A 115,343-nucleotide genomic window follows, 5' to 3' on the forward strand; every position below is an offset into this window, starting at 1 on the left:
CCCCGCCGGCCACGCCGAGCGGGCCGCCTTCACCGCCGAGACCGTCCCGCTGCGCCACCTCCCCGCCGAGGTCCGGGACGCCCTGCCCGCCCTCGCCCGGGCCACCGCCCTCTCCGGACCCCTGGCCGGCCTGCGCACCGCGCTCTCGCTCCTCGGCGCCTGCGCCGGCTTCCGCCCCGTCTACGACCTGGACCCCGGCCGCCGGGCCGCCGACGCGCTCGCCGCCTGCGCCGCCGTACCGACCCTGCTCACCGCCCTGCACCGGCTCGGACAGGGCCTGGAGCCGGTCGAGCCGCGCGACGACCTCCCGTACGCCGTCAACTACCTGTGGATGCTCACCGGCGAGGAGCCCGACCCCGTCAAGGCCCGCGCCGTCGAGCGGTACCTGATCTCCACCGTCGACCACGGCTTCAACGCCTCCACCTTCACCGCCCGCGTCATCGCCTCCACCGGCGCCGACGTCGCGGCCTGCCTCACCGGCGCCATCGGTGCCCTCTCCGGACCGCTGCACGGCGGAGCGCCCAGCCGGGCCCTGGACACCCTGGACGCCATCGGCACGGCCGACCGCATCGGCCCCTGGATCCGGGAGCGGGTCCTGGCCGGGGACCGGATCATGGGCTTCGGGCACCCCGTCTACCGCACCGAGGACCCGCGCTCGCGGATGCTGCGGGACATCGCCCGGCAGTTCGGCGGGCCGCTCGTGGAGTTCGCCGTGGAGGTCGAGCGCCAGGTGGAGGAGATCCTCGCCGAGCTCAAGCCGGGCCGGGAGCTGCACACCAACGTGGAGTTCTACGCGGGCGTGGTCATGGAGCTGTGCGGGCTGCCCCGCGAGATGTTCACCCCGACCTTCTGCGCGGCCCGCGTGGTCGGCTGGAGCGCGAACGTCCTGGAGCAGGCCGCCGACTCGAAGATCATCCGCCCCGCCGCGCGCTACACCGGCCCCACCCCGCCCCGGCCGGTCCCCCCGCTGGGCTGACTACGATCGTCCGGGTGAACAGCGTCCAGCCCATCCCCGTCGTCGTCCTCTCCGGATTCCTCGGCTCCGGCAAGACCACGGTCCTCAACCACCTCCTCGCCCACCGCGGGGGCACCCGGATCGGGGTCGTCGTCAACGACTTCGGCTCGATCGAGATCGACGCGATGTCGGTGGCCGGCCAGGTCGGCGACTCGATGGTCTCCCTCGGCGGCGGCTGCCTGTGCTGCGCCGTCGACGGCAGCGAGCTGGACGCGTACCTGGAGAAGCTCGCCGCGCCCGTCCACCGGATCGACGTCATCGTCATCGAGGCCAGCGGGCTCGCCGAGCCCCAGGAGATGGTCCGGATGCTGGTGGCCAACGAGAACCCGGCCGTCCGCTACGGCGGCCTCGTCCAGGTCGTCGACGCCGCCGAGTTCGACGCGACCCGGGCCGCGCACCCGGAGACCGACCGCCACCTGGCCGTCGCCGACCTGGTCGTGCTCAACAAGACCGACCGGGTCGCCGTCGCCGAACGGGCCCGCATCGAGGCGGAACTCGCCGCGCTCGCCGCCCCCGGCACCCCGCTGGTGGGCGCCGACCACGGGCGGATCGACCCGGAACTGCTCTTCGACCGCCGCCCCTGGACCGAGACCCGGGGCCAGCTCTCCTTCGAGGACCTGCTGGCGGAGGCCGGGGAGCACGCAGACGGGGACGAGGACCACGGCGCACACGCCCACGCGGCCTACGAGAGCGTCTCCTTCACCACCGACCAGGCCCTCTCCCCGCGCCGGTTCATCGACTTCCTCGACCGCCGCCCCGCCGGGCTCTACCGGATCAAGGGCTTCGTCTGGTTCGGCGTCCCCGGCCACCAGGAGCGCTACGAGGTCCACGCGGTCGGCCGCTTCCTGCGCTTCGACCCCGGCCCCTGGGGCCGGGGCGAGCCGCGCGGCACGCGGCTCGTCCTGATCGGCAAGGGCGTCGACGGCCCGGCCCTGCGGGACGGACTGGAGGCCTGCCGGGAGGCGGACCCCGGGCGGTCCCTCCCGGACAGCATGTGGGGAGTGCTGCGCTACGTGCCCGGGCCGCCGCAGGACGCCTCCGTGGAGGACGTCTAGAGGAGGTCTACGCGACCTCGACGCCGAAGTCGCCCAGCAGGGCCTCCAGCCCGTCGCGGTAGCCCTTGCCGCCGATCACGAAGTCCCAGTCCCCATTCGCCCGGCGCCGGAACGAACCCAGCACCAGGGCCGTTTCACCGGCGCGGCCGTCGGACACCTCCAGGCGGCCCAGCTCCCCGCCCGCCGCGTCCAGCAGCCGGATGTGGGCGTCGGTGAAGCCCGCCAGGTCCGCCTCCGGATTGACCTCGGGGTCCACGGCGGCCACCAGCACCAGGCGGTCGGCCCGCGCGGGCAGCGCGTCGAAGGCCACTTCGACGGCGGCCTTGTCCGGCGCGGAGTGCGGGCGGGCGCGGACCGAGCCGTCCGGCGTGCGGGGGTTGTTGAAGAACACGAAGTGCTCCTCGCTCAGCACCCGGCTGCCCGTGCAGACCAGCGCGCACACGTCGAGCGCCACCGCCCCCGACCAGTACATGCCCAGCACGTTGTGGTCGGCGGAGCCGGCGGAGTCGGCGGCCGACGGCGTGTCGACGAGGGTCGGCGCCGGGGAGGCCGGCGCGGGCGCCCCGGGGGCCGGGCGGCCGCCGCCGGTGCCGGGCCCGAGGCGTCCGCGGAGCCCGTACTGGTGCAGCAGTTCCACCAGCTCCGCCCCGGGAACCAACTCCAGCGGCTTGCCGTTGGCGAAGGTGTACGACCCGGGCCCGAAGGACGCGGTGGTGACGAGCACCCCCTTGTTCGCCCCCTTGTCCTGGACCGTGCCGTACAGGTCCCGTACCGCCGTCGGCGGGACGGTGTTGCGGTAGCGCTTGACCTGCACCACGATCCGCCCGCCCCGGATCGGGGCCGGGTCCACCGCCTCCACGTCCACGCCGCCGTCGCCGGAGCGCTGGGTCGTCACCGCCTCCATGCCCATCGCCCGGAACAGCTCGGCGACCAGGTTCTCGAAGACGATCGGGTCCATGGTGAAGAGGTCCGGCTCGTCCTCGTCGCCTCCGGTGTGCCCCCCGTGGCTGACGACGTCGCCGACCTCGTCGGGCCGCCGCCCCGGACGTACCTCCGTCAGCTGGTCGGGGCGCGACGACAGCTGCCCGCCCAGCCCCGACACCAGGCAGTCCACCGCGCTGACCTGTTCCAGGCGCAGCCCCGCGAAGGCCGTCCGCCCCGCCGGCACGGTGGACAGGACGAACCGCGCCTCCTGCCCGGTGGCGGGGTCGTGGCAGTCCACGAACCCGTTGACGACGACCGAGTCCAGAACGCCGAACTCGTCCGCCGCGTACAACTCCCGCACCACCAGCAGCATGCACTGCGCCAGCAGGTCCCGGTACAGCGCGCGGCGCTCCGTGACGGGGCGGGGCCTGACCTTGTCCTGGTCCGTGCTCGGCAGGTACTGCACCGACCTGGCCTCCGGCACCACCGCGAACCCGGGCAGCTCCCAGTCCAGCACCAGCTGGCGCGCCGCCGGGTCGTAGGCCGCCGACACCTGGCGGGGCAGTGCCTCGGGCCAGGCCGTCGAGGCGTACAGGGCGGCCGAGAAGTACTCCACCGCGGCGTCGGCACCGCCCGCGCGCAGGGCATCGGCCAGGGCGGCGAGGCCGCTGTTGTGGGCGCGCACCCCGGCGAGCTGCTCCTCGGCCCACCGGTCGTACTGCCGGCGGTAGGCCGCCAGCTGCTGCCGGCGCTGCGCCTCCGCGGCGTTCGCCGCCTGCCAGGCGGCGGTGTACCGGTCGTGCGCCTCCCGCTCCGCCTGCGCCCGCTGGTGCGAGCCGGGCGACCAGCCGCCGCCCTGCTGCCGGAACTCCTCGATGCGGGGCATCGGCACGGGCTGACCGAGCGCCCCGGGGTCGAAGGGCTCCAGCCATTCGGGCCGCACCAGGGAGGACATCCGGAACGCCGGCGCCCCGCATCCCGCGACCAGCAGCCGCTTGAGGGCCTCCACCTCGGCGTCGATCTCGGCGGTGCGGCGCACCGCCTCGGCCTCGCGGTACTGCCGGTGGCTGCGGTTCGCGTCCCGCTCGTAGGCGCGCTCGCGGCGCTCGGCCTCCCGCTGCTGGATCAGCTGTGTCTGCTGCTGCCGGCGCTGGGCCTCGGCCCAGTCCCCGATCACTCCGCCCGCCCGACGACTCATCAGCTGTGTACTCCCCCCACCAACGCCAGGAAGGAAAACACTAGTCGGCATTCGGGTGGTACGTCCCCGGGGTCGCACCACCCGAACGCCGCCGTCCGGTCCTACAGCGCCGCACCCGCCAGCACCGCGACCACGGCCGGGAGCGCCGCGCCCGAGCCGTCGCGGCGCGGGTCCGGGGCCGGGAGCGCGGCCGGGTCGCCGTTCGCGGCGGCCGCGCGGGCCGGGGCGTTGCCCGCCCACGCCAGCACCAGCATGTCCTCGCCCTTCAGGAACCGCTGGCAGCGCACACCGCCGGTCGCGCGGCCCTTGCGCGGGTACTGGTCGAACGGGGTCAGCTTGCCCGAGGCCGGGGCGCCGTCGAGCGTCCCCTGCGCGCCCGCCACCGTGAACACCTGGGCGTCCCGGGCCGGGTCGACCGCCGAGAAGTGGATCACCTTGGCGTTCCCGGAGAGCTTGATGCCCGCCATACCGCCCGCCGGGCGGCCCTGGGGGCGCACCTGGCCGGCCGGGTAGCGCAGCAGCTGGGCGTCGTCGGTGATGAAGACCAGGTCCTCCTCGCCCGTGCGCAGCTCGACCGCGCCGACGATCCGGTCGCCCTCCTTGAGGGTGATGACCTCCAGCTCGTCCTTGTTCGCCGGGTAGTCCGGCACGACCCGCTTGACCACGCCCTGCTCGGTGCCCAGGGCCAGGCCCTGCGAGGACTCGTCCAGCGAGGTCAGGCAGACCACCGTCTCGTCGGCCTCCAGCCCGGAGACGAACTCCGAGACCGGGGCCCCGCCCGCCAGGCTCGGCGCGGCGTGCGTGTCCGGCAGCTGCGGCAGGTCGATCACCGAGAGCCGCAGCAGGCGGCCGTACGAGGTCACCACGCCCACGTCGGCCCGGGCGGTCGCCGCCACCTGGGAGACGACCAGGTCGTGCTTGGCGCGGGCGGAGCCCTCGTCGACCGGCAGCGGATCGGCGTTGGCCGTACGGGCCAGCAGGCCCGTGGACGACAGCAGCACCCGGCAGGGGTCGTCCGCGACCTCCAGCGGCACCGCGGCGACGGCCGTGCCCGCCGACTCCAGCAGCACCGTGCGGCGCGGGGTGCCGAACTTCTTGGCGACCGCGGCCAGTTCCGAGGAGACCAGCTTGCGCAGCTCGGCGTCCGAGTCCAGGATCCGGGTCAGCTCCTCGATCTCGCCGGTCAGCCGGTCGCGCTCGGACTCCAGCTCGATCCGGTCGAAGCGGGTGAGCCGGCGCAGCGGGGTGTCCAGGATGTACTGGGTCTGGACCTCGCTCAGCGAGAAGCGCTCCATCAGGCGCTCCTTGGCCTGCGCGGAGTTGTCGCTGTCCCGGATCAGGCGGATGACCTCGTCGATGTCGAGCAGGGCCACCAGCAGGCCCTCGACCAGGTGCAGCCGGTCGCGCCGCTTGCCGCGGCGGAACTCGCTGCGCCGGCGCACGACCTCGAAGCGGTGGTCCAGGTAGACCTCCAGCAGCTCCTTGAGGCCCAGCGTCAGCGGCTGCCCGTCGACCAGCGCGACGTTGTTGATGCCGAAGGACTCCTCCATCGGCGTCAGCTTGTACAGCTGCTCCAGCACGGCCTCCGGGTGGAAGCCGTTCTTGATCTCGACGACCAGGCGCAGGCCGTGCGCGCGGTCGGTGAGGTCCTTGACGTCGGCGATGCCCTGGAGCTTCTTCGAGCCGACCAGGTCCTTGATCTTCGCGATGACCTTCTCGGGGCCGACCGTGAAGGGCAGTTCGGTGACGACCAGGCCCTTGCGGCGCGCCGTCACGTCCTCCACGGACACCGTCGCGCGGATCTTGAACGTGCCGCGGCCGTTCTCGTAGGCGTCCTTGATGCCGGAGAGGCCCACGATGCGCCCGCCGGTGGGCAGGTCGGGACCCGGCACGAAGCGCATCAGCGCCTCCAGGCCCGCGTCCGGGTACCGGATCAGGTGGCGGGCGGCCGCGACGACCTCGCCCAGGTTGTGCGGGGGCATGTTGGTGGCCATGCCGACCGCGATCCCGGACGTGCCGTTGACCAGCAGGTTCGGGTAGGCGGCGGGCAGGGTGACGGGCTCGCGCTCCTGGCCGTCGTAGTTGGCGGCGAAGTCGACGGTGTCCTCGTCGATCGACTCCGTCATCAGCGACGTGGCGTCGGCCATCTTGCACTCGGTGTAGCGCATCGCGGCCGGCGGGTCGTCGTTGCCGAGCGAACCGAAGTTGCCGTGGCCGTCGACCAGCGGCAGCCGCATCGAGAAGGGCTGGGCCATGCGCACGAGGGCGTCGTAGATCGACTGGTCGCCGTGCGGGTGGAGCTTGCCCATGACCTCGCCGACGACGCGGGCGCACTTCACGTACCCGCGGTCGGGGCGCAGGCCCATCTCGTTCATCTGGTAGACGATGCGCCGGTGTACGGGCTTCATGCCGTCCCTGGCGTCCGGCAGGGCCCGGGAGTAGATCACCGAGTACGCGTACTCGAGGAAGGAGCCCTGCATTTCGTCGACGACGTCGATGTCGAGGATCTTCTCCTCGAAATCCTCCGGCGGCGGGGTCTTCGTGCTGCGGCGGGCCATCGCTGCGGCGCTCCTAACCAAGATCGGGGGGTGTACGTGCGGGGGTGTGCGACGGGGTCGACGCCGACCATTGTGGCCCCAGGCACCGACAACGCCGACTCCGACCCAGGTGAGAGGCCGGGAACTTCTCCGTGCACCTGCGCGCTTGCATACAGTGGCAGGTCGATAGGGAATCTCTGCATCGCGATCGAAGGGACCACATGCCCATGGGTCACACGGCCACAGCTCAGGCCGGCTCCGGCGGCCTGACAGCGACCGAGCACCGGCTGGCCAACGGCCTGCGCGTGGTGCTGTCCGAGGACCACCTCACCCCGGTCGCCGCCGTCTGCCTCTGGTACGACGTCGGCTCCCGGCACGAAGTCAAGGGGCGGACCGGTCTGGCTCACCTCTTCGAGCACCTGATGTTCCAGGGCTCGGCGAGCGTACCCGGCAACGGGCACTTCGAGCTCGTCCAGGGTGCCGGCGGCTCGCTCAACGGCACCACGAGCTTCGAGCGCACCAACTACTTCGAGACGATGCCGGCCCACCAGCTGGAGCTCGCCCTGTGGCTGGAGGCGGACCGCATGGGCTCGCTGCTCGCCGCCCTGGACGAGGACTCCATGGAGAACCAGCGCGACGTCGTCAAGAACGAGCGCCGCCAGCGCTACGACAACGTCCCGTACGGCACGGCCTTCGAGCGCCTGACGGCCCTCTCCTACCCCGACGGCCACCCGTACCACCACACCCCGATCGGCTCCATGGCCGACCTGGACGCCGCCTCCCTCGAGGACGCCCGGAACTTCTTCCGCACGTACTACGCGCCCAACAACGCCGTCCTGTCGGTCGTGGGCGACATCGACCCCGAGCGCACCCTGGCCTGGGTCGAGAAGTACTTCGGCAGCATCCCGGCGCACGACGGCAAGCAGCCGCCCCGCGACGGCAGCCTGCCCGAGACCATGGGCGGTCAGCTCCGCGAGGAGATCGTGGAGGAGGTCCCGGCCCGCGCGCTGATGGCCGCCTACCGCCTGCCGCACGACGGCACCCGCGAGTGCGACGCCGCCGACGTGGCGCTGACGATCCTCGGCGGCGGCGAGTCGTCCCGCCTGCACAACCGCCTGGTCCGCCGCGACCAGAGCGCCGTCGCGGCCGGCTTCGGCCTGCTGCGCCTGGCCGGCGCGCCCTCGATGGGCTGGCTGGACGTCAAGACCTCCAGCGGCGTCGAGGTGCCCGCCATCGAGGCGGCCGTGGACGAGGAGCTCGCCCGGTTCGCCGCCGAGGGCCCCACGGCCGACGAGATGGAGCGCGCGCAGGCGCAGCTCGAGCGCGAGTGGCTGGACCGGCTGGGCACCGTCGCCGGCCGGGCCGACGAACTGTGCCGCTTCGCGGTGCTGTTCGGCGACCCGCAGCTGGCGCTGACGGCCGTCCAGCGCGTCCTGGACGTCACCGCCGAGGAGGTGCAGGCCGTGGCCGCCGCCCGGCTGCGCCCCGACAACCGCGCGGTCCTGGTCTACGAGCCGCTGCCCGGCGCCGAAGAGAACGACGAGAGCGACGAGAACGAGGGGGCGGAGCAGTGAGCGACACCGCAGCCGTCACGATGGACTTCCACCCGCAGCCGCAGGCCGGCGAGCCCACGCCGTGGGCCTTCCCCGCCCCCGAGCGCTCCACCCTCGGCAACGGCCTGACCCTGCTGCGCTGCCACCGCCCCGGCCAGCGGGTCGTCGCGGTCGAGGTCAACCTCGCGGCCCCGCTCGACGCCGAGCCCGACGGCCTCGACGGAGTGGCCACGATCATGGCCCGCGCCCTGTCGGAGGGCACCGACAAGCGCTCCGCCGAGGAGTTCGCGGCCGAGCTGGAGCGCTGCGGCGCCACCCTCGACGCCCATGCCGACCACCCCGGCCTGCGCGTCTCCCTGGAGGTCCCGGCCTCCCGCCTGCCCAAGGCCCTCGGGCTGCTCGCCGAGGCGCTGCGCGCGCCCGCCTTCGACGACGGCGAGGTCGCCCGGCTGGTGCGCAACCGGCTGGACGAGATCCCGCACGAGCAGGCCAACCCGCAGCGCCGCGCCGCCAAGGAGCTCTCCAAGGAGCTGTTCCCGGCCGCGCTGCGCATGTCCCGCCCCCGCCAGGGCACCGAGGAGACGGTCGCGCGGATCGACTCCGCCGCCGTCCGCGCCTTCTACGAGGCCCACGTGCGCCCCTCGACCGCCACCGCGGTGGTCGTCGGCGACCTGACCGGCATCGACCTGGACGCCGTCCTCGCCGACACCCTGGGCGCCTGGACGGGCGGCACCGCCGCGCCCCGGCCGGTGCCCCCGGTGACGGCCGACGACACGGGCCGCGTGATCATCGTGGACCGGCCCGGCGCGGTCCAGACGCAGCTGCTGATCGGCCGGATCGGCCCGGACCGGCACGACATCGTCTGGGCCCCCCAGGTCCTGGGCACGTACTGCCTCGGCGGCACCCTGACCTCCCGCCTGGACAAGGTGCTGCGCGAGGAGAAGGGCTACACGTACGGCGTGCGCGCCTTCGGCCAGGTGCTGCGCTCCACGGCCGACGGCACGGGCGCCTCGATGCTCGCCATCAGCGGCTCGGTGGACACCCCCAACACCGGTCCGGCGCTGGAGGACCTGTGGCAGGTGCTGCGCACCCTCGCCGCCGGGGGCCTGACGGACGCCGAGCGGGACGTGGCGGTGCAGAACCTGGTGGGCGTGGCCCCGCTGAAGTTCGAGACGGCCGCCTCGGTGGCCGGGACCCTCGCCGACCAGGTCGAGCAGGAGCTGCCGGACGACTACCAGGCGCGGCTGTACGCGCGGCTGGCCGAAACCGGTACGGCGGAGGCCACTTCGGCGGTCGTGAACGCCTTCCCGGTGGACCGGCTGGTCACGATCCTCGTGGGCGACGCGGCGCAGATCGAGGAGCCGGTCCTGGCCCTCGGCATCGGTGAGGTCACGGTCGTCACCAACTGACCGGCGGCCGACCGGCAACTGACCGGCGGTCGGCCTGTTTCCGAGGGGGTCCGGTGGAGCATCCACCGGGCCCCCTTTGTCCGTTTAGTGGTGTGGTTTCAGGTATGTGGTGTGGCGTACGCAACAAATCCGCGCGTCTGTTTGGCGATTGACTGATGATCCGCCTAGCGTCAGGCGTGCTGTCCGTCACTTGTGCCAGCCGCACCCGCGGCACCGGGCAGCGATCGCCGAGTCCCCGTCAGGCGCGAGCCTGGGGAGCCGGGGACCCACATCAGTCCCTGGGGTGAATCGGACCGCCTCGCCAGAGGGGGCCCGTAGGAGACCTTCCTGCTCCGAACCCGTCAGCTAACCCGGTAGGCGAGAGGGAAGGAAAGGATCACCCCCGCCATGGCGTTTGGCAGTCGTGCAGCCGGTTCCGGTAAGCACCGCGGTTCGAGCCGTCTGAGCCGCAAGACCGCCGGCTACGCCGGCATAGCCGCCCTCGCCACCACGGGCGTGGTCGGCACCCTGGCGGCCCCGGCCTTCGCCGCCGACTCCCACGGCGGCCCGTCCCTCGAGGACACCGGCGCGCTGAACGCCGTCGTCGTCGCCGACGGCCTCCAGGACGACATCGAGACCCAGGCCGAGACCCAGCAGAGCGCCGCCGAGGCCGTCGCGGCCCAGGCGCAGGCCGAGGCCGACGCCAAGACGCGCGCCGCCGAGGCGAAGCGCACCGCCGAGGCCAAGGAGAAGGCCGAGCGCGAGGCCGCCGAGAAGGCCGCCCAGGAAGAGGCCCGCAAGCGCCTCAACACCTTCGTGGCCCCGATCACCGGCTCCTACGTCAGCACCCAGTACGGCGCGGGCGGCGGCATGTGGTCCTCCGGCAGCCACACCGGCATCGACTTCCACGCCGACGAGGGCACCGTCGTCCACGCGGTGGGTGCGGGCACCATCGTCGAGGCCGGCTGGGGCGGCGCCTACGGCAACAACGTCGTGATCCGCCACAACGACGGCACCTACACCCAGTACGGGCACATGAACTCGCTGAGCGTCTCGGTCGGCCAGACGGTCTCCGCGGGCCAGCAGATCGGCCTGTCGGGTTCCACCGGCAACTCCAGCGGCCCGCACCTGCACTTCGAGGCCCGCACCGGCGCCACCTACGGCACGGACATCAACCCCCTGGCCTACCTGCGCCAGCACGGTGTCGGCATCTGACCCCGTCCCTCTTCGAAGAAGGCCCCGGCTCCCCGAGCCGGGGCCTTCTCCGTTCCGCCGGTTCCGCGGGTTTCCGCCGTTCCGCGCGTTCCCCCGTTCCGGATTTCCGGGCTTTCTCGGAAATCCGCACGTGTTGCAATAGAGTCGCATCACGGCACGGTCGATCGGAACGAAACCCAGCGGAGGTCCGGCCTTGCGTATTCCGGCGCACGCGGTGTGCACAGCCATTCGTGACGATATCGTCTCCGGTTTCTTCGGGCCGGGCGGCCGGCTGACCGAGGAGGTGCTGGCCCGCCGCTACGGGGTCTCGCGCGTGCCGGTGCGCGAGGCGCTGCGCACGCTGGAGTCCGAGGGGTTCGTCACCACGCGGCGGCACGCCGGGGCGTGCGTCGCGGAGCCGGGCGAGCAGGAGGCGGCCGACCTGCTGGAGCTGCGGATGCTGCTGGAGCCGCTGGCCGCCTCCCGCGCGGCCCGGCGGCGCACCGAGGCGCACCTGAAGGTGCTGCGGGGGCTGGTGCGGCTGGGTCAGGAGCGGGCCAGGAGGGCGCAGGGGGAGGACCTGCGGGCGCTGGGGAGCTGGTTCCACGAAACCCTGGCCCAGGCGTCCGGCAGCCCCGGGCTGATCGCGCTGCTGACGCAGACCCGGCGCAAGATCGCCTGGATGTACGAGGTGGGGGCGCCCGTGCGGCCGGCGGACTCCTGGGCGGAGCACGGGGCGCTCGTGGACGCGGTGGCCCGGGGGGACGCGGAACGGGCCCGTGCGCTGGCCGCGCTGCACGCGGAGCGGGCGTCGGGCGCTTTCCGGCCGAAGGTGAGGACTTTGCAACGTGCCGTAAACGCGGCGGGTGGCCGGAATTAACGCGGGGCGCGTAGAAAAGGGATCCGCGGTGGAATTTCTTTTCGGTTGCGCCGGTGCGTTCCGGCCAATTCCGGCGGTACGGGTCCGCCGACGGGTATTTCCGGCTGAGCGATTATCGCCGGGGGCCGGGGGCCGGGGGCCGGGGGCCGGGGGCCGGGGGCCGGGGACCGCTGGGCGCGGGCGCCGGCTGGCCGCCGGGCCGCCGGGACGGCACGAAGCCGCGGCCCCAGGACGGCGGGACCGCGGCTTCGGGTGGAGACGAAGGGATCAGACCGTCTCGGGGAGTTCCTCCAGGCCCTCCGCGACCAGCTTCGCGAGGCGGTCCAGCGCGGCCTCCGCGCCGTCGGCCTCGGACGCGAGGACGATCTCCTCGCCGCCCTGGGCGCCCAGGCCCAGGACCGCCAGCATGGAAGCGGCGTTGACGGGGTCGCCGCCCGCCTTCGCGATGGTCACGGGGACGCCGGAAGCGGTCGTCGCGCGGACGAAGATCGAGGCGGGACGAGCGTGCAGGCCCTCGGCCCAGCCGACGTTGACGCGGCGCTCTGCCATGGTGATGCCCTTCAGGTTCTCGTGGTTGTCTAGACCAGTCTCTCACGTCACCCGGAATGCTCGGACCGGCCTTCGGCCCGACCCCGCGGCCGTTCGGCCCCGCTCAGCTTTGCACTGATCCGTCCCGGTACGCCTCATTCCCGGCGTACGCGCCGCCCGGCCTGTCGGCGGCGCCCGGCCGCCCGGCCGGATCCTGCCCTTAGGCTGGCCCCATGACCACCGCGTCGGACCCCTCGTACCCGGCCCACTGGGAAGCGGACGTCGTGCTGCGCGACGGCGGCACCGCCCGGATCCGCCCCATCACGACCGAGGACGCCGGGCGGCTGGTCAGCTTCTACGAGCAGGTCTCGGACGAGTCGAAGTACTACCGCTTCTTCGCCCCCTACCCCCGCCTCTCCGACCGCGACGTGCACCGCTTCACGCACCACGACTACGTCGACCGCGTCGGCCTCGCCGCCACCATCGGCGGGGAGTTCATCGGAACCGTCCGCTTCGACCGCATCGGCCCCGACGGCCGGCCCGCCTCCGCCCCCGCAGACGAGGCCGAGGTGGCCTTCCTGGTCCAGGACGCCCACCAGGGCCGCGGGGTCGCCTCCGCCCTGCTCGAACACATCGGAGCCGTGGCGCGGGAGCGCGGCATCCGGCGCTTCGCCGCCGAGGTGCTGCCCGCCAACACCAAGATGATCAAGGTGTTCACGGACGTCGGCTACCAGCAGAAGCGCAGCTTCGAGGACGGCTCCGTCCACCTCACCCTCGACCTCGAACCCACCGCCGAGTCCCTCGCCGTCCAGCGCGCCCGCGAACAGCGCGCCGAGGCCCGCTCCGTCCAGCGGCTGCTGGCCCCCGGCTCGGTCGCGGTGATCGGCGTCAGCCGCTCCGGATCCGGGGTGGGCGCCGCCGCGCTGCGCAACCTGCGCGACGGGGGCTTCCGGGGGCACCTCTACGCCGTGAACGAGGCCCGGGCGGCAGGCATGGAGGGGGACCTGCTGGACGGGGTGCGGGCCTACCGCACCGTCGCGGACATCGGCGCCCCCGTGGACCTCGCCGTGATCGCCGTGCCCGCCGAGCGGGTGCCGGACGCCGTCGCGGCCTGCGGGGAGCACGGCGTGCAGGGGCTGGTGGTGCTGTCCGCCGGGTACGGGGAGAGCGGCCCGGCCGGCCTGGCCCGGCAGCGCGAACTGGTCCGGCAGGTGCGTTCGTACGGCATGCGGCTCATCGGGCCCAACGCCTTCGGCGTGATCAACACCGCGCCGGAGGTGGAGCTGAACGCCTCCCTCGCGCCCGCCCCCGCCACCGCCCGCGGGCGGATCGGCCTGTTCACGCAGTCCGGGGCCATCGGCATCGCCCTGCTGTCCGGACTGCTGCGGCGCGGCGGGGGGCTGTCCTCCTTCGTGTCCGCCGGCAACCGGGCGGACGTCTCCGGCAACGACATCCTCCAGTACTGGTACGAGGACGAGGCCACGGACGTGGCCCTGATGTACCTGGAGACCCTCGGCAACCCCCGCAAGTTCACCCGCCTCGCCCGCCGCACCGCCGCCGTCAAGCCCCTCGTCGTCGCCCTCGGCGGCCGCCACACCCCCGCCGGGCACGTCGTCCCCGGGACCCGGCTCCCCGAAGCCACCGTCTCCGAGCTGATGCGGCAGGCCGGCGTCATCCGGGTCGACACCGTCACCGAGCTCGTCGACGCCGGGCTCCTGCTGGCCGGGCAGCCGCTGCCGGCCGGCCCCCGGGTGGCCATCCTCGGCAACTCCGAGTCCCTCGGCGTGCTCACGTACGACGCCTGCCTGACCGAGGGGCTGCGGCCGTCGCCCCCGCTCGACCTCACCACCGCCGCCACCCCGGAGGACTTCCGCACCGCCCTCACCGCCGCCCTGGCCTCCGAGGACTGCGACGCCGTCGTCGTCACCGCCATCCCCTGGGTCGGCGAGCGGGCCCTGGCCGACGACCTCGCCGAGGCCCTGCGCGAAGCCGTCGCCCAGGTCCCCGGCAAGCCCGTCGCCGTCGTCCACGTCGAGCTCGGCGATCTGGTCGAGGCCCTCTCCGCCGCCCGGGCCACCGTCCCCGCGCCCGCCCCGCCGCCCGCCGCCCCCGCCGCACCCCGCGGTCCGGCCCCCGCCGGCGCGCCTTCCGGCGCCCCCGCCCCCCACGGCCGGATCCCCGCCTACCCCGCCGCCGAGCGGGCCGTGAAGGCCCTCGCCGAAGCCGTGCGCCACGCCGAGTGGCGCCGGGCCAACGCCGACGTCCGGCACGTCCCCGAGTACGAGGACATCGACGAGGGCGGCGCCGCCGCCCAGCTCGCGGCCCTCGTCGCCGGGATCGGCGAGGGGGCCGCGCTGACCCTGGACGAGAACGCCGCCCGCGAGCTGCTCGCCCGCTACGGCATCACGGTCCTGCCCACCCTGCCCGCCCCCAGCGCCGACGCCGCCGTCCGCGCCGCCCGGGTCCTCGGCTACCCCGTCGCCCTCAAGACCACCGCCCCGCACCTGCGCCACCGCGCCGACCTGGGCGGCGTACGCCTCGACCTCACCACCGAGGCCGAGCTGCGCCGCTCGTACGAGGAGCTCACCGAGGCCCTCGGCAAGCCCGCCGAGCTCCTGCCCGTCGTCCAGACGATGGCCCCGCGCGGGGTGGACACCGTCGTCCGCGCCGTCGTCGACCCCGCCGCCGGAGCGGTCCTCTCCTTCGGGCTCGCCGGGGTCCCCTCCGAGCTGCTCGGCGACACGGCGCACCGCCTGGTCCCCGCCACCGACCGCGACGCCGCCGGACTGGTCCGCTCCCTGCGCGCCGCGCCCCTCCTCTTCGGCTGGCGGGGCAGCGACCCCGTCGACACCCCCGCCCTGGAGGAGCTGCTGCTGCGGCTGTCCCGGCTGGTGGACGACCATCCCGAGGTGACCGGGATCTCCCTGGAGCCGGTCGTCGTCGCCACGGAGGGCCTCTCCGTGCTCAGTGCCACCGTGCGCGTCGCCCATCCGCCCGCGCGGACCGACCTCGGCCCGCGGACCCTGCCCAGCTACTGAGCGACGGGCAGGTAGGGGGACCCCGTACGGGCCTTAGGATGGACCTCATGGCGAAATCCGGTACGACGACCCAGGGGCTGCGCGCGGCGATCGAGCGCAGCGGCTACTACCCGGCCCTCGTGGCCGAGGCCGTGGAGGCCGCGGTGGGCGGCGAGCCGGTCTCGTCGTACGTGGTCCACCAGGAGACCACCTTCGACTCCAACGAGGTGCGCCGGCACGTGACCGTGCTGGTCCTCACCGACACCCGGTTCATCGTCAGCCACACCGACGAGCAGGCCGCCGACGCCGGGTCCCCGTCCCCGTACGCGACCACCTCGACCGAGTCGGTCAAGCTCGGCACGATCTCCTCCGTGGTGCTCAGCCGCGTCGTCGCCAACCCGGAGTCCTACACGCCCGGCCAGCTGCCCCGCGAGGTCGTCCTGACCATCGGCTGGGGCGCGGTCTCGCGCATCGACCTGGAGCCCGCCGCCTGCGGCGACCCCAACTGCGACTCCGACCACGGCTACACCGGCAACTCCACCGCCGACGACCTCAGCCTCCGCGTCAGCGAGGCCGGCGACGGCCCCGAGACGGTCCGCCAGACGCTGCTCTTCGCCCAGGCGCTCTCCGAGGCCACCGCGGCCACCACCCGCTGATGTCCTACTCCGTGCCGCCGAACTGGCAGGACGAACCGGAACTCCTCGATCTCGCCGGCGCCCCGGTCCCGCAGTACGGCACCGGCTCGCTCGCGGACCTGCTGCCGACCCTGGCGGCCGGCCAGGGCGTGCCCGGCCTCGCCGCCGGGCTCGCCGAGCTGACCCCCGCCGACCGCAACTGCGTCTTCCTGGTCGACGGCATGGGCTGGGAGCAGATCAAGGCCCACCCGGAGTACGCCCCCTTCCTGGCCTCCCTCCTCGCGAGCTCGCGCGGCGGCACGGGCCGGCCGATCACCGCGGGGTTCCCGGCGACCACCGCCACCTCCCTGGCCTCCGTCGGCACCGGCCTGCCGCCCGCCCGGCACGGACTGCCCGGCTACGCCGTGCGCAACCCGGCCTCCGGCGAGCTGATGAACCAGCTCCGCTGGCACCCGTGGACCCCGCCCAAGACCTGGCAGCCGTACCCGACGGTCTTCCAGCTCGCGGACGCGGCCGGCGTGCACACGGCCCAGGTGTCCGCCCCGAACTTCCAGAGCACCCCGCTCACCCAGATCGCCCTCAGCGGCGGCACCTTCCACGGCCGGATGACCGGCGAGGAGCGGATGGACCTCGCCGCGCTCCAGCTCGCTGCCGCGGAGCGCTCCCTCGTCTACACGTACTACAGCGAGCTCGACGGGGCCGGACACCGCCACGGCGTGGACTCGGACGCCTGGCGCGGCCAGCTCATGTACGTCGACCGGCTCGTGCAGCGGCTCGCCGAGCAGCTGCCGCCGCGCACCGCGCTCTACGTGACCGCCGACCACGGCATGGTGGACGTCCCCTTCGACGAGGACTCCCGCATCGACTTCGACGAGGACTGGGAGCTCGGCGCCGGAGTCGCCCTGCTCGGCGGCGAGGGCCGCGCCCGGCACGTCTACGCGGTGCCCGGCGCCGAGGCCGACGTGCTGACCGTCTGGCGCGAGGTGCTCGGCGACCGCTTCTGGGTCGCGAGCCGCGAAGAGGCCCTGGAACTGGGCTGGTTCGGGGCGCCGGGGGAGTGCGACGAACGCGTGCTCGGCCGGATCGGCGACGTGATCGCCGCGGCCCAGGCCGACGTCGCGATCACCGCCTCCCGCAACGAGCCCAACGAATCGGCCCTCACCGGCATGCACGGCTCCATGACGGCCGCCGAACAGCTGGTCCCGCTGCTCGAAGTCCGCACCTGAGCCCGCACGCTCCCCCGCCCCACCCCTCCTCTCCCGCCCACGACCCGAAAGGTCCCGTACCTCCCATGCCCGAGCTGGTGTTCTTCTCCGGAACGATGGACTGCGGAAAGAGCACACTGGCTCTCCAGATCGGCCACAACCGCTCCGCCCGAGGCCTCCAGGGCGTGATCTTCACGCGCGACGACCGGGCGGGCGAGGGCAAGATCTCCTCCCGGCTCGGGCTGGTCACCGAGGCGGTCGAGGCGGCCGAGGGCATGGACCTGTACGCCTACCTGGTGGAGCTGCTGTCCAAGGGCGGCAAGGCCGACTACGTGATCGTGGACGAGGCGCAGTTCCTCGCCCCGGAGCAGATCGACCAGCTCGCCCGCATCGTCGACGACCTCGACATGGACGTCTTCGCCTTCGGCATCACCACCGATTTCCGCACCAAGCTCTTCCCCGGCTCCCAGCGGCTGATCGAGCTCGCCGACCGGATCGAGCAGCTCCAGGTCGAGGCCCTGTGCTGGTGCGGCGCCCGCGCCACCCACAACGCCCGTACGGTGGGCGGGGAGATGGTCGTCGAGGGCGCCCAGGTCGTGGTGGGCGACGTCAACCGCCCGGCGGGGGAGATCGGCTACGAGGTCCTGTGCCGGCGCCACCACCGCCGCCGCGCCACCTCCGCCTCGGCGCACGCGGGCAGCCTGTCCCCGGACGTCCTCCCGGTCAACCCCGTCTGACGTCCCCGGCCGCACCCCCGTACGGGACTACCCACGTTGGTGATGGTCCCGGTCCGCCGAGCGGGCCAGACTGATCACACTTCGTGGCAGCGGCGTCCGCGAAGACGACGGGGAAGAGGGCTGGGGATGCCATGCGGCAACTCGAAGTAGCACTGATCGGCGCGGGACTCATAGCCCGCTTCCACCTGGACGCGTGGACCGCCGTCGGGGCGTCCGTGCGCGTCCACTCCACCGACGGCCGCGCGGACGAGCTGGCCCGGGAGTTCGGCGCCAAGGCGGTCGGCTCCCTGGACGAGGCGCTGGACGGCGCGGACGCGGTCGACATCTGCACCCCGACCGACAGCCACCACGCCGTCGCCATGGCCGCCATCGCCGCGGGCGTGGGCGTGGTGTGCGAGAAGCCCCTCGCCGCCACCCTCGCCGAGGCCGAGGAGATCGTCGCGGCGGCCGCGCGGGCCGGCGTTCCGCTGTACCCGACCCACAACGTCCGGTTCGCCCCCGCCTACGCCCGCCTCCACGCGCTGGCGGCGTCGGGCGGGCTGGGCACGGGCGCCATCGGCCGGTTCACCGTGGCCGGGTACCACCCGAGGGCCTGGACCGCCGAGGTCCCCGCCCGGTCGGGCGGGATCCTCACCGACCAGATGCTCCACGGCGTGGACATCGCGTACTGGCTCTTCGGGGACGTCGTACGGGTCCACGCCGAGTACCAGGGCGACATCGCCGCGCCCGCCCCGGCCGGGGCCGTCGCCACCGGGACCGCGGTCCTCACGCACGCGAGCGGCGCCCTCAGCCAGGTGGTGTGCCGGTGGACGGCCACCCCCCAGCCCCCCTTCCGCCTCACCTACCAGGTGACCGGCACGGGCGGGACGGCGGTCCACGACTCCGCATGGCCGCAGGAGACCACGGCGTTCGGTGTCGAGGACCCGGCCTTCGGGCACTTCGGGGAGAAGCCGTTCCTCTCCGAGATCCGCGAGTTCGCCCAGGGCCTCCTGGGCGGTCCCGAGCCGCGCCTGGGACCGCACGACGCGCTGGCCGCCATCCGCATCACCCAGGCCGCGGCGGAGTCCGCCCGGACCGGACGCGCCGTGGACATCGCACCGACCGTGAAGGGGGCCGCAGCATGAAGGTCGCCGTGTTGTCGTTCGCGCACGAGCGCGCCACGACCTACGCCCGGCTGCTGAACGGCATGCCCGGCGTCGAGCTCGTCATCGCCGACCCCGACGGCGCGCCGGACGACCCGGCCCGCGGGCGGGCGGTGGCGCGGGAGCTCGCAGCCCCCTGCGCGGACGGCTGGGACGAGGTGTTCGCGCTGCGCCCCGATGCCGTGGTGGTCACCAGCGGCCTCGCCGGCCGCAGGGAACTGGTCGAACGGGCCGCCGCAGCCGGGGCCCACGTCCTGTGCGAACAGCCGCTCGGCGCCACGGCGGAGGACGCCCTGGCCATGGTGCGGGCCTGCGAGGAGGCGGGGGTGCGGCTGACGCCCGCGTCACCGGAGTGCTCCAGCCCGGCGTTCGCGGCCATCCGGGAGCCGCTCGCCGCGGGTACGGCCATCGGCAGGCTGACGACCGTGTACGGCGCCTGCAACGCCCCCGCCGCCGAGGGCCCGGAGGCGGGCGCGGTCCTGGCCGCCAACGCGGCGGCCCTGCTCGCCCTGGTGGACGCGGTGCTCGGCGGGCAGCCCGCCGAGCGGGTGTACGCGCAGTCCAACGGGCTCCTCAGCGGGGGGCGGGAGGTCCAGAGCGCGGCGCTCATGACGGTGCGCTACGCGGACGGGACGGTCGCGTCCCTCGACTGCAGCCGGGGCCTGGCGGGGAACCCGGCGGGGGCGGGCGGACCGGCCCTGACCTTCGTCGGCGAGCGGGGCAGCGTGGACTTCACCGCCCGCCCGCGGCTGATCGGCGGCTTCGACGCCGCAACCGGTGCGGAACGCCGGGAGGCGGGCGGCGACGACCTGGAGGCCCGCGTCCTCGAGGCCTTCCTCGCCGGCACCGGCGCCGGCAGCGCGGGGCCCGGCCCGGACGGCGCGGCCGGCGTGCGCACGCTGCGGATCATCGAGGCCGCGATCGAGTCGGCCCGTACCGGCCGCCCCGTCGAACCGGCCGCGCCCGCGGGGGCGTAGGGCCCGGACACGGCAGGCTCAGGAGCTCCCGGAGCACGGTGGACCCCCAGGGGACACCGGGCGCCGGGAGCTCCGTCGTCTCCCCCCCCCGGGATCGGGGCCGGAATCTCCCTCAAGACCTCCTGGAAAAGGGCGGCCCCGGCCCTACCAGGCTGAGGGATGTCGTGGCGTGAACCGTCCGCCTAGCCTTGATGTAGAGATCGAGCCCATGCCCTCGCGATGCTTCGAAAAGCCGCTGTGGGGCGGGCACTCACACATTTCGCGATCGTTAAGGGGACGTCCACATGGCGCAGCTTCTGCATGTCGATTCGAGTCTCGGTACTGAATCCGTGTCGAGGCGGCTCTCGGCCCATTTTGCCGAGGAGTGGCGCAACAACCACCCCGGTGCCGGCTACGTCCACCGTGATGTCGCGGCCCGGCCGGTGCCGCACATCACCGAGCCCGTGCACCAGTCGCTCATCTACCCGGACACCGACCACGGGCAGAGCGAGCAGGAGCGGGAGCTGACCGCCGCGATCACCCGCGAGGTCCTCGACGCCTCCGTGATCGTCCTCGGCGTCCCCATGCACAACTACACCGTCCCGTCGGCGCTCAAGGCCTGGCTGGACCGCATCGTCCACCCGGCCCACCTGGCCGTCCCCAGCCCGCTCAGCGGCAGGAAGGTCGTCGTCGTCCTGACCCGGGGCGGTTCCTACGCGCCCGGCACCCCGCGCGAGGCCTTCGACTACCAGCAGACCTACCTCAAGGCGATCCTCGAGGCGATCGGCCTCGGCGAGGACCTCACCTTCGTCACCGCCGAGCTGACGATGGCCGCCGTCGCCCCGCAGATGGCGCAGTTCAGGCCGCTGGCCGAGGCCTCCCTGGCGAACGCGTACGACGCCCTCGCGAAGCTGGCCCAGTAGTCCCGGACCCTCCCCGTCCCGAGCGAGAAGGACCCCATGAGCGACGCAATCTCCTACGAGGAGCCGTGGGCGCGGACTCACCACTTCGACCCGCCCGCCGTATTCGATTCCCTGCGCAAAGAGAGCCCCCTCGCGCGCATGGTCTATCCCGACGGACACATCGGATGGATCGCCACCAGCCACGAACTGGTGCGCAAGGTCCTCAGTGACCCGAGGTTCAGCCACGGCCTCCAGGAATTCCATTTCCCGGTGACCCGTTTCGGAGAGCCCGTCATCGGCAGCTCCCCGGAGATCCCCGGCATGTTCATCCACATGGACCCGCCGAACCACACCCGCTACCGGCGGCTGCTGACGGGCGAGTTCACCGCCCGCCGGGCGAACCTCCTGGCGCCGCGCGTCGCGGAGGTCGCCGCCGAGCAGATCGAGGTCATGCGCGCCCACGGCGGTCCCGTCGACCTGGTCGGGAGCTACGCCAAGCCGCTGGTCCTGCGCGTGCTGTCCGAGCTGATCGGCTTCCCGTACGAGGAGCGCGAGCGCTACCAGCACGCGCCGACCGTGCTGCACGACCCCGACTCCCCGCAGGAGGAGGTCGGGGCCGCCTTCGGACAGGTGACCGCCTTCATCACCGAGCTCGTCGGCAAGAAGCGGGAGCGGCCCGGCGACGACCTGATCAGCCGCCTGATCGCCGAGGGCGAGCTGACCACCGAAGAGATCTGCAACATCGTCACCCTGCTGCTCTTCGCCGGGTACGAGACCACCGAGAGCGCCCTGGTGGTCGGCGTGTTCGCCCTGCTGGAGCACCCGGAGCAGCTCGCCGCCCTCCGCGCGGACCCGTCGAAGCTCGACGCCGCCATCGAGGAGCTGCTGCGCTACATCACCGTCAACCAGTACGAGATGTACCGCACCGCCCTGGAGGACGTCGAGCTCGACGGCCACCTGGTCAAGAAGGGCGACACCGTCACCGTGTCGCTGCCCGCGGCCAACCGCGACCCGGCCAGGTTCGGCTGCCCGGCCGACCTCGACATCCACCGCGAGACCTCGGGCCACGTCGCCTTCGGCTTCGGCGTCCACCAGTGCCTCGGCCAGAACCTCGCGCGCGTCGAGCTGCGCGCCGGCCTGTCGGCGCTCCTGAACGCCTTCCCCGACCTCCGGCTGGCCGTGGCCGCCGAAGAGGTCCCGCTGCGGCTCAAGGGCTCCGTCTTCGCGGTGAAGAGCCTGCCCGTCACCTGGTAGCAGTCGTCCCCCCGAAAGGAATTGCGGCGCAGTGCGCACCGAACTCATCAGGCCACTTCCCGCCGCACTCCTGGAGAACGCGGCCCGTTTCCCCGACAGGACGGCCTTCGAGGACGACCGGCGGTCGGTCACCCACGCCGACCTGGAGGCGCGTACGCGCAGGCTCGCCGGACACCTGGCGGGCCTGGGCGTCGAGCCCGGCGACCGGGTCGCCCTCTGCCTCGGCAACACCGTCTCCATGATCGAGGGCTACCTCGCGACCGTCCGCGCCGCGGGCACCGGCGTCCCCCTCAACCCGGCCTCGTCCCTCGCCGAGCTGGAGTACCTGCTCGCCGACAGCGGCGCCCGGGTGCTCGTCACCGACGCCGCCCAGGCCCACCGGCTCCGGGGCTCGGCGGCCCTCGGGCCCGGTACCACGCTGCTGGTGACCGGCGGGGCCCCGGTGGGGGAGGGCGCCGCGGGGGACCCCCCGTCCCACTCGTACGACGAACTCGCCCTGCGCGAGCCGGCCGTGCCCGCCCGGGACGACCTCGGCCTCGACGACGTCGCCTGGATGTTCTACACCTCCGGCACCACCGGCCGCCCCAAGGGGGTCCTGTCGACCCAGCGCAACTGCCTGTGGTCCGTGGCCTCCTCCTACGTGCCCGTCCCCGGTCTCACCGACCGGGACCGGGTGCTCTGGCCCCTCCCGCTCTTCCACAGCCTCTCGCACATCGCGTGCCTCCTGTCGGTCACCGCCGTCGGCGCCACCGCCCGGATCATGGACGGCAGCTCCGCCGAGGACGTCATCCGGACCCTGCGCGAGGAGGGCTCCACCTTCCTGGCCGGCGTCCCCACCACCTACCACCACCTGGTCGCCGCCGCCCGCCGGGACGGCTTCTCCGTCCCGAGCCTGCGCATCGGCCTGGTCGGCGGCGCCGTCACCGGCTCCCGGCTGCGCCGCGAGTTCGAGGAGCTCTTCGGCGTCCCGCTGGTCGACGCCTACGGCAGCACCGAGACCTGCGGCGCCATCACCATGAACCCCCCGGACGGCCCCCGCGTCGAAGGCTCCTGCGGCCTGCCCGCCCCCGGCGTCGACGTGCGCCTCGTGCACCCCTCCACCGGCCGGGACGTACCGGCCGGGGAGGAGGGCGAGGTCTGGGTCAGCGGACCGAACGTCATGGTCGGCTACCACAACGACCCCGAGGCGACCGCCGCCGCCCTCCAGGACGGCTGGTTCCGCACCGGCGACCTGGCCCGCCGCGACGAGGCCGGCTACTTCACCATCTGCGGCCGGATCAAGGAACTCGTGATCCGCGGCGGCGAGAACATCCACCCCGAGGAGATCGAGGCGGTCCTGCGCACCGTCGACGGCGTCGCCGACGCGGCCGTCGCGGGCCTGCCGCACGCGACCCTCGGCGAGGTCCCCGTCGCGTACGTGGTACCCGGAGCCTCCGGATTCGACGCCGCGGAGCTGATCGCCCGCTGCCGCGGGCAGCTCGCCGCGTACAAGGTGCCGGAGCAGGTCCGCGAGGTCGGGTCCATCCCCCGGACCGCCTCCGGCAAGACCCAGCGGCGGCTGCTGGCCGAACGGCCCGGCGTACTGCGGTACGAGGCGGGCGCGGGCCCGGCCGAGGAGGCCGTGCGGCAGAGCGGGCCCGACGCCGGCGTGACGGCCGCCCTGCGCGGGCGGCTGGCCGTACTGGACGAGCGTGCGCAGCTGGCCCTGCTGGAGGACCTGGTCCGCACGCGGGCCGCCGAGGTACTGGGGGAGCCGGACGGCGAGCGGGTGCCGGCCGACCGTGCCTTCCGCGACCTGGGCCTGACCTCCCTGGCCGTCGTCGCCCTGCGCAACCGGCTGGTGGAGAGCACCGGGCTGTCGCTGCCCACCACCGTCGTCTTCGACCACCCCACCCCGGCGGCACTGGCGGCCGGGCTGCGGGCCGAGGTGCTCGGGACCGCCCCGGAGGCAGGCGGGCCGGGCACGGACTCCGGCGCGGCCGACCCCGGCGAGCCGATCGCCGTCGTGGGCATGGCCTGCCGCCTGCCGGGCGGCGTGGCGGGCCCGGAGGACCTGTGGCGGCTGGTGTCCGAGGGCCGGGACGCGGTCTCCGGGTTCCCCGAGGACCGCGGCTGGGACCTGGAGGGGCTCTTCCACGCGGACCCCGGGCACGCGGGCACCTCGTACACCGACCAGGGCGGCTTCCTGGAGGGCGCGGGCCTGTTCGACGCCGGGTTCTTCGGGATCTCGCCGCGCGAGGCCCTCGCGATGGACCCGCAGCAGCGGCTGCTGCTGGAGACCTCCTGGGAGGCCCTGGAACGGGCCGGTGTCGACCCGCTGTCGCTCAAGGGCGCCGACGTCGGCGTGTTCTCCGGACTGTTCGGGCAGGGCTACGGGACCGGTGCCGCCGCGGTGGCACCGGAACTGGAGGGCTTCACCACCACCGGATCGGCGGCGAGCGTGGCCTCGGGCCGGGTCTCGTACGTCCTGGGACTCGAAGGCCCGGCGGTGTCGGTGGACACGGCCTGTTCCTCGTCCCTGGTCGCGATCCACCTGGCGGCGCAGGCGCTGCGGCAGGGCGAGTGCTCGATGGCCCTGGCCGGCGGCGCGGCCGTGATGGCGACGCCCGCCCACTTCGTGGAGTTCTCCCGGCAGCGGGCCCTCGCGGCCGACGGGCGCTGCAAGGCGTTCTCCTCGACGGCCGACGGCACGGGCTGGGCCGAGGGCGCCGGCGTGGTCGTCCTGGAGCGGCTGTCGGTGGCCCGCGAGAAGGGCCACCGGGTGCTGGCGGTGCTGCGCGGCAGCGCCGTCAACCAGGACGGTGCCTCCAACGGCCTGACGGCTCCCAGCGGTCCCTCGCAGCAGCGGGTGATCCGCAAGGCGCTGCAGAGCGCCGGGCTCGCGGCGTCGGACGTGGACGTGGTCGAGGCCCACGGGACGGGCACGTCCCTGGGCGACCCGATCGAGGCGCAGGCCCTGCTCGCCACCTACGGCCAGGACCGCGACCCCGACCGGCCGCTGTGGCTGGGCTCGCTGAAGTCCAACATCGGCCACACGCAGGCCGCGGCGGGCGTCGCGGGTGTGATCAAGATGGTGCAGGCGCTGCGGCACGGGGTGCTGCCCGCGACCCTGCACGTGGCGGAGCCCACCCCGCAGGTGGACTGGTCGGCGGGCGCGGTGGAGCTGCTGACCGAGGCGCGCGCATGGCCGCGCGAGGGGCGGCCGCGCCGGGCGGGCGTCTCGTCCTTCGGGGTCAGCGGGACGAACGCACACCTGATCCTGGAGGAGGCCCCGGCCGAGGCCGGGGCGGAGCCCGCGGAGCAGGCTCCGGCGGCCGGTGGTGTGGTGCCGCTGGTGGTGTCGGCGCGCAGCGCGGCCTCGCTGGCCGGTCAGGCCGGACGGCTGGCGGAGTACCTCGGTGGGGCCGACGCCTCCCTGGAGCAGGCCGCCGCGGCGCTGGTGGCGGAGCGTGCGCTCTTCGGTGAGCGCGCGGTGGTCGTGGCGGGGTCCGCCGAGGAGGCGCGGACGAGGCTGGAGGTGCTGGCACGTGGTGAAGGCACGGCGGGTGTGGTCTCCGGCACTGCGGCTGCTCCGGGCGGGGTGGTCTGGGTGTTCCCGGGTCAGGGCGCGCAGTGGGCCGGCATGGGACGGGAACTGCTCGACTCCTCGCCGGTGTTCGCGGCGCGGATCGCGGAGTGCGCGACCGCGCTGGAGCGGTGGGTCGACTGGTCGCTGACCGAGGTCCTGCGCGGCGAGGCGGCGCCGGAGCTGCTGGACCGGGTGGACGTGCTCCAGCCCGCCAGCTTCGCGGTGATGGTCGGCCTGGCGGCCGTCTGGTCCTCGGCGGGCGTGGCGCCCGACGCGGTCCTGGGCCACTCCCAGGGGGAGATCGCGGCCGCCTGCGTCTCCGGCGCGCTGTCGCTGGAGGACGCGGCCCGTGTGGTGGCCCTGCGGAGCCAGGCCATCGCCAAGGAGCTGGCCGGCCGGGGCGGGATGGCCTCGGTGGCGCTGGGCGCCGATGACGCGGCGGCCAGGCTGGCGCCGTGGGCGGACCGGGTCGAGGTGGCCGCGGTCAACAGCCCGTCGTCCGTGGTCGTCGCGGGCGACGCGCAGGCGCTGGACGAAGCCCTGGAGGCGCTCTCCTCCGAAGGCGTCCGCGTGCGGCGCGTCGCCGTGGACTACGCCTCCCACACCCGGCACGTCGAGGCGGTCGAGGACACCCTCGCCGAGGCCCTCGCCCCGGTGACCGCCCGGGCGCCCGAGGTCCCCTTCTACTCCACCGTCACCGGCGGCTGGATCGAGGACGCCGGTGTCCTGGACGGCGGGTACTGGTACCGCAACCTGCGCGGCCGGGTCGGCTTCGGGCCGGCCGTCACCGCCCTCCTCGCCCAGGGCCACGGGGTGTTCCTGGAGGTCAGCGCCCACCCGGTGCTGGTCCAGCCGATCAGCGAGGCCGTCGACGGCGCCGACGCGGTCGTCACCGGCTCGCTGCGCCGCGGGGACGGCGGCCCGCGCCGCCTGTACGCCTCCCTGGCCGAGCTGTTCGTCCGCGGCGTGGCCGTCGACTGGGCCGCCGTCCTGCCCGCCCCGACGGGGCGCGCGGAACTGCCGACCTACGCCTTCGAGCACCGGCACTACTGGCTCCCGGCGGCCGGCCCGGCCGCCGACGCGGCCTCGCTCGGGCTGGCCCCCGCCGGCCACCCCCTCCTCGGGGCGGTCGTCGGCCTGCCCGGCCCGGGCGGCCTCATGGCCACGTCCCACTGGTCGCTGCGCGCGCACCCCTGGCTCGCGGACCACATGGTGGCCGATGCCGTCGTCGTCCCGAACGCGGCCCTGGTCGAGCTGTCCATCCGGCTCGGCGACCTCGCCGGCGCCCCCGTGCTCGCCGAACTGACCGTCGACGCACCCGTCGTGCTCCCGCAGCGGGGCGGCCGCAGCATCCAGGTGCTCGTGGGCGCACCCGGCCAGGCCGGGCAGCGGTCGGTGGAGGTCCACTCACGTGCCGCCGGCGCCGCCGTCGACGCCCCGTGGACGCCGCACGCGCACGGCGTGCTCGCCCCCACCACGGCCGCCGGCACGGCCCCCGCCGCACTCGGGCCGGCCACCGACGTCGCCCTGGACGGGACCGCGCTGCGCGACGCGGGCCGCTACGGGCTGCACCCCGCGCTGCTGGACGCGGCCGTCCGCACGGTCGTCCCCGCCGGCACGCTCCCGTCCCGGTGGACCGGAGTGTCCCTGCTGGCCTCCGGCGCCGCCGCCCTGCGCGTGCGCCCGGCGGAAGACGAGGGCGGCCTGGAGCTGACCGACCCCGCCGGACAGCCCGTCATGACGCTCGCATCGGTCCGCGGCACCCCCTTCTCCCCCGAAGGGTCGGGGATCACGCCCGCGCTGCCGCAGGACTCCCTGTTCCGCGTCGAGTGGACGCCCTGCGCGCTGCCCGCCGCGGAGGACCGGCCCCTCGACGTCGTGACCGTCACCACCGGCGCGGACGTGACCGCCTGCGCCGGCTCTGCCCCCGACGTCCTCCTGTACGAGGTCCGGGCCACCGACGGGGCCACCGACCCCCGCCCGGCGGTCGGCGCGGCCCTGGCCGTCCTCCAGGCCTGGCTGGCGGAACCCGCCCTGGCCGGGACCCGGCTGGCCGTGGTCACCGGCGCGGACGACGGCCTGGAAGCGGCCGCCGTGTGGGGGCTGGTGCGCTCCGCGCAGTCCGAGCACCCGGGCCGGATCGTGCTCGCCGAGCTCGACGACCCCCGCTCCGTCCTCCCGGCCGTGCTCCTCGGCGGCGAAGCCCAGATCAGGGTGCGCGACGGCGTGGCCGAGGTGCCCCGGCTGGTACGGGTGCCCGCGGCGCAGCCCCCGGCCGGGCGGCGGGCACTGGACCCCGAGGGCACCGTACTGATCACCGGCGGCACGGGAACGCTCGGCGCCCTGACGGCCCGGCACCTCGTCACCGCGTACGGCGTCCGCCACCTGGTGCTGGCGGGCCGCCGCGGCCACGCCCCCGCACTCCAGGACGAGCTGACCGCCCTCGGCGCCCGCGTCACCGTCGCCGCGTGCGACACCGCGGACCGGGCGCAGGTCGAGGCCCTCCTGAACGCGATACCCGCCGAGCACCCGCTCACCGCCGTCGTGCACTCGGCCGGAGTCCTGGACGACGGGGTGCTCACCGAGCTGACCCCGCGGCGCGTGGACACCGTCCTGCGGCCGAAGGCCGACGCGGCGCTCCACCTGCACGAGCTCACCCGGGACCTGGACCTGGCCGCGTTCGTCCTGTTCTCCTCCGCCGCCGGTGTGCTCGGCAACCCCGGCCAGGCCAACTACGCGGCCGCCAACGCCTACCTGGACGAGCTCGCGCGCCGACGGGGCGCCCTCGGCCTGCCGGCCGTCTCCGTCGCCTGGGGCTACTGGTCGACGGTCAGCTCCATGACCGAGCACCTGGGCGCCGCCGACCTGCGCCGCAACCGGCGCATCGGCATGGGCGGGCTCTCCGACGCCGAGGGGACGGCCCTGCTCGACGCCGCCCTCGCCGGCGCCGGAGCCCTGGTGGCCGCCAAGTTCGACGTGCCCGCCCTCCGCGAGGCCGCAGCCGAGGCCCCGGTGCCGCCGCTGCTGCGCGGCCTGGCCCCGTCGCCGCGGCCCACCGCCCGGGCCGCCGCGGGCCCGTCCGCCACCGTCCCCCTGCGCGAGCGCATCGCCGGCCTGAGCGGGGCCGAGCAGTCCGAGGCCCTCCTCGGACTGGTCCGGCGGCACGCCGCCGAGGTGCTGGGGCACCCCACCGCCGACGCCGTCCCCGCGGGCCGGACCTTCAAGGAGGCCGGGTTCGACTCGCTCACGGCGGTGGAACTGCGCAACCGGCTGGCCACCGCCACCGGACTGGCCCTGTCCCCGGTGGTCGTCTTCGACCACCCGAAGCCGGCCGCCCTCGCCGAACACCTGCGCACGAAGCTCTTCGGCGACGCGGGCGACGCGGGCGACGCGGGCGACGCGGCCGCCGCACCCGGGCGGCCCGCCCGGACCGGCACGCCGCCCACCGGGCCGGACGAGGACGATCCGATCGCCATCGTCGCCATGGCCTGCCGCTTCCCGGCCGGCGTCCACAGCCCCGAGGACCTCTGGCGGGTGGTCGCCGAAGGCGTCGACGCCGTCACCGAGTTCCCCGCCGACCGCGGCTGGGACACCGACGGGCTCTTCCACCCCGACCCCGACCACCCCGGCACCACCTACGTCCGCCACGGCGCGTTCCTCGACGACGCGCCCGGCTTCGACGCCGCCTTCTTCGGCATCTCCCCGAACGAAGCCCTCGCCATGGACCCGCAGCAGCGCCTGCTGCTGGAGACCTCCTGGGAGGCCTTCGAGCGGGCCGCGATCGACCCCACGACGCTGGCCGGCGAGGACGTGGGCGTCTTCGTCGGCGTCAACAGCCACGACTACACCGTACGGATGCACGGGGCGTCCGGCGTGGAGGGGTACCGCCTCACCGGCGCCTCCGGCGCCGTCACCTCCGGCCGCATCGCCTACCACTACGGCTTCGAGGGCCCGGCCATCACGGTCGACACGGCCTGCTCCTCCTCGCTGGTGGCCCTGCACATGGCCGCGCAGGCACTGCGGCAGGGCGAGTGCTCGATGGCGCTGGCCGGCGGCGTGATGGTGATGGGCACCGTCGAGACCTTCGTCGAGTTCTCCCGCCAGCGCGGGCTGGCCCCCGACGGCCGGTGCAAGGCCTTCGCGGACGGCGCCGACGGCACCGGCTGGTCCGAGGGCGCGGGCCTGCTGCTCGTCGAGCGGCTGTCGGACGCCCGCCGCCGCGGCCACCAGGTGCTCGCCGTGCTGCGCGGCTCCGCGGTCAACCAGGACGGCGCCTCGAACGGCCTGACCGCGCCCAACGGCCCCGCCCAGCAGCGGGTCATCCGCAAGGCCCTGGCCCAGGCGGGTCTGGCCGCCCCGGACGTGGACGCCGTGGAGGCCCACGGCACGGGCACGACCCTCGGCGACCCCATCGAGGCCGAGGCCCTCCTCGCGACCTACGGCCAGGACCGGCCGGCCGGCCGGCCGCTGTGGCTGGGCTCCGTGAAGTCGAACATCGGCCACACGCAGGCGGCCGCCGGTGTGGCGGGCGTCATCAAGATGGTCATGGCGATGCGGCACGGGCTCCTCCCGCGGACGCTGCACGTCGACCGCCCGTCCTCGCACGTCGACTGGTCCGCGGGCGCCGTGGAACTGCTGACCGAGGCCCGCGACTGGCCCCGCGACGAGCGCCCCCGCCGGGCCGGCGTCTCCTCCTTCGGCATCGGCGGCACCAACGCCCACGTCATCGTCGAGGAAGCCCCCGGACAGCCCCCGGCCCCCGCCGCACCGCTGCCCGCACCGGCCGACGACCCCGCACCCGCACCCGTACCCGTCCCCGTCTCGGCGCGGACGCGGGCCGGACTGCGCGGCCAGGCCGCGCGGCTCGCCCGCTTCCTCGACGAGCGCCCCGACGCGCCCCTCACCGACACCGCCCACGCCCTCGCCACCGCACGCGCACAGCTCGACCACCGCGCCGTCGTCCTGGCCTCCGGCCGGCACGCACTCGCCGACGGCCTCGGCGCCCTCGGCCGCGGCGAGGCGTCCCCCGCCGTGGTCCTCGGCACCCCCGCCGCCGGCAAGCTGGCCGTCCTCTTCACCGGCCAGGGCAGCCAGTGGGCCGCCATGGGCAGCGAACTCGCCCGCACCCAGCCGGTGTTCCGCGCGGCCTTCGACGCCGCCTGCGCCGCCGTGGAGGAGCACCCGACCGGGCACGCGGAGCGCCCGCTGCGCGAGGTCGTGGCCGCCGCCCCCGGAGCCCCCGGCAGCGAACTGCTCGACCGGACCGCCTATACGCAGGGCGCCCTGTTCGCCCTGGAGACCGCGCTGTACCGGCTCTTCGAGTCGTGGGGGGTCCGGCCGGACCTCCTCGCCGGGCACTCCGTCGGCGAGATCACCGCCGCGCACGTCTCCGGCGTCCTGGGGCTGCGGGACGCGGGCCGGCTCATCGCCGCGCGCGGCCGGCTGATGCAGGCTCTGCCCGAAGGCGGCGCGATGGTCGCCGTCCAGGCGACCGAGGCCGAACTCGCCCCCCTGCTGGCACGGGCCCGGGGCGTCGTCTGCGTCGCGGCGGTCAACGGCCCCGACGCGCTGGTGCTCTCCGGCGCCGAGGAGCCCGTCCTCGCCGTCGCCGCCGAACTGGCGGGCCGCGGCCGCAAGACGCGCCGGCTGCCGGTCAGCCACGCCTTCCACTCCCCGCTCATGGAGCCGATGCTCGACGAGTTCCGTGCCGTCGCGGAGAGCCTGACGTACCACCCCGGCACCCTCCCCGTCGTCTCCACCCTCACCGGCGCGCCCGCCCGCGACGGACTGCTCGCCACCCCCGGCTACTGGGTCGACCAGGCCCGCGGCGCCGTGCGGTTCGGCGACGCCGTCACCGCGCTCGCCGACCGCGGAGCCACCACCTTCCTCGAGCTGGGCCCGGGCGGCGCCCTCGCCGCGCTGGCCTCCGCCACCCTCGGCGACACGCGGGAGCACGCCTTCCTCGCCGGCCTGCGCAAGGACGGCGGCGAGACCGAGGGCGTCCTGACCACCCTCGCGGAACTGCACGTGCGCGGCGTGGACCTGGACTGGACGGCCGTCCTCGGCCGGCCCGCCACGGCGGCCGGTCCCGAGCTGCCCACGTACGCCTTCCAGCACCAGCGGTACTGGGCCGGCTCCGAGGCCGACCCGCGCGCCGGCGCCGAAGCCCTCGGCACCACCGATACCACCGGTACCGGACACCCGCCGCTCGCCGCCGTCGTCGACGCGCCCGGCGACACGGGCGGGGAAGCCTGCGGCGCACTCGCCGGCCGGCTGGCCGCATTGCCGGCCGAGGAGCAGCTGCGCGTGGTGCGGGACCTGGTCCAGGAGGCGACCGCGTTCGTCCTCGGCCACCGCACGTCGGACACGCTCGACGCGGAACTGTCCTTCAAGGGCCTCGGCGTCGACTCCCTCGGCGCGGTCAAGCTCCGCAACCACCTGCGCGAGCTCACCGGGGTGGACGACCTGCCGATGACCCTGGTCTTCGACTACCCGAGCCCCACCGCCCTCGCGGCGTACCTGCGGGCCGAACTCCTCGGCGAGCCGGAGGGACCGGCCGACGTGGCCGCGGCGGCCGTCTCCGACGAGCCGATCGCCATCGTCGCCATGAGCACCCGGCTTCCGGGCGGCGCGGACAGCCCGGAGGAGCTGTGGAGGCTGGTCGCCGAACGGCGCGACGCGGTCTCCGGTTTCCCGCTCGACCGCGGCTGGGACCTGGAGGGCCTGTACCACCCGGACCCGGCCCACCCGGGCACGAGCTACACCCGTTCGGGCGGCTTCCTCCACGAGGCGGCGCAGTTCGACGCCGGACTGTTCGGGATCTCGCCGCGCGAGGCGCTCGCGATGGACCCGCAGCAGCGGCTGCTGCTGGAGACCTCCTGGGAGGCCCTGGAGCGGACCGGCCTGGACCCGTTCTCGTTGAAGGGCGCCGACATCGGCGTCTTCACCGGCATCGTCCACCACGACTACGTGACCCGGCTCCACCAGGTCCCCGAGAACGTCCAGGGCTACCTCATGACCGGCACGGCGGCGAGCGTGGCCTCGGGCCGCGTGTCGTACGTGTTCGGCTTCGAGGGCCCGGCCGTGACCGTGGACACGGCCTGCTCCTCGTCCCTGGTCGCCATCCACCTGGCGGCGCAGGCGCTGCGGCAGGGCGAGTGCTCGATGGCCCTCGCCGGCGGCGCGACGGTGATGGCCGGCCCGGACGCGTTCCTGGAGTTCTCCCGGCAGCGCGGCCTGTCCGCCGACGGGCGCTGCAAGGCCTTCTCCTCGACGGCCGACGGAACCGGCTGGGCCGAGGGCGTCGGCGTGGTGGTCCTGGAACGGCTGTCCGTGGCCCGCGAGCGCGGCCACGAGGTGCTGGCGGTGCTGCGCGGCAGCGCCGTCAACCAGGACGGCGCCTCCAACGGCCTGACCGCGCCCAACGGTCCCTCGCAGCAGCGGGTCATCCGCAGGGCGCTGGCCACGGCCGGTCTCACCCCGGCCGACGTGGACGTGGTCGAGGCCCACGGGACGGGCACGTCCCTGGGCGACCCGATCGAGGCGCAGGCCCTGCTCGCCACCTACGGCCAGGACCGCGACCCCGACCGGCCGCTGTGGCTGGGCTCGCTCAAGTCCAACATCGGCCACACGCAGGCCGCCGCCGGCGTGGCGGGCGTGATCAAGATGGTCATGGCCATGCGGCACGGCGTGATGCCCGGCACCCTGCACGTGGAGGAGCCCACGACGGCCGTGGACTGGTCCGCCGGGGCGGTACGGCTGCTGACCGAGGCGCGCGCGTGGTCGCGCGACGGGCGGCCGCGCCGGGCCGGGGTGTCCTCGTTCGGTGCCAGCGGGACGAACGCGCACCTGGTCCTGGAGGAGGCCCCGGCCGAGGCCGGGGCGGAGCCCGCGGAGCAGGCGCCGGTGGCCGGTGGTGTGGTGCCGTTGGTGGTGTCGGCGCGCAGCGCGGCCTCGCTGGCCGGTCAGGCCGGGCGGCTCGCGGCGTACGTCGAGGACGCCGACGGGGTGTCGCCGGCGGACGTGGCCGGGGCCCTGGTGTCGAGCCGCGCCCTGCTCGGCGAGCGCGCGGTGGTCGTGGCCGGGTCCGGCGAGGAGGCCGTCGCGGGGCTGCGGGCGCTGGCCCGCCGGGAGAGCGCCCCGAACCTGGTGACCGGCAGCGCGGCCCCCGGCGCGGGAGCACCGGGCAAGGTCGTGTGGGTGTTCCCGGGGCAGGGGTCGCAGTGGGCCGGTATGGGACGGGAACTCCTCGACTCCTCGCCGGTGTTCGCGGCGCGGATCGCGGAGTGCGCGACCGCCCTGGAGCGGTGGGTGGACTGGTCGCTGGTCGAGGTGCTGCGGGGTGAGGCGGTGCCGGAGCTGCTGGAGCGGGTGGAGGTGCTCCAGCCCGCCAGCTTCGCGGTGATGGTCGGTCTGGCGGCCGTGTGGGCTTCGCTGGGTGTCCGTCCCGACGCGGTGGTCGGTCACTCGCAGGGTGAGATCGCTGCTGCCTGCGTTTCGGGTGCGCTGTCGTTGGAGGACGCGGCCCGTGTGGTGGCGCTGCGCAGTCAGGCCATCGCCAAGGAGCTGGCCGGCCGGGGCGGGATGGCGTCGGTGGCGCTGAGCGCCGAGGAGGCGGCCTCGAAGCTGGAGCGTTGGGCGGACCGGGTCGAGGTGGCCGCGGTCAACAGCCCGTCGTCCGTGGTCGTCGCCGGTGACGCCGAGGCACTCGACGAGGCGTTGGAGGCGCTCGCCTTCGAGGGTGTCCGGGTCCGCCGGGTCGCGGTGGACTACGCCTCCCACAGCCGGCACGTCGAAGCCATCGAGGACTCCCTCGCCGAACTGCTCGCCGGGGTGGAGGCCCTCGCCCCCGCCGTCCCCTTCTACTCGACCGTCAACGGCGGCTGGGTGGCGGACGCCGGCGTCCTCGACGGCGCCTACTGGTACCGGAACCTGCGTGGCCAGGTCGGCTTCGGCCCGGCCGTCACCGCCCTCCTCGCCCAGGGCCACGGCGTCTTCGTCGAGGTCAGCGCCCACCCTGTGCTCGTCCAGCCGGTCAACGAGGCGGCCGACGGCGCCGAAGCCGACGCCGTGGTGACCGGCACCCTGCGCCGCGGGGACGGCGGCCTCCGGCGGCTGTACGCCTCGGCGGCCGAGCTGTTCGTCCGCGGGGCGGCCGTCGACTGGAGCGGTGTCCTGCCGCCGCCGGCCCGCCGCGCGGAGCTGCCGACGTACGCCTTCGACCGCCAGCACTACTGGCTGCAGGAGGCGGACACCGCCACCGGCCCCGCCGGGGAGGCCGAGGGCGCGGACTCCGATTTCTGGGACGCCGTCGAGCGCGCCGACCTGGACTCCCTCGGCGAGCTGCTGGACATGGCCTCGGCCGACCAGCGCAGCGCCCTGGACACGGTCGTGCCCGTGCTCGCCGAGTGGCGCGGCAAGCGCCGCGAACGGTCCACCGCCGAGAAGCTGCGCTACCACGTCACCTGGCAGCCCCTCGAACGCGAGGCGGCCGGCGTACCCGGCGGCCGCTGGCTGGTCGTCGTACCGTCCGGCCGTCCGGCCGGCGGCGCCACCGACGCGCTCCTGGAGGAGCTGACCGGCCTCGGCCTCGGCACGGTGCTGCTGGAGGCCGACACGGCCGACCTCACCCGGGACCGGCTCGCCCGGCGCCTGGCCGAGGTCCTGGCCGACCAGGACCTGAGCGGCGTCCTGTCCCTCCTCGCGCTCGACGACCGGGGCGCCGCCGACGGGCGCCCCCAGGACCCGGTCCCGGCCACGGCCCCGACGCTCGCGCTGATCCAGGCCCTGGGTGACTGCGACGCCCCCCAGCCGCTGTGGTGCGTGACCCGGGGCGCCGTGAACATCGGCATCCACGACACCCTCACCTCCCCGGTACCGGCGGCGCTGTGGGGCCTCGGCCGGGCCGCCGCGCTCGAACGGCCCGACCGGTGGGGAGGCCTGCTCGACCTGCCCGCCACCGCCGACCCGCGGACGGCCCCCCAGCTGCTCGCGGCCCTGAACTCCGCCGCCGGCGAGGACCAGCTCGCGGTACGCCGCTCGGGCGTGTACGCCCGGCGCCTGGTCCGCAAGCCCGTACCGGAGTTCACCGGCGACGGCTGGCGGCCCCGGGGCACCGTCCTGGTCACCGGCGGCGCCGAAGGCCTCGGCCGGCACGCCTCGGTCTGGCTCGCCCAGGCCGGCGCGGCCCGCCTCGTCGTCAGCACCACCGCGGTGGCGGCCGACGACAGCGTGCCGCAGCTGCGGGCGGAACTGGCCGCGCTGGGCCTCGACACCGTCGTGGAGTCCTGCGCGGACGGCGACCGGGAGGCCCTCGCACGCCTGGCCGGCCCCGCGGACGCCGAGCATCCCCTCACGGCCGTCGTGCACGCCGCCGACGTCACGCTGACCAGCTCCATCGACGACACCGCGGTCCAGGACCTCGCCGGCGTGTTCGCCGCCAAGGTGGACACGGCCGTGTGGCTGGACGGACTGTTCCAGGACACGCCGCTCGACGCGTTCGTGGTCTTCTCCTCGATCGCCGGCGTGTGGGGCGGCGGCGGCCAGGGCCCGTCCGGCGCGGCGAACGCCGTCCTCGACGCCCTGATCGAGTGCCGCCGCGGCCGCGGACTGCGGGCGACGTCGATCGCCTGGGGCGCCCTCGACATGGTCGGCGTGGGCATGGACGAGGCCGCCCTCGCCCAGCTCCGCCGCCGGGGCGTGCTGCCCGTGCCCCCGCAGCTGGCGGTCACCGCGATGGTGCAGGCGGTCCAGGGCAACGAGAAGTCCGTGGCCGTGGCCGACATGGACTGGGGCGCGTTCATCCCCGCGTTCACCTCGGTCCGCCCCAGCCCCCTGTTCGCCGACCTCCCCGAAGCCGGGCAGGCCCTCCGGGCGCTGCAGGGCGACGGCGGGGACAGCGACGCCGCCGCGTCCCTCGCGGACTCCCTGCGCGCGGTCCCCGAAGCCGAGCAGGACCGCATCCTGCTCCGGCTGGTACGCGGCCACGCCTCGACGGTCCTCGGCCACAGCGGCGCCGAGGGCATCGGCCCGCGGCAGGCCTTCCAGGAGGTCGGCTTCGACTCGCTGGCGGCCGTCAACCTGCGCAACACCCTGAACGCGGCCACCGGACTGCGGCTGCCCGCGACGCTGATCTTCGACTACCCCACCCCCGAGGCACTGGTCGGGCACCTGCGCTCCGAACTGCTCCGGCAGGCCGACGAAGGCCCGGACCCGCGCGAGGACGACCTCAGGCGCGTCCTGGCGTCCGTCCCGTTCGCCCGGTTCAGGGACGCGGGAGTGCTGGACGCCCTCCTCGGCCTCGCCGAGACGGGAGCGGACGCGGACCCCGGCGCCGGCGACGGCGCCGCCGTACCCGGAGGGGAACCGCCGGCGGCCGCCGCCGACGCGGAACTGATCGACGCCATGGACGTTGCCGACCTCGTGCAGCGGGCCCTGGGCAAGACGAGCTGATCACCTGTGAACGAATCGTGGAGGATGGATATGTCGGCGCCCGACCAGCAGGTCGTCGAGGCACTGCGCGCCTCGCTGAAGGAGAACGCCCGGCTCCAGCAGGAGAACAGCACGCTCGCCGCGGCGGCCGCCGAGCCCATCGCGATCGTCTCCATGGCGTGCCGCTACGCCGGAGGCATCCGCGGCCCGGAGGACTTCTGGCGCGTGGTCCGCGAAGGCGCCGACGTGTACGGCCCGTTCCCCGAGGACCGCGGCTGGGACGTCGAGGGCCTCTACCACCCCGACCCCGACAACCCGGGCACGACGTACGTCAAGGAAGGCGCCTTCCTGCGCGACGCCGGCCAGTTCGACGCCGGCTTCTTCGGGATCTCCCCGCGCGAGGCCCTCGCCATGGATCCGCAGCAGCGCCAGCTCCTCGAAGTGTCCTGGGAGACCTTCGAACGGGCCGGCATCGACCCGCACTCGGTGCGCGGCGCCGACGTCGGCGTGTTCACCGGCATCGTCCACCAGGACTACGCCCCGGACCTCAGCGGCCACGAGGACTACCTCAGCCTGGAACGCGCCCTCGGGACCGCCGGCGGCGTCGCCTCCGGCCGCGTCGCCTACTCCCTGGGCCTCGAAGGCCCCGCGGTGACCGTCGACACCATGTGCTCCTCCTCGCTGGTCGCCCTCCACCTCGCGGCGCAGGCCCTGCGCCGCGGCGAGTGCTCCATGGCCCTCGCGGGCGGAGCGACCGTCATGGCGACGCCCGGCGGCTTCGTCGGCTTCGCCCGCCAGCGCGCCCTCGCCTTCGACGGACGCTGCAAGTCCTACGCCGCCGGAGCCGACGGCTCCGGCTGGGCCGAGGGCGTCGGCGTGCTGCTGCTGGAACGGCTGTCCGTGGCGCGCGAGCGCGGCCACCGGGTACTGGCCGTCATCCGCGGCAGCGCCGTCAACCAGGACGGCGCCTCCAACGGCCTGACCGCCCCCAACGGCCCCGCCCAGCAGCGCGTGATCCGCAAGGCCCTGGAGAGCTCCGGCCTCACCCCGGCGGACGTGGACGCGGTCGAGGGCCACGGCACGGGAACCGTCCTCGGCGACCCGATCGAGGCGCAGGCGCTCCTGGCCACCTACGGTCAGGGCCGCGACCCGCAGCAGCCGCTGTGGCTCGGCTCCGTCAAGTCCGTCATCGGACACACGCAGGCGGCGTCCGGCGTGGCCGCCGTGATCAGCACGGTGCAGGCGCTGCGCCACGGCGTGCTCCCGGCGACCCGGCACGTCGACGCGCCCACCCCGCAGGTCGACTGGTCCGCCGGCGCGGTCGAACTGCTGACGGAGGCACGCGACTGGCCGCGCGGCGACCGCCCGCGCCGCGCCGGCGTCTCCTCGTTCGGTGCCAGCGGCACCAACGCGCACATGATCCTGGAGGAGGCCCCCGCCGAGGAGACCACCGCGCCTGCCGCGCCGGAGCAGTCCCCGGGCGCGGTGCCGCTGGTGGTGTCGGCCGGGACCACCGGGTCCCTGACGGCCCAGGCCGAGCGGCTCGCCGCGTTCGTCGAGGACGCCCCCGGGCTGCCCCTGGCGGACGTGGCCGGCGCACTGGTGTCGGGCCGGGCGGTGCTGGCCGAGCGCGCGGTCGTCCTCGCAGGCTCCCACGACGAGGCCCTGGCCGGACTGCGGGCGCTGGCCCGCGGGGAGACCGCGGCCGGCGTCACCTCCGGGCGGGCCGCCGGCGCGGGCGGGCCGGGCAAGGTCGTGTGGGTGTTCCCCGGTCAGGGTGCGCAGTGGGCCGGCATGGGCCGCGAACTCCTCGACTCCTCGCCGGTGTTCGCGGCGCGGATCGCCGAGTGCGCGACCGCGCTGGAGCGGTGGGTCGACTGGTCGCTGACCGAGGTCCTGCGCGGCGAGGCGGCGCCGGAGCTGCTGGAGCGGGTGGACGTGCTCCAGCCCGCGAGCTTCGCCGTCATGGTCGGTCTGGCTGCCGTGTGGCGGTCCGTCGGTGTCGAGCCCGACGCCGTACTCGGCCATTCCCAGGGGGAGATCGCGGCCGCCTGCGTCTCCGGTGCGCTGTCGCTGGAGGACGCGGCACGGGTCGTCGCCCTGCGCAGTCAGGCCATCGCGAAGGAGCTGGCCGGTCGGGGCGGGATGGCCTCCGTCGCGCTCGGCGCCGACGAGGCGGCCGCCCGTCTGGAGCGCTGGGCCGACCGGGTCGAGGTCGCCGCCGTCAACGGCCCCGCCTCCGTGGTGATCGCCGGTGACGCCGAGGCGCTGGACGAGGCCCTGGACGCACTGGACGACCAGGGCGTCCGGATCCGCCGGATCGCCGTGGACTACGCCTCGCACAGCCGGCACGTCGAGGCCGTCAGGGACACCCTCGCCGAGGCCCTCGCCCCGGTGACCGCCCGGGCGCCCGAGGTCCCCTTCTACTCCACCGTCACCGGCGGCTGGATCGAGGACGCCGGTGTCCTGGACGCCGGCTACTGGTACCGCAACCTGCGCGGCCAGGTCGGCTTCGGGCCGGCCGTCACCGCCCTCCTCGCCCAGGGCCACGGCGTCTTCGTCGAGCTCAGCGCCCACCCGGTGCTCGTCCAGCCGGTCAACGAGACCGCCGACCGCACCGGAACCGACGTGCTGGCCACCGGCTCGCTGCGCCGCGGGGACGGTGGCCTGCGCCGCCTGTACGCCTCCCTGGCCGAGCTGTTCGTCCGCGGCGTGGCCGTCGACTGGGCCCCCGTCCTGCCCGCCCCGACGGGGCGCGCGGAGCTCCCGACGTACGCCTTCGACCACCAGCACTACTGGATCCGGATGGGCGCCGGTGCCTCCGACGCGGCCTCCCTGGGCCTCGTCGGCTCCGACCACCCCCTCCTCGGCGCGGTCGTCCGGCTCCCGCAGTCCGACGGGCTGATCTTCACCTCGCGGCTGTCGCTGCGCACGCACCCCTGGCTCGCCGGCCACGCGATCGGCGGCAAGGTCATCGTCCCCGGCACGGTGTACGTCGACCTCGCGGTGCGCGCGGGTGACGAGTTCGGCTTCGGCGTCCTGGAGGAGCTCGTCATCGAGGCGCCGCTCGTGCTGCCCGAGCAGGGCGGCGTCCGCCTCCAGGTCGCGGTCGGCGGCCCCGCCGAGACCGGCCTGCGCAGCGTCGACGTGTACTCCCTGCGCGAGGACGCCGCCGACGAGGCCGGCACGGGCGCCTGGACGCGGCACGCCACCGGCCTGCTGTCGGCCTCGCCCGCCCGGAACGGGGACGGCCCGGACTTCGACTTCGCCGCCTGGCCGCCCGCCGGCGCCGAGCCCGTCGAACTCGGCGACTTCTACGGGGACCTCGTCGAGCGCGGCTACGCCTACGGCCCGGCCTTCCAGGGCCTGCGGGCGGTGTGGCGGCGCGGCGACGAGGTGTTCGCCGAGGCCGCCCTCCCCGAGGACCAGCGGGAGGAGGCCGGGAAGTTCGGCATCCACCCGGCGCTGCTGGACGCCGCGCTCCACACGAACGCCTTCGCCAACCCGGACGACGACCGCAAGGTCCTGCCGTTCGCGTGGAACGGGCTGCGGCTGCACGCCGTCGGCGCCTCGGCCCTGCGGGTACGGGTCGCGCCGTGCGGACCGGACGCCCTGTCGTTCCAGGCCGCCGACGAGACCGGCGGGACGGTCCTGACCATGGACTCCCTCGTCTCCCGCGTGGTCTCCGCCGACCAGCTCGACGCGGCGGCGGGCGAAGGCGGCCGCGACGCGCTGTTCGGCGTGGAGTGGACCGAACTGGCCCCCTCCGACGCCCCCGCGGCCGCGACGCCGTGGGTGGCGGTGGCCACCGCCGAGGACGTCACGGCCCTGGCGGCCGACGGGGAGGCGCCCGTCGCCGCGGTCCTGGAAGCGGTCGGCGGCGGGGACCCGGCCCTGGAGCTGACCTCCCGCGTGCTGGAGGTCGTCCAGGCCTGGCTCGCCGGGTCCGGCCCGGAGGGGTCCCGCCTCGTCGTGGCCACCCGGGGCGCGGTGCCGGCCGGCGAGGCCACCGTGACCGATCCGGCCGGCTCGGCCGTGTGGGGCCTGGTGCGGGCCGCGCAGGCGGAGAACCCCGACCGGATCGTCCTGATCGACCTCGACCCCGCCTCCGCCACCGGCGCCCAGGCGGTGCTGGGCGCCGTACTGGCCAGTGCCGAGCCCCAGGTCGCGGTGCGCGGGACCACCCTCACCGCCCCCCGGCTCGTACGGGCCGCCGGCGCGGCCGCCCCGGAGACCCCCGCCGTCTTCGGGCCGCAGGGCACGGTCCTCGTCACCGGCGGCACCGGCTCGCTGGGCGCCCTCGTCGCCCGGCACCTGGTCGCCCGGCACGGCGTACGGCACCTGCTGCTGGCCAGCCGCCGCGGACCGCAGGCCGAAGGGGTCGAGGAACTGGTCGCCGAGCTGGGCGGACAGGGCGCCGCCGTCTCGGTGGCGGCCTGCGACGTCTCCGACCGCGGGCAGGTCGCGGACCTGCTGGCCTCCGTCCCCGCCGAGCACCGCCTCAGCGGCGTCGTGCACCTGGCCGGCGTACTGGACGACGGCGTGGTCGCCACCCTCACCCCGCAGCGGCTGGCCGGGGTGTTCGCCCCCAAGGTCGACGCGGTCACCCACCTCGACGAACTGACCCGCGGCCTGGACCTCGACGCGTTCGTCGTCTTCTCGTCCGCGGCCGCCCTCATGGGCTCGGCCGGCCAGGGCAACTACGCGGCCGCCAACGCCTTCCTCGACGGGCTGATGGCCCGGCGCCGGGCGGCCGGACTGCCGGGCCTCTCCCTGGCCTGGGGCCTGTGGGAGCAGAGCGCCGGCCTGACCGCCCACCTCAGCGCCGTCGACCAGGCGCGCATGAGCCGCGGCGGCGTCCTGGCGCTGACGCAGGCCGAGGGCCTCGACATCTTCGACGCCGGCCTGCACGCGGACCAGCCGCTGCTCGTCCCGATCAAGCTGGACCTGCGGACGCTGCGCTCCCAGGCCGCGGCCGGCGGCGGCGTCCCGCACCTGCTGCGCGGCCTGGTCCGCGCGGGCCGCCGCACGGCCCGGGCGGCCGCGGGGGACAGCGGCGGACTCGTCCGCCGGCTCGCCGGGCTCCCGGCCGCCGAGCAGGAGGCCGTCCTGCTGGGCATCGTCCAGCAGGAGGCGGGTGCCGTCCTCGGCTTCAGCGGCCCCGAACTGGCCCAGGGCACCCGTGGCTTCAACGAGATCGGCTTCGACTCCCTGACGGCGGTCGAGCTCCGCAACCGGCTGAGCGCGGCCACCGGCGTGAAACTCCCGGCCACGCTGATCTTCGACTACCCGACCCCGAACGCCCTCGCCCGCCACCTGCGCGACGAGCTCGGCGAAGCCACCGACGACGCCGGCACTCCCGCCCCGCGCACCGCGTCCGCCGTCGTGGATCCGGACGAGCCGATCGCCATCGTGGGCATGGCCTGCCGTCTGCCGGGCGGGGTGGCCGGTCCGGAGGACCTGTGGCGGCTGGTGTCCGAGGGGCGTGAGGGCATGTCCTCGTTCCCGGACGACCGGGGCTGGGACCTGGACGGCCTGCTCGGCCCGAACCCGGACAGCGCGGGCACCTCGTCCACGCACCGCGGCGGGTTCCTCCACGAGGCCTCGCAGTTCGACGCGGCCTTCTTCGGGATCTCGCCGCGCGAGGCGCTCGCGATGGACCCGCAGCAGCGGCTGCTGCTGGAGGCCTCCTGGGAGGCACTGGAACGGGCGGGCATCGACCCGACCCGGGAGCAGGGCGGCAACATCGGCGTCTTCTCCGGCGTCTCCATCCACGACTACCTCGAGTCCCTCGGCAACATGCCCGCGGAACTCGAAGGCTTCGTCACGACCGCCACGGCGGGCAGCGTGGCCTCGGGCCGCGTCTCCTACACCTTCGGCTTCGAGGGCCCGGCGGTCACCGTGGACACCGCCTGTTCCTCGTCCCTGGTCGCCATGCACCTGGCGGCGCAGGCGCTGCGGCAGGGCGAGTGCTCGATGGCCCTCGCCGGCGGTGTCGCCGTCATGGGCTCGCCGATCGGCGTCCTCGGCATGTCCCGCCAGCGGGGCCTGGCGGCCGACGGCCGCTGCAAGGCGTTCGCGGACGGCGCGGACGGAACCGTCCTGTCCGAGGGCGTCGGCATCGTGGTGCTGGAGCGGCTCTCGGTGGCCCGCGAGCGCGGACACCGGGTGCTGGCCGTCATCCGCGGCAGCGCCGTCAACCAGGACGGTGCCTCCAACGGCCTGACCGCGCCCAACGGTCCTTCGCAGCAGCGGGTGATCCGCAAGGCGCTGCAGAGCGCCGGGCTCGCGGCGTCGGACGTGGACGTGGTCGAGGCCCACGGGACGGGCACGTCCCTGGGCGACCCGATCGAGGCGCAGGCCCTGCTCGCCACCTACGGCCAGGACCGCGACCCCGACCGGCCGCTGTGGCTGGGCTCGCTGAAGTCCAACATCGGCCACACGCAGGCCGCGGCGGGCGTCGCGGGTGTGATCAAGATGGTGCAGGCGCTGCGGCAGGGAGTCCTGCCGCCGACCCTGCACGCGCAGGAGCCCACCCGCCAGGTCGACTGGTCGGAAGGCGCCATCGAGCTGCTGACCGAGGCGCGGCAGTGGCCGCGCGACGGCCGGCCGCGCCGGGCGGGCGTGTCCTCGTTCGGCATCAGCGGGACGAACGCGCACCTCGTCCTGGAGGAGGCCCCGGCCGAGGCCGGGGCGGAGCCCGCGGAGCAGGCTCCGGTGGCCGGTGGTGTGGTGCCGCTGGTGGTGTCGGCGCGCAGCGCGGCCTCGCTGGCCGGTCAGGCCGGACGCCTGGCGGAGTACGCCGGCGGCGGTGCCTCCCTGGCGGAGGTCGCCGCGGCGCTGGTGGCGGAGCGTGCGCTCTTCGGTGAGCGCGCGGTGGTCGTGGCGGGGTCCGCCGACGAGGCGCGGATGCGGCTGGAGGCCCTCGCACGGGGCGAGGACGCGGCCGGTGTGGTGACCGGCAGCGCGGGTGCGCCGGGCAAGGTCGTGTGGGTGTTCCCGGGTCAGGGGTCGCAGTGGGCCGGTATGGGCCGTGAACTGCTGGACTCCTCGGCGGTGTTCGCGGCGCGGATCGCGGAGTGTGCCGCGGCGCTGGAGCCGTGGATCGACTGGTCGTTGACCGAGGTCCTGCGGGGCGAGGCGGCGCCGGAGTTGCTGGAGCGGGTGGACGTGCTCCAGCCGGCGAGTTTCGCGGTGATGGTCGGTCTGGCCGAGGTCTGGCGGTCGGTGGGTGTGAAGCCGGATGCGGTGCTGGGTCACTCGCAGGGCGAGATCGCCGCCGCGTGCGTTTCGGGTGCGCTGTCGTTGGAGGACGCGGCCCGTGTGGTGGCGCTGCGCAGCCAGGCCATCGCGAAGGAGCTGGCGGGTCGGGGTGGTATGGCGTCGGTGGCGCTGAGTGCCGATGAGGCGGTCGCGAAGCTGGAGCGGTGGGCGGACCGGGTCGAGGTCGCCGCCGTCAACGGGCCCGCCTCGGTGGTGGTCGCCGGTGACGCCGAGGCGCTCGACGAGGCGTTGGAGGCGCTCGCCCTGGAGGGTGTCCGGGTGCGTCGGGTGGCGGTGGACTACGCGTCGCACACCCGGCACGTCGAGGCGATCGAGGGCCTGCTGGCCGAGGCCCTCGCGGGGGTCGCGGCGAAGGCTCCCGAGGTCCCGTTCTACTCGACCGTGACCGGTGGTTGGGTGGCGGAGGCCGGTGTCCTGGACGGTGGGTACTGGTACCGCAACCTGCGGGGCCGGGTGGGCTTCGGTCCGGCCGTCGCCGCTCTCCTCGGCCAGGGGCACGGGGTGTTCCTGGAGGTCAGCGCGCACCCGGTGCTGGTCCAGCCCGTCACCGAGACCGTGGACGGTACGGAAACCGCAGCGGTCGTCGCCGGTTCGCTGCGCCGCGAGGACGGCGGTACGCGCCGCCTGCTGACCTCCATGGCCGAGCTGTTCGTCCGCGGCGTGGCCGTGGACTGGACCGCCGTCCTGCCCGCCGCGACGGCACACGTGGACCTGCCCACCTACGCCTTCGACCACCAGCCCTACTGGCTGCGGATACCGGAGTCGGCCACCGACGCGGCCTCCCTCGGCCAGGCCGAGGCCGACCACCCGCTGCTGGGTGCGGTCGTCCAGCTGCCCCAGTCGGACGGTCTGGTCTTCACCTCGCGGCTCGCGCTGCGGACGCACCCCTGGCTCGCCGACCACCGGATCGGCGGTGTGGCCCTCGTCCCCGCCGCCGCCTTGGTGGAGCTCGCCGTACGGGCCGGCGACGAGGCCGGGTGCGGGGTGCTGGAGGAGCTGCTGATCGGGACGCCCCTCGCGCTGCCCGAGCAGGGCGGGGTCCGGGTCCAGGTCGCGGTCGGCGCGCCCGGCGAGAACGGTGCGCGCACCGTGGAGGTGTACTCGCTGCCCGAGGACACCGCCGAGGGGGCCGCGTGGACGCGGCACGCCACCGGCGTCCTGTCCCCGCACCCGGCGCCGCAGGGCGCGGAGTTCGACTTCGCCGCCTGGCCGCCCGCCGGCGCCCGGCCCGTCGAGGTCGGCGACCTCCACGAGGAGCTCGTCGGCCGCGGTTACGGGTACGGCCCCGCGTTCCAGGGCCTGCGGGCGGTGTGGCGGCGCGGCGAGGAGCTCTTCGCCGAGGTCGCCCTCACCGAGGAGCAGCGCGGCGCGGCCGGTGCGTACGGCCTGCACCCCGCCCTGCTCGAAGCCGCCCTGCAGATCGGCGCGCTCGACGCGGCCGACGCACGGGAACCCCGCCAGCCCCTCGACTGGAGCGGACTGGTGCTGCACGCCTCCGGCGCTCCGGCGCTGCGGGTGCGGCTCGCCCCCGCAGGGTCCGGCGCGGTCAGCCTGGAGGCGGCCGACGAGACCGGCGGCCCCGTGCTGACGGTGGGCTCGCTCGCCCTGCGCCCGGTGTCCGTCGAGCAGTTGGGCGCGGCGACGGGCGCGGCCGCCGCCACCTCGCTGTTCGAGGTGGAGTGGACGGAGCTGTCCACGGCCGGGGGAGCACCGGTGTCCTGGGCTCCGGTGGCCACCGCCGAGGACGTCACGGCCCTGGCGGCCGACGGGGAGGCGCCCGTCGCCGTGGTCCTGGAGGCGGTCGGCGGCGGGGACTCGGCTCTGGAGCTGACCTCCCGCGTGCTGGGGGTCGTGCAGGCGTGGCTGGCGGGCTCCGGCCCGGAGGAGTCGCGCCTCGTCGTGGCCACCCGGGGCGCGGTGCCGGCCGGTGACGGCGGTGCGGTGACCGACCCGGCCGGCTCGGCCGTGTGGGGCCTGGTGCGGGCCGCGCAGGCCGAGAACCCCGACCGGATCGTCCTCGTGGACACCGACCCCGTCGCCGAGGGCGGGCCGGAGCCGGTCCTCGGCGCGGTGCTGGCCTGCGGCGAGCCGCAGGTCGCGGTCCGCGGCACCACCCTGACCGTCCCGCGGCTCGCCCGTACGAACGGCCGGGCCACGGACGCCCCGGCGGTGTTCACGCCCGGAGGCACCGTCCTGATCACCGGCGGAACCGGTTCGCTCGGCACCCTGGCCGCCCGCCGTCTGGTCTCCGTCCACGGCGTACGGCACCTGCTGCTGGCCAGCCGTCGCGGCCCCGAGGCCGAGGGCGCCCCGGAGCTGGTCGCCGAGCTGACCGAGCGGGGCGCCACCGTCACGGTGGTGGCCTGCGACGTCTCCGACCGGGCCCAGGCCGAAGCGCTGCTGGCGTCCGTACCGGACGGGCACCCCCTCACCGGCATCATCCACACGGCGGGTCTCATCGACGCCGGCGTGATCGGGGCGCTCACCCCCGAGCGGCTGGCCGGCGTCTTCCCGCCGAAGGTCGACGCGGTCCGGCACCTGGACGAGCTGACGCGGGGTGTGGACCTGGACGCGTTCGTCGTCTACTCCTCGGTCTCCGCCGTGTTCATGGGTGCGGGCAGCGGCAGTTACGCGGCCGCCAACGCCTTCCTCGACGGCCTGATGGCCCACCGCCGGGCCGCCGGCCTGCCGGGCCTCTCCCTGGCCTGGGGCCTGTGGGACCAGACCGGCGGAGGCATGGCGGCCGGCACCGACGACCTCACCCGGAACCGGATGAACCGGCGCGGCGGCCTGAGGGCGATGACCCCGGCGGAGGGGATGGAACTCTTCGACGCCTCCGTCGGAGCGGGCCAGTCGCTGCTGGTCCCCGCCAAGCTGGACCTGCGTGCGGTACGCGCCGACGCGGCGGCGGGTGGCGGCGTACCGCACATGCTGCGCGGGCTGGTCAAGGCCGGCCGGCAGCAGGCGCACACGGCGGCCGCGGCCGACGAGGGCCGGCAGCTGCACGACCGGCTGGCCGCACTGCCCGCCGCCGAGCAGAAGAAGCTCCTGCTCGACCTGGTCCGCACACGGGTGGCGGCCGTACTCGGCCACGCCGGACCGGAGCGCGTCCGGACGGACCTGGCGTTCAAGGACGCCGGGTTCGACTCCCTCACCGCGGTGGAACTGCGCAACCGGCTGCGCGAGGCGACGGGCCTGAAGCTCCCGGCCACGCTCGTCTTCGACTACCCGAGCCCGCAGACCCTCGCCGCGCACCTGCACGACGCACTGCTTCCGGAGAGCGGCGACGCGGGCGCACCGGACGTGGACGAGGAACGACTGAGGCACGCACTCGCATCCGTCCCGCTCGCCCGGTTCCGGGAGGCGGGGCTGATGGACGCCCTGGTCAAGCTGATCGCCCAGGGCGACGGCGAACCGGAAATCGGCGGTACCGACCCGGCCGATGAAGAGAGGCCCATCGCCGAGCTGGACGTCGACGATCTCGTCCACCTGGCGCTCGGCGAATGAACACCTTCGAAACCGCTGAAAGAATGGGGAACCCAACGTGAGTGCGTCCTACGAGAAGGTCGTCGAGGCGCTGAGGAAGTCGCTGGAAGAAGTCGGCTCGCTGAAGAAGCAGAACCGGCGGCTCCTCGACGCCTCCCGTGAGCCGATCGCCATCGTGGGCATGGCCTGCCGGCTGCCCGGCGGGGTGGCCGGCCCCGAGGACCTGTGGAAGCTGGTGTCCGAGGGCCGTGACGCCGTCACCGGGTTCCCCGAGGACCGCGGCTGGGACCTGGAGGGCCTGTTCGACCCGGACCCCGACCGTGCGGGCACCTCGTACGTCGACCAGGGCGGCTTCCTCCACGAGGCGGGTCTGTTCGACGCCGGGTTCTTCGGGATCTCGCCGCGCGAGGCGCTCGCGATGGACCCGCAGCAGCGGCTGCTGCTGGAGACCTCCTGGGAGGCGCTGGAGCGGGCCGGCATCGACCCCGTCTCCCTGAAGGGCGCCGACGTCGGCGTGTTCTCCGGGGTGTTCGGCCAGGGCTACGTCGCCCCGGGCGCCAGCATGGTCACGCCCGAGATCGAGGGCTTCGCCGGTACGGGCGGCTCCACGAGCGTGGCGTCCGGCCGGGTCTCCTACGTCCTCGGGTTCGAGGGCCCGGCGGTGTCGGTGGACACGGCGTGTTCCTCGTCGCTGGTCGCCATGCACCTGGCGGCGCAGGCGCTGCGGCAGGGCGAGTGCTCGATGGCCCTGGCCGGCGGCGCGACCGTCCTGGCCAGCCCGGGCGTCTTCGCCGAGTTCTCCCGGCAGAAGGGCCTGGCCGCCGACGGCCGCTGCAAGGCGTTCGCCGACGCGGCCGACGGCACGGGCTGGGCCGAGGGCGTCGGCGTGGTGGTGCTGGAGCGGCTGTCGGTGGCCCGCGAGAAGGGCCACCGGGTGCTGGCGGTGCTGCGCGGCAGCGCGGTCAACCAGGACGGGGCCTCCAACGGCCTGACCGCGCCGAACGGTCCGTCCCAGCAGCGCGTGATCCGCGGGGCGCTGGCGAACGCCGGGCTGGCGTCGGCGGACGTGGACGTGGTGGAGGGCCACGGGACGGGCACCGCGCTCGGCGATCCGATCGAGGCCCAGGCCGTCCTCGCCACCTACGGGCAGGGCCGCGACGCGGAGCGGCCGCTGTGGCTGGGTTCGCTGAAGTCCAACATCGGCCACACGCAGGCCGCGGCGGGCGTGGCCGGCGTCATCAAGATGGTGGAGGCGCTCCGCCACGGCGTGATGCCCCCCACCCTGCACGTGGACGTGCCCACCACCGAGGTGGACTGGTCGGCGGGCGCCGTGGAACTGCTGACCGAGGCCCGGGAGTGGCCGCGCGACGGCCGGCCGCGCCGGGCGGGCGTGTCGGCGTTCGGGGTCAGTGGGACGAACGCGCACCTGATCCTGGAGGAGGCTCCGGCGGAGGAGGAGGCCGCGGCAGCGGCAACGGTTGCGGCTCCGGTGGCCGGTGGTGTGGTGCCGTTGGTGGTGTCGGCGCGCAGCGCGGCCTCGCTGGCGGCTCAGGCCGGGCGGCTGGCCGGGTTCGTGGAGGGTGCCGAGGGTGTTTCTTTGGCGGAGGTGGCCGGGGCTCTGGTGTCGGGTCGGTCGGTCTTCGGGGAGCGTGCGGTCGTTACGGCCGGGTCCGCCGAGGAGGCCGTCGCGGGGCTGCGGGCGCTGGCCCGCGGCGAGGACGCGGCCGGTGTGGTGACCGGCACTGCGGCTGCTGCGGGCGGGGTGGTCTGGGTGTTCCCGGGTCAGGGTGCGCAGTGGGCCGGTATGGGCCGTGAACTGCTGGATTCCTCGCCGGTGTTCGCGGCGCGAATCGCGGAGTGCGCGACCGCCCTGGAGCGGTGGGTGGACTGGTCGCTGGTCGAGGTGCTGCGGGGTGAGGCGGCGCCGGAGCTGCTGGAGCGGGTGGAGGTGCTCCAGCCGGCGAGCTTCGCCGTCATGGTCGGTCTGGCTGCCGTGTGGCGGTCCGTCGGTGTCGAGCCCGACGCCGTACTCGGCCACTCCCAGGGGGAGATCGCGGCCGCCTGCGTCTCCGGTGCGCTGTCGCTGGAGGACGCGGCCCGTGTGGTGGCGCTGCGGAGCCAGGCCATCGCGAAGGAGCTGGCCGGCCGGGGCGGGATGGCGTCGGTGGCGCTGAGCGCCGAGGAGGCGGCCTCGAAGCTGGAGCGTTGGGCGGACCGGGTCGAGGTGGCGGCGGTCAACAGCCCGTCGTCCGTGGTCGTCGCCGGTGACGCCGAGGCACTCGACGAGGCGTTGGAGGCCCTCGCCCTGGAGGGTGTCCGGGTGCGTCGGGTGGCGGTGGACTACGCCTCCCACACGCGGCACGTCGAGGCGATCGAGGGCCTGCTGGCCGAGGCCCTCGCGGGGGTCGCGGCGAAGGCTCCCACGGTGCCGTTCTACTCGACCGTGACCGGTGGTTGGGTGGCGGAGGCCGGTGTCCTGGACGGCGGGTACTGGTACCGCAACCTGCGGAGTCAGGTGGGCTTCGGTCCGGCCGTCGCGGCTCTCCTCGGCCAGGGGCACGGGGTGTTCCTGGAGGTCAGCGCGCACCCGGTGCTGGTCCAGCCGATCAGCGAGGCCGTGGACGGTGCGGGCGCCGAGGTCGTGGTGACCGGGTCGCTGCGCCGTGAGGACGGTGGCCTGCGCCGCCTGTACGCCTCCCTGGCCGAGCTGTTCGTCCGCGGCCTGGCCGTCGACTGGGCGGCGGTCCTGCCGCCCGTCACGACGGCGCGCGTCGAGCTGCCGACGTACGCCTTCGAGCACCAGCACTACTGGCTGAAGGACACGGGCGCCGCGACGGACGCGGCCTCGCTGGGACAGACCCAGGTCGATCACCCGTTGCTCGGCGCGGTGGTCCGGCTGCCGCAGTCCGACGGGTTCATCTTCACCTCCCGCCTGTCCCTGCGCACGCACCCCTGGCTCGCCGACCACGCCGTCAGCGGTGTGGTCATCCTCCCCGGCTCCGGGCTGGTCGAGCTGGCCGTGCGCGCCGGTGACGAGGCCGGCTGCGAGCTGCTGGAGGAACTCGTCATCGAGGCGCCCCTGGTCGTCCCCGACCACGGCGGCGTACGGGTCCAGGTGGCGCTCGGCGCGCCCGGCGAGAACGGCTCGCGCTCCGTGGCGGTGTACTCCCTGCGCGAGGACGCCGAGACCGACGCGTGGACACGGCACGCCACCGGCATCCTGTCGGCCACGGCCCAACCGGTCGGCAGCGGCTTCGACTTCACCGTCTGGCCGCCGGCCGGTGCGCAGCCGGTCGAGGCCGGGGAGTTCTACGGCGACCTGGTCGAGCGCGGTTACGGGTACGGGCCCGCGTTCCAGGGCCTGCGGGCGGTCTGGCGGCGTGACGGCGAGGTCTTCGCCGAGGTGGCCCTGCCCGACGACCACCGCAAGGAGGCCGGCGGGTACGGGGTCCACCCGGCGCTGCTGGACGCGGCCCTCCAGGCCGGGACCTTCGCCCACGCGGGCGCGGCGGACGAGGAGCCCGGGGAACCGGTGCTGGCGTTCGCGTGGAACGGGCTGGCCCTGCACGCCGCGGGTGCCTCGGCCCTGCGGGTACGCGTCGCGCAGAACGGTCCGGACGCCCTGTCGTTCCAGGCCGCCGACGAGACCGGCGGGCTCGTCGTGACCCTGGACTCGCTGGTCTCCCGTCCGGTGTCCGCGGGGCAGCTGGAGACCCCGGCGGACACGGCGGCCGCCAACGCGCTGTTCCGGGTGGAGTGGAGCGCGCTCCCGCAGCCCGAGGAGGAGGTGGACGCCGTCCAGACGTGGGCACCCGTGTCCACCGCCGACGAGGTGACGGCGCTGTCCGAGGCCCTGGCGGCCGCCGACGGCCTGTCGCTGATCGCGGTCCTGGAGGCCGTCGGAGAAGGCGGCGAGGACCCGGTGCTGGACCTGGCCTCCCGCGTGCTGGAAGTCATCCAGGCGTGGCTGGCCGGGGCCGGGCTGGAGGACTCGCAGCTGGTGATCGCCACCCGCGGCGCCGTGCCCGCCGGCGACGGCGGTACGGTGACCGACCCGGCCGGCTCGGCCGTGTGGGGCCTGGTGCGGGCCGCGCAGGCGGAGAACCCGGACCGGATCGTCCTGGTGGACGTCGACCCGGCCGCCGAAGGCGCCACGGACTCCGTGATGGACTCCGTCCTTGGTGCCGTGCTGGCCAGCGGTGAGCCGCAGGTCGCCGTACGCGGGACCACCCTCTCCGTGCCCCGTCTCGCCCGCGCCGCCGCGCAGGTCCCGGACGCTCCGGGGACCTTCGCCCCGGAAGGCACGGTCCTGGTGTCGGGTGCCGGTTCGCTGGGCGGTCTGGTGGCCCGGCACCTGGTCGCCCGGCACGGTGTCCGCCACCTGCTGCTGGCCAGCCGCCGCGGACCGGCCGCCGACGGCATGGCGGAACTGGTCGCCGAACTCGGCGAGCGGGGCGCCGAGGTCGCGGTGGTGGCGTGCGACCTCTCCGACCGCGACGAGCTCGCCGCGCTGCTGGCGTCCGTACCGGCCGGGCACCCCCTCACCGGCGTCGTCCACACGGCCGGCGTCTTCGACGACGGGTTGATCGGGGTGCTGACCAGGGAGCGGCTGGCCGGGGTGTTCGCGCCGAAGGTGGCCGCGGTGCGCCACCTGGACGAGCTGACCCGGGGCCTGGACCTCGACGCCTTCGTCGTGTTCTCGTCCGTCGCGGGCCTCTCCGGCGGCGCCGGGCAGGGCAACTACTCGTCGGCCAACCACTACCTCGACGGCCTGATGGACCACCGCCGGGCCGCGGGCCTGCCGGGCCTGTCACTGGCCTGGGGCCTGTGGGAGCAGTCCCTCGGCATGGCCTCGCACCTCAGCAGCGTCGACCAGGCGCGGGCGAGCCGCAGCGGTGTGCTGGAGATCTCCGCCGCCGAGGGCATGGGCCTGTTCGACGCCGCCCTCGGCGCCGAGCAGCCGCTGCTCGTGCCCGTCAAGCTGGACCTGCGCGGCATACGGTCCGACGCGGCGGCCGGCGGTACGGTGCCCCACCTGCTGCGCGGCCTCGTCAAGGCCGGGCGGCAGCAGGCGCAGGCGGGAGCCACCGCGGACGAGGGCCGCAAGCTCTCCGCACGGCTGGCCGGACTCACGGCCCCCGAGCAGGAGGCCCTGCTCCTCGACCTGGTGCGCACCCAGGCCGCCGTCGTCCTCGGCCACACCGGTCCGGGCGGCGTCCGGGCCGACATGGCGTTCAAGGACGCCGGGTTCGACTCCCTCACCTCCGTCGAGCTCCGCAACCGGGTGCGCGAGGCGACCGGCCTGAAGCTCCCGGCCACACTCGTCTTCGACTACCCGACCCCGCTGGCCCTCGCCCGCTACCTGCGCGAGGAGTTCGGCGACGTGTCGCCCGCCCCCGTCGAGCAGACGGCGGCCGTGGCCGCCGACGCCGGTGAGCCCATCGCGATCGTCGGCATGGCCTGCCGTTACCCCGGCGGCGTCTCCTCGCCCGAGGAGCTGTGGCAGCTGGTGTCCGAGGGCCGGGACGCGGTCTCCGGATTCCCCGACGACCGCGGCTGGGACCTGGAGGGCCTGTTCGACCAGGACCCCAACCAGGCCGGCACCTCGTACGTCGACCAGGGCGGCTTCCTCCAGGGTGCGGGCCTGTTCGACGCCGGGTTCTTCGGGATCTCGCCGCGCGAGGCCCTCGCGATGGACCCGCAGCAGAGGCTGCTGCTGGAGACCTCCTGGGAGGCCCTGGAGGGCACGGGCATCGACCCGTTCTCGCTCAAGGGCAGCGACGTCGGCGTCTTCTCCGGCGTCTCCAGCCAGGGCTACGGCACCGGCACCGTCGCACCCGAGGTCGAGGGTTTCGCAGGCACGGGTCTGGCCCCGAGCGTGGCGACCGGCCGCGTGTCGTACGTGTTCGGCCTGGAGGGCCCCTCGGTGTCCGTGGACACCGCCTGCTCGTCCTCGCTGGTGGCCATGCACCTGGCCGCGCAGTCGCTGCGCCAGGGCGAGTGCTCCATGGCACTGGCGGGCGGCGCGATGGTGATGGCCACGCCCGGGGCCTTCCTCGCCTTCTCCCGGCAGCGCGGCCTGGCCGGTGACGGCCGCTGCAAGGCCTTCGCCGACGGCGCGGACGGCATGGGCCTGGCCGAGGGCGTCGGCGTGGTCGTCCTGGAGCGGCTGTCGGTGGCGCGGGAGCGCGGCCACCGGGTGCTGGCGGTGCTGCGCGGCAGCGCCGTCAACCAGGACGGCGCCTCCAACGGCCTGACGGCTCCCAGCGGTCCCTCGCAGCAGCGGGTGATCCGCAGGGCGCTGGCCGGTGCGGGGCTCTCCCCGGCCGACGTGGACGTGGTCGAGGGCCACGGGACGGGCACGGCTCTCGGTGACCCGATCGAGGCGCAGGCGCTGCTCGCCACGTACGGCAAGGGCCGCGACCCCGAGCGGCCGCTGTGGCTGGGTTCGCTGAAGTCCAACATCGGCCACACGCAGGCCGCGGCGGGCGTCGCGAGCGTCATCAAGATGGTGCAGGCCTTGCGCCACGGCGTCATGCCGCCCACCCTGCACGTCCAGCGGCCCACCACCGAGGTCGACTGGACGGCGGGCGCGGTGGAGCTGCTGACCGAGGCCCGGGACTGGTCGCGCGGCGCCCACCCGCGCCGGGCGGGGGTCTCCTCGTTCGGTGTCGGCGGGACGAACGCGCACCTGATCCTGGAGGAGGCCCCGGCCGAGGAGGAGGCCGCGGCAGCGGCAGCGGCAACGGTCCCGGCCCCGGTGGCCGGTGGTGTGGTGCCGCTGGTGGTGTCGGCGCGCAGCGCGGCCTCGCTGGCCGGTCAGGCCGGACGCCTGGCCGCGTACGTCGAGCGCGCCGACGGGGTGCCGGCGGCGGAGCTGGCCGGGGCCCTGGCATCGGGCCGCGCGGTCTTCGGCGAGCGGGCGGTGGTGCTCGCGGGCTCGGACGAGGAGGCGCTGACGGGGCTGCGGGCGCTGGCCGGCGGCGAGGACGCGGCCGGTGTGGTGACCGGCAGCGCGGGTGCGCCGGGCAAGGTCGTGTGGGTGTTCCCGGGTCAGGGGTCGCAGTGGGCCGGCATGGGCCGTGAACTGCTGGACTCCTCGCCGGTGTTCGCGGCGCGGATCGCGGAGTGTGCCGCGGCGCTGGAGCCGTGGATCGACTGGTCGTTGACCGAGGTCCTGCGGGGCGAGGCGGCGCCGGAGCTGCTGGAGCGGGTGGACGTGCTCCAGCCGGCGAGTTTCGCCGTCATGGTCGGCCTGGCTGCGGTGTGGCGGTCGGTGGGCGTTCGGCCTGACGCCGTACTCGGCCATTCCCAGGGCGAGATCGCGGCCGCCTGCGTCTCCGGCGCGCTGTCGCTGGAGGACGCGGCCCGTGTGGTGGCGCTGCGCAGTCAGGCCATCGCCAAGGAGCTGGCCGGCCGGGGCGGGATGGCGTCGGTGGCGCTGAGCGCCGAGGAGGCGGCCTCGAAGCTGGAGCGTTGGGCGGACCGGGTCGAGGTCGCCGCCGTCAACGGGCCCGCCTCGGTGGTGGTCGCCGGTGACGCCGAAGCGCTCGACGAGGCGTTGGAGGCGCTCGCCCTGGAGGGTGTCCGGGTGCGTCGGGTGGCGGTGGACTACGCGTCGCACACGCGGCACGTCGAGGCGATCGAGGGCCTGCTGGCCGAGGCCCTCGCGGGGGTCGCGGCGAAGGCTCCCGAGGTCCCGTTCTACTCGACCGTGACCGGTGGTTGGGTCGAGGACGCGGACGTCCTGGACGGCGGGTACTGGTACCGCAACCTGCGCGGTCAGGTGGGCTTCGGCCCGGCCGTCACCGCCCTCCTCGGCCAGGGGCACGGGGTGTTCCTGGAGGTCAGCGCGCACCCGGTGCTCGTCCAGCCCATCAGCGAGACCGTCGACGGCCTCGACGCCGACGTCGTGGTGACCGGCTCCCTGCGCCGCGAGGACGGCGGAACGCGCCGCCTGCTGACCTCCATGGCCGAGCTGTTCGTCCGCGGCGTCGACCTCGACTGGAGCGGTGTCGTGCCACAGCCGGCCCGGCGCATGGAGCTGCCGACGTACGCCTTCGACCACCGCCACTACTGGCTGCACCTCGCCGAGTCGGCCACCGACGCGGCCTCCCTCGGCCAGGCCGAGGCCGGCCACCCGCTGCTCGGCGCCGTGGTCCAGCTGCCGCAGTCCGACGGGCTCGTCTTCACCTCCCGCCTGTCCCTGCGCACGCACCCCTGGCTCGCCGACCACCGTGTCGGCGGCCTGGTGCTCCTCCCCGGCACCGGTCTGGTCGAACTGGCCGTACGCGCCGGTGACGAGGCCGGGTGCGGGCTCCTGGAGGAGCTCGTGACCGAGACGCCTCTGGTCGTCCCCGACCACGGCGGGGTCCGGCTCCAGGTCGCGGTCGGCGCGCCCGGCGAGAGCGGCTCGCGCACCGTGGAGATCTACTCCCGCCGCGAGGACGCCGCCGACGGGGACGGGTGGACGCGGCACGCCACCGGCATGCTGTCCGCCACCGACCGGCCCGCCGGTCACGGGTTCGACTTCGCCGCCTGGCCCCCGGCCGGCGCCGAGCAGGTCGACATCAGTGCCGGCTACGCCCTGCTCGCCGAGATGGGATACGCCTACGGGCCCACGTTCCAGGGCATGCGGGCGGTCTGGCGGCGCGGCGAGGCGCTCTTCGCCGAGGTCGCCCTGCCCGAGGAGCAGCGCAAGGAAGCGGCTGCGTTCGGTCTGCACCCGGCCCTCCTGGACGCGGCCCTCCAGGCCGGGACGTTCAGCGCCGCGGCGAGCACGGCGGACGAGGAGTCCGGCGAGCCGGTGATGCCGTTCGCGTGGAACGGGCTGGCCCTGCACGCCGCCGGGGCCTCGGCCCTGCGGGTGCGGATCGCGCCGAGCGGCCCCGACGCGGTGTCCTTCCAGGCCGCCGACGAGACGGGCAGCCCGGTGGTGTCGCTGGACTCGCTGGTCCTGCGACCGGTCGACGTCGACCGGCTGGGCGCCGCGGCCGACGCGGTGTCCGCCACCTCCCTCTACCGGGTGGAGTGGACCGGGACGGGTACGGCCGACGCGGCGGACTCCGGCCCGTCGTGGCTGCCGGTGACCGGTGCCGCCGACGTGGCGGCCCTGGCCGGGAGCGCCGCAGCCGCGGCGGTGCCGGTGCTGGAGGCGGTCGGCGGCGGGGACTCGGCTCTGGAGCTGACCTCGCGCGTGCTGGGGGTCGTGCAGGCGTGGCTGGCGGGCTCCGGGGCGGAGGAGTCGCGCCTCGTCGTGGCCACCCGGGGCGCGGTGCCGGCCGGTGACGGCGGTGCGGTGACCGATCCGGCCGGCTCGGCCGTATGGGGCCTGGTGCGGGCCGCGCAGGCGGAGAACCCCGACCGGATCGTCCTGGTGGACGTCGACCCCCTCGCCGAAGGCGGTACGGACTCGGTGCTGGACTCCGTCCTCGCCGCCGTGCTGGCCTGCGGTGAGCCGCAGGTCGCGGTGCGGGGAGCGGCTCTGTTCGTGCCGCGCCTCGCCCGTGTCGCGGGGTCGGCGCAGGAGGCTCCGGTGGTCTTCGCGCCGGAGGGCACCGTCCTGGTGTCCGGTGCCGGTTCGCTGGGCGCGCTCGCGGCCCGGCACCTGGTCGCCCGGCACGGCGTACGGCACCTGCTGCTGGCCAGCCGCCGCGGACGGCAGGCCGAAGGGATCGAGGAACTGGTCGCCGAGCTGACCGGGCACGGCGCCACCGTCTCGGTGGCGGCCTGCGACGTCTCCGACCGGGCCCAGGCCGAAGCGCTGCTGGCGTCCGTACCGGACGGGCACCCCCTCACCGGTGTCGTGCACACCGCGGGCGTCTTCGACCCGGGCGTCATCGGGACGCTGACTCCGGAGCGGCTGGCCGGGGTGTTCGCGCCGAAGGCCGACGCGGTCACGCACCTGGACGAGCTGACGCGGGGCCTGGACCTGGACGCGTTCGTCGTCTACTCCTCCGCCTCCTCCGTCTTCATGGGCGCCGGCAGCGGTGCCTACGCGGCCGCGAACGCCTTCCTCGACGGCCTGATGGCCCACCGCCGGGCCGCTGGCCTGCCGGGCCTCTCCCTGGCCTGGGGCCCGTGGGAGCAGCTCACCGGCATGGCCACCACCCTCGACGAGCTCACCAAGAGCCGCATGAGCCGGCGCGAGGGACGCGGCGGAGTCCAGGCGCTCGGATCCGCCGAGGGCATGGAACTCTTCGACGCCGCCCTCGGATCGGCGGATGCGCTCCTGGTCCCGGTCAACGTGGACCTGCGTGCGGTACGGGCCGACGCGGCGGCCGGCGGCGGCGTACCGCCCCTGCTGCGCGGACTGGTCCCCGCGGGCCGGCAGCAGGCCAGGGCGGGGGGCACGGGCCAGGAAGCCCTCAAGCTCACCGACCGGCTCGCCGGACTCGGCGCGGCGGAGCAGGAGGCCCTGCTCCTCGACCTGGTGCGCACCCAGGCGGCGGCCGTGCTCGGGCACACCGGCCCGGGCGGCCTCCGCGCCGAGACGGCGTTCAAGGAAGCCGGGTTCGACTCGCTCACCTCGGTCGAGCTGCGCAACCGGGTCCGCGAGGCGACGGGCCTGAAGCTCCCGGCCACGCTGGTCTTCGACTACCCGAGCCCGCTGGTCCTCGCCCGCCACCTGCGCGAGGAATGCGGCGTCGAGGAGGCCTCCCCGGCCGACCCGGTGCTCGCAGGCCTCACCGGCCTGGAAGCGGCCATCGAGTCCGCCGCCGCCGACGAGGAGGCGCACGAGCGGATCACCGTACGCCTGCGGGAGCTGCTGAAGGCAGCCGAGGCTGCGGGTCGTCCGGGCACCGCGCCGGGAGGTGCCGACGCCTCCGACGAGGATCTCGAAACCGCTGACGACGAAGAGCTGTTCGCGATCTTCGACCGGCTCGACTGAGCCGGACCGGACGGCCGGGCCCGCACGGGCGCGCCCGGCCGTCCCCCCCCCGCACCCGGTGCGGGACCCCCCACAGCAATTGCTCACATCACCTTTCCTTGGAGCTGAATCCAGTGGCTGACGAGGCACAACTCCGCGACTACCTCAAGAAGGCCATCGCCGACGCCCGCGATGTCCGCAAGCGGCTGCGCGAGGTCGAGGACCAGGCGCGCGAGCCGATCGCCATCGTCTCCATGGCCTGCCGCTACCCCGGCGGCGTCGCCTCGCCCGAAGACCTGTGGCGGCTCGTGGCCGACGGCGTCGACGCGGTCTCCGGATTCCCCGAGGACCGCGGCTGGGACCTGGAGGGCCTGGTCGACCCCGACCCCGACCACGCGGGCACCTCGTACACCGACCAGGGCGGCTTCCTCCAGGGTGCGGGCCTGTTCGACGCCGGGTTCTTCGGGATCTCCCCGCGCGAGGCCCTCGCGATGGACCCGCAGCAGCGGCTGCTGCTGGAGACCTCCTGGGAGGCCCTGGAACGGGCCGGCCTCGACCCGTACGCGCTCAAGGGCGCCGACGTCGCCGTGTTCTCCGGCGTCTCCGGCCAGGGGTACGGCGCCGGCGCCGGCGTGGTGACCCCGGAGGTCGAGGGCTTCGCGGGCACCGGAGCGGCGTCCTGCGTGGCCTCGGGCCGGGTGTCGTACGTCTTCGGCTTCGAGGGGCCGGCGCTGTCGATCGACACCGGCTGCTCCTCGTCGCTCGTGGCCATGCACCTCGCCGCGCAGGCGCTGCGGCGGGGCGAGTGCTCGATGGCCCTCGCCGGCGGCGCGATGGTCATGGCGACCCCCGGCTCCTTCATGGCCTTCTCCCGGCAGCGCGGCCTGGCGACCGACGGCCGCTGCAAGGCCTTCGCCGACGGCGCGGACGGCATGGGCCTCGCCGAGGGCGTCGGCGTGGTGCTGCTGGAACGGCTGTCGGTGGCCCGCGAGAAGGGCCACCGGGTGCTGGCGGTGCTGCGCGGCAGCGCCGTCAACCAGGACGGCGCCTCCAACGGCCTGACCGCCCCCAACGGCCCCTCGCAGCAGCGGGTCATCCGAGCGGCACTCGCCGGCGCCGGGATCTCCCCCTCCGACGTGGACGTGGTCGAGGGGCACGGGACGGGCACCGCGCTGGGCGACCCGATCGAGGCGCAGGCGCTGCTCGCCACGTACGGCAAGGGGCGCGACCCCGAGCGGCCACTGTGGCTGGGCTCGCTGAAGTCCAACATCGGCCACACGCAGGCCGCGGCCGGAGTCGGCAGCGTCATCAAGATGGTGGAGGCGCTGCGGCACGGGGTGATCCCCCCGACCCTGCACGCACAGCAGCCCAGCACCCAGGTGGACTGGACGGAGGGGGCCATCGAGCTGCTGACCGAGGCCCGGGAGTGGCCGCGCGACGGCCGGCCCCGCCGGGCGGGCGTCTCCTCCTTCGGGGTCAGTGGGACGAACGCGCACCTGATCCTGGAGGAGGCTCCGGCGGAGGAGGAGGCCGCGGCAGCGGTCGCGGCTTCGGCTCCGGTGGCCGGTGGTGTGGTGCCGTTGGTGGTGTCGGCGCGCAGCGCGGCCTCGCTGGCCGGTCAGGCCGGACGCCTGGCGGAGTACGCCGGCGGCGGTGCCTCCCTGGCGGAGGTCGCCGCGGCGCTGGTGGCGGAGCGTGCGCTCTTCGGTGAGCGCGCGGTGGTCGTGGCGGGGTCCGCCGACGAGGCGCGGATGCGGCTGGAGGCCCTCGCACGGGGCGAGGACGCGGCCGGTGTGGTGACCGGCAGCGCGGGTGCGCCGGGCAAGGTCGTGTGGGTGTTCCCGGGTCAGGGGTCGCAGTGGGCCGGCATGGGCCGTGAACTGCTGGACTCCTCGCCGGTGTTCGCGGCGCGGATCGCGGAGTGTGCCGCGGCGCTGGAGCCGTGGGTGGACTGGTCGCTGGTCGAGGTGCTGCGCGGCGAGGCGGCGCCGGAGCTGCTGGAGCGGGTGGACGTGCTCCAGCCCGCGAGCTTCGCCGTCATGGTCGGTCTGGCTGCCGTGTGGCGGTCCGTCGGTGTCGAGCCCGACGCCGTACTCGGCCATTCCCAGGGGGAGATCGCGGCCGCCTGCGTCTCCGGTGCGCTGTCGCTGGAGGACGCGGCCCGTGTGGTGGCGCTGCGGAGCCAGGCCATCGCGAAGGAGCTGGCGGGCCGGGGCGGGATGGCGTCGGTGGCGCTGAGTGCCGATGAGGCGGTCGCGAAGCTGGAGCGGTGGGCGGACCGGGTCGAGGTCGCCGCTGTCAACGGGCCCGCCTCGGTGGTGGTCGCCGGTGACGCCGAGGCGCTCGACGAGGCGTTGGAGGCGCTCGCCCTGGAGGGTGTCCGGGTGCGTCGGGTGGCGGTGGACTACGCCTCCCACACCCGGCACGTCGAGGCGATCGAGGGCCTGCTGGCCGAGGCCCTCGCGGGGGTCGCGGCGAAGGCTCCCGAGGTCCCGTTCTACTCGACCGTGACCGGTGGTTGGGTGGCGGAGGCCGGTGTCCTGGACGGCGGGTACTGGTACCGCAACCTGCGGAGTCAGGTGGGCTTCGGTCCGGCCGTCACCGCCCTGCTCGGCCAGGGGCACGGGGTGTTCCTGGAGGTCAGCGCGCACCCGGTGCTGGTCCAGCCGATCAGCGAGGCCGTGGACGGTGCGGGCGCCGAGGTCGTGGTGACCGGGTCGCTGCGCCGTGAGGACGGTGGCCTGCGCCGCCTGTACGCCTCCCTGGCCGAGCTGTTCGTCCGCGGCCTGGCCGTCGACTGGGCGGCGGTCCTGCCGTCCGTCACGACGGCGCGCGTCGAGCTGCCGACGTACGCCTTCGACCACCGGCACTACTGGCTCCACGCCACCGGAACACCCACCGACGCGGCCTCCCTCGGGCAGGCCGAGGCCGGCCACCCGCTGCTCGGCGCCGTGGTCCGGCTGCCGCAGTCCGACGGGCTCGTCCTCACCTCCCGCCTGTCCGTGCGTTCGCACCCCTGGCTGGCCCAGCACGCCATCGGCGGCGTGCTGCTCGTCCCCGGCACCGGACTGGTGGAACTCGCCGTGCGCGCCGGTGACGAGGTGGGCTGCGGGCTGCTGGAAGAGCTCGTCATCGAGGCGCCGCTCGTGGTCCCCGACCACGGCGGCGTACGGGTCCAGGTGGCGCTCGGCGCGCCCGGCGAGAACGGGTCGCGTCCGGTCGACGTCTACTCCCTGAGCGAGGACGCCGCCGGCGGGGACGGGTGGACCCGGCACGCCACCGGGCTCCTGTCGCCCGCCCCGGCCACACCCGCCCCGGCCTTCGACTTCGCCGCCTGGCCGCCGGCCGGTGCGCAGCCGGTCGAGGTGGACGCCCCCGCGTTCTACGACGAGCTGCGCACGCACGGTCTCGCGTACGGGCCGGCGTTCCAGGGCCTGCGGGCGGTCTGGCGGCGCGGCGAGGAGGTGTTCGCCGAGGTCGCCCTGCCCGACGAGGAGCGCAAGGAGGCCGGCGCGTTCGGCCTGCACCCGGCCCTCCTGGACGCCGCCCTCCAGGCCGGAACCTTCGCCCCCTCCGCCGGCACGGCGGGGGAGGAGGAGGCCGGGGAGCCGCGGCTGGCGTTCTCCTGGAACGGCTTCGCGCTGCACGCCGCGGGCGCCCCGGCCCTGCGGGTGCGGGTCGCGCCGAGCGGTCCGGACGCCCTGTCGTTCCAGGCCGCCGACGAGACCGGCGGGCTCGTCGTGACCCTGGACTCGCTGGTCTCCCGTCCGGTGTCCGCCCAGCAGCTGGAGACGGCGGCCCGCGGCGCGCTCTCCGACTCGCTGTTCGCGGTGGAGTGGACCGAGCTTGCGCCGCCCTCCGGGGACGCCCCGCCGTCCTGGGCGCCCGTGGCCACCGCCGACGACGTGGCGGCCCTCGCCGGGGGCGGGCAGGCGCCCGCCGTCGCGCTGCTGGAAGCCGTCGGCGACGGCGGCGAGGACGCGGTGCTTGCCCTGGCCTCCCGCGTGCTGGGCGTCGTCCAGGCCTGGCTGGCCGGGGCCGGCCCGGAGGAGTCGCGGCTGGTCGTGGCCACCCGGGGCGCGGTGCCGGCCGGTGACGGCGGTGCGGTGACCGACCCGGCCGGCTCGGCCGTGTGGGGCCTGGTGCGGGCCGCGCAGGCCGAGAACCCCGACCGGCTGGTCCTCGTCGACCTCGACCCCGCCGCCGGGGGGAACGCGGAGCCGGTGCTCGGCCCCCTCCTCGCCTGCGGCGAACCGCAGGTCGCCGTGCGCGGGACCACCCTGTCCGTCCCCCGGCTCGTCCGCACCGGCGGTGACGCCCCGGACGCACCCGCGGTGTTCGCGCCGGAAGGCACCGTCCTCGTCTCCGGCGGCGGCTCGCTGGGCTCCCTGATCGCCCGGCACCTCGTCGTCCGGCACGGCGTCCGGCACATGGTGCTGGCCAGCCGCCGCGGCCCGGAGGCCGAGGGCGTCCGGGAGCTCGTCGCCGAGCTGACGGCGGAGGGCGCCGACGTCACCGTCGCCGCCTGTGACATGTCCGACCGCGGCCAGGCCGAGGCCCTGCTGGCCTCCGTCCCGGCCGAACACCCCCTCACCGGCGTCGTCCACACCGCGGGTGTCTTCGAAGCCGGGCTGGTCGAAGCGCTGACCCCCGGACAGCTGGCGAAGCTGTTCGCGCCGAAGGTCGACGCGGTGCGCCACCTGGACGACCTCACCCGGGGCCTCGACCTGGACGCGTTCATCGTCTACTCCTCCGCCTCCTCCGTCTTCATGGGCGCCGGCAGCAGCGGCTACGCCGCCGCCAACGCCTTCCTCGACGGGCTGATGGACCACCGCCGGGCCGCCGGTCTGCCCGCCGTCTCCCTCGCCTGGGGCACCTGGGCGCACGCCACCAACATGACCACCCACCTCAGCGCCGACGACCAGGCACGCATGAGCCGCCGCGCCAGCCGCGACGGGGTCGTGGCGCTCACGCCCGCCGAGGGGACGGAACTGTTCGACGCCGCCGTCGCTGCGGGCCGGCCCCTGCTGGTGCCGGCCAAGCTGGACCTGCGGGGTGTCCGGGCCGGTGCCGCGGCGCGCGGCGGCGTCCCGCACCTGCTGCGCGGACTGGTCCCCGTGGGCCGGCAGCAGGCACGGGCGGCGGCCGCGGGCGACGGGGGCGGGCTGATGCGCCGGCTGGCCGGACTCGGCCCGGCCGAGCAGGAGGCGCTGCTCCTCGACCTGGTCCGCGCCCAGGCCGCGCTCGTGCTCGGACACACCGACCCGGCGGGCGTCCGGCCGGAGACGGCGTTCAAGGACGTCGGCTTCGACTCGCTCACCTCGGTCGAGCTGCGCAACCGGGTCCGCGAGGCGACCGGTCTGAAGCTCCCGGCCACGCTCGTCTTCGACCACCCCACCCCGCTGGTCCTCGCCCGCCACCTGCGCGACGGGCTCGGCATCGGCGACGACGCCCTGTCCCGGGTGAACTCCCGTCTGGAGGACGTCGAATCACTGATCGGCACCCTGGCCCTCGACGAGTCCATGAAGGCCGGGATCGCGCTCCGCCTCCAGGGACTGCTGGCCAGGTGCAACGGAGTGCTCGACACGTCGGACGCCCCCACGGTCGCCGACCAGCTGGAATCCGCCTCCGCAGACGAGATCTTCGAATTCATCGACGGTGAATTCGGCCTCCTCTGACGGCGGTTCAGGCCCTGCGCTCCCCTTCCACTTCGTAAGGAATCGAAAAGAATGGCCACGGACGAAAAGCTCCTCCAGTACCTCAAGCGGGTCACGGCCGAGTTGCACACCCTGAAGAAGCAGGGGTCGAACCACGCCGGCGAGCCCATCGCCGTCGTGGGCATGGCCTGCCGCCTGCCGGGCGGCGTGGCGGGCCCGGAGGACCTGTGGCGGCTGGTGTCCGAGGGCCGGGACGCGGTCTCCGGGTTCCCCGAGGACCGCGGCTGGGAGCTGGAGGGCCTCTTCCACCCCGACCCCGACCACCCCGGCACCTCGTACGTCGACCAGGGCGGCTTCCTCCAGGGTGCGGGTCTGTTCGACGCCGGGTTCTTCGGGATCTCGCCGCGCGAGGCCCTCGCGATGGACCCGCAGCAGCGGCTGCTGCTGGAGACCTCCTGGGAGGCCCTGGAGGGCGCCGGCATCGACCCCGTCTCCCTCAAGGGCACCGACGTCGGCGTGTTCTCCGGCGTGTGCAGCCAGGGCTACGGGACCGGCGCCGGAGCCATCGCCCCGGAGCTGGAGAGCTTCACCGGGACGGGCGTGGCGCCCAGCGTGGCCTCGGGCCGGGTGTCGTACGTGTTCGGCTTCGAGGGGCCCGCCGTGTCGGTGGACACCGCCTGCTCCTCCTCCCTGGTCGCCATCCACCTGGCCGCGCAGGCGCTGCGCCAGGGCGAGTGCTCCGTGGCCCTCGCGGGCGGCGCGATGGTGATGTCGACGCCCGGGACCTTCGTCGCCTTCTCCCGGCAGCGGGGCATGGCCACCGACGGCCGGTGCAAGGCGTTCGCGGACGGCGCCAACGGCATGGGCCTGGCCGAAGGCGCCGGCGTGGTCGTCCTGGAGCGGCTGTCGGTGGCCCGAGAGAAGGGCCACCGGGTGCTGGCGGTGCTGCGCGGCAGCGCCGTCAACCAGGACGGCGCCTCCAACGGCCTGACCGCCCCCAACGGCCCCTCGCAGCAGCGGGTCATCCGCAAGGCGCTGGCCGGCGCGGGACTGGTCTCGGCGGACGTTGACGTCGTCGAGGCCCACGGCACGGGCACGGCCCTCGGCGACCCGATCGAGGCCCAGGCCGTCCTCGCCACCTACGGGCAGGGGCGCGACCCCGAGCGGCCGCTGTGGCTGGGTTCGCTGAAGTCCAACATCGGCCACACGCAGGCCGCGGCGGGCGTCGCGAGCGTCATCAAGATGGTGCAGGCCCTGCGCCACGGCGTCATGCCGCCCACCCTGCACGTGGAGCGGCCCACCACCGAGGTCGACTGGACGGCGGGCGCCGTCGAACTGCTCACCGAAGGCCGGGAGTGGCCGCGCGACGGCCGGCCGCGCCGGGCGGGCGTGTCCTCGTTCGGCATCAGCGGCACGAACGCCCACCTGATCCTGGAGGAGGCCCCCGCCGAGGAGCCCGCGGCCGGTCCCGGCGCCGGGGCGGAACCCGTCCCGGTGTCCGACGGCGTGGTCCCGCTGGTGGTCTCGGCGCGCACCACCGGGTCCCTGGCCGGGCAGGCCGCGCGGCTGGCCTCGTACCTCGAGGGTGCCGACGGGGTGCCGCTCGCGGAGGTGGGCCGGGTGCTGCTGTCCGAGCGGGCGCTCCTCGCCGAGCGCGCCGTCGTCCTGGCCGGCTCCGTACCCGAGGCGCTGGCCCGGCTGCGGGCGCTGGCCCGCGGCGAGGGCGCGGCCGGTGTCGTGACCGGCGCCGCCGCCGGCGGGCCGGGCAGGGCCGTGTGGGTCTTCCCCGGCCAGGGTTCGCAGCGCGTCGGGATGGGCCGGGAGCTGTACGACCGCCACCCGGTGTTCGCCGAGGCGTTCGACGCCGCCTGCGAGCACCTCGACGCCGCCCTGGCCGGCCGGGTCGACCACCCGGTACGGGACGTGGTGCTCGGCCGGACGCCCGGTGCCGCCGGGCTCCTCGACCGGACCGTGTACACCCAGGCGGGCCTGTTCGCCGTGGAGAGCGCCCTGTTCCGGCTGCTGGAGTCCTGGGGACTCCGGCCGGACGCCGTGATCGGCCATTCGGTCGGCGAGATCACCGCCGCCCACGCGGCCGGCGCCCTCACCCTGCCCGACGCGGCGCGGCTGGTCGCGGCCCGCGGCCGGCTGATGCAGGCGCTGCCCCCGGGCGGTGCGATGGTCGCCGTGGCCGTCGGGGAGGAGGAGGCCGCCGAGCTGCTCGGCGACGGCGTCGAGCTCGCGGCCGTCAACGGCCCCGCCTCGGTGGTGCTCTCCGGCGAGGAGGCCGCCGTGCTCGCCGCGGCCGCCGTGATGCGCGAGCGCGGCCACAAGACGAAGCGGCTGGCGGTCTCGCACGCGTTCCACTCCGCCCGCATGGAGCCCATGCTGGCCGAGTTCGCCGCGGAGCTGGCCGGAGTGGCCTGGCAGGAGCCGGCCGTCCCGGTGGTCTCCAACGTCACCGGCCGGCTCGCCGGACCCGGCGAGCTCACCGACCCGCAGTACTGGGCGGAGCACGTCCGCCGGCCGGTGCGGTTCGCCGAGGGGATCGCCGCCGCCGTGGAATCCGGCGCCACCCTCTTCCTGGAAGTCGGCCCGGGCGGCGCGCTGACCGGGCTGGTCGCGGAGAGCGCCGCCGCGGCGGGCGCCGGGACGGTGACGGCCGTCGCGGCCCTGCGCGACGGCCGCCCCGAGGAGCAGACGCTGATGGCCTCCGTGGCCGAGCTGTTCGTCCGCGGCGCGGCCGCGGACTGGAGCGCGGCCCTGCCGGCGTCCGCGACGACCGGACGGGTGAACCTGCCGACGTACGCCTTCGAGCACCAGCACTACTGGCTGAAGGAAGCGGCCGCCGCGACCGACGCCGTCGCGCTCGGCCAGACGGCGGCCGACCACCCCATGCTGGGAGCGGTCGTGCGGCTGCCGCAGCTGGACGGGCTCGTCTTCACCTCGCGGCTGTCGCTGCGGACCCACCCCTGGCTCGCCGACCACGCCGTGGGCGGGGTCGTGCTCGTCCCGGGCACCGGCCTCGTGGAGCTGGCCGTGCGGGCCGGTGACGAGGCCGGGTGCGGGGTGCTGGAGGAGCTCGTCGTCGAGGCGCCGCTGGTGGTCCCCGACCGCGGCGGGGTCCGGGTCCAGGTCGCCGTCGGCGCGCCCGGCGCGAACGGCTCGCGCACCGTGGAGGTCCACTCCCTGCGCGAGGACGCGGACGACGAGGACGCGTGGACGCGGCACGCCGCCGGCACCCTGTCCGCCGCGGCCCGGCCGGCCGGCAGCGGCTTCGACTTCGCCGCCTGGCCGCCCGCCGGCGCCCGGCCCGTCGAGGTCGGGGACTTCTACGGGGAGCTCGTCGGCCGCGGTTACGGGTACGGGCCCGCGTTCCAGGGCCTGCGGGCGGTGTGGCGGCGCGGCGAGGAGCTCTTCGGCGAGGTCGCCCTGCCGGAGGAGCAGCGCAAGGACGCCGACCGCTTCGGCATCCACCCCGCGCTGCTGGATGCCGCCCTGCACACCGGGATGTTCGGCGTCCCGGCGGACGCACCGGCCGACGGGGAGGCCGTGGAAGCGGTGCTGCCGTTCGCGTGGAACGGGCTGGTGCTGCGCGCCTCCGGTGCTTCGGTGCTGCGCGTGCGGCTCGTGCCCGGCGGGCCCGGCGCCGTGTCCCTGGAGGCCGCCGACGAGGCCGGCGGCCTGGTGGTCACCCTGGACTCGCTGGTGTCCCGCCCGGTCTCCGCCGAGCAGCTCGGCGCCGCGGCCGCACCGGCCGTCACCGACGCCCTGTTCGGGGTGGAATGGGCGCCGCTGACCCCGGCCGAGGGGGCCGTGGCCGAGCCGGTGTGGACGCCGGTGGCCACCGCCGAGGACGTGGCGGCGCTGGAGCGCGACGGCCGGGTGCCGGCGGTCGCGCTGCTGGAGGCCGTCGGCGGCGAGGACTCCGCCCTGGCCCTGACCTCCCGGGTGCTGGGCGTCGTCCAGGCCTGGCTGGCCGGTACGGGCCTGGAGGAGTCCCGGCTCGTCGTGGCCACCCGGGGTGCGGTGCCCGCCGGTGACGGCGCCGTGGGCGACCCCGCGGGCGCGGCGGTGTGGGGCCTGGTGCGCGTCGCCCAGGTGGAGAACCCGGACCGGATCGTCCTGATCGACACCGACCCCGCCTCCGGTGCGGGAGCGGAGCCGGTGCTGGGCGCCGTCCTCGCCGGCGGCGAGCCGCAGGCAGCGGTCCGCGCCGGCGTGCTCTCGGCGCCCCGGCTCGCCCGGACGGCCGCCCAGGTCCCCGATGCCCCGTCCGTGTTCGCGCCGGAGGGCACCGTCCTGATCACCGGCGGCACCGGCTCGCTGGGCGCCCTCGTCGCCCGGCACCTGGTCGCCCGGCACGGCGTACGGCACCTGCTGCTGGCCAGCCGCCGCGGACCGGCCGCCGAGGGCGTGGAGGCACTGGTCGCCGAGCTGACCGGGCAGGGTGCCGCCGTCTCGGTGGCGGCCTGTGACGTCTCCGACCGCGCGCAGGCGGAGGCGCTGCTCGCGTCGGTGCCGGCCGCGCACCCGCTGACCGGCGTCGTGCACACGGCGGGCGTGCTCGACGACGGGGTGATCGGAGCGCTGACCCCGGAGCGGCTGGCCGGGGTGTTCGCCCCGAAGGTCGACGCGGTCCGGCACCTGGACGAGCTGACCCGGGGCCTCGGCCTCGCCGCCTTCGTGGTGTTCTCCTCCGCCTCCGGCGTCTTCGGATCCGCCGGCCAGGGCAACTACGCGGCGGCCAACGCCTTCCTCGACGGGCTGATGGCCCACCGCCGGGCCGCCGGGGAGCAGGGCCTGTCGCTGGCCTGGGGCCTGTGGGAGCAGACCTCCGGCATGACCGCCGACCTCAGCGCCGTCGACCAGGCGCGCATGAGCCGGGGCGGCGCGCTGGCCATCTCCGCGGTGGAGGGCATGGAGCTTTTCGACGCCGCCCTGGTGGCGGAGCGGGCCCTGCTGGTGCCGATCAAGCTGGACCTGCGCGGGGCGCGGGCAGGCGCCGCGGCGGGTGGCGGCGTTCCGCACCTGCTGCGCGGCCTGGTCCGCTCCGGCCGCCAGCAGGCCCGGGCGCAGTCCGCCGGGGACGGCGGCCTGGTCCGCCGGCTCGCCGGTCTCGGCGAGGAGGAGCGGGAGGCCCTCCTGCTGGACCTGGTGCGCTCCGAGGCCGCCGTCGTCCTCGGCCACACCGGTCCGGGCGGGGTCCGGGCCGACACGGCGTTCAAGGACGCCGGGTTCGACTCCCTCACCTCCGTCGAGCTCCGCAACCGGATGCGCGAGGCGACCGGCCTGAAGCTCCCGGCCACGCTGGTCTTCGACTACCCGACCCCGCTGGCCCTCGCCCGCTACCTGCGCGAGGAGTTCGGGGACGCGGCCGCGGCCGGATCCCCGGCGCCGGCCGTGGCGTCCGCCGTCGTGGATCCGGACGAGCCGATCGCCATCGTGGGCATGGCCTGCCGTCTGCCGGGCGGGGTGGCCGGTCCGGAGGACCTGTGGCGGCTGGTGTCCGAGGGGCGTGAGGGCATGTCCTCGTTCCCGGACAACCGGGGCTGGGACCTGGACGGCCTGTTCGACCCCGACCCCGACAGTGCGGGCACCTCGTACACCAGCCAGGGCGGCTTCGTCGACGGCGCGGGCCTCTTCGACCCGGCGTTCTTCGGGATCTCGCCGCGCGAGGCGCTCGCGATGGACCCGCAGCAGCGGCTGCTGCTGGAGACCTCCTGGGAGGCGCTGGAGCGGGTCGGCGTGGACCCGTTCTCGCTGAAGGGAACCGACGTCGGCGTGTTCGCCGGCGTGTCCAGCCAGGGATACGGAGCCGGCGTGGCCGCCCCGGAACTGGAGGGCTTCGCCAGCACCGGCACGGCGGCGAGCGTGGCGTCGGGCCGCGTGTCGTACGTGTTCGGCTTCGAGGGCCCGGCGGTCACCGTGGACACGGCGTGTTCCTCGTCGCTGGTCGCCATGCACCTGGCGGCGCAGGCGCTGCGGCAGGGCGAGTGCTCGATGGCCCTCGCCGGTGGCGCGACGGTGATGGCGACCCCGGTCTCCTTCGTCGAGTTCTCCCGGCAGCGGGGCCTCGCCGGGGACGGCCGCTGCAAGGCGTACGCCGACGGCGCGGACGGAACCGGCTGGGCCGAGGGCGTGGGCCTGGTGGTGCTGGAGCGGCTGTCGGTGGCCCGAGAGAAGGGCCACCGGGTGCTGGCGGTGCTGCGCGGCAGCGCCGTCAACCAGGACGGGGCTTCGAACGGCCTGACCGCGCCCAACGGCCCTTCGCAGCAGCGGGTCATCCGCAAGGCGCTGCAGAGCGCCGGGCTCGCGGCGTCGGATGTGGACGTGGTCGAGGGGCACGGGACGGGCACCGCGCTGGGCGACCCGATCGAGGCGCAGGCGCTGCTCGCCACGTACGGCAAGGGGCGCGACCCCGAGCGGCCGCTGTGGCTGGGTTCGCTGAAGTCCAACATCGGCCACACGCAGGCCGCGGCGGGCGTCGCGAGCGTGATCAAGATGGTGCAGTCGATGCGCCACGGCATCATGCCGCCGACGCTGCACGTGGACGCGCCGACGCGGCAGGTGGACTGGTCCGAGGGGGCCATCGAGCTGCTGACCGAGGCCCGGGACTGGTCGCGCGGCGCCCACCCGCGCCGGGCGGGCGTGTCCTCGTTCGGCATCAGCGGGACGAACGCGCACCTGATCCTGGAGGAGGCCCCGGCGGAGGAGGATGCCGCGGCAGCGGTCGCGGCTTCGGCTCCGGTGGCCGGTGGTGTGGTGCCGTTGGTGGTGTCGGCGCGCAGCGCGGCCTCGCTGGCCGGTCGGGCCGGACGCCTGGCCGGGTTCGTGGAGGGTACCGAGGGGGTTTCCCTGGCGGAGGTGGCCGGGGCTCTGGCGTCGGGTCGGTCGGTCTTCGGGGAGCGTGCGGTCGTTACGGCCGGGTCCGCCGAGGAGGCCGTCGCGGGGCTACGGGCGCTGGCCCGCGGCGAGGACGCGGCCGGTGTCGTGACCGGCAGCGCGGGCTCGGCCGCGCCGGGCCGGACCGTGTGGGTGTTCCCGGGTCAGGGGTCGCAGTGGGCCGGTATGGGACGTGAACTGCTGGATTCCTCGCCGGTGTTCGCGGCGCGCATCGCGGAGTGCGCGACCGCCCTGGAGCGGTGGGTGGACTGGTCGCTGGTCGAGGTGCTGCGGGGTGAGGCGGTGCCGGAGCTGCTGGAGCGGGTGGAGGTGCTCCAGCCCGCCAGCTTCGCGGTGATGGTCGGTCTGGCGGCCGTGTGGGCTTCGCTGGGTGTCCGTCCCGACGCGGTGGTCGGTCACTCGCAGGGTGAGATCGCTGCTGCCTGCGTGGCGGGTGCGCTGTCGTTGGAGGACGCGGCCCGTGTGGTGGCGCTGCGCAGTCAGGCCATCGCCAAGGAGCTGGCCGGCCGGGGCGGGATGGCGTCGGTGGCGCTGAGCGCCGAGGAGGCGGCCTCGAAGCTGGAGCGTTGGGCGGACCGGGTCGAGGTGGCGGCGGTCAACAGCCCGTCGTCCGTGGTCGTCGCCGGTGACGCCGAGGCACTCGACGAGGCGTTGGAGGCGCTCGCCTTCGAGGGCGTCCGGGTCCGCCGGGTCGCGGTGGACTACGCCTCCCACAGCCGGCACGTCGAAGCCGTCGAGAGCACGCTCGCCGAGACCCTCGCCGGGATCGCGGCGAAGGCGCCGACGGTGCCCTTCTACTCCACGGTCTCCGGGAGCTGGATCGAGGACGCCGACGTCCTGGACGGCGGATACTGGTACCGCAACCTGCGCGGCCAGGTCGGCTTCGGCCCGGCCGTCGCCGAACTGACCGGCCAGGGCTACGGGGTGTTCCTGGAGGTCAGCGCCCACCCGGTGCTCGTCCAGCCCGTCACCGAGACCGTCGACGGCCTCGACGCCGACGCCGTGGTGACCGGCTCCCTGCGCCGCGAGGACGGCGGAACGCGCCGCCTGCTGACCTCCCTCGCCGAGCTGTTCGTCGGCGGAGTGGCGGTGGACTGGGCCGCGGTCCTGCCGCCCGTGACGACGGCGCACGTCGAACTGCCGACGTACGCCTTCGACCACCGGCACTTCTGGATCCAGGCCGCCGAACCGGCCACCGACGCGGCCTCGCTGGGCCTCGCAGGGGTCGAACACCCCCTGCTCGGCGCGGTGGTCCAGCTGCCGCAGTCCGACGGGCTGCTCTGCACCTCCCGCCTCTCCCTGCGCACGCACGCCTGGCTCGCCGACCACGCGGTCGACGGAGTGGTCATCGTCCCCGGTACCGGACTGGTCGAGCTGGCCGTGCGCGCCGGTGACGAGGCCGGATGCGAGCTGCTGGAGGAGCTCGTGATCGAGGCGCCGCTCGTGGTCCCCGCACAGGGCGGGGTCCAGGTGCAGGTCGCCGTCGGCGGTCCCGGACCGAGCGGCTCGCGCACCGTGGAGATCTACTCCCGCCGCGAGGGCGCCTCCGACGGGGACGGGTGGACGCGGCACGCCTCCGGCACGCTGGCCGCCGCCGCCGCGGCGGGCGGCCGCCCCGGCAGCGGCTTCGACTTCGCCGCCTGGCCGCCGGCCGGCGCGGAACCCGTCGACATCAGCGGCGGCTACGAGGCGATCGCCGGGGTCGGCTACGGGTACGGGCCGGCGTTCCGGGCCGTACGGGCGGTGTGGCGGCGCGGTGGGGAACTCTTCGCCGAGGCCGCCCTCCCCGAGGAGCACCGCGGCGAAGCCGGCCGGTACGGCATCCACCCGGCGCTGCTGGACGCCGCCCTGCACTCGCCGCTGCTGAACGGCGCGGCGCAGCCCCCGTCGGCCGGGGGCGAAGGCCAGGAGCTGCGGCTGCCGTTCGCATGGAACGGGCTGGCCCTGCACGCGGCCGGGGCGCCGGCGCTGCGCGTCCGCCTCTCCCAGCCGGAGCCCGGAGCACTGGCCCTGGAAGCGGCGGACGAGACCGGCCGGCCGGTGGTGACCCTGGACTCCCTGGTGTCCCGGGTGGTGTCCGCCGAGCAGCTGGAGACGGCCGCGGGCACGGCCCGCCCCGCCAACCCGCTGTTCCGGGTGGAGTGGGCCGAGCTGCCGCAGACGCAGGCCGGCGGGGCCGCCCCCTCGTGGGTGGCCGTGGCCACCGCCGAAGAGGTGGCGACCCTGGCCGACGACGTGCTCGAAGGCCGGACGGCCGCCCCGGCGCTGGCCGTCCTGGAGGCAGCCACCGGGGCCGCCCCGCTCCCCGCGGGCGAGGACCCGGTGCTGCACCTGGCCGACCGGGTGCTGGAGGTCGTCCAGTGCTGGCTGGCCGGGGCCGGGCTGGAGGAGTCGCGGCTGCTGGTCGTGACCCGGGGTGCGGTACCCGCGGCCGGCGAGGCCACCGTGACCGATCCGGCCGGCTCGGCCGTGTGGGGCCTGGTGCGGGCCGCGCAGGCGGAGAACCCCGACCGGATCGTCCTGCTGGACACCGACCCCGCCGCCGAGGGCGGGCCGGAGCCGGTCCTCGGTGCGGCGCTGGCCTGCGGTGAGCCGCAGCTGGCGGTGCGGGGAGCGGCTCTGTTCGTGCCGCGCCTCGCCCGTGTCGCGGGGTCGGCGCAGGAGGCTCCGGTGGTCTTCGCGCCGGAGGGCACCGTCCTGGTGTCCGGTGCCGGTTCGCTGGGCGCGCTCGCGGCCCGGCACCTGGTCGCCCGGCACGGCGTACGGCACCTGCTGCTGGCCAGCCGCCGCGGATGGCAGGCCGAAGGGATCGAGGAACTGGTCGCCGAGCTGACCGGGCACGGCGCCACCGTCTCGGTGGCGGCCTGCGACCTCTCCGACCGCGGGCAGGTCGCCGGACTGCTGGCGTCCCTCCCCGCGGAACACCCGCTCACCGGGGTCGTGCACACCGCCGGCGTCACCGACGACGGGGTGATCGGCATGCTGACCCCCGAGCGGCTGGCGCGGGTGTTCGCGCCGAAGGTCGACGCGGTCCGGCACCTGGACGAGCTGACGCGGGGTGTGGACCTGGACGCGTTCGTCGTCTACTCCTCGGTCTCCGCCGTGTTCATGGGTGCGGGCAGCGGCAGTTACGCGGCCGCCAACGCCTTCCTCGACGGCCTGATGGCCCACCGCCGGGCCGCCGGCCTGCCGGGCCTCTCGCTGGCCTGGGGCCTGTGGGACCAGACCGACGGAGGCATGGCGGCCGGCACCGACGAGGTCGTCAAGGCCCGGCTCAACCGGCGCGGCGGCCTGAGGGCGATGACCCCGGCGGAGGGGATGGAACTCTTCGACGCCGCCCTCGGATCCGGGCAGGCGCTGCTGGTGCCCGCCAAGCTGGACCTGAGGGGCGTCCGCAGCGGCTCGGCGGCGGGTGGCGGCGTACCGCACCTGCTGCGCGGGCTGGTCAAGGCCGCCCGCCAGCAGGCGCAGGCCGGAGCGGGAGCCGAGGAGGGCCGGCAGCTGCCCGAGCGGCTGGCCGCACTGTCCGCCGCCGAGCAGCGGAAGGTGCTGCTCGACCTGGTGCGGGCGCAGGTGGCCGCCGTCCTGGGATACAGCGCGAACCACCACTTCGACGCCGACCAGGGGCTGTTCGAGATCGGCTTCGACTCCCTCACCGCCATCGAGCTCCGCAACAGGCTCCGCACCCTCGCGGAACGGAAGCTCTCTCCCAACCTCGTGTTCGACCACCCGACGCCGGGACTGCTCGCCGGATACCTGCACGAGCTGCTGTGCGGTGCCCGGGCCGCCGGTCCCGCGGCCGTCTGAGGCCCGAACTCCGAAAGAAGGTGCACGACATGTTCGACGTGGGCAGGTACCTGCAGCGCATCGGCTGCGCGGGGGAAACCGGGGTGGACATCGCCACCCTGCGGAAACTGCACAAGCACCACCTCATGGCGATTCCGTACAACGGGGTCACCGAGAACTACGAAGACGGCGTGAACCTCGTCGACATCGACGAGGACGCCATGTTCGAAACGACCGTCATGAACGGCCGGGGCGGCACCTGTTTCCAGCTGAACCGCCTTTTCCTCCGGCTCCTGCGCGAACTCGGCTACGACGTGACGCTGATGGCGGCCCGGACCGCGGAAGGGGCCGAGGCATTCGCGCTCGATGTCGAGCACATGTTCAGTCGCGTCGCGCTGGACGGGCAGGAATGGCTCGTGGACGTTGGATATCCTGGGCCTTCCTACATCGAGCCGCTGCTGGTCACCGACGCGGTGCAGACCCAGTACCGGTGCCAGTACCGGCTGGTCGACCGCGGGAACGAGATCGCCCTCCAGCGCCGCGGAGCCGTCACCAGGTGGAGCGTCGTCTACACCTTCACGATGGAATCCCGCCGGTGGAGCGACTGGAAGGCCATGGAGGACCTCCTCAGGGAGATCCTGGCGGAGGAAAGGCCGCGCGACGGCCGCGAAATCCTGTGCGGCCGGAGTTTCGAGAACGGCCAGGCCGTACTCAAGGGGCGCCGCCACCTGACGGTCCGTGACGGCCGCGAACAGGCCCGCACCATCACGGACGACAACGAGCACCGGGCGCTGATCCACAGCATCCTCTCCGGTGAACCCGGCTGAATCCGCCCCGTTCGCCGACTTCTTCCGTACACCGGCCGCGGGGAAATGCCCCGCGGCCGGGTCAGCAAATGAATCCGAAGGGAAATGTGATGGCAAACGACACGACCGACGTGATCGTGATCGGCGGAGGACCGGCCGGCGCCGTCAGCGCCACCGTGCTCGCCAAGCAGGGGCACAACGTGGTGCTGCTCGAACGCGACGAGTTCCCCCGCTTCCACATAGGCGAGTCCCTGCTGCCCTACATGATGGGCATGTTCGACCAGATCGGCCTGCGCGAGGCCGTGGAGGCCCAGGGCTACGTCCCCAAGTTCGGCGGCGAGTTCATCGACCCGACCGAGAAGAAGTTCTTCGAGGGCGTCTTCCGCGCCGACTTCACCAAGCAGGGCGACGGCCGCTACTCCAGCGCCTTCCAGGTCGAGCGCGCCCGGTTCGACACGATGCTCACCGAGCAGGCCGCCGCGGCCGGTGCGCGGGTCCTCTTCGGGGCGAACGTCAGCGAACTGCTCATGGAGGGCGACCGCATGGTCGGCGTCCGTTACGAGCGCGAGGGCGAGCAGCACGAGGTCCGCTCCAGGTACGTCATCGACGCGAGCGGCCGCGCCGGCCGGATCGCCAACCGCTTCGGCCTGCGCAAGACGCTGGAGAAGCTCCGCATGGTCGCCGTGTTCCGGCACTACGCCGGGCTCGACGAGAGCCACAACCTCGGTGTCGAGGGCGACATCCAGGTCGGCGCCCACGACGACGGCTGGGTCTGGGCGATCCCGCTCTCCAAGGACGCCATCAGCGTCGGCACGGTCATGCCCCGCGACGTGCTGCGCGGCTCGACCCCCGAGAAGGCGTTCGAGGAGCACGTGGGCCGCATCCCGCGGATCACCGCCCGCCTGACCGGCACCCACCCCACCAGCGACCTCCGCGTCGAGACCGACTACTGCTACCACTCCGACACGGTCACCGGCCCCGGCTGGGTCATGGTCGGCGACGCTGGCTGCTTCGGCGACCCGATGTTCTCCGGCGGCGTCCTGGTGGCCACGGCCACCGCCGTCCGCGCCGCCGAGACGATCGGCGCCGCCCTCGACGACCCGGCCGCCGAGGACCACCTGATCGACCGGTACGCGAGCTTCTTCAAGACCGGCTACGACACCTACATCCGGCTCATCCACGCCTACTACGACGGCGAGCTGGTCGCCGTGGCCGCGGACGCCGCCCGCTCCACGGACCGCGACACCCTGGAGAAGTACCTCGTCCGCCTCATCGGCGGCGACTTCTGGAGCGAGCACAACCCGGTCGCCCAGGAGATGCGCAAGCGCACCGAATGGGACACGTTCGCGCCGTTCAAGCGGGTCTTCGGCTGCCCCGCCTACCCGCACCTGGACGAGGCCGACCGCAAGGAGCGGGCCGAGTCCCGCGTCCGCAGGGCGACGGCGGGCAAGTAGGCGGACCATGGCTTCCATTCCTCTGCGCCTCAGAGACCATTCGTACGAGGTACTCATCGGCCCGGGCGTGCGCGCGTCGCTCGCCGGGACCGTCCAGCGACTGGGCGCCAGACGGGCCGTCGTCGTGTCGGCCCGCCCGGAGGAATGGGTGCCCGACACCGGGGTGGAGACCCTGCTGCTGCCGGCCCGGGACGGCGAGCGGGACAAGACCCTCAGCACGGTGGAGGCGCTGTGCGGTGAGTTCGTGCGGTTCGGGCTCACCCGCTCCGACGTCGTCGTCTCCTGCGGCGGCGGAACCACCACCGACGTGGTCGGACTCGCGGCGGCGCTCTACCACCGGGGCGTCCCCGTGGTCCACCTGCCCACCACGCTGCTCGCCCAGGTCGACGCCAGCGTCGGCGGGAAGACAGCGGTGAACCTGCCGGCCGGCAAGAACCTGGTCGGCGCCTACTGGCAGCCCAGCGCCGTGCTGTGCGACACCGACTACCTCTCCACCCTGCCCATCCGGGAGGTGCTCAACGGGCTCGGCGAGATAGCCCGCTGCCACTTCATCGGCGCGGGCGACCTGCGGGGGCTGTCGCTGCCGGAGCAGATCACCGCCAGCGTCACCCTCAAGGCCGGCATCGTGGAGCGGGACGAACGGGACGCCGGACCGCGGCACCTGCTCAACTACGGCCACACCCTGGGCCACGCGCTGGAACGGGCCACCGACTTCGCGCTGCGCCACGGCGAGGCCGTCGCCATCGGCACGGTCTTCGCCGGCCGCCTCGCCGGGGCCCTCGGGCGCATCGGCGAGGAGCGGGTGCGCGAGCACCAGGAGGTCGTCGGGTCCTACGGCCTCCCCACGGCCCTGCCCGAAGGACCCGCCACCGAGACGCTCGTCCGGCTGATGCGGCACGACAAGAAGGCCCTCACCGGCCTCACGTTCGTGCTGGACGGGCCGGACGGCGCGGAACTGGTGGACGACGTACCGCACGCGGTGGTCGCGGACGTCCTGGACCGGATGCCCCGGGCGGGCCTGGCCGATCTGATCGGCGAACCCGCGCCCGGAGCCCCCTCGAACGATGCGGTTCTCACATGACGCGCACGATGCAGTGGCCGGACGCTCCCCACGCGCCGGCCGGCACCGCCCCGCCCCCCGACCCGGCACTGGCCGCCCGGCTGGAGGCGGCGCTGGCCAGACCGGCCGCACAGCAGCCGCCCTGGCCGGACCCCGGGCCGGTCCGGGAGGTACGGGAGCGGCTGTCGCGGGCCGAACCCCTCGTGACCCGGGCCGAGACGGCACGGCTGGGCGCAGCCCTCGCGGCCGTCGCCCGCGGCGAGGCCTTCCTCGTCCAGGGCGGCGACTGCGCCGAGACCTTCGCCGCGAACACCGAAGCCCACGTACGGGCCAACCTGCGCAGCCTCGTGGACATGGCCGCGGTCCTCGGCCGCCGCACCGGACTGCCCGTCGTCAAGGTCGCCCGGCTCGCCGGCCAGTACGCCAAACCGCGCTCCCAGAACCTCGACGCGCAGGGCCTGCCCGTCTACCGCGGCGACATGGTCAACTCGCTGCTGCCCACCCCGGCCGCCCGCACCCCCGACCCCTGGCGGATGCTGCGGGCCCACGCCCACGCGGCGGCCGCGATGGACCTCGTCCGCGCGTTCGGCGCGGAAACGGCCACGGACGCGGGCGGCGGCGAGATCCACGTCGGCCACGAGGCGCTCCTCCTCGACTACGAGCGCTCCCTGCTGCGGCCCGACACCAGCGGGCCCGAGCCCCGCCTGTCCAGCGCGCTGGGCCACTTCCTGTGGATCGGGGAGCGCACCCGCGGGCTCGACGGCGCCCACATCGCCTTCGCGGAGCTCCTCTCCAACCCGATCGGCCTCAAGATCGGACCGGGCACCACCCCGGAGGCGGCCGCCGCCTACGTACGCCGGCTCGACCCGTACCGCGAACCAGGACGGCTGACCCTCATCAGCCGCATGGGGCACGACCGGATCCGCGAGGTCCTGCCGGCCATCGTCGAGGAGGTCACCGCCTCCGGCCACCGGGTGGTGTGGCAGTGCGATCCCATGCACGGCAACACCTACACCTCGGCCAACGGGTACAAGACCCGCGACGTCCGGCACATAGCCGACGAGATCGCCGGATTCTTCGAAGTGCACCGGCGCCTGGGAACCCATCCCGGCGGAATTCACATCGAAATGACGGGCGAGGACGTCACCGAATGCGTCGGCGGCTCCTGCGGAATCACGGAAGGCGATCTCCCCGCCCGCTACCGAACGGCCTGCGACCCCCGGCTCAACGCGGAACAGGCGAAGGAAATAGCCTCCCTGACCGCGGAGACGGCGGCGGCCGCGGTCACCGGATCCGGGACGGTGGCGCGATGACCGGACACCCCGCCGCCGGCATCCCCGTCAGCGGCACCACCCGGCTGTACGCCGTCCTCGGCGACCCCGTCGCCCAGGTCCGGGCCCCGTCCCTGATGAACCCGCTCTTCGCGGAGCTGGGCATCGACGCGGTCCTCGTCCCGGTGCACGTCCGGCCCGAACACCTCGAACGGGTCGTCCGCGGCCTGCAGCGCGTCGAGAACCTCGACGGCATGTTCGTCACGGTGCCCCACAAGGTGGCCGTGCGCCGGCTCGCCGACCGCTGCGGTCCCACCGTGGACGTCGTCGGCAGCGCCAACGTGCTGCGCCGGGAGCCCGACGGCAGCTGGCTGGCCGAGAACTTCGACGGCTCGGGCTTCGTGTCCGGCCTGGTCGGCGCCGGACACGACCCCCGGGGCAGGAGGGTCGCGCTCGTCGGGGCGGGCGGTGCCGGCAGCGCCGTCGCCGCCGCCCTGCTGGCGGCCGGCGCCGACCGGCTCGCCCTGTACGACACGGACGCCGCGACACTGGGCGCCCTCGCCGCCCGCCTGGAGGCGCACTGGCCCGGACGGGTCCGCGCCCTGCCCGGGCCCGACCTGCGCGACGCGGACATCGCCGTCAACGCGACCCCCCTGGGCATGCGCCCCGACGACCCGCTCCCGTTCCCCCTGGACGCCCTGCCCGCGGGCGCGGTCGTGGCGGACGTCGTCATGAAGCCCCACGAGACGCGGCTGCTGCGCGAAGCGGCCGCACTGGGCCACCCCGTCCTTCACGGGATTCACATGCTAGAGGGCCAACTGAATTCATATCGAGCGTTCTTCGACGTGCAGTGAAATCCCCCGAGAACTACCGGACCGAGGGATGCGCAGGCGCATTCCGAGACCTACGTTGGACCGGTAATCCAGCTAATTTCGACGCCCGCTCCGCATCTCGCGTCGAGCCGCATCCATTTCCTCTGGAGAAACATGAACGCGCGACAGGCACCGGAATTCCCCCAGTGGCCCCAGTACGACGACGACGAGCGGGAAGGCCTCATCCGCGCCCTTGAGCAGGGCCAGTGGTGGCGCATGGGCGGGAGCGAGGTCGACTCCTTCGAGCAGGAGTTCGCCGAGCACCACGGCGCCCCCCACGCCCTCGCCGTCACCAACGGCACCCACGCCCTCGAACTGGCCCTCCAGGTCCTCGGCGTCGGCCCGGGCTCCGAGGTCATCGTCCCCGCCTTCACGTTCATCTCGTCCTCCCAGGCCGCCCAGCGCCTCGGCGCCGTCGCCGTCCCCGTCGACGTCGACGAGCACACCTTCAACATCGACGTCGCCCGCGCCGCGGACGCCGTGACCCCGCGCACCCGGGCGATCATGCCGGTCCACATGGCCGGCTTCCTCGCCGACATGGACGCCCTCGACAAGCTCTCCGCCGACACCGGCGTCCCCCTCGTCCAGGACGCCGCGCACGCCCACGGCGCCCGCTGGCAGGGCAAGCGCGTCGGCGAGCTCGGCTCGGTCGCCGCCTTCAGCTTCCAGAACGGCAAGCTGATGACCGCCGGCGAGGGCGGCGCCGTCCTGTTCCCCGACGCGGAGACGTACGAGAACGCCTTCCTGCGCCACAGCTGCGGCCGCCCCAGGACCGACCGCCGCTACCTCCACTCCATCGCCGGCTCCAACCTGCGGATGAACGAGTTCTCGGCCTCGGTGCTGCGCGCCCAGCTGCGCCGCCTCGACGGCCAGATCGCCACCCGCCACGAGCGCTGGGCCCAGCTGTCCGGCCTGCTCGACTCCATCGACGGCGTGGTCCCGCAGCGCGGCGACGAGCGCACCGACGTCCCCTCGCACTACATGGCGATGTTCCGGGTGCCCGGCATCTCCGAGGAGAAGCGCAACGCCCTCGTCGACCGCCTGGTGGAGATCGGCGTACCGGCCTTCGCGGGCTTCCGCGCGATCTACCGCACCGACGCCTTCTGGGAGATCGGTGCGCCCGACACCACCCCCGAGGAACTCGCCCGGCGCTGCCCCCACTCCGACGCCCTCAGCCAGGACTGCATCTGGCTGCACCACCGCGTGCTGCTCGCGAGCGAAGGGGACATCCAGCGCACGGCCGAGATCATCGCCGACGTCGTGGGCGCCGCATGAGCGTCCGGGTCGCCGTCGTCGGCCTCGGCTGGGCGGGCCGGGAACTGTGGCTGCCCCTGCTGAGCGAGCACGCCGACTTCGAGGTCGTGGCGGTCGTCGACACCCGGCCGGAAGCCCGCGAGGCCTTCGGCGGGGTGGCGGGCCTGCCCGTGTACTCGACGGTCGAGGCGCTCAGCCCCCGGTCGGTCGACCTCGCCGTCGTCGCCGTCCCCAACTTCCTGCACGCAGAGGTCGCCGCGGCCCTGCTCGGCCGGGGCGTCTCCGTCTTCCTGGAGAAGCCGGTCTGCCTGACCTCCGCCGAGGCCGACGCCCTGGCCGCCGCCGAGCACCGGGGCGGCGCCATGCTGCTGGCCGGCAGCGCCGCCCCGTACCGCGCCGACGTCGGCGCCCTCGCGGAGGTGCTGCCCGGCCTCGGCCGCATCCGGCACGTCGACCTGGCCTGGGTACGGGCCCGCGGGGTCCCGCAGGCCGGCGGCTGGTTCACCCAGCGCAGCAAGGCCGGCGGCGGGGTCCTGCTCGACCTGGGCTGGCACCTCCTCGACACCCTCGCCTCCCTGCTCGGCCCGGCCCGCTTCGCACAGGTCGTCGGCGTCACGGCCAACGACTTCGTCAACGCAGGCTCCTGGAGCGCCGCCTGGCGCCACGACCGGCCCGCCGCCGCGGCGGCGGGAGACGTCGAGGACACCGCCCGCGGCTTCCTCGTACGCGAGGACGGGGTCTCCGTCTCGCTGCACGCCAGCTGGGCCTCGCACGAGGCGCGGGACGTGACCCGCATCCAGGTCGTGGGCGGCGAGGGCTCCGCCGAGCTCAGCTGCACCTTCGGCTTCAGCCCCAACCGCCGGCCCTCGGAGCTGACCCTCACCCGGGAGGGCGCCACCACCCCGGTGCCGGTGCCCGACGAGCCGGTCGGCAACGAGTACCGGCGCCAGCTGGACCGTCTGGCCGCCGTCCTCGCCGACCCCCTCAACCGGGGGCGGGCCATCGGTGAGGCCCGGACGACGGTCGGCGTCATCGAGGACTTCTACGCGTCGGCCCTGTCCGCACGCACCCCCGACGCCGTGCCCGCCTACCGGTAGGGCACGGCGCGACCGGCGGCCGACCCCGGCCGCACCACCGGTTCCCACAGGACCAGCACACCCACGGGATGGCATCACGTGACACTTGCAACGGTAGGAACAGCGGAGACGGGCACGCTCCCGGCGGTCCGGCGCGCCGTGATCTTCGACCTCGACGGGGTCATCGTCGACAGCTTCGCGGTGATGGAGGAGGCGTTCGCCATCGCCTACCGGGAGGTCGTCGGCGAGGGCGAGGCGCCCTTCGAGGAGTACCGGCGCCACCAGGGCCGCTACTTCCCCGACATCATGCGGATCATGGGCCTCCCGCTGGAGATGGAGGAGCCCTTCGTCCGCGAGAGCTACCGGCTCGCCCCCCAGGTGCCGGTCTTCGACGGCATCGGCGAACTGCTGCCGGCCCTGCGCGCCCGCGGGTTCAAGCTGGCGGTGGCCACCGGCAAGGCGGGGGAGCGGGCCCGCTCCCTGCTCGACGAGCTGGGCCTGCTGTCCTTCTTCGACCACGTCATCGGCTCGGACGAGGTCGCCCGCCCCAAGCCCGCCCCCGACATCGTGGAGCACGCCCTCGCGCTGCTGGGGCTGTCCCCGGACGAGGCCGTCATGGTCGGCGACGCGCCGACCGACATCGCCAGCGCCCGCGGCGCCGGCGTGGCCTCGGCCGCCGCGCTGTGGGCGGAGGTGGACGACGAGGAGGCCCTGCTGGCCTCCGGGCCGGGCACCGTCCTGCACCGCCCCGCCGAACTGCTGGCCCTGTGCCCGGCCGTGCCCCGCGTCTGAGGGACACCACGGCATGCGGCAGGCACATCACCTCGGTGTCGACATCGGGGGCACCAAGGTCGCCTTCCGGGCGGAGGCGGGCGGGCGGTGCGTCGACGAGTCCTCCTTCCGCTGGGACCCGCGGCACAGCGCCGAGCGGGACCTGGAGCGGCTCGCCCGCCACGTGGGCGAGCTGCGCGGGAGGCTCGCGGGACCGCTGCGGGCGGTCGGCGTCGCGATGCCCGGGACGGTCGGGCCGGACGGCCGGGTCACCGCCTGGCCCAGCCGGCCCGAATGGAACGGCCTCGACCTGGACGGGGCGCTGCGCGCCCTGTTCCCCGGAGCGGCCACCGCCCGGGCCGACGACGGCGACCTCGGCGCCCTCGCCGAGGCCCGGGTGTCCGGCTGCGAGGACCTGCTCTACCTCGGGGTGGGTACCGGCATCGGCGGCGGGTTCGTCCTGCGGGGCGGGCTGTGCCCCGGCCCCGACCGGGGCTCGTTCGAACTCGGGCACGTGATCGTCGAGCTGGACGGCGCCCCCTGCCTCTGCGGCCGCCGCGGCTGCCTCCAGGCCCTCGCCTCCGGGCCGGCCACCCTCGACCGCGCGGCCCTGCTGCGCGGAGCGCCCGTCGCCTTCGAAGAGCTGGTGCGGGGGCTGGACGAGGGGCGGTCCTGGGCGGTCGCCGCCGTCGACCGGACCAGCAGGGCCCTGGCCGCCGCGGTGTCGGGGGTCCAGGAGCTGCTCCACCCCCGGCTCGTCGTGGTCGGCGGGGGATTCGCGGCGGGCGTACCCGGGATCGTCACCGGGGTCGGCGCCCACCTCGCCGCGCTGTCCCGCCCGGGCCAGTCCCCGCCGGCGGTACGGCCGGCCGCCCTCGGCGGCCTGTCCTCCCTCCACGGCGCCCTGGCCCTGGCCCGCTTGACGGCCCCCTGACCCGCGGGCACCGCCGCCGCGCGGCCCCGGCGCCCGCCGGCCGGCCGGCGGGCGGGGGAGCCGTCAGCGGGGGGCGCCGGCCGGGAGCGCGGTGCGCAGGGCGGCCCGGAGGTCGTCGACCAGTGCAGCGGCGCCCTCCGGGCCGGCCGCGGCGCCGAAGACGTGGTAGTCCGGGCGGACCAGCAGCGACGTCGCCCCGAACCCCGCCAGGTACGGCCCGTAGACCCCGTCCGCGTCGGTCACGCCGATCACGTCGGACCCGCCGTCCGCGTACGCCTCCTGCCCGGGCGGCAGCAGCCGCACCACCCGGGCGTCCAGCTCCTCCAGGAAGGCGAGCCGCTCCCCGTCGAGCCCCGTGTGCGCGTCGTCCGTGGTCAGCAGGACGAAACCGCGGCCGACGACCTCGTCGAACAGCCCGACCGGCCCGCCCGGCCGCGCCACCCGCCCCTGCGGTACGACGGCACCCGCCGCCGGCTCCGCCTCCTGCGCCCCGGACCGCCGTCGCAGCAGCCCGCCCGTCAGCGGCTTCGCCGGCTCCGGCCGGGCCGCCGGCCGGCCGCGCCGGTTGGCCAGGACGGTGGCGTCCCGCTCCGCGGCGGCCGCCGGATCCGTCACGCAGATCACCCGGCCCAGCTGCACCGACGCCAGGATCGCCTCCCTGGCCTGCGCCCGCCGTTCCTCCGTGTAGGTGTCCAGCAGGGACTCGGGGGCCAGGCCGCGCAGGGTCAGGTCCAGCTTCCAGGCCAGGTTGACGACGTCCCGGACGCCCGAGCACATGCCCTGACCGGCGAAGGGCGGCATGAGGTGGGCCGCGTCGCCGGCCAGCAGGACGTGCCCCACCCGCCACTGGTCGGCCCAGCGCGCCTGGAAGATGTACGTGGTGCTGCGCAGCAGGGTCGCCGTCGCGGGGGTGACGCCGAAGGGAGCCAGCAGCCGCCAGGCCGTCTCCTCCCGGCCCAGTTCGGCGGCGCTCTCGCCGGGCAGCCGCATGAACTCCCAGCGCCGCCGCCCCGGTCCGCTGGCCACCACGGTCGTGGGCCGGGCCGGGTCGCACACCTGCACGTTCGTCGGGGTGAACTCGCGCGGCTCGCGCAGCTCGACGTCGCAGAGCAGCCACTCGTACGAGAACCCGAGGTCGGTGACGGGGACGTCCAGGTGCTCGCGGACGAAGCTGTTGGCGCCGTCGCAGCCGACCACCCACCGCGCGGAGACGACGTGCGCGGCGTCGTCGTCGGTGGTGGCCGTCACCTCCACCCGCCCCTCGCCGTCGGCGATCCCCACGACCTCGTGACCGCGCAGCACGGTGATCCCGTCGAGTGCCCGCGCCTCGGCGGCGATCAGGTCCTCCAGCGCCGGCTGGTGCATCGTGTTGGCGTCCGGCCAGCCGTAGGGGCCCGCGCCGGTGAACCCGATGTCCAGCAGCACCGCCCCGGCGGCCGTCTGCCACTGGTAGCCGTTGGCCGGTTCCGTCACCCGGCCCAGCCCCGGTCCGATGCCGGTCGCGGCGAGGAGGCGGGCGGTCTCCCCGTCGAAGCTGGTGGCGCGCGGCAGCCGGTACGGCCTGGGCCGGCGTTCGAGGACCGTGACCCGCCAGCCGCGCCGGGCCAGCAGCACCGACAGGGTGGCGCCGACGGGGCCGTTGCCCACGATGACGACGTCCGTGTCCGTCGCATTCGAGTACGTGTCGTGCGTTCGCATGTCGGCCTCGTGCCCCTACTCGAGAATTCCGCCCCTGGAAAATCGCCAGAAGAGTATTTTCGCCGGTACGGGCGTGTCAAAGGATCCGCAAAGGACTATCAGGTCGAGGGATGCGGACCCGGACAACCCCTCCGGACGTCCCGTGGACGCACCGCGCCGGCCCCACCCGGGCCGGCCGGATCCCGCTCAAGCCCGGCTGAAGTCCCGCCCGTTGCGCCACCGGCCCATCAGACCGGGGGATACCCGTCCGGCAACGCCCGTCGTACGCTCGTGGGCATCGGGAGGACGCAGTCGGCCCTGGTGGCGCCGGAGGGGGCCGGCCGGAGCAAGGCGGCGTGTCCGCGGTGGCATTCACGGGGGGTGCGGCCTATCAGATCGGGGGATGTCCGGGTGCGGCAGGCCGCCCTACGCTTTTGAGGGACAATGCAAGGCTATTCCTGAAAGGAATTCCCGGTCGTGTCTCAATCAGCGGAAAAATTCAGGAAATGGGTCCGCAGATCCCATCCGGCGCCGCAGGCGAGGACCCGCCTGCTCTGCCTGCCGCACGCCGGCGGCTCGGCGAGCTTCTACTTCCCGGTGTCCCGGGCGCTCGCGCCCGCGGTGGAGGTCCTTGCGGTCCAGTACCCCGGCCGGCAGGACCGGCGCCACGAGCCGAACGTCCCCGACCTGCACACCATGGCGGACCGGATCTTCCACGCGGTCCGCGACCTCGACGACAAGCCCCTGGCGCTGTTCGGGCACAGCATGGGCGCCGTCCTCGCCTACGAGGTGGCGCTGCGCATGCAGGACGCCGGACTCCCCGCGCCCGCACGGGTCTTCACCTCAGGCCGGCGCGCCCCCTCCTGCCTGCGTGACGAGCGGATCCACGCCGAGTCCGACGAACAGCTCGTCGCCGAACTCCGCAAGCTCAGCGGCACCGCCGACACCATGCTGACGGATCCCGAACTGCTGGAAATGATCATGCCGGCCATCCGAAGCGACTACCGCGCCGTCGAGACGTACGCCCACGACCCCGGCCGCAGGCTCGACTGCCCGGTGACGGTACTCACCGGGGACAGCGACCCCCGTGTCACGGTCGAGGAGGCGGCGGCCTGGGAACACCACACCTCCGGCCCCACCGACCTCCACGTCTACCCCGGGGGCCACTTCTACCTCGCCGAGCCGCGGGAGAGCGCGCTGGTGATCGGCCTCCTGCGGGAGCTCCTGGCCGCGCAGGGCGCCCAAGGGCCGGCGCCGGCCCGAGCGGCGGTGGCGTGAGATGGTCCTGAGCGCGGCACCCGTGCCCACCATCGCCCACCACTCCCTGCTGGTGCTCCTGCTCCAGCTGGCCCTGCTCCTCCTCCTGGCCCTGGCCCTGGGACAGCTGGCCGCCCGCTTCAAGATGCCCGCGATCGTCGGCGAGCTGTTCGCGGGGGTCCTCGTCGGCCCCTCGGTCCTCGGCCACCTCCTGCCCGGCTTCTCCGACTGGCTGCTGCCCAGGCAGCCCGAGCAGATGCACCTGCTGGACGCCGTCGGCCAGCTGGGCGTCCTGCTGCTCGTCGGAATCACCGGCATGGAGCTGAAGTTCGACCTCGTCAAGCGGCGGGGCACCACCGCGGTCCGGGTGAGCCTCGCCGGTCTGCTGCTGCCCCTGGGCCTCGGCGTCGCCACCGGCTTCCTGCTGCCCGCCTCGCTCCTGCCGGGCGGCACCGACCAGACGGTCTTCGCCCTGTTCCTCGGCGTGGCCCTGTGCGTCAGCGCGATCCCCGTCATCGCGAAGACGCTGATGGACATGAACCTGCTGCATCGCGAGGTCGGCCAACTGACCCTCGCCTCGGGCGTGATCGACGACGTCATCGGCTGGTTCCTGCTCTCCATCGTCTCGGCGATGGCCACGGCCGGACTGACCACCGGCAAGATTGCCGCCTCCCTGCTCTACCCGGTGGGCGTGGTGCTCGTCGCCTTCCTGGTGGGCCGGCCCCTGGTACGGCTCGCCCTGCGGGCGGCCAACAGGTCTCCCCAGGCCGGCCCGACCGTCGCCGTGGCGGCCCTGTCCGTCCTGCTCGGCTCGGCGGGCACCCACGCGCTGGGGCTGGAAGCCGTCTTCGGCGCCTTCGTCTCCGGCGTGCTGATCAGCACCAGCGGCGAGCTGGACCCGGAGAAGCTGGCCCCGCTGCGCACCACGGTGCTGGCCTTCCTCGCGCCGGTCTACTTCGCCACGGCCGGACTGCGGATGGACCTGACCGCACTGGCGCGGCCCGCCGTCCTGGTCACGGCCGTCGCCGTGCTGGCCGTGGCCGTCCTCGGCAAGTTCGTCGGCGCGTACATCGGGGCGAAGCTGAGCGGGCTCAACCGGTGGGAGGCCCTCGCGCTCGGCGCCGGGATGAACTCCCGCGGCGTGATCGAGGTGATCGTGGCGATGGTGGGCCTGCGGCTCGGCATCCTCGGCGCCGAGACGTACACCGTCATCATCCTGGTGGCCATCGTGACCTCCCTCATGGCGCCGCCCATCCTCCGCGCCGCCATGGCGCGGGTCGAGGAACGGGCGGAGAACGAGATGGTCCTGGGCAGCGGCGGAGGGCGCGGCCTGACGCCCTCGCCGGCCGCCAAGGTCTGAGGACGCGGCGCCGTCCCCGTGTGATCGCGGACCGGCGGGACGGCGCCGCGCCGGGGCCGCCCCGGGCGTCAGCCGACGTTCGCGAGCTCGGGCGCCGCGTTCGAGACCCTGCTCCAGGTGCGCGTCAGTTCCACCCGGGACGCCACGTTCATCTTGCGGAAGATCTTCTTCAGGTGGAAGGCCACGGTGTGCCCCGAGATGAACAGGTGCTCTCCCACCTGGGAGTTGGTGAACCCCTGGCTGACCAGCTCCGCCACGGCCGTCTCCGTGACGGTGAGGGAGCCGGTGCTCGTCCCGTCCTGGCTGCCGTACTGCGGATAGCGCCCGCGCCGCACCCCGAGGGAGCGCAGCTTGCTGACGACCCTGCGCGCGTCGCGCGGGGCGGCCGAGTTCGAGTATCCGTCCACGGCCCGTTCCAGCACCTCGACGGCCCGCTCCCGCTCCCGGTCCACCTCGCAGAGGAGGCTCCCGGCGTCCTCGTAGGCGGAGGCGCCGGCCCACACGTCCAGGTGCGACCGGGCGGCGGCGATGAGCCGTTCGGGGTCCTCCTCCAGCAGCCCGTCGGCGTGCATTCCCGCCGCCTCGACCGACCGGAGCCCGCCGTTGCGCTCGGCCAGCCGGGCCGCCTCGGCGCCCGCCCGCCGGGCGAGGGCCTCGTCGCCCAGGTTCCGTCCGGCCCGTACGAGCCAGGAGGCGGCGGCGGGCTGCGAGGACAGCAGGTCCAGGAGGAGCTGGTCGTCCGTGATGATGCCCACGATGAGGTGCTCGGCGCTCTTCGCGCCGCCCTGTACCTCCAGGTACTGGGCCGCGGCCCAGGCGCACTGGCTGGGCCGGTCGGCCGTCCGCCCGAGGAGGGCGTCCTCGCGCAGCTGGTTGACGAAGTCCAGGCTGGTGCTCATGTTGCCCTGCCGCAGTGCGCTGAGCGCCAGGACGGTGTGCGCCTCGGGGAGCAGACAGGCGAGGTCGGCCTCCTGGGCCTTGAGCACGCCCCTGCCCGCCAGGTCGGCGGCCGAGTCGACGTCGCCCCGGGTGAACGCGAGGTCCGCCGTGCACGTCAGCGACGCCGCCACCAGCCCGTCGGGGTGGGAGGCGGTGGCCGCCAGCTCGTCCACGCCGCCGAGCACCCGCGCGCCGGAGGCCAGTTCGCGGATCCTGACCAGCAGCGCGGAATGCCAGACCATGGCCGGCCCCGTGCAGGCGCCGGGACAGGAGGACTCCCTGCGGGCGGCCGCCGCGGCCAGCCGTACGGCCTCCTCGAGGTCCCCGCGCGACCAGGCCGAAAACGACAGCTCGGCCAGCCGCACCGTCTCGCAGGATCCGCTCTCGCAGGTGCGCAGGACGGAGAGGACCGGTGGCAGGAAGCGAGTCACGGAATCGGGCATTACGTCTCCTGTCATCGGATCATCCGTCGCGCCGCGTCCGCCCTCGTGGGGAACGGCGGACGCCCGGCTCATGATTCAGTACCGGTCCGGCGGGCAAAGGAGATTTCCGCCCGGCTTCGAGCGCCGGTCGAGACGGCCCCGGGGTCCCCGAAGCGTGATCATTCGTGCGGTGTCCGAACGGATCGGACGCGGAGTCAAGTGGTTCCCCGGCCGTCCTCCGCCGCCGCGGGACTATCAGTCCTGATGATGGCGTGCGCCCCGGACCCCGGACAGCATGGGGAGGACCCGGTCCCCCGACAGCCAACAGCGAGGTGTTGTCCCGTGAGCGTCGTGCTTCTCCTGAACGGTCCGAACCTGGGTGTTCTGGGCCGCCGCGAGCCGGAGGTCTACGGCACCGACACGCTGGCCGACATCGAGGCCGCCGTCGCCGACGAGGTGGGCGCCCGGGGCTGGGAGGTCCGCTCCGTCCAGAGCGACTGCGAGGGCGACCTCGTCCGCGCGGTCCACCGGCACTGCGACACCACCGTCGGCGCCATCGTGAACCCCGGCGCCCTCATGATCGCCGGCTGGAGCCTGCGCGACGCCCTCGCGAGCTACACCCCGCCCTGGATCGAGGTCCACCTCAGCAACGTCTGGGCCCGCGAACGCTTCCGCCACGAATCGGTGATCGCCCCCCTGGCCGCCGGCGTGATCGTGGGCCTCGGCTCCTACGGCTACCGCCTGGCCGCGCGCTCCCTCCTGCACCTCGCGGACCGCGCGCCCGCGTAGCCGGCCGTCGGGGGAGCCGCCGGCCGGCCCGGGGCACCCCCGACGGGCGCTCAGGCGGGCCCGGGGGCGAGGCCGTCCTCCACCAGCCCGGCCAGGACCGCCTGGCCCAGGGCGTGCACGGCGGACTGCGGCCGGACCATCACGGTGAACTCCTTGATCCGGCCCTCCCCGTCGAACTGCAGCTGGTCGATCCCGTGGATCTGCCGGCCCGCCACCAGCGCCCGGAAGGGCAGGACCACCGTCGGGGCGGCCTCTCCGTCCGCGCTGGTCTCGACCTCCCCCTCCAGGCGCCCCAGGTAGCGCAGGTCCTCGAAGGTGCGCAGCAGGACCCCGAACAGGCCCATGACCATCGCCCTGCCCTCGAACGGGACGAACTTCACCGGGCTGTAGAGGCGGACGTCGTCCGTGAACAGCTCCTCCAGCGCGGCGAGGTCGCGCTCCTCCACGGCGGCGCGGAAGCGTTCGGCAGTCTCCATGACCCCTCCTGGGATTCCTCGGTGACGTCGGATAGTCAACAATCTGACTAGTCACTTTCTTGAGTATGATGCCGAGGCGCACGAGGAAAGGGAAGGGGCCCGGCATGGCACTGCGGCACGCGGTCCTGGCGGCGCTGCTCGACGACGAGTACAGCGGCTACCAGCTGGCGAAGGCCTTCGACATCAGCGTCGCCAACTTCTGGCACGCCCTGCCCCAGCAGCTCTACGCCGAGCTGGCCCGGCTGGAGGCGGACGGGCTGGTCGCGGGCCGGGAGGTGGTCCAGGAGACCCGTCCCAACAAGCGCCTCTTCCGGGTCACCGACGCCGGGCGCGCCGAGCTGGAGCGGTTCGCCGGGGCCGCGTCCAAGCCGTCCTTCATCCGCGACGACCTCCTCGTCAAGGTCCAGACCGCCGACCGCGTCGGGACCGGTCCCGTCATCGAGCAGCTGGAGCGGCGGGCGGCCGCCGCCGAGGCCAAGCTCGAACTCCTCGGCAAGCTCCTGCACCACATGCGCGGCGACACGGACGAGGCGGAGTACCTCCTGCGGGGCGAGCGCGTCGGGCGGTACCTGACCTGCCTGCGCGGCCTGGCCTTCGAGCGGGAGCACCGGGACTGGTGCCTGCGGACCGCGGCCGTACTACGCGAAAGGCAGCGGACCCGTGCGGAACGGTGAACCCCTGCGCTACGTCGCCCTGGGCGACAGCCAGACCGAGGGAGTCGGCGACGGCGACGACACGGCGGGCCTGCGCGGCTTCGCCGACCGCCTCGCCGAACACCTCGCGGCGGCCCACCCGGGCCTGCTCTACGCCAACCTCGCCGTCCGCGGCCGGCTCGCCGGCCAGGTCCGCGCGGGACAGCTCGGCCCGGCCCTGGAGCTGGAGCCCCACGTGGCCACGGTCGTGGCCGGGGTCAACGACCTGCTCCCGCCCCGGTTCGACGCCGCCGAGGTGGCCGGGGAGCTGGAGGAGATGTTCGCCGCACTGACCGGCGCCGGGGCCCGGGTGGCCACCGCGACCATCCCCGACGTGGCCCGGATCGCGCCGGTGGCCCGGCCGCTGCGCCCGCGCGTGGAGGAGCTCAACGCCCGCGTCCGCGCCGCCGCCGCGCGCCACGGGGTCGTGGTAGCCGAGACCGCCCGGGCGGCCGTGGCGACCGACCCGCGCATGTGGAGCACCGACCGGCTCCACGCGAGCCCCCTCGGCCACGCCCGGATCGCCGCCGCCCTGGCCGAGGCCCTCGCCCTGCCCGGCTCCGACGACACCTGGCGGAGCCCCCTGCCGCGCCGGCCGCCCCGTACCGCAGCCCGGACGGTGGCGGCGGAGGTGGGCTGGGCGGCCGGCTTCCTCGGCCCCTGGCTCGGCCGGCGCCTGCGCGGCACCTCCTCCGGCGACGGCCGCACCGCGAAGCGCCCCCTGCCCCTCCCGGTGGCCTAGCTAGGCCCCTTCGGTGGACCGCACCAGGGCGAACACCGCCCCCTCCGGGTCCGCCACCAGGGCCAGCCGCCCCCGGATGCGGTCGCGGGGCGGGCTGAGCACCCGGCCGCCCAGGTCCGTCACCCGGGCGGCCGCCGCGTCGGTGTCGTGGACCTCGAAGTACGTCATCCAGTGCGGCCCCCGGTCGTGCGGCAGCGACCGGCCCACCCCGTGCACCGCGGCCACCGGACGGCCGTCCAGCCGCAGGGTCAGGTAGTCGAAGTCGGCCGAGGCGGCCGGGTGCCGCTCGGCCTCGTGGCCGAAGACGTGCTCGTAGAACTTGCCGACCGTCAGCGTGTCCTGGGTGACCAGCTCGTTCCACACCGGGGTGCCCGGCATTCCGTAGGGCCGCCCGTGTCCCGAGTCCTGCCAGATCCCGAAGATCGCCCCCAGCGGGTCGGCGCAGATCGCCACCCGCCCCTCGGCCCCGGCGTCCATCGGGCCGACCGCCACCGTCCCGCCGCAGGAGCGGATCGCCTCGGCCGCGCAGTCGGCGTCGTCCGTGGCGAAGTACGTCGTCCAGGCGACCGGGAGGTGCCGGTCCGGCGGCATCTCCCCGATGCCGGCCACCTCCTCCCCGCCGAGGATGGCCCGCACGCACGGGCCGAGCTGCGTGGGTCCCGGCTCGTACTCCCAGCCGAACAGGTCGGCGTAGAAGTCCTCGGTCCTCCCGAGGCCGTGCACCATCAGGCTCACCCAGCACGGTGTGCCGGACGGCCGCCGCGAAGCCCCCGCTGCCTCGGTCATGTCAGCAGTCTCCTCCGTCGTGTCCCGAATGACGCCGCTGATGCTTCCACTCCGCGGCGCGCGGCGCGCCCCGACCGGGCCGGACGGCGGGGGCCAGGCCGGAGATGACCGGATCCCTGCGGCCCGTCGGTGTCCGGCGTGTTACACGTGTGCGAGGGCGCGGAGGAAGATGGGCCCATGACTGCGATTCTCTCGGCTCCCGCACTGATGGACGACCTGGCCGCCCCCCGTCCCCCGGTGCTCCTGGACGTCCGCTGGCAGCTGGGCGGCCCCGACCAGCGCCCCGCCTACGAGGCCGGGCACCTGCCCGGCGCCGTGTACGTCGACCTCGACCGCGAACTGGCAGGTCCGCCCGGGTCGGGCGGCCGCCACCCGCTGCCCGACCCGGAGGCCTTCGGCGCCGTGATGCGCCGCGCCGGGGTGCGCGCGGACGAACCCGTGGTCGTGTACGACGGCGGACAGGGCTGGGCGGCCGCCCGCGCCTGGTGGCTGCTGCGCTGGACGGGTCACCCGAACGTGCGAGTCCTGGACGGGGGCCTGGCCGCGTGGACGGCGGCGAGCGGCCCGGTGACCGCCGACGCGCCGACCCCGACCGAGGGCGATTTCAAGCCAAACCCGGGCCTGATCGGCCTGCTGGAGGCCGACGACGCGGCCGCCCTGGCCCGGACGGGACTGCTCCTGGACGCCCGGGCGGGGGAGCGCTACCGGGGCGAGGTCGAGCCCATCGACCCGGTCGGCGGCCACATCCCGGGCGCGGTGTCGGCCCCCACCACCGAGAACACGGGCCCCGACGGCCTCTTCCTGCCGGCGGATACCCTGAGGGCCCGGTTCACGGAGCTGGGCGCCGTGCAGGGTACCGAGGTGGGCGTGTACTGCGGTTCGGGGGTCTCCGGGGCGCACGAGGTGCTCGCGCTGGAGGTGGCGGGGATCCCGGCCGCCCTCTACGCGGGCAGCTGGTCGCACTGGTCCTCGGACCCGCAGCGCCCCGTGGCCACCGGCCCCAACCCCTGACGGACCCCGTCCGGCGGCGCCCCGCCGGGGCGCCGCCGGACGGGCTAGTCCTGCTTCTTGCGCCGGGTCCCGAAGACGATCTCGTCCCAGCTGGGCACCGCCGCGCGGCGCCCCGGCCGGACCCCGTCGGCCTCGGCCTGCCGGTCCGTGGTCCCCGTCAGCCGCTCGCGGTGTCCCGCGACCGTACGGGGCATCAGCACGTCCGCGTACGCCGCGCCGGCGGAGGCCGCCGCGGCCGGGGGCTCCTCCGCCTCGGCCTCCTCGGCCGGGGCGTCGGTCCGCTCCGGGACCACGAGGTCGCCGCGGAAGCTGGGGACCGCCTCCAGGAGGCTGGTCAGCGTGTCCCGTTCCTCCTCGGGCTCCGGCGCCGGCGGGGGAGCGGTCCTGCTGTCGGGCCGCTCGATCGGCCGGTCGAGGGTGCGGTCCAGCGGCCGGTCGCGCGGCAGCCGGGCGATCCTCGGCACGAACGGGAAGCTGGGCTCCGGGGTCGAGGGCAGGTCGTCCGACTCGCCGATCAGCGAGCGGGCCTCGTCGTCCACGGCGACGACCAGCCGGCGCGGCGGGTCGTAGGTCCAGCTCGCGGAGCGGGGCTCGCCCACCACCCGGTAGACCAGCAGGACCTCCCAGGTGCCGTCGTCGCGGCGCCAGGAGTCCCACTGGACGGAGTCCTTGTCGGCCCCGCGCAGCGTGAGCCGCTCCTGCACGGCCTCGCCGAGCTGCGGACCGGTGTTCTCCCCGGGGCGGCGGACGGGGGTCTTGCGGGCCCGCTCGGCCATGAAGGCGCGCTCGGCCAGGACGGGACCCTCGAAGCGGCGGACCCGGTCGACCGGGATGCCGGCGAGCTGCGCGACCTCCTCGGCGGAGGCACCGGCCCGTATGCGGGCCTGGATGTCGCGGGGACGGAGGTGGCTCTCCACCTCGATCTCGATCTGGTTCAGGCGTGCGCGGTCATTGCGCACGGCAGCCCGCAGCCGCTCGTCGATCGGAAGCGTGTACTCCGTGCTGTCCGCAGCCTTGAGCACCAGTCGTGTTCCGTCATTCGAGACGGCCACGACACGCAGTTCGGGCATGGGGACCTCCCGGGTGGTGCCTGCCGACGTCACGTGCGTCGCTGCTTCCGCTAGTCGAGTGTGGCCTGCCCGGGTGCAGCCTGCCACAACCTTGCCGAGTTAAACCGGCGTGTCGGGCATGCGCCCTTGATCGACGTTATGGCACGGTTACCTGTTGGGCACGCACAGTGACCAAATGGTTACTGTGCGCAGCAGGAGCCCGTGCGATACCGCGGCATCACCGGTCTTGAGCGCCGCTTCTCCGTCAGCCGGCCCCCTCTCCCGGGTCCGGGCATCCGAAAGGAAGCACAGCCCCAGGGCTCGCCACAGTACTCCATTCGGGCCACCTGGGTGGACCGCCGCGCCGCCGAAGTTGTCCGGGGCGGCGGGAGTTGGCCTGCCCGGAATCGGGTCCGGAACACACTCCACCTGCGTACGCGTCCGTTTCGGGGTGTCCTGCTTCACAGAATCCGCAGAAACGGAACTTCTCATTTCGCTCATGTGTCAGTAACTGCTGGAAGAGGAGAAGCGCGAGGGGCAGGACACGCAGGGGATGGCGATGGGTCAGAAGACGGTGGGGGAAGGCGAGCCGGGCGGCCGTGAGGACGCCGCGCGGGGTGGCGAGCGCAGGAAGCTCGACCTGAGCGTGGCCCAGGTCGCCGGCAGCTCCCTGGCCACGGTGGCGGCCGCGCTGCTCGCCTCCCAGCTCGGCGTCTACGGCACCATCCTCGGCGCGGGCGTGGTCAGCGTGGTGGCCACCGCCGGCGGGCCGGTCATCCAGCACGCCTTCCGCCGCACCGGCGACCGGCTGCGCGAGGGCGCCCGCCCCAGGGGCCGTCAGGTCCCCGCGCCCGCGGGGAAGGAGGCGCCGGCGGCCCCGCCGCCGGGGGAGTTCGGCGAGCCGACCGTGCACGGCACCCGGGTACGGGGCTGGAAGCGCACGGCGCTGGCCTCCGGGGCGGCCTTCGCCCTCGCCATCGGCGGCCTCGGGACCTACGAGGCCTTCGCGGGCACCTCCGTCAGCAGCGGCGGCGGCACCCTCCTGTCGGGCGGCTTCCGCACCGCCCCCGACCACCGGCCCTCCGAGCGCAAGACCGGTCCGGAGTCCGGCGAACGCGGCCGGCCGGGCGAGAAGGACGGCAAGGACGGCAAGGACGGCAAGGACGGCAAGGACGGCAAGGACGGCACGGCGGGGACGGGCGGGCGGAGCCCCGGCGCCGGGAGCTCGCCGAGCCCCTCCGGTTCCCGGGACGGCCGCGGGCCGGACCCCGCGCCGACCCCCACGCCCTCCGGCTCGGGCGGCCCGGGCCCGGACCCGTCCCCCTCGCCCTCCCGGCAGAGCCCGGGCCCCGGCCCCACCCCCGGTACGGGCGGAGGCAGCGCCGGCCCCGCCGCCGGGGAGTGAGCGGGCGTCAGTCCCCCAGCACCCGCCGCAGGTAGTCGTTGCCGAACACCCGGTCCGGGTCCAGGCGGTCGCGCAGCGCCGTGAACTCCCCGAAGCGCGGGTAGGCCGCCGCCAGGTACTCCGCGTCCCGGGTGTGCACCTTGCCCCAGTGGGGGCGCCCGCCGTGGGCGGTGAAGATCCGCTCGGCCGCCGTGAAGTAGGCCTGGTACGGCGTGCCCCGGTACATGTGGACCGCGATGTACGCCGTGTCCCGCCCCGAGGCCGTGGACAGGGTGATGTCGTCCGCCGGGGCCGTGCGCACCTCGACCGGGAAGCTGATCCGCAGGTCGGATCGGTCGACCATCGCCTTGAGCTCCCGCAGTGCCTCCACCGCCCGCTCGCGCGGGAGGGCGTACTCCATCTCCACGAACCGCACCCGGCGCGGACTGGTGAAGACCTTGTACGGGATGTCCGTGTACGTCCGGGCCGACAGGGCGCGGCTGGCGACCCGGGCGATGGTGGGGATCGCCGCCGGGACGGCGCGGCCCAGCGCGTTGACGGCCTGGAAGACGCCGTTGGACAGCAGCTCGTCCTCGATCCAGCCGCTGATCGCCCCGGGCGGCGCGGCGGGGCCCTGGCTGCGGTTGTTGCGCTTGGTGTTGCAGTTGCCGGTGTGCGGGAACCAGTAGAACTCGAAGTGCTCGTTCTCCGCGACGTGCTGCTCGAACTCGGCGGTCACCCGGTCGAAGCGCATCGGCTCCTCACGGGCGGTCAGGAGGAACAGCGGCTCCACCGCGAAGGTGAGCGAGGTGACGACGCCCAGGGCCCCGATCCCGAGCCGGGCGGCCGCGAAGACCTCCGGCTCCTCCTTCTCCGAGCAGGACAGCAGCCGCCCGTCGGCGGTGACCAGCTCCAGCGCGCGGATCTGCGCGGCGATGGAGGCCGAATCGCGGCCGGTGCCGTGCGTACCGGTGCTGGTGGCGCCGGAGACCGTCTGCTCCATGATGTCGCCCATGTTGGTGAGCGACAGGCCCTGCGCGGCCAGGGCGCGGTTGAGGTCCTTGAGGGCCGTGCCGGCCGCCACGGTGACGGTGCCCGCGGCCCGGTCGACCGACAGGATCCCGGCGAGCGCCTGGGGCCGTACGAGCACCCCGTCCGTGGCGGCGGCCGCGGTGAAGGAGTGGCCGGTGCCGACCGCCTTCACCCGCAGGCCCTCCGAGGCGGCCCGTACGACCGCCTCGCGGAGCTCGTCGACCGAGGCGGGGCTCACCACCCGCGCGGGCGTGGCGCGGACGTTGCCCGCCCAGTTACGCCACGCGGTCCGCCCGCTCTTCGCTGCTGTCCCCGATGTCGCCGTCACGCGAGGGCTCCTCCCCTTGCGCCGGCCTCGTCAGCCGGCGGTAACCCGCGAACGCCACCGCCGCCGCGGCGAGCCCCGCCGCGACCGAGACGACGTACCCGCGCTGGGCCCCGGCCGCGTCGATGACCAGACCGGTCACGGAGGAACCGACCGCGACACCGACCGCCAGACCGGTGCTGATCCACGTCATGCCCTCGGTGAGCTTCGCGCGTGGTACGTGCGCTTCGATCAGAGCCATCGTGGTGATCATCGTGGGAGCGATGGCGAGGCCCGAGACGAAGAGCGCCACGGCCAGAAACGGAAGGTTCCCGGCCAGTAGGAGGGGGATCATACTCACGGCCATCGCACAGATGCCCAGTACCCACCTGCGTTCCGTCCGGCCCTTGAGATGCAGCAGGCCGAAGACGATCCCCGCCAGACAGGATCCGGCCGCCCAGATGGCCAGGATGAAGCTGGCGGAGGACTTGTGGCCCTGCTCCTCGGCGAAGGCGAGGGTGGACACGTCGATGGAGCCGAAGATCGCGCCGGTCGCCACGAAGGTGGCCGTCAGCACCTGGAGGCCGGGGGAGCGCAGGGCGGAGGACCGGTCGCCGTCCCGGCTGCGCGGATGCGGCGGGGGCTCGGTGGCGCGCTGCGCGGTGAGCAGCCAGACGCCGACGAGCAGGCAGCCGGCGGCGATCACCGGACCGGCCTCGGGGAACCAGGTGGTGGAGAGCCCGATGGCCAGGATCGGGCCGAAGATGAAGCAGACCTCGTCGATCACGGACTCGAAGGAGTACGCGGTGTGCAGCTCGCGCGGGGTGTCGCGGTAGAGCTCGGTCCAGCGGGCGCGGACCATCGAGCCGACGCTCGGCACGCAGCCGGCGACGGCGGCGAAGACGAACAGGGTCCAGTCGGGCAGTCCGTTGGCGGCGGCCAGCACCAGGGCGGTGACGGAGGCGACGGAGACCAGGGTCGCGGGCCGCAGCACCCTCCGCTGCCCGTACTGGTCGACCAGCCGGGAGACCTGGGGGCCGACGAACGCGGCCGCCAGGGCCAGGGTGCCGGTGAGGGCGCTGGCCATCGCGTAGCGGCCGGTGATCTCCGAGATCATCGTGAGGATGCCGACGCCGACCATGGAGATCGGCAGGCGGCCGATCAGGCCGGCGGCGCTGAAGGCCTTGGTGCCGGGGGCCGCGAATATCGCGCGGTAGGGACTGGGCAAGGTCTCTCCGTAAGGGACGTCATCGGCCCATACAGGTTACGACCGCCGACGAGGCACCCGCACGGGGAATCTTCCGACACCGACATGTCAGGCATCTCGGGCGATGGAACTTAGGGTCACCTTACCTGGAATCCGTCCCGGCATGCGGACCGGGCGGTTCTCCCGCGCACACCCCGGGTGGCAGGATTCGGGGCATGTCAGACCAGCTCCGTGCCCCCGACGCGCCCGCGGCCGACGGCCTCGCGGCCCCCTACGACGCCCTCCTGCTGCTGTCCTTCGGCGGCCCCGAGGGACCCGACGACGTCGTGCCCTTCCTGGAGAACGTCACCCGCGGGCGAGGGATCCCGCGCGAGCGCCTCAAGGAGGTCGGGCAGCACTACTTCGGCTTCGGCGGGGTCAGCCCGATCAACGGGCAGAACCGCGAGCTGCTGGCCGCGCTCCGCAAGGACTTCGCCGACGCCGGGCTGGACCTGCCCGTCTACTGGGGCAACCGCAACTGGGCCCCGTACCTGACCGACGCGGTGCGCGAGATGGTCCGGGACGGGCGCCGCCGCATCGCCGTCCTCGCCACCAGCGCGTACGCCTCGTACTCGGGCTGCCGCCAGTACCGCGAGAACCTGGCCGACGCGCTGGCCGCCCTGGCCGAGGAGGGCCTGGAGCCGCCCCGGGTGGACAAGCTGCGGCACTACTTCAACCACCCGGGTTTCGTGCGGCCCATGATCGACGGGGTGCTGGCCTCCCTCGCCGCCCTGCCCGAGGACGTCCGCGACGGCGCCCACCTGGCCTTCACCACCCACTCCATCCCGACCGCCGCGGCCGACGCCTCCGGCCCGGTCGAGGACCACACCGCGGGCGGCGAGGGCGGCGCCTACGTCCGGCAGCACCTGGACGTGGCCCGGGTGATCGCCGACGCCGTCGAGGCGGAGACCGGCACGGCCCGCCCCTGGAAGCTCGTCTACCAGTCCCGCAGCGGGGCCCCGCACGTCCCGTGGCTGGAGCCGGACATCTGCGACCACCTGGAGGCCCTGCACGGCGAGGGCGCGCCGGCGGTCGTCATGGTGCCCATCGGCTTCGTCTCCGACCACATGGAGGTCCTCTACGACCTCGACACCGAGGCCGCGGCCAAGGCCGCGGAGCTGGGCCTGCCCGCCGAGCGCTCCGCCACCGTGGGCGCCGACCCGCGCTTCGCCGCGGCCGTCCGGGAGCTGGTGCTGGAGCGCGCCGCCCGCGAGCGCGGCGAGCGGCCCGCCGAGTGCTGGGTGGGCAGGCTGGGCCAGAGCCACGACCTGTGCGCCGTGGGCTGCTGCCCGGCGCGTTCGCCCCGCCCGGCGGCCGCCGGCGCGGACAGCCCGTACGCATAGGGGGACGGCGTGATCTCCGAAGAGCTGAAGGCGGAACTGCTGGAGGTCGGCCTGGAGGCCGCCCGGCGGGCCGGGGAGCTGCTGCGCGACGGCCGCCCGGCCGACCTGGCGGTGGCCGCGACCAAGACCAGCCCCATCGACGTCGTGACCGAGATGGACCTCGCCGCAGAGAAGCTGATCACCGGCGTCCTCGCGGAGCGCAGGCCCGCGGACGGGCTGCTCGGGGAGGAGGGCGCGGACGTCCCCGGCACCAGCGGGGTCCGCTGGGTCGTCGACCCGCTGGACGGCACCGTGAACTACCTCTACGGGCTCCCCTCCTGGGGCGTGTCCGTCGCCGCCGAGTACCGGGGCGAGACCGTGGTGGGCGTGGTGGCGGCGCCGATGCGCGGGGAGACGTACCACGCCGTGCTCGGCGGCGGGGCCTGGTCGGGCACCGCCCGGCTGGCCTGTCGGCCGGCCGCCCCGCTGGACCAGGCGCTCGTCGCCACCGGGTTCGGGTACCTCCGCAGCCGGCGGGAGCACCAGGCCGAGGTGGCCCGGCGGATCATCCCGCTCGTACGGGACGTCCGGCGCGGCGGCTCGGCGGCCCTCGACCTGTGCGACGTCGCGGCCGGCCGGCTCGACGGGTACTACGAGCGCGGGCTGAACCCGTGGGACTACGCGGCGGGCGAGCTGATCGCCCGCGAGGCGGGCGCCCTGACCGGGGGCCGGCCCTCCGCTGCGGCCTCGGGGGAGCTGACGCTGGCCGCCACCCCGGCGGTCTTCGCCTCGCTCCAGCCGCTCCTGGAGGAGGCCGGGGCCTGGCACGACTGAGGCCCGGGCGCGGACGCGAACGGACCCCCCGCCGCGGGTGCGGCAGGGGGTCCGTCGCCGTTCCGTGCCCTCCCGGGGGCCCTGACGGGCTCCCGGGCGGACTGTCGCTGGGGCCGGGGCGGCCCGGAGGCAGACCGGGGCGGTGCCCCGGTCAGGCCGCCGTGACCGCCACGCCGTGCTCGGCGGCGAGCCGCTGGAGGTCTTCCAACGCGGCCTGTTCCACGTCCGCGAGGTAGTCGTCGCCCGTCTCACGGGCCTTGCTCAGGTCCGACTGCGTGGCGCTGATGCGCTGCAGGAGACCCGCGGTGAATGCGTCCATGGTGGGTGCGCCCCCTCTTCGTGGGTCGCGGCGGACGAGCGCTGGGCAGTCCGCCGTCAGGGAGTGGATGGGGTGTGCAGACGTCCTCCCCGGCACCCTGGGCCCAGAAACCTCGTGAGGCGAGGGAATCCTCACTTCCATGCCCCCGAGGGCTCCGAGAAGGGGTCCAGGGGCGCCTTACAGCCGGTTTACGGCCGAAACCGGCAGGATGGAGGCGCAATACAGGTGTGCCCTCAGGCTGTGCCCTCGGGGCTCGAAGGAAGGAAACGACGTGCGCGTACTCGTCGTCGAGGACGAGCAGCTGCTCGCCGATGCGGTGGCCACGGGCCTGCGCCGGGAGGCCATGGCCGTGGACGTCGTGTACGACGGCGCCGCGGCACTGGAGCGCGTCGGGGTGAACGACTACGACGTGGTCGTGCTCGACCGGGACCTTCCGCTGGTGCACGGCGACGACGTCTGCCGGAAGATCATCGAACTCGGCATGGCCACGCGCGTCCTCATGCTCACCGCCTCCGGTGACGTCAGCGACCGCGTCGAGGGCCTGGAGCTGGGCGCCGACGACTACCTGCCCAAGCCCTTCGCCTTCAGCGAGCTGACCGCCCGCGTCCGCGCCCTGGGGCGGCGGACGACCGTGGCGCTGCCGCCGGTGCTGGAGCGGGCCGGGATCAAGCTGGACCCCAACCGGCGCGAGGTCTTCCGCGAGGGCCGTGAGGTACAGCTGGCGCCCAAGGAGTTCGCGGTGCTGGAGGTGCTCATGCGCAGCGAGGGGACCGTGGTCTCCGCCGAGCAGCTGCTGGAGAAGGCCTGGGACGAGAACACCGACCCCTTCACCAACGTGGTCCGCGTGACGGTCATGACGCTGCGCCGCAAGCTGGGCGAGCCGCCCGTCATCGTGACCGTGCCCGGCTCCGGCTACCGGATCTGACCCGATGGCCGCGACCCCCTCGCCACCACCGGCGCCACCGAAACCGACCTGGGACCCCGGCCAGCCCGAGGGTCCCTTCCCTTGGCTGCGGCCGACCATCCGGATACGGCTCACGCTGCTCTACGGCGGCATGTTCCTGATCGCCGGGATCCTGCTGCTGTCGATCATCTACCTGCTGGCCGCGCAGGCCCTGCGGGAGGGCAACGCCCTCCCGTTCAAGATCGTGGGCGGCCAGAAGGTCGAGGTCTCCAGCAGCACCTGCCCGGGCGTGGGCATCGACCAGTCGATCGAGCAGTTCAACGCCGCGATCGGGCAGTGCATCCTCGACCAGCGCAAGCACGCGCTGGACGACCTGCTCAGCCGCTCGCTGATGGCCCTCATGGGCCTGAGCGTGATCGCCTTCGCCTTCGGCTACGCGATGGCCGGCCGGGTGCTCTCTCCGCTGGGCAAGATCACCCGCACCGCCCGCCGGGTGGTCGGCTCCGACCTGACCCGGCGGATCGAGCTGGACGGGCCGGACGACGAGCTGAAGGAGCTCGCCGACACCTTCGACGAGATGCTCGACCGCCTGGAGCGGGCCTTCACCGCCCAGCAGCGGTTCGTGGCCAACGCCTCGCACGAGCTGCGGACCCCGCTGGCCATCAACCGGACCCTGCTGGAGGTCCACCTGTCGGACCCCGGTGCCCCGGTGGAGCTCCAGCAGCTGGGCAAGACGCTGCTGGCCACCAACGAGCGCAGCGAGCAGCTGGTCGAAGGCCTGCTGCTGCTGGCCCGCAGCGAGAACCAGATCGTGGAGCGCAAACCCGTCGACCTGGCGGAGGTCGCCTCGCGCGCCATCGACCAGGCGCGCGGGGAGGCGCTGGCCAAGGGCGTGGAGATCCGCGGCGAGCGCGCCCTGGCCGTGGTCCAGGGCAACGGCGTGCTGCTGGAGCGGATCGCCCTCAACCTGGTGCAGAACGCCGTCCGGTACAACGTGCCGGAGGACGGCTGGGTGGAGGTCACGACCGAGGTCCAGCACGGCCAGGCGGTGCTGCTCGTCTCGAACACGGGTCCCGTGGTTCCCGCGTACGAGGTGGACAACCTCTTCGAGCCCTTCAGGCGGCTGCGTACGGAGCGAACGGGCAGCGACAAGGGTGTGGGCCTCGGCCTGTCCATCGCGCGCTCTGTGGCGCGCGCACACGGCGGCCGGATCCTCGCCACCCCGCGCGAGGGCGGCGGGCTGGTGATGCGTGTCACGTTGCCCCTTTGATCCGTCCCGGGGTTGTTCGCTGTCAGCTGAACAACCTCCTGGAGCGGAGGGCCTCGGCTGTGTGATCGATCACATTGCCGAGTGTCCGGGCATGCGCGTTCCGTGACCCCGAGAAGGCCGGAAAGCCCGGGAAGTCCGGGTTTCCGGCCCCTCGAATGGCGGGAAATACACGGGGTGGCGTTCGTGCAAGACGACCCCCGGACCGTGTACGGTCCCGGTCGTCATCCCAGCCGCGGGCCCCTGCGGGCGTGGGGCTGGGTGTCGATTGAGTAACAGACCTTGATGTGAGGCAAAATCTCCGCCTCAGGTCGGGCACAAGTCCGGCCTCTCGCGCGTTACGTGCGCTGAGACACCGCTAAATCCCAGAGGGGGAGAGCGAAAAAATGGCAACGGACTACGACACCCCACGCAAGACCGACGACGACGTCGACAACGACAGCATCGAAGAGCTGAAGGCGCGGCGCAGCGACAAGGTCACCTCGAGCGTCGACATCGAGGACTTCGACGGCGCCGAGAGCCTGGAGCTCCCGGGTGCGGACCTCTCCAACGAGGAGCTGGCCGTCCGGGTGCTGCCCAAGCAGGCCGACGAGTTCACCTGCATGAGCTGCTTCCTGGTGCACCACCGCAGCCAGCTGGCGCGCGAGAAGGACGGCCAGCCGATCTGCCGCGACTGCGACTAGGTCTCGGCCGTGACCGGCTCGACGCCGTTCCGGAAGCTCCGCTTTCGGAAGAACGGCGCTCCGGAGGCGGGTGCGCAGACGGACACCACGGGCCCGGAAACGGGCCCCGGGGCCGTCGGCGGCCGGACCTCCGGGACGACCGTCGTGCCGTCCGACACCGCTCCGGCGGTGCCGCCGGCCGCAGTGGCGGACGAGGAGTCCCGGGGCGGACCCGGGGCGCGTCGGATGCAAGCCGTCAAGAACGGTGTGCGCAAGGGCGGCGCGGGCGCGCGCAACGTCGCCCTGTACATCGCCGACCGCATCATCGAGAACGCCCCGCGCGTTCCGGTACGGGACCTCGCGACCTTGCGCGCGCAGTTCCCCGGCCTCGGCCCCGACCAGCTGGCCGACAAGCTGATCGCCGGGGCGGCGAACGCCACCTCGGCCGTCGGCGCGAGCGTCGGCGCCGCGGCCATGCTGCCGGTCCCGCCCGCCCTGCTGGCGGAGCTGGCCACCGAGATCACCGGCGTCGCGGCCATCGAGCTCAAGCTCGTCGCCGAACTGCACGAGGTCTACGGGCAGCGGCCGCCCGGTACGAGGAAGGACCGCAGCCTCGCCTACCTCTTCGCCTGGACCGAGGAGCGCGGGATCGACCTGACCAGGCCGACCACGGTCAACGTCGCACTCGGCGGCCAGATGAGGCGCGAGGTGCGCCAGCAGGTCATGAAGCGGACGTTCCGCAACCTCCCGAACCTGATGCCGTTCATGGTGGGCGCCTTCGTGGGAGCGACCATGAACCGCCGGGACACCCGCAAGGTCGCCGAGAAGGTGCGCAGGGACCTGCGCCGCCGGGCCGTGCCCTGGGAGGCGCTCCCGGCCGCCCGGCCCCCGCAGCACCCCGCCCAGCCCCTTCCCGGGGCCCCCGGAGCCACCCCGGCCCTGCCGGAGCCGGACGGGTTCGGACGCTGACCGGCCGGGGCGCCCGGTCTCCCGGCGCTCAGGCTGGCCGGGCGGACGCCTCCTGCGCCGCACGGACCGCCGCCGCCAGGGCCTGCGGCTCGCGCGTGGAGACGTACACGTACGGAGTCGGGTCCTCCGGGTCCGTGACCTCGATCCGGACCGCCGTCGGGATGTAGCTGCGCATCAGCATGAAGGCCCGCATGTCGGCCTTGTAGGTGCGCCAGGCCCGCGCCTCCTCGCCCTCCAGCACCTCGGGCTCGCCCAGCGCCGACACCGGGATCCGGGAGTCGCCCGCCGCCAGCACCCCGTTCACCACGCGCACCCGCGCGGAGCCCATCGAGCTCACCAGCATCCCCGCCAGCGCGCCGCCGCCGACGAACCCCGCCAGCAGCGGCAGGGTGCCCAGCGGGAGCGTGATCAGGGCGCCGGCCACACCGGTCAGTGCGGCGATGCCCCACCAGGCGCGGGGGGCGGAGAGGCGTTCGTCGTGGTGCGCGGGGGAGGGCTGCATGCCCTCAAGCCTCCCACGAGGCGACCGGCGGGTAGCCGCGCGGGTAAGGTCTGCGGCTGTGAGTGGACGAAACACAGCGTTGACGCCCCCGGCCGATGCCGTCGCTCCGGTCCGGCATCCCGATGCCCCGGCACCCGGAGAGCTCCTCGGTGCGCACTACGAACACTGTTTCGGGTGCGGCGGGGGTCAGCCCCACGGGCTCCATCTGGAGGCCCGCGCGGGCGAGGGCGTGCGCGTCACCGCCGAGTTCACCGTCCGTCCCGCCCACCAGGGCGCACCCGGCCTGGCCCACGGCGGGGTGCTGGCCACCGCGCTCGACGAGACGCTGGGCTCCCTGAACTGGCTGCTGCGCGTCATCGCGGTGACCGGCCGGCTGGAGACCGACTTCGTGCGGCCGGTCCCCGTGGACACCGTGCTGCACCTGGAGGCCGAGGTCACGGCCGTCGCGGGCCGGAAGATCTACTCCACCGCGGTGGGCCGGATAGGCGGCCCGGACGGCCCCGTCGCCGTCCGCGCCGACGCGCTCTTCATCGAGGTGAAGGTCGACCACTTCATCGACAACGGTCGGCCCGAGGAGATCCGGGCGGCGATGGCCGACCCGGACCAGGTCAGGCGCGCACGCGCCTTCGAGGTGAACCCCTGATGTCCCAGAAGAACCATGCACCCCGCCATGACGTCGACGTCCTGATCCGCCGGGTCGACCCCGAGGTGCCCCTCCCGGCCTACGGCCACCCCGGTGACGCCGGCTGCGACCTGGTGACCACCGTGGCCGCCGAGCTGGAGCCCGGGGAGCGGGCCGTCCTGCCCACCGGCGTCTCCATCGCCCTGCCCGACGGGTACGCCGCGTTCGTGCACCCGCGCTCGGGCCTGGCCGCCCGCTGCGGGCTCGCGCTCGTGAATGCCCCGGGGACGGTGGATGCCGGGTACCGTGGGGAGATCAAGGTGATCGTGGTCAATCTCGACCCGCGCGAGAGCGTCCGGTTCGAGCGCTTCGACCGCATTGCCCAGCTGGTTGTCCAGCGGGTCGAGAAGGTGCGCTTCCACGAGGTGGCGGAACTTCCCGGCTCGGCCCGGGCCGACGGGGGGTTCGGCTCCACCGGCGGTCATGCGGCCGTGGCCGGATCCGGCGCTGGTCAGCAGGGTGGGAATGGCTACGCTTCGGTCGTAACCGACCGGGAAGGACAGTGACGTGTTCGGACGTCGCAAGAAGAACGAATCCGCCGACGACGGCGGCGCGGCCGAGCAGGTCGACGGCGTGCGCGCCGACGAGGCGGCCGAAGCAGGCGAGCCCCGACGGCTGAACCTGCCGCCGGCCCCGCGGCCCGACGGGCCCTGGGACGTCTCCGAGGTGCCCGGCAACCCGGCCGACGGCCGGGTCGACCTGGGCGGCATCCTCGTCCCCGGTGTCGAGGGCATGGAACTGCGCGTCGAGGTCGCCGGTGACGCCATCGTCGCCGCCACCGTGGTCCTGCGGGACAGCGCCGTCCAGCTCCAGGCCTTCGCCGCCCCCAAGAAGGAGGGCATCTGGGGCGAGGTCCGCGAGGAGATCGCCTCCGGCATCACCCAGCAGGGCGGCCTCATCGACGAGGTCGACGGACCGCTCGGCTGGGAGCTGCGCGCGCAGGTCCCCGTTCCGCTGCCCGACGGCCAGACCGGCGCCCAGCTGGTGCGCTTCGTCGGCGTCGACGGCCCGCGCTGGTTCCTGCGGGGCGTCATCTCCGGCCAGGGCGCGGTGCGCCCCGAGTCGGCCGGCGTGCTGGAGCAGATCTTCCGGGACACCGTCGTCATCCGCGGCGACGGCCCGATGGCCCCGCGCGACCCCATCGTCCTGAAGCTGCCGAACGACGCCCAGATGGTGCCGGACGGCGTGCAGACGGCCGAGGAGCAGGAGAGCTCCCGCTTCTCCGGCGGCATGGGCCAGCTGGAGCGCGGGCCGGAGATCAGCGAGATCCGCTGACCCCGGTCCGCCCCGCACGCGGTCGTCACCGGCCGGCGGGCCCCTCCGGGAGGCGGCCCGCCCGCACCGCCCTGCCCGCCGCGGCACGGGGCGGCGTCAGGGATGCGTCAGGGATCTCCGTCCGGCCGCCGATCGGTGCGTGAACAGCGGGAACGTCCCCGAGAATGAGCGCATGGGACGCGGCAGGCTGAGGATCTATCTGGGCGCGGCACCCGGTGTGGGCAAGACGTACGCCATGCTCTCCGAGGGGCACCGGCGCGTGGAACGGGGCGGCGACTGCGCCGTCGGCTTCGTCGAGCACCACGGGCGCCCGCGCACCGAGGTCATGCTGCACGGCCTCGAACAGGTCCCGCGGCGCGAGCTGACCCACCGCGGCGCGTCCTTCACGGAGATGGACGTGGACGCCGTCCTCGCGCGCCGCCCGGCCGTGGCCCTCGTCGACGAGCTCGCGCACACCAACGTCCCCGGCTCGCGCAACGCCAAGCGCTGGCAGGACGTCGAGGAGCTCCTGCGGGCCGGGATCGACGTGGTCACCACCGTCAACATCCAGCACCTGGAGTCCCTCGGCGACGTGGTCGAGACGATCACCGGGGTGCGCCAGCGCGAGACCGTCCCGGACGAGGTGGTCCGGCGGGCCGACCAGGTCGAGCTGGTCGACATGTCCCCGCAGGCCCTGCGCCGCCGGATGGCCCACGGCAACATCTACCAGCCCGACAAGGTCGACGCGGCCCTGTCCAACTACTTCCGGCCCGGCAACCTCACCGCGCTGCGCGAGCTGGCCCTGCTGTGGGTCGCGGACCGGGCCGACGAGTACCTCCAGCAGTACCGGGGCGAGCACGGCATCCGCTCCACCTGGCAGGCCCGCGAGCGCATCGTCGTGGGCCTCACCGGCGGGCCCGAGGGGCGCACGCTGATCCGCCGGGCCTCCCGGATGGCCGCCAAGGGCTCCGGCAGCGAGATCCTCGCCGTCTACATCGCCCGCAGCGACGGGCTGACCTCGGCCTCGCCCAAGGAGCTCGCGGTCCAGCGGACCCTGGTCGAGGACCTGGGAGGAACGTTTCACCATGTGATCGGCGACGACGTCCCCGAGGCGCTCCTCGCCTTCGCCCGCGGGGTCAACGCCACCCAGATCGTGCTGGGCTCCAGCCGCCGCAAGACCTGGCAGTACGTCCTGGGCCCCGGCGTGGGAGCCACCGTGGCCCGCGACTCGGGCGCCGACCTCGACGTGCACATCGTCACGCACGAGGAGGCGGCCAAGGGGCGCGGGCTGCCCGTGGCCCGCTCCGCGGCCCGCCTCGGCCGGCCCAGGATCGTGGCCGGCTGGGTGGTCGGCGTGGTCTTCCCGGTGCTGCTGTGCCTGCTGCTGACCCACATCAGCACGGACCCCGGCCTCGCCAACGACATGCTGCTCTTCCTGGGGCTGACGGTGGCGGCCGCACTGCTGGGCGGGCTCTGGCCGGCCCTCGCCTCCGCCGCCTTCGGCTCCCTGCTGCTGAACTACTTCTTCGTCGAGCCGCTGCACCGGTTCACGATCTCCGACGCCCGCAACATCATGGCCATCTCGGTCTTCTTCGGGGTCGCCGTCTCGGTGGCCTCGGTGGTCGACCTCGCCGCCCGCCGCACCCACCAGGCCGCCCGGCTGCGGGCGGAGTCCGAGATCCTCTCCACCCTGGCCGGGAGCGTCCTGCGCGGCGAGACCGCCCTGGACGCGCTGCTGGAGCGGGTGCGCGAGACCTTCGCGATGGAGTCGGTGGCCCTGCTGGAGCGGGCCGGCGAGCGGGAGCCGTGGACCCGGGCCGGCAGCGTGGGCCCCGACCCGGCGGCCCGGCCCGAGGACGCCGACGTGGACATGCCGATCGCCGACCACATGGCCCTGGCCCTGTCCGGGCGGGTACTGCCCGCCGAGGACCGCCGGGTGCTCGGGGCCTTCGCCGCCCAGGCCGCCGTGGTGCTGGACCGCCAGCGGCTGGTGGGGGAGGCCGAGGAGGCCCGCCGGCTGGCCGAGGGCAACCGGATCCGCACCGCCCTGCTGGCCGCCGTCAGCCATGACCTGCGCACCCCCCTGGCGTCCATCAAGGCCTCCGTCAGCTCCCTGCGCTCCGACGACGTGGAGTGGTCCGAAGAAGACCGGGCCGAGCTGCTGGAGGGCATCGAGGACGGCGCCGACCGGCTCGACCACCTGGTGGGCAACCTGCTCGACATGTCCCGGCTCCAGACCGGCACGGTGACCCCGCTGATCCGGGAGATCGACCTGGACGAGGTGGTCCCGATGGCGCTGGGCGGCGTACCGGAGGACAGCGTGGAGCTGGACGTGCCGGAGACCCTGCCCATGGTGCGGGTCGACCCCGGGCTGCTGGAGCGGACCGTGGCCAACGTGGTGGAGAACGCCGTCAAGTACAGCCCCCGGGGCCGGCGGGTGCTGGTCGCGGCCAGCCATCTCGGCGACCGGGTCGAGGTCCGCGTCGTCGACCGCGGGCCCGGCGTCCCCGACGAGGCCAAGGACCGCATCTTCGCCCCCTTCCAGCGGCACGGCGACGCCCCGCGGGGGGCCGGGGTGGGCCTGGGCCTGGCGGTGGCGCGCGGCTTCGCCGAGGCCATGGGCGGCACCCTCGCCGCCGAGGACACCCCGGGCGGCGGACTGACCATGGTGCTCACCCTCCGTGCCGCGGCCCGCGCCCGGCCCGGCGGAACCCCGCCCGGCCCCGACGGCGTCGACCACGCAGAACCCCTCCGGCCCGGCCGGGCCGGGGACCTCCGCCCCGAACGGCAGCAGCGGACCGGGGACCTCCCCGAACGACAGAAAGCAGGACCCCAATGACCCGGGTGCTCGTGGTGGACGACGAGCCGCAGATCGTCCGAGCCCTCGTGATCAACCTCAAGGCGCGCCGGTACGAGGTCGACGCCGCGTCCGACGGGGCGGGCGCCCTGGAACTCGCGGCCGCCCGCCACCCCGACGTGGTCGTCCTCGACCTGGGCCTCCCCGACATGGACGGGGTCGAGGTGATCAGGGGGCTGCGCGGCTGGACCCGCGTCCCGATCCTGGTCCTCTCCGCCCGGCACAGCTCCGACGAGAAGGTCGAGGCCCTCGACGCGGGCGCCGACGACTACGTCACCAAGCCCTTCGGCATGGACGAGCTGCTGGCCCGGCTGCGCGCGGCCGTCCGCCGCGCCGAGCCGGCCGCCGGCAGCGGCGAGGACGAGGTGGTGGTCGAGACCGAGGGGTTCACGGTGGACCTCGCGGCCAAGAAGGCGGTCCGCGAGGGACGCGACGTACGGCTCACCCCCACCGAGTGGCACCTGCTGGAGGTGCTCGTGCGCAACGGCGGCCGGCTCGTCAGCCAGAAACAGCTGCTCCAGGAGGTCTGGGGGCCCTCCTACGGGACCGAGACCAACTACCTGCGCGTCTACATGGCGCAGCTGCGCCGCAAGCTGGAGGCGGACCCCTCGCACCCGCGGCACTTCATCACCGAACCGGGCATGGGGTACCGGTTCGAGAAGTAGCGGTGGGGCTTCGAGGGGGACCCGGGGCGCCGGTAGGCTTCCTGTATGAGTGCTGAACCGCGTCCCGAGAAGCCCGCGAAACCGGCCAGGCCGGCGGGCCGGTTCCGCCGGATGATAGAGCGGCTTTCCACCTCCCAGGAGGAGCTGCATTCGGCGGAGCTGCAGGAGGACGCAGAAGCCGCGGGGTGCACGCGGATCTGCGACTGCCACGACCGCCAGATAGTCAAGGTGACCGGAACCCTGCGTACCGTCACCCTGCGGCCGCGAGCGGGCGTACCCGCGCTGGAGGCGGAGCTCTTCGACGGCTCCGCCGCGCTGGACGTGGTGTGGCTCGGGCGTCGCTCGATCGTGGGAATCGAGCCCGGGCGGCGCATGATCGCCTCCGGACGGATCGCGATGAGCCACGGGCGCCGGGTCCTCTTCAACCCGAAGTACGAACTCCGACCTCTCGGACAGGAGCACTGACGGTGACGTCACTCGACCGACCGACCACGCCAGGGTCCGCGCCCTCCAACCCCTCCGGGGACCAGAAGGAGGTCACGCAGGCGGCCCTCTTCGACGCCTTCGGCGGCATCCGGGGCACCGTGGAGACGATGCTCCCCGGCCTGCTGTTCGTGATGATCTACACGATCAACAAGGACGTGACGATGTCCGCCATCGCGGCGGGCGTGGTCGCGGTGCTGCTGGTCATCGTGCGCCTGCTGCGCAAGGACACCGTCAAGCACGCCTTCAGCGGGGTCTTCGGCGTGGCCGTGGGCGTGGCCTTCGCCCTCTTCACGGGCAGCGCGAAGGGCTTCTACCTGCCGGGCATGATCTACGGCGTCTGCCTCGGCCTGGCCTTCACGCTCTCGGCGCTGGTGGGCTTCCCGCTGCTGGGCGTGATCCTGGGGCCGGTGTTCAAGGAGAACCTCTCCTGGCGCACCCGCAACCCCGGGCGCAAGAAGGCGTACACCAAGGCCAGCCTGGCCTGGGGCCTGGTCTTCCTGGCCAAGTACGCGATCCTCTTCCCGCTGTACTGGTGGGGCGACGAGACCCAGCTGGGCTGGGTGCTGATCGCGCTCAAGCTCCCGCCGATGGTGCTGGCCGTGTACTTCACCTGGGTCTTCCTGGCGAAGGCGCCGCCGCCGATCGACGTGATCGCCGAGTACGAGGCCGAGGAGGCCGCCCGCGAGAAGCGGGGCTGAGCACGGCAGGAACGCCGAAGGGGCGGGGTGACCCTGGTCACCCCGCCCCTTCGGCGTTCCCTCAGCGCTTGGCCTGGAGGAGGTCCTCCAGCTGGCCCTCGCGGGCCTGGGCGGCCACGAAGAGGAGCTCGTCGCCCGGCTCCAGCGTCTCCTCGCCGTGCGGCGTGAGCACCCGGTTGCCGCGGATGATCGTCACCAGCGAGGTGTCCTCGGGCCAGTTGATCTCGCTGATCTGCGTGCCCGCGACCGAGGAGTCGGCCGGCAGGGTCAGCTCGACGAGGTTGGCGTCGCCGTGGCTGAAGCGCAGCAGGCGCACCAGGTCGCCGACGCTGACGGCCTCCTCGACCAGGGCCGACATCAGGCGCGGCGTGGAGACCGCGACGTCGACGCCCCAGGACTCGTTGAAGAGCCACTCGTTCTTCGGGTTGTTCACCCGCGCCACGACCCGGGGGACCCCGTACTCGGTCTTGGCGAGCAGGGAGACGACCAGGTTCACCTTGTCGTCACCGGTGGCGGCGATGACCACGTTGCAGCGCTGCAGCGCCGCCTCGTCGAGCGAGGTGATCTCGCAGGCGTCGGCCAGCAGCCACTCCGCCTGCGGCACCCGCTCCACCGAGATGGCGGTCGGCGCCTTGTCCACGAGGAGCACCTCGTGGCCGTTCTCCAGCAGCTCGCCCGCGATGGAGCGGCCCACGGCCCCGGCTCCGGCGATCGCGACCCTCATGCGTGTGCCTCCTCGGGGCCCTCGGCGAAGGCCGCCTCGACCTTGTCGATCTCGTCCGTGCGCATCATCACGTGGACGAGGTCGCCCTCCTGGAGCACGGTCTGCGACGTCGGCAGCATCGCCTCGCCCAGACGGGTGAGGAACGCGACACGCACGCCCGTCTCGTCCTGCAGCTTGCTGACCTTGTGGCCGATCCAGGCGGGGGAGGTGTGCACCTCCGCGAGCTGGACGCCGCCGCTCGGGTCGCGCCACAGCGGCTCGGCGCCCGACGGCAGCAGCCGGCGCAGCATCTGGTCGGCGGTCCACCGCACGGTCGCGACCGTGGGGATGCCGAGGCGCTGGTAGACCTCGGCGCGCTTGGGGTCGTAGATGCGGGCGGCGACGTTCTCCACACCGAACATCTCGCGGGCCACGCGGGCGGCGATGATGTTGGAATTGTCACCACTGCTGACCGCGGCGAAGGCTCCCGCCTCCTCGATCCCGGCCTCGCGCAGGGTGTCCTGGTCGAAGCCGACCCCGGTGACCCGGCGGCCGCCGAACGAAGCCCCGAGCCTGCGGAATGCGGTGGGGTCCTGGTCGACCACGGCGACCGTATGCCCCTGCTGTTCCAAGGTCTGCGCGAGGGCGGAGCCCACTCTTCCGCAGCCCATAATGACGATGTGCACGGCCGTCCTTCCGGCTGACAGCGGCTCGCTGGTTTCCAGCCTCATTGCATGCTCTGGCTAAACAGGGTCTCAGACCATGGCCCAAGCTACACACGGGCGGTCACCAGTGTGACCATTTGGGGTCCGGCCGGTGCCTCAATGGCGGCTCATTGGTGAGGATCATGGGGCGGGGGTTCGTCAGTCCGATATCGAACGCTTACGATCCTCTGCGTGTCCAAACTGACCGACGTGCCCAAACGGATCCTGATCGGCCGGGCGCTGCGCAGCGACCGCCTCGGGGAAACGCTCCTCCCCAAGCGGATCGCCCTTCCCGTCTTCGCCTCCGACCCGCTCTCGTCCGTGGCATACGCCCCCGGCGAGGTCTTGCTGGTCCTGTCGATCGCGGGTGTGTCGGCGTACCACTTCAGCCCCTGGATCGCGCTCGCGGTCGTCGTGCTGATGTTCACCGTCGTGGCTTCCTACCGGCAGAACGTCCACGCGTACCCCAGCGGCGGCGGCGACTACGAGGTCGCCAACACCAACCTCGGCCCCAAGGCCGGTCTCACGGTCGCGAGCGCCCTGCTCGTCGACTACGTCCTGACCGTCGCCGTGTCCATTTCCTCCGGTGTGGAGAATCTCGGCTCCGCCGTCGATTTCGTCATCGAGCACAAGGTGCTCTCGGCGATCATCATGATTCTGCTCCTCACGCTGATGAACCTGCGCGGAGTGAAGGAATCCGGGAAACTCTTCGCCATCCCGACCTATGTGTTCGTCGGGGCGGTC

The 115,343-nt window shown here is 74.6% G+C and carries 63 protein-coding genes and 1 riboswitch (2 of these 64 cut by a window edge); of the genes, 49 read left to right on the forward strand and 14 right to left on the reverse strand.

What is annotated here, in order from left to right; all coding sequences use genetic code 11:
• Together AB0469_RS11280 and AB0469_RS11285 are read left to right on the forward strand one after the other, a co-directional pair.
• Positions 1-976: the 3' portion of a citrate synthase/methylcitrate synthase gene (locus AB0469_RS11280; protein WP_366451083.1), read on the forward strand. It extends 191 nt beyond the left edge of the window; only the last 976 of its 1,167 coding nucleotides appear in the window; the start codon falls outside the window, past its left edge; its stop codon occupies positions 974-976.
• Between the two features lie 14 nt (positions 977-990).
• Positions 991-2,070, forward strand: coding sequence for a GTP-binding protein (locus AB0469_RS11285; RefSeq protein ID WP_366451084.1), 1,080 nt, complete (start codon positions 991-993; stop codon positions 2,068-2,070).
• 7 nt (positions 2,071-2,077) lie between these two features.
• Here the strand turns inward: AB0469_RS11285 and AB0469_RS11290 are convergent, their stop codons facing one another.
• Positions 2,078-4,192 carry a restriction endonuclease gene (locus AB0469_RS11290; protein ID WP_366451085.1) on the reverse strand — a complete coding sequence of 705 codons (2,115 nt, stop codon included), beginning with the start codon at positions 4,190-4,192 and terminating at the stop codon, positions 2,078-2,080.
• A 101-nt stretch (positions 4,193-4,293) separates the two neighbouring features.
• Positions 4,294-6,750 (reverse strand): DNA topoisomerase IV subunit A, encoded by a 2,457-nt coding sequence (locus tag AB0469_RS11295; protein WP_366451086.1) that lies wholly within the window; start codon positions 6,748-6,750, stop codon positions 4,294-4,296.
• Between the two features lie 206 nt (positions 6,751-6,956).
• Here AB0469_RS11295 and AB0469_RS11300 point away from each other — a divergent pair, with 206 nt between their 5' ends.
• The 4 genes from AB0469_RS11300 (at position 6,957) to AB0469_RS11315 (ending at position 11,744) form a co-directional block, all read left to right on the forward strand.
• Positions 6,957-8,303, forward strand: coding sequence for a pitrilysin family protein (locus AB0469_RS11300; protein WP_366451087.1), 1,347 nt, complete (start codon positions 6,957-6,959; stop codon positions 8,301-8,303).
• A gap of 20 nt (positions 8,304-8,323) precedes the next feature.
• Entirely contained in the window at positions 8,324-9,691 is a 1,368-nt protein-coding gene (locus AB0469_RS11305; protein ID WP_366451177.1) for a pitrilysin family protein, read from the forward strand.
• A 215-nt stretch (positions 9,692-9,906) separates the two neighbouring features.
• Positions 9,907-10,066, forward strand: a riboswitch (cyclic di-AMP (ydaO/yuaA leader).
• A 12-nt stretch (positions 10,067-10,078) separates the two neighbouring features.
• Positions 10,079-10,885 carry a M23 family metallopeptidase gene (locus AB0469_RS11310; protein WP_366451088.1) on the forward strand — a complete coding sequence of 269 codons (807 nt, stop codon included), beginning with the start codon at positions 10,079-10,081 and terminating at the stop codon, positions 10,883-10,885.
• 193 nt (positions 10,886-11,078) lie between these two features.
• Positions 11,079-11,744: a GntR family transcriptional regulator gene (locus AB0469_RS11315; protein ID WP_366451089.1), complete on the forward strand. Its 666-nt coding sequence runs from the start codon at positions 11,079-11,081 to the stop codon at positions 11,742-11,744.
• A gap of 267 nt (positions 11,745-12,011) precedes the next feature.
• On the opposite strand, the gene AB0469_RS11320 is transcribed toward AB0469_RS11315, so the two are convergent.
• Positions 12,012-12,293, reverse strand: a complete 282-nt coding sequence (locus tag AB0469_RS11320) for an HPr family phosphocarrier protein (protein WP_266842887.1) — start codon at positions 12,291-12,293, stop codon at positions 12,012-12,014.
• 212 nt (positions 12,294-12,505) lie between these two features.
• Here AB0469_RS11320 and AB0469_RS11325 point away from each other — a divergent pair, with 212 nt between their 5' ends.
• The 22 genes from AB0469_RS11325 to AB0469_RS11430 all read left to right on the forward strand — a co-directional run bounded on the left by AB0469_RS11325 (position 12,506) and on the right by AB0469_RS11430 (position 84,605).
• Positions 12,506-15,310 (forward strand): GNAT family N-acetyltransferase, encoded by a 2,805-nt coding sequence (locus AB0469_RS11325; RefSeq protein ID WP_366451090.1) that lies wholly within the window; start codon positions 12,506-12,508, stop codon positions 15,308-15,310.
• Positions 15,311-15,357: 47 nt separating this feature from the next.
• Positions 15,358-15,945 carry a DUF5998 family protein gene (locus tag AB0469_RS11330; RefSeq protein ID WP_042819277.1) on the forward strand — a complete coding sequence of 196 codons (588 nt, stop codon included), beginning with the start codon at positions 15,358-15,360 and terminating at the stop codon, positions 15,943-15,945.
• Entirely contained in the window at positions 15,945-17,150 is a 1,206-nt protein-coding gene (locus AB0469_RS11335; RefSeq protein WP_366451091.1) for a nucleotide pyrophosphatase/phosphodiesterase family protein, read from the forward strand. Before AB0469_RS11330 ends, AB0469_RS11335 begins: the two co-directional genes overlap by 1 nt.
• 65 nt (positions 17,151-17,215) lie before the next feature.
• Entirely contained in the window at positions 17,216-17,866 is a 651-nt protein-coding gene (locus tag AB0469_RS11340) for a thymidine kinase (protein ID WP_366451092.1), read from the forward strand.
• Positions 17,867-17,997: 131 nt separating this feature from the next.
• On the forward strand, positions 17,998-18,990 hold the full coding sequence (locus AB0469_RS11345; RefSeq protein ID WP_366451093.1) for a Gfo/Idh/MocA family oxidoreductase: 993 nt from the start codon (positions 17,998-18,000) through the stop codon (positions 18,988-18,990).
• On the forward strand, positions 18,987-19,985 hold the full coding sequence (locus AB0469_RS11350; RefSeq protein ID WP_366451094.1) for a Gfo/Idh/MocA family oxidoreductase: 999 nt from the start codon (positions 18,987-18,989) through the stop codon (positions 19,983-19,985). The genes AB0469_RS11345 and AB0469_RS11350 overlap by 4 nt, the downstream gene beginning before the upstream one ends.
• Positions 19,986-20,269: 284 nt before the next feature.
• Complete coding sequence (locus tag AB0469_RS11355) at positions 20,270-20,887, forward strand: NAD(P)H-dependent oxidoreductase (protein ID WP_366451095.1); 618 nt, start codon at positions 20,270-20,272, stop codon at positions 20,885-20,887.
• Positions 20,888-20,923: 36 nt separating this feature from the next.
• A complete protein-coding gene (locus tag AB0469_RS11360) occupies positions 20,924-22,120 on the forward strand; it encodes a cytochrome P450 (protein ID WP_366451096.1) in 1,197 nt (398 codons plus the stop codon).
• Between the two features lie 31 nt (positions 22,121-22,151).
• The gene (locus AB0469_RS11365) at positions 22,152-37,139 is read left to right on the forward strand and encodes a type I polyketide synthase (protein WP_366451097.1); all 14,988 of its coding nucleotides are present in this window, start codon (positions 22,152-22,154) and stop codon (positions 37,137-37,139) included.
• A 30-nt stretch (positions 37,140-37,169) separates the two neighbouring features.
• Positions 37,170-47,909: a type I polyketide synthase gene (locus AB0469_RS11370; RefSeq protein WP_366451098.1), complete on the forward strand. Its 10,740-nt coding sequence runs from the start codon at positions 37,170-37,172 to the stop codon at positions 47,907-47,909.
• A 37-nt stretch (positions 47,910-47,946) separates the two neighbouring features.
• On the forward strand, positions 47,947-58,779 hold the full coding sequence (locus AB0469_RS11375) for an SDR family NAD(P)-dependent oxidoreductase (RefSeq protein WP_366451099.1): 10,833 nt from the start codon (positions 47,947-47,949) through the stop codon (positions 58,777-58,779).
• 113 nt (positions 58,780-58,892) lie between these two features.
• Positions 58,893-64,436: a type I polyketide synthase gene (locus AB0469_RS11380; RefSeq protein ID WP_366451100.1), complete on the forward strand. Its 5,544-nt coding sequence runs from the start codon at positions 58,893-58,895 to the stop codon at positions 64,434-64,436.
• A 51-nt stretch (positions 64,437-64,487) separates the two neighbouring features.
• Positions 64,488-75,128 carry a type I polyketide synthase gene (locus AB0469_RS11385; protein ID WP_366451101.1) on the forward strand — a complete coding sequence of 3,547 codons (10,641 nt, stop codon included), beginning with the start codon at positions 64,488-64,490 and terminating at the stop codon, positions 75,126-75,128.
• 29 nt (positions 75,129-75,157) lie between these two features.
• Positions 75,158-75,934: an arylamine N-acetyltransferase gene (locus tag AB0469_RS11390; protein ID WP_366451102.1), complete on the forward strand. Its 777-nt coding sequence runs from the start codon at positions 75,158-75,160 to the stop codon at positions 75,932-75,934.
• Between the two features lie 89 nt (positions 75,935-76,023).
• Complete coding sequence (locus AB0469_RS11395; RefSeq protein WP_366451103.1) at positions 76,024-77,367, forward strand: NAD(P)/FAD-dependent oxidoreductase; 1,344 nt, start codon at positions 76,024-76,026, stop codon at positions 77,365-77,367.
• 7 nt (positions 77,368-77,374) lie between these two features.
• The gene (locus tag AB0469_RS11400) at positions 77,375-78,448 is read left to right on the forward strand and encodes a 3-dehydroquinate synthase family protein (protein ID WP_366451104.1); all 1,074 of its coding nucleotides are present in this window, start codon (positions 77,375-77,377) and stop codon (positions 78,446-78,448) included.
• Positions 78,445-79,740, forward strand: coding sequence for a 3-deoxy-7-phosphoheptulonate synthase (locus AB0469_RS11405; protein ID WP_366451105.1), 1,296 nt, complete (start codon positions 78,445-78,447; stop codon positions 79,738-79,740). The genes AB0469_RS11400 and AB0469_RS11405 overlap by 4 nt, the downstream gene beginning before the upstream one ends.
• Entirely contained in the window at positions 79,737-80,552 is an 816-nt protein-coding gene (locus AB0469_RS11410) for a shikimate dehydrogenase (protein WP_366451106.1), read from the forward strand. Before AB0469_RS11405 ends, AB0469_RS11410 begins: the two co-directional genes overlap by 4 nt.
• Positions 80,553-80,684: 132 nt before the next feature.
• Complete coding sequence (locus AB0469_RS11415) at positions 80,685-81,845, forward strand: DegT/DnrJ/EryC1/StrS family aminotransferase (RefSeq protein WP_366451107.1); 1,161 nt, start codon at positions 80,685-80,687, stop codon at positions 81,843-81,845.
• Positions 81,842-82,921 carry a Gfo/Idh/MocA family oxidoreductase gene (locus AB0469_RS11420; RefSeq protein ID WP_366451108.1) on the forward strand — a complete coding sequence of 360 codons (1,080 nt, stop codon included), beginning with the start codon at positions 81,842-81,844 and terminating at the stop codon, positions 82,919-82,921. The genes AB0469_RS11415 and AB0469_RS11420 overlap by 4 nt, the downstream gene beginning before the upstream one ends.
• 78 nt (positions 82,922-82,999) lie before the next feature.
• Positions 83,000-83,692, forward strand: a complete 693-nt coding sequence (locus AB0469_RS11425) for an HAD-IA family hydrolase (protein ID WP_366451109.1) — start codon at positions 83,000-83,002, stop codon at positions 83,690-83,692.
• 13 nt (positions 83,693-83,705) lie between these two features.
• Complete coding sequence (locus AB0469_RS11430; RefSeq protein ID WP_366451110.1) at positions 83,706-84,605, forward strand: ROK family protein; 900 nt, start codon at positions 83,706-83,708, stop codon at positions 84,603-84,605.
• Between the two features lie 63 nt (positions 84,606-84,668).
• On the opposite strand, the gene AB0469_RS11435 is transcribed toward AB0469_RS11430, so the two are convergent.
• The gene (locus AB0469_RS11435; RefSeq protein ID WP_366451111.1) at positions 84,669-86,303 is read right to left on the reverse strand and encodes a bifunctional 3-(3-hydroxy-phenyl)propionate/3-hydroxycinnamic acid hydroxylase; all 1,635 of its coding nucleotides are present in this window, start codon (positions 86,301-86,303) and stop codon (positions 84,669-84,671) included.
• 456 nt (positions 86,304-86,759) lie between these two features.
• Between AB0469_RS11435 and AB0469_RS11440 the strand changes: the two genes are divergently transcribed.
• Both AB0469_RS11440 and AB0469_RS11445 read left to right on the forward strand, forming a co-directional pair.
• Positions 86,760-87,560 carry an alpha/beta fold hydrolase gene (locus AB0469_RS11440; RefSeq protein ID WP_366451112.1) on the forward strand — a complete coding sequence of 267 codons (801 nt, stop codon included), beginning with the start codon at positions 86,760-86,762 and terminating at the stop codon, positions 87,558-87,560.
• A 1-nt stretch (position 87,561) separates the two neighbouring features.
• Positions 87,562-88,899, forward strand: a complete 1,338-nt coding sequence (locus AB0469_RS11445; protein WP_366451113.1) for a cation:proton antiporter — start codon at positions 87,562-87,564, stop codon at positions 88,897-88,899.
• A 68-nt stretch (positions 88,900-88,967) separates the two neighbouring features.
• Here AB0469_RS11445 and AB0469_RS11450 read toward each other — a convergent pair whose 3' ends face one another.
• The gene (locus AB0469_RS11450; RefSeq protein WP_366451114.1) at positions 88,968-90,281 is read right to left on the reverse strand and encodes a LuxR C-terminal-related transcriptional regulator; all 1,314 of its coding nucleotides are present in this window, start codon (positions 90,279-90,281) and stop codon (positions 88,968-88,970) included.
• 321 nt (positions 90,282-90,602) lie between these two features.
• Here AB0469_RS11450 and AB0469_RS11455 point away from each other — a divergent pair, with 321 nt between their 5' ends.
• Positions 90,603-91,049, forward strand: coding sequence for a type II 3-dehydroquinate dehydratase (locus AB0469_RS11455; RefSeq protein ID WP_366451115.1), 447 nt, complete (start codon positions 90,603-90,605; stop codon positions 91,047-91,049).
• A gap of 50 nt (positions 91,050-91,099) precedes the next feature.
• On the opposite strand, the gene AB0469_RS11460 is transcribed toward AB0469_RS11455, so the two are convergent.
• Positions 91,100-91,525, reverse strand: a complete 426-nt coding sequence (locus tag AB0469_RS11460) for a nuclear transport factor 2 family protein (protein WP_366451116.1) — start codon at positions 91,523-91,525, stop codon at positions 91,100-91,102.
• 104 nt (positions 91,526-91,629) lie between these two features.
• Here AB0469_RS11460 and AB0469_RS11465 point away from each other — a divergent pair, with 104 nt between their 5' ends.
• Both AB0469_RS11465 and AB0469_RS11470 read left to right on the forward strand, forming a co-directional pair.
• The gene (locus AB0469_RS11465) at positions 91,630-92,199 is read left to right on the forward strand and encodes a PadR family transcriptional regulator (protein WP_366451117.1); all 570 of its coding nucleotides are present in this window, start codon (positions 91,630-91,632) and stop codon (positions 92,197-92,199) included.
• Positions 92,186-92,959 carry an SGNH/GDSL hydrolase family protein gene (locus tag AB0469_RS11470; RefSeq protein WP_366451118.1) on the forward strand — a complete coding sequence of 258 codons (774 nt, stop codon included), beginning with the start codon at positions 92,186-92,188 and terminating at the stop codon, positions 92,957-92,959. Before AB0469_RS11465 ends, AB0469_RS11470 begins: the two co-directional genes overlap by 14 nt.
• On the opposite strand, the gene AB0469_RS11475 is transcribed toward AB0469_RS11470, so the two are convergent.
• Positions 92,960-93,745, reverse strand: coding sequence for a VOC family protein (locus AB0469_RS11475; protein ID WP_366451119.1), 786 nt, complete (start codon positions 93,743-93,745; stop codon positions 92,960-92,962).
• Positions 93,746-93,922: 177 nt separating this feature from the next.
• On the opposite strand from AB0469_RS11475, the gene AB0469_RS11480 reads away from it, so the two are divergent.
• Entirely contained in the window at positions 93,923-94,756 is an 834-nt protein-coding gene (locus tag AB0469_RS11480) for a sulfurtransferase (RefSeq protein WP_366451120.1), read from the forward strand.
• Positions 94,757-94,800: 44 nt separating this feature from the next.
• On the opposite strand, the gene sepH is transcribed toward AB0469_RS11480, so the two are convergent.
• The gene (gene sepH / locus AB0469_RS11485) at positions 94,801-95,826 is read right to left on the reverse strand and encodes a septation protein SepH (protein WP_366451121.1); all 1,026 of its coding nucleotides are present in this window, start codon (positions 95,824-95,826) and stop codon (positions 94,801-94,803) included.
• A gap of 538 nt (positions 95,827-96,364) precedes the next feature.
• On the opposite strand from sepH, the gene AB0469_RS11490 reads away from it, so the two are divergent.
• Positions 96,365-97,210, forward strand: a complete 846-nt coding sequence (locus tag AB0469_RS11490; RefSeq protein WP_366451122.1) for a hypothetical protein — start codon at positions 96,365-96,367, stop codon at positions 97,208-97,210.
• A gap of 7 nt (positions 97,211-97,217) precedes the next feature.
• On the opposite strand, the gene AB0469_RS11495 is transcribed toward AB0469_RS11490, so the two are convergent.
• Both AB0469_RS11495 and AB0469_RS11500 read right to left on the reverse strand, forming a co-directional pair.
• Complete coding sequence (locus AB0469_RS11495; protein WP_366451123.1) at positions 97,218-98,549, reverse strand: D-arabinono-1,4-lactone oxidase; 1,332 nt, start codon at positions 98,547-98,549, stop codon at positions 97,218-97,220.
• Complete coding sequence (locus AB0469_RS11500; RefSeq protein WP_366451124.1) at positions 98,497-99,753, reverse strand: MFS transporter; 1,257 nt, start codon at positions 99,751-99,753, stop codon at positions 98,497-98,499. The genes AB0469_RS11495 and AB0469_RS11500 overlap by 53 nt, the downstream gene beginning before the upstream one ends.
• A gap of 194 nt (positions 99,754-99,947) precedes the next feature.
• On the opposite strand from AB0469_RS11500, the gene AB0469_RS11505 reads away from it, so the two are divergent.
• Both AB0469_RS11505 and AB0469_RS11510 read left to right on the forward strand, forming a co-directional pair.
• A complete protein-coding gene (locus AB0469_RS11505; protein WP_366451125.1) occupies positions 99,948-101,114 on the forward strand; it encodes a ferrochelatase in 1,167 nt (388 codons plus the stop codon).
• Positions 101,115-101,126: 12 nt separating this feature from the next.
• Positions 101,127-101,927 (forward strand): inositol monophosphatase family protein, encoded by an 801-nt coding sequence (locus tag AB0469_RS11510; RefSeq protein WP_366451178.1) that lies wholly within the window; start codon positions 101,127-101,129, stop codon positions 101,925-101,927.
• A 151-nt stretch (positions 101,928-102,078) separates the two neighbouring features.
• Here AB0469_RS11510 and AB0469_RS11515 read toward each other — a convergent pair whose 3' ends face one another.
• On the reverse strand, positions 102,079-102,246 hold the full coding sequence (locus tag AB0469_RS11515; RefSeq protein ID WP_362063422.1) for a hypothetical protein: 168 nt from the start codon (positions 102,244-102,246) through the stop codon (positions 102,079-102,081).
• A 271-nt stretch (positions 102,247-102,517) separates the two neighbouring features.
• Between AB0469_RS11515 and AB0469_RS11520 the strand changes: the two genes are divergently transcribed.
• The 4 genes from AB0469_RS11520 (at position 102,518) to AB0469_RS11535 (ending at position 106,048) form a co-directional block, all read left to right on the forward strand.
• Entirely contained in the window at positions 102,518-103,171 is a 654-nt protein-coding gene (locus AB0469_RS11520) for a response regulator transcription factor (RefSeq protein ID WP_042809534.1), read from the forward strand.
• 4 nt (positions 103,172-103,175) lie between these two features.
• Positions 103,176-104,420: a HAMP domain-containing sensor histidine kinase gene (locus tag AB0469_RS11525; protein ID WP_366451126.1), complete on the forward strand. Its 1,245-nt coding sequence runs from the start codon at positions 103,176-103,178 to the stop codon at positions 104,418-104,420.
• Between the two features lie 383 nt (positions 104,421-104,803).
• The gene (locus tag AB0469_RS11530) at positions 104,804-105,100 is read left to right on the forward strand and encodes a DUF4193 domain-containing protein (protein WP_042809536.1); all 297 of its coding nucleotides are present in this window, start codon (positions 104,804-104,806) and stop codon (positions 105,098-105,100) included.
• 9 nt (positions 105,101-105,109) lie between these two features.
• Positions 105,110-106,048, forward strand: a complete 939-nt coding sequence (locus AB0469_RS11535; protein ID WP_366451127.1) for a hypothetical protein — start codon at positions 105,110-105,112, stop codon at positions 106,046-106,048.
• A 28-nt stretch (positions 106,049-106,076) separates the two neighbouring features.
• On the opposite strand, the gene AB0469_RS11540 is transcribed toward AB0469_RS11535, so the two are convergent.
• Positions 106,077-106,550 (reverse strand): DUF3093 domain-containing protein, encoded by a 474-nt coding sequence (locus tag AB0469_RS11540; protein ID WP_366451128.1) that lies wholly within the window; start codon positions 106,548-106,550, stop codon positions 106,077-106,079.
• A 58-nt stretch (positions 106,551-106,608) separates the two neighbouring features.
• On the opposite strand from AB0469_RS11540, the gene AB0469_RS11545 reads away from it, so the two are divergent.
• From AB0469_RS11545 to AB0469_RS11575, 7 genes are all read left to right on the forward strand, one after another.
• The gene (locus AB0469_RS11545; RefSeq protein WP_042809538.1) at positions 106,609-107,193 is read left to right on the forward strand and encodes a PaaI family thioesterase; all 585 of its coding nucleotides are present in this window, start codon (positions 106,609-106,611) and stop codon (positions 107,191-107,193) included.
• Complete coding sequence (gene dut, locus AB0469_RS11550) at positions 107,193-107,738, forward strand: dUTP diphosphatase (RefSeq protein ID WP_366451129.1); 546 nt, start codon at positions 107,193-107,195, stop codon at positions 107,736-107,738. The genes AB0469_RS11545 and dut overlap by 1 nt, the downstream gene beginning before the upstream one ends.
• Before the next feature lies 1 nt (position 107,739).
• Positions 107,740-108,507 (forward strand): DUF3710 domain-containing protein, encoded by a 768-nt coding sequence (locus tag AB0469_RS11555; protein ID WP_366451130.1) that lies wholly within the window; start codon positions 107,740-107,742, stop codon positions 108,505-108,507.
• A 172-nt stretch (positions 108,508-108,679) separates the two neighbouring features.
• Entirely contained in the window at positions 108,680-111,325 is a 2,646-nt protein-coding gene (locus tag AB0469_RS11560) for a sensor histidine kinase KdpD (protein ID WP_366451131.1), read from the forward strand.
• Entirely contained in the window at positions 111,322-112,008 is a 687-nt protein-coding gene (locus tag AB0469_RS11565) for a response regulator (protein ID WP_366451132.1), read from the forward strand. The genes AB0469_RS11560 and AB0469_RS11565 overlap by 4 nt, the downstream gene beginning before the upstream one ends.
• 45 nt (positions 112,009-112,053) lie before the next feature.
• On the forward strand, positions 112,054-112,473 hold the full coding sequence (locus tag AB0469_RS11570; protein WP_079430186.1) for an OB-fold nucleic acid binding domain-containing protein: 420 nt from the start codon (positions 112,054-112,056) through the stop codon (positions 112,471-112,473).
• Between the two features lie 2 nt (positions 112,474-112,475).
• Complete coding sequence (locus AB0469_RS11575; RefSeq protein ID WP_366451133.1) at positions 112,476-113,192, forward strand: DUF3159 domain-containing protein; 717 nt, start codon at positions 112,476-112,478, stop codon at positions 113,190-113,192.
• 61 nt (positions 113,193-113,253) lie between these two features.
• On the opposite strand, the gene AB0469_RS11580 is transcribed toward AB0469_RS11575, so the two are convergent.
• Together AB0469_RS11580 and AB0469_RS11585 are read right to left on the reverse strand one after the other, a co-directional pair.
• Positions 113,254-113,916 (reverse strand): TrkA family potassium uptake protein, encoded by a 663-nt coding sequence (locus AB0469_RS11580; protein WP_366451134.1) that lies wholly within the window; start codon positions 113,914-113,916, stop codon positions 113,254-113,256.
• Positions 113,913-114,581 (reverse strand): TrkA family potassium uptake protein, encoded by a 669-nt coding sequence (locus tag AB0469_RS11585; protein WP_366451135.1) that lies wholly within the window; start codon positions 114,579-114,581, stop codon positions 113,913-113,915. The genes AB0469_RS11580 and AB0469_RS11585 overlap by 4 nt, the downstream gene beginning before the upstream one ends.
• 210 nt (positions 114,582-114,791) lie before the next feature.
• On the opposite strand from AB0469_RS11585, the gene AB0469_RS11590 reads away from it, so the two are divergent.
• A protein-coding gene (locus AB0469_RS11590; protein WP_366451136.1) for an APC family permease crosses the window boundary here: on the forward strand, positions 114,792-115,343 show its beginning. It continues 1,503 nt past the right edge of the window; 552 of the gene's 2,055 nt are visible here — the first part of the coding sequence; the start codon lies at positions 114,792-114,794; its stop codon lies off the right edge, out of view.

This window comes from Streptomyces sp. NPDC093801, assembly GCF_040701585.1.
Taxonomy (GTDB): Bacteria; Actinomycetota; Actinomycetes; order Streptomycetales; family Streptomycetaceae; genus Streptomyces.

What these genes read in the sequence shown, in the direction of transcription:
- AB0469_RS11290 (WP_366451085.1), bottom strand. Translation starts at nt 4,192, where the DNA reads ATGAGTCGTCGGGCGGGCGGAGTGATCGGGGACTGGGCCGAGGCCCAG.
- AB0469_RS11295 (WP_366451086.1), bottom strand. Translation starts at nt 6,750, where the DNA reads ATGGCCCGCCGCAGCACGAAGACCCCGCCGCCGGAGGATTTCGAGGAG.
- AB0469_RS11300 (WP_366451087.1), top strand. Translation starts at nt 6,957, where the DNA reads ATGGGTCACACGGCCACAGCTCAGGCCGGCTCCGGCGGCCTGACAGCG.
- AB0469_RS11305 (WP_366451177.1), top strand. Translation starts at nt 8,324, where the DNA reads ATGGACTTCCACCCGCAGCCGCAGGCCGGCGAGCCCACGCCGTGGGCC.
- AB0469_RS11310 (WP_366451088.1), top strand. Translation starts at nt 10,079, where the DNA reads ATGGCGTTTGGCAGTCGTGCAGCCGGTTCCGGTAAGCACCGCGGTTCG.
- AB0469_RS11320 (WP_266842887.1), bottom strand. Translation starts at nt 12,293, where the DNA reads ATGGCAGAGCGCCGCGTCAACGTCGGCTGGGCCGAGGGCCTGCACGCT.
- AB0469_RS11325 (WP_366451090.1), top strand. Translation starts at nt 12,506, where the DNA reads ATGACCACCGCGTCGGACCCCTCGTACCCGGCCCACTGGGAAGCGGAC.
- AB0469_RS11330 (WP_042819277.1), top strand. Translation starts at nt 15,358, where the DNA reads ATGGCGAAATCCGGTACGACGACCCAGGGGCTGCGCGCGGCGATCGAG.
- AB0469_RS11335 (WP_366451091.1), top strand. Translation starts at nt 15,945, where the DNA reads ATGTCCTACTCCGTGCCGCCGAACTGGCAGGACGAACCGGAACTCCTC.
- AB0469_RS11340 (WP_366451092.1), top strand. Translation starts at nt 17,216, where the DNA reads ATGCCCGAGCTGGTGTTCTTCTCCGGAACGATGGACTGCGGAAAGAGC.
- AB0469_RS11345 (WP_366451093.1), top strand. Translation starts at nt 17,998, where the DNA reads ATGCGGCAACTCGAAGTAGCACTGATCGGCGCGGGACTCATAGCCCGC.
- AB0469_RS11350 (WP_366451094.1), top strand. Translation starts at nt 18,987, where the DNA reads ATGAAGGTCGCCGTGTTGTCGTTCGCGCACGAGCGCGCCACGACCTAC.
- AB0469_RS11355 (WP_366451095.1), top strand. Translation starts at nt 20,270, where the DNA reads ATGGCGCAGCTTCTGCATGTCGATTCGAGTCTCGGTACTGAATCCGTG.
- AB0469_RS11360 (WP_366451096.1), top strand. Translation starts at nt 20,924, where the DNA reads ATGAGCGACGCAATCTCCTACGAGGAGCCGTGGGCGCGGACTCACCAC.
- AB0469_RS11370 (WP_366451098.1), top strand. Translation starts at nt 37,170, where the DNA reads ATGTCGGCGCCCGACCAGCAGGTCGTCGAGGCACTGCGCGCCTCGCTG.
- AB0469_RS11385 (WP_366451101.1), top strand. Translation starts at nt 64,488, where the DNA reads ATGGCCACGGACGAAAAGCTCCTCCAGTACCTCAAGCGGGTCACGGCC.
- AB0469_RS11390 (WP_366451102.1), top strand. Translation starts at nt 75,158, where the DNA reads ATGTTCGACGTGGGCAGGTACCTGCAGCGCATCGGCTGCGCGGGGGAA.
- AB0469_RS11395 (WP_366451103.1), top strand. Translation starts at nt 76,024, where the DNA reads ATGGCAAACGACACGACCGACGTGATCGTGATCGGCGGAGGACCGGCC.
- AB0469_RS11400 (WP_366451104.1), top strand. Translation starts at nt 77,375, where the DNA reads ATGGCTTCCATTCCTCTGCGCCTCAGAGACCATTCGTACGAGGTACTC.
- AB0469_RS11405 (WP_366451105.1), top strand. Translation starts at nt 78,445, where the DNA reads ATGACGCGCACGATGCAGTGGCCGGACGCTCCCCACGCGCCGGCCGGC.
- AB0469_RS11410 (WP_366451106.1), top strand. Translation starts at nt 79,737, where the DNA reads ATGACCGGACACCCCGCCGCCGGCATCCCCGTCAGCGGCACCACCCGG.
- AB0469_RS11415 (WP_366451107.1), top strand. Translation starts at nt 80,685, where the DNA reads ATGAACGCGCGACAGGCACCGGAATTCCCCCAGTGGCCCCAGTACGAC.
- AB0469_RS11420 (WP_366451108.1), top strand. Translation starts at nt 81,842, where the DNA reads ATGAGCGTCCGGGTCGCCGTCGTCGGCCTCGGCTGGGCGGGCCGGGAA.
- AB0469_RS11430 (WP_366451110.1), top strand. Translation starts at nt 83,706, where the DNA reads ATGCGGCAGGCACATCACCTCGGTGTCGACATCGGGGGCACCAAGGTC.
- AB0469_RS11435 (WP_366451111.1), bottom strand. Translation starts at nt 86,303, where the DNA reads ATGCGAACGCACGACACGTACTCGAATGCGACGGACACGGACGTCGTC.
- AB0469_RS11445 (WP_366451113.1), top strand. Translation starts at nt 87,562, where the DNA reads ATGGTCCTGAGCGCGGCACCCGTGCCCACCATCGCCCACCACTCCCTG.
- AB0469_RS11450 (WP_366451114.1), bottom strand. Translation starts at nt 90,281, where the DNA reads ATGCCCGATTCCGTGACTCGCTTCCTGCCACCGGTCCTCTCCGTCCTG.
- AB0469_RS11460 (WP_366451116.1), bottom strand. Translation starts at nt 91,525, where the DNA reads ATGGAGACTGCCGAACGCTTCCGCGCCGCCGTGGAGGAGCGCGACCTC.
- AB0469_RS11465 (WP_366451117.1), top strand. Translation starts at nt 91,630, where the DNA reads ATGGCACTGCGGCACGCGGTCCTGGCGGCGCTGCTCGACGACGAGTAC.
- AB0469_RS11475 (WP_366451119.1), bottom strand. Translation starts at nt 93,745, where the DNA reads ATGACCGAGGCAGCGGGGGCTTCGCGGCGGCCGTCCGGCACACCGTGC.
- AB0469_RS11480 (WP_366451120.1), top strand. Translation starts at nt 93,923, where the DNA reads ATGACTGCGATTCTCTCGGCTCCCGCACTGATGGACGACCTGGCCGCC.
- sepH (WP_366451121.1), bottom strand. Translation starts at nt 95,826, where the DNA reads ATGCCCGAACTGCGTGTCGTGGCCGTCTCGAATGACGGAACACGACTG.
- AB0469_RS11490 (WP_366451122.1), top strand. Translation starts at nt 96,365, where the DNA reads ATGGGTCAGAAGACGGTGGGGGAAGGCGAGCCGGGCGGCCGTGAGGAC.
- AB0469_RS11505 (WP_366451125.1), top strand. Translation starts at nt 99,948, where the DNA reads ATGTCAGACCAGCTCCGTGCCCCCGACGCGCCCGCGGCCGACGGCCTC.
- AB0469_RS11515 (WP_362063422.1), bottom strand. Translation starts at nt 102,246, where the DNA reads ATGGACGCATTCACCGCGGGTCTCCTGCAGCGCATCAGCGCCACGCAG.
- AB0469_RS11525 (WP_366451126.1), top strand. Translation starts at nt 103,176, where the DNA reads ATGGCCGCGACCCCCTCGCCACCACCGGCGCCACCGAAACCGACCTGG.
- AB0469_RS11530 (WP_042809536.1), top strand. Translation starts at nt 104,804, where the DNA reads ATGGCAACGGACTACGACACCCCACGCAAGACCGACGACGACGTCGAC.
- AB0469_RS11540 (WP_366451128.1), bottom strand. Translation starts at nt 106,550, where the DNA reads ATGCAGCCCTCCCCCGCGCACCACGACGAACGCCTCTCCGCCCCCCGC.
- dut (WP_366451129.1), top strand. Translation starts at nt 107,193, where the DNA reads ATGTCCCAGAAGAACCATGCACCCCGCCATGACGTCGACGTCCTGATC.
- AB0469_RS11560 (WP_366451131.1), top strand. Translation starts at nt 108,680, where the DNA reads ATGGGACGCGGCAGGCTGAGGATCTATCTGGGCGCGGCACCCGGTGTG.
- AB0469_RS11565 (WP_366451132.1), top strand. Translation starts at nt 111,322, where the DNA reads ATGACCCGGGTGCTCGTGGTGGACGACGAGCCGCAGATCGTCCGAGCC.
- AB0469_RS11570 (WP_079430186.1), top strand. Translation starts at nt 112,054, where the DNA reads ATGAGTGCTGAACCGCGTCCCGAGAAGCCCGCGAAACCGGCCAGGCCG.
- AB0469_RS11580 (WP_366451134.1), bottom strand. Translation starts at nt 113,916, where the DNA reads ATGAGGGTCGCGATCGCCGGAGCCGGGGCCGTGGGCCGCTCCATCGCG.